The organism is Paenibacillus sp. CH40, assembly GCF_024213605.1.
Lineage (GTDB): Bacteria > Bacillota > Bacilli > Paenibacillales > Paenibacillaceae > Paenibacillus > Paenibacillus polymyxa_B.
This window is the reverse complement of sequence record NZ_JANAVQ010000004.1, coordinates 173,015-288,357: the sequence shown is the minus strand read 5'-3', so window position 1 is coordinate 288,357 and position 115,343 is coordinate 173,015. Positions and strand designations below refer to the sequence as shown.

The window sequence follows — 115,343 nt, the reverse complement described above, 5'->3', positions numbered from 1 at the left end:
CCCCTTGGCGTTTGGCTATTGCCAAACTGGCACCGTATTATGCAGCGGGAGCTTTCAATGTGCTGACTGTATTCAGTATCAGCGCTTTATGCTTTGATATTCCGTTCAGGGGACAGGTACTGCCTTTGGTTTTGGTATCGCTGGTCTTTAACTTTGCATTGTGCGGATTAGGCTTCTTATTCAGTCTCTTTTCCAAGACCAGAGTGGATGCGACCCAAACGCTGATGCTGATTGCTGTTCCTTCCTTTATGCTGTCAGGCTATACGTGGCCATTGGAAGCAATGCCCGGCTTCTTGCGGGGGCTTGCTGAAATATTGCCACTGACGTATTACCTGGATGCTGTACGGAACATCACGCTCAAAGGACTGGATATCACCTACATCTTCAAAGATATGATTGCTCTAGGCGTCATTGGTTGTGTGAGTCTGCTGGTGTCCTTCGCGATCTATCCGTTATTCTTTAAACAGCATCAGACGGCAGGGCAGCATGCCGATGTGCCTGCTCAAGAAGGATTCACGCTAAAAGGCTGAGAGCAACTTTAAATATGGAACTCATAAAAAGGCAGATCAGGAGTAAACCCTGATCTGCCTTTTGCTTGTTCATATGGTTTAAAAGTGGAAAAAATATTATTGCGGCGGCTGAAGATCCTCGATAGAATCAATCGGCACATAGGATGGAACGACAAGCCCGGACATAACGCCAGTCATGCTGGTTCCGATGTCATCCACCTTATCCTTGTATTGAGCCCAATAATCAGCATGCGTCAATGGAAGCCAAGCGGCAGCAGTAGCATCTACACTTCCGCCGGCCACGCCAGTCCACATCGGGCCGATTTCCACTTGCAGGGCTGTTACTTTATAGCCCAATTTTTGTTCCAATACATATTTCAATACGTTCGTACTGGCAATTTCAGAATCCCAAGCAGCGTAGCTCAGCTTCAAAGGATCACCGTTGACGGGCTGTAGGCCCTTGATCCATGCCTGTACCTTGTCAGGATGTTTATCAGCCCAGTTCTTGGCAGCCTGCTGTGGGGCAATACCGTCCTGAATCGCGATCATCACTTCACCCATATCTTCAGCAGTCCACTTAAAGCGGCTTAGAAATTCATAAGCCACAGGAGCATCCTGCTTCAAACCTTTGCGGGCGATTGTATGAATTTCTTCCTTATCACCGTACGCTTTTTTAGGATCTTTCAAGTATTTCAAATCATATTTGTTAAACATCCAGTGAGGAGTCCAACCTGTTACGACGATAGGCTGCTTGGCTTTGATAGCTTTATCCAGTGTAGCAGTCATAGCAGCTCCAGAGCTTTCAAGCAGCTTCCAGTCGGATAAGCTATAGTCATTAATAGCTTTAGCGGTCAGCTTCATCAGTCCGGCGCCAGGGTCGGTACCGACAATGCGGTAACCGACCTCTTTGCCAAAGTCCTCAGTTGTGGCGGAAGCCGGAGCCGCTTCGGCTCCGTTATCCTGCAAATCAGTAATCGATTTAACATCCATGTAAGCTGGAACGACCAATCCGGTTTTAACACCGCTCATATTAGCCCCAAGATCGTCGAGCTTATCCTTGTATTTAGCCCAGTAATCCGCATGTGTTAACGGCAGCCATGCAGCCGGTGAAGCATCTACATCACCACTAGCGACACCCGTCCACATAGGACCTGCTTCCACTTGAAGTGCGGTTACTTTGTAACCCAGTTTGTTCTCCAAAATATAACTTAGCAAATTCGTACTGGCAATTTCGGAATCCCAAGCGACATAACTCAGCTTGAACGTGTCGCCATTGACAGGTTGCAGTCCTTTAGTCCATTCCTGAACCTTGTCGGCATGTTTCTCCGCCCAATCCTGGGCAGCTTGTTCAGGACTGGTTCCGGCTTGAATGGCAACCATCATTTCACCCATATCTTCCGGTGTCCATTTGAAACGTTTTAGAAACTCATAAGCGATAGGAGCATCCTGTTGCAAGCCTTTACGGGCAATCGTATGAATCCCCTCGGCTTCACCATAAGACTTTTTAGGGTCTTCCAAATATTTGAGATCATACTTGTTGAACATCCAGTGAGGAGTCCAACCTGTAATAATGATCGGTTTTTTCGCTTTAATGGCTTTGTCCAGTGTGGCCGTCATAGCTGCACCGGAACCTTCAACCAGCTTCCAATCAGACAAATTGTAGTCTTGAATTGCTTTGGCAGTCGATTTCATAATGCCTGCCCCGGCATCAATACCGATAATTTTGTAACCGACTTCTTCGCCAACCGGGTTGGCAGCAGCGTTACCTTTGCCAGATGCGGAATGATCTGTACCAACAAAATATTGGGAAGCACCAGCGATCAAAATGACAGCTGTAACTGCAGAAGTAATCCATACTTTTTGCTTGCTGGATACGCGGCTTTTGCCTTTTTGCGTAGGTTTAAACAGGTTTTGCGTAAAACGGTCAAGCACAATAGCCAGAACGACAACAGCTAAGCCGGCTTCAAAACCTTTACCGATTTGCAGCTGTGTCACAGCACGGTACACAACAGCACCGATGCCTTCTGCACCGATCATGGAAGCAATAACAACCATGGACAGTGACAGCATAATCGTCTGGTTAATACCAGCCATTAAGGTAGGCAATGCCAGTGGAAGCTGAACTTTGAACAGCTTTTGCGCAGAGGTTGAACCGAAAGCATCTGAGGCTTCGATCAGCTCACCTGATACTTGCATAATCCCCAAGTTAGTCATGCGAATGGTTGGGGGGATAGCAAAGATAACAGATGCGATAACACCAGGTACAACACCCAGGCTGAAAAAGGTAACCGCTGGGAGCAAGTACACAAACGCAGGCATCGTCTGCATAAAATCAAGTAAAGGCGTGATAATGCGGGATGCGGATTTACTGTATGCACACCAGATCCCGATGGGAATTCCGATAACAATGGATACGAGCGCAGACGTGATGACCAGTCCGAGCGTATTCATTGTTTCACTCCAATAGCCGAGATTATCAATCAGCAGGAAGCCGATGACAGTAAACAGCGTAAGCTGAACCCGCCCGATCATAAAGGCGATAATCCCGATGATCACAATGAACACCAGAGGGTGCGGAAGCATGAACAGGCCTGAGAAAAAGCCTACTACAGCTTCTATAATAGAAGAAATAACATTAAACAATCCAGCCAGATGAATACCCATCCAGTCGACAATGGATTGAATCCACTCAGCGATTGGCAGTTTCGGTATCATGGGCATTCACCTCCTTTGTAGTGGTAACATCTCCACCAAGTGCGCCAAGCAATGCTCCACGGACGATAACGCCCAGCAGCTTTTGCTTGTCATCGACCACAGCCAGCGGCACCTTGGACGAGCTTGTAATTTCAAACAAATCATTAATGACAGTCTCGGCAGCAACCTGCGGTCCGTCAGTAATCAAAATATCTTCAATTTTCAAATTATTGCGCAGTGCATGAACAGCATCCTCGGCGTTAATAACACCCAGTAGCTTTTTAGTACGGTCAATGACGAACAAATTGGAAATCCCACGCTCCCGCATCAATTCCAGAGCCACACGCGGACCACGATCCATGGTGATGGTTTCTGGACGAAGCATGACATGAGCAGCCGTCAATACCTTGGACAGATCCACATCCTCGACGAAGCGGGCTACATAAGAGTTAGCCGGTTGGATCATAATTTCTTCCGGTGTACCGATTTGTACGACCGCACCGTCTCGCATCAAGGCAATCCGGTCACCAATCCGCAACGCTTCATCCAGATCATGGGTGATAAACACAATTGTTTTCTTCATTTTATCTTGAAGCTCCAACAGCTCATCCTGCATGTCACGGCGAATGAGAGGGTCCAATGCACTGAACGCTTCATCCATTAGGAGCACTTCAGGGTCATTAGCCAGCGCCCGTGCCAGGCCGACACGCTGCTGCATACCGCCACTCAATTCATCGGGCATTTTATCGCCCCAGTTTTTAAGACCAACCAGTTCCAACGCTTGTTGCGCCTTTTCCTGACGCTGTGCTTTTTCTACCTTTTGAATTTCAAGACCATATTCTACATTTTCTAATACAGTCCGATGTGGGAACAGGGCGAATTTTTGAAAAACCATGCTGATGGTTTTACGACGAACTTCGCGAAGTTGTTCTTTGTTCATCTTACGGAGATCTTTGCCGTGGACCAGAATTTCACCGGAGGTAGGCTCAATCAAGCGATTTAGCATTCGCACCAAAGTGGACTTGCCACTGCCCGATAGCCCCATAATTACGAAAATTTCACCTTGCTTAATTTCCATGTTGGCCTTATTGACACCAACAGTAATCTGTTTTTCTTTGGCCAACTTTTCCTTGCCCCAGCCTTGCTCCAGGAGCGGAACACCTTGCTCTGCGTGAGGACCAAAGAGTTTGCTGACATTTTTGACTTCCAAAATCGTCATACATACACCTCTTCTTTCTATACTTTGCTTGGTATTAACCCCTTGTTGCATTAAGGATTGAGTATAAAAATCATAATTCTGAACATCCTGAACGGTTAATGACAAAATTAATTGTAACAGAAGCATAGCTTACATTTCAAACAAAAAAACTGTTCATAAAGTACGTACAGAAAAAACTGTACAAAGTTTCCTTTGATATGCTCCTCCGTTCTATAGAATGCTCAAACATTCGGAACTTTACAACCGATAGTGCTTTTTTTAAAATAGACAATGAAATATAACCATAAGAAAAAGATTTATGTATATCCATAATTTTAAAAGTTTACTATCATTAGCAATTTTGCGAATTATGATTTTGAACGATCCATGCTGTTGTAATATAGACAGAAGCTTTGTTTTTGAAACATTTCATTTATTATTGAAAGATTTCTTACATTGCGTCAAAGCTAATCTTTTACGGGTAAATCGTTCATACTAGGTTGTGCAAAATGCTCTAAAATTAGGAGGTTGCAAGCATGAGCTTGTACCAGTTAGGTGATGAGCAGCAGGCTTCGCTGCAAAAAATTCGCAAACGTGTTATAGAAGCTATAGGTAAAAACATGGACCTGTATGGGATCACTTTGTCTGCGGGGCATTTATACGGTTTGCTTTTCTTTGCGGATAAACCGATGACGCTGGACGAGATGGGCCGTGAAATGGAAATGAGCAAAACGAGCATGAGTACAGGAGTTCGAACATTATTGGATCTGAAAATGGTAAATAAGGTTTGGAGCAAGGGCTCACGCAAAGACTTGTATGAAGTCGAATATGACTGGCATCAAACCTTCACTGATTTCTTCGCTATTAAATGGAGAAAAGCGGTAGAAACAAATTTACTGGTGTTGCGCAAAGCCATTGATGAGCTGGACAGATTGATGAATCAGGGTGAAGAGTACGAGGAATTTAAGGCGATTCTTCAGCAAGATCGTATGAAAATGAAGCAGGCCGTCGCTTATTACAAGTGGCTAGACCGACTAATTGACTCTATGGAAAGCGAAGAAATTTATAAGCTGATTCCCAAAGAAGAAGTTCGGGATTAATCGCTATTTCTCTATCTTGTTTATAAAAATGCCGGAGCGCAAAAGTGCTTCCGGTATTTTTTGGTTTGGCCGTGTGCAAAGGGTATAATAGAGATATGTAAAGATTGATATTATACCGTTGTGTTGAAGATACGAAATAAAGGAGGCTTCATGATGGAGAGTATTACAGTACATACTCGTTTAGGTCAATTACGTGGGGAAACGGGGAATGGATATCATGTATGGAAAGGTATCCCATATGCACAGCCTCCTGTTGGAAAACTACGTTTTCACGCGCCCCAGCCTTTGGAGTCTTGGGAGGGTGTACGGGCTGCGATGAGTTTTGGGCCAATCTGTCCGCAACCTATGCCATCCGCTGAAAGTATGACTGGAAATCTGGTGGAACCGCCTGAGCAGTCAGAGGATTGCTTATACCTGAACATTTGGACACCTGCTTCGAAGGCTCCTGAGAAGGGACGTCCGGTGATGGTGTGGATTCATGGCGGTACCTTTGTCACGGGGTCCGGGATTATACCTTTATATGACGGGGAACGAATGGCGAAGAATGGCGATGTTGTGGTTGTTACGATCAATTATCGATTAGGGCCGTTAGGATTTTTGCATCTAACTCCAAAGGGAGATGGCCTGACCTCTAATGCGGGACTGCTGGATCAGATCGCTGCGCTGGAATGGGTTAGGGATCACATCTCTGCCTTTGGCGGTAACCCGGACGAAGTAACGGTGTTCGGTGAATCGGCAGGCGCGATGAGTATTGCCGCTTTATTGGCGATGCCAGCCGCTGAGGGACTGTTCCAGCGTGCGATTTTGCAGAGCGGTGCGTCGCAGGTATTGCCAACCTCACAGGCCGAACAAGTGACGGCTGTGTATCTGCAGCAGCTGGGTGTGGACACTCAGCATCCAGAACGGTTGTTTACGCTGCCGACAGATGCGCTAATGCTAGCTATGGCGAAGACGCATGAAATCATCGGACCCGGGATGGCGATGATCTATCAACCCGTCGTGGACGGTGTGACCTTGCCAGATGAACCGCTGTCTGCAATCGCGCAAGGTTCAGCAAAGCAGGTATCCGTTTTGATTGGAACGAACTTGCATGAGGGGGCCTATTTCATCCGAAAAGAATCCCATCTAATGAACAAGTCAACAGCGAGTCAGGCATTGGAAATGATGACGGGCATGTCAGACATCGGCGACCTGATAGAACCATTTCCTGTTACGATTGAGGGACAGGCACAAATGTTGACTGATCTATTTTTTTGGCGTCCTGCATTGGCTCTTGCTGTTGCGCAGTCGGCGCATGCGCCTGTATGGATGTATCGTTTTGATTGGACATTGCCGGGGCATCCTACCTTTGGACAAGCGGTTCACGGTGCCGAAATTGCGTTTGTTTTCGATAATCTGGAGCTGCTAGGTAAGCTTGGATTAGAGATTCAACCGTCGATGCAGAAGCTCGCTCAAGCTATGCAGCAGGCATGGGTTGCTTTTGCACGTGATGGGAAGCCTGTGCTGTTCGAGGAGGCTTGGCCGATGTACGACAGGGAAGAGCGGACTACAGCTATTTTCCATCAGGATATTAAAATGGAGCACGACCCCGAAGGAGATAGACGCCGTCAGTTAACCGGTCAGATGACCCTATAAGTAAATAAGAGAGATCACCCCAAGTACTCACATGGAAAAAGCCTTCGCCCGTAATTAGCATACGGACGAAGGCTTTTGTTAGTCATTAGATGTACTGCTGCTCATTCTTACTTTCATGAAATTGCAACGATACGATGTGTAACTTAAATCTTAAATCGCTTAACCAGCTGTTGCAAATCCTGGGCCATGTTGGACAACTCCTGAGACGAAGATGCGATTTCCTCCATGGCCGCCATTTGCTCCTGAGCGGCAGCAGAGGTTGTCTGCGAACTGTCCGCCGAATTGCGAGACAGACTTGCCAAATGGGTGACAGTAGCCGAAACTTCCTCTGTACTGGCTGAGATTTGTTCAGCCGCAGCGGACACACTTTGAATTTGCTCCACAATATGAGATGTAGAGCGTTCAATATTCGTAAATGCACCTTCTGCATCTTGGCTAATACGTAATCCTTCACCTACCTGGTTACGAACATTACCGTTCATGGTAGCGGTGGAGCGTTGAATCAAATCGAGCATCTGAGTAATGATCTGACTGATGGAATCTGCACTTTCCTTGGATTGCTCAGACAGCTTGCGTACCTCTATAGCGACTACGGCAAATCCACGCCCGGCTTCGCCAGCTCTGGAAGCTTCAATAGACGCGTTCAGAGACAACAAATTGGTTTGCTTGGCAATGGCGGCAATAGCTGTATTCATCTGCTTCGCATCGTCTGAGAGCTGGGATAGCTCATCCATCAGGCTAGCCGTTTGGCTTACAGCTTCCAGAATACGGTCCATTTGTGTCCGCACATGGCTGATCATTTGACTGCCTTGAGCTACATCATGCTCGGTTTGTCCTGCTGAATCCACGATGGAGCTTGCTGATTCGGCAATGGTGCTGACACCCTTGGCCATTTCTTCAACGGCATTAGCGGTTTGCTCGGATGCCTCGGCGCTGGTGGCTGCATTTTCTGCGGATTCCATAACTGTTTCCGCTACGTGTTGTACGGACTCCGTCGTTTGCTCTGTGCTTTCCTTGATCATCAGAGAAGAGGAAGCAAGTCGGGAGGACGTTTGATTGACCTCGGAAACCATCGTATGCAAGGAATGCGTCATCTGGTCAAAATTCTGTGCCAGTTCGCCGAACTCATCCTTGCTGGATAGGTTAACACGTTCGGTCAGATTTCCATCACGGACGATCCGTGTTCCTGCTTGCAGCTTCTTGAGTGGAATCAGGAACGAGCGAACCATAAGCACAATGATGATCGTAGCGGCCAGTATGGAAATAACAATTACAATCAGGCTTTGCTTCAGAATCGGTTGGGCTGCATCACTGTAATCCTCCAGATCCGACAGTGCGATAATGTTCCAGCCGGTGAGAGGGTCCTGGATTGTAAAAGCCAGCACGTCCCGATTCATGAATTGAATTTGTGATATGGAAGGAGTATCATTTTCAGCGGTTTTCGCTACTTCGGGAAGTCCCTCTATGATGTCTGTTGGTTTTTTGCCTGTATTTTTAAAGGCAGTTCCAGCTCCAGCCACAATTTTATGATCAGAATCAACAATAATGAGTCCTCCGCGTTCCCCAATCTTTACAGACTGCAGGTTTTGGCTCATCTTGTCCAGGTTCAAAGCCAATGCAATAGCTCCTTGACCGTCCTCCAGCGTTTTTGATAAATTAACCACTAAATTCCCTGTCGTGACGCTGACAGCTGGAACACTGACGGCTACTTTACCCTTTTCCTGCATCGCGTTTTTGTACCATTTTCTTTCCCTTGGATCATAATCGGTTTCCTTTTTTTTCGGCGTACGAATGTATTGTCCTTCCTCATTGCCGAGGAGCGCAGCATCTAATTCGGGATGAGCTTTGACGATGACATCCAATTTTTTCTGAAGAGCCTCTTCGTTGGAATCAATGGAATCAGATTGGATTTCAGTGGATAGCACGTCAACGTCTTTCATAATGGGCGATACATACTGATTGACATTGCTTCGGATCAGATACAGATTCGTGTACACGGCACCGCCCATTTGCTGACTGAGTTGCGTCGTAGCGCCCTGATAAGAAAAGTAACCGATAAGTACGCTCGGAATTAATAACACAGCTAAAAAAGATATTATTAATCTTGTCCTCATTAAATAAAACTGCTTGAGAAACCTGTTCCACCACGGAACTGTTTGTTTTGTTTTAGTCATAGCTCTTGCTCCTCTGTGTCTGATGATCACTACATTGTTTTATTCGACATAAACCGACGGATTTTATAGATGTAATCATTGGGAAACGAGGAATAGTAGCATGTTTTAGACATTTTTTTTGAAAAACGGGTCTAAAGAACTATATTTTATATGGATACGAATACATAAAAAAGCCAAATCGGAGATGCAAAAGCATCTTCACGATTTGGCTTGGGTGAGTCATGAAAGGGACATTGAACTGTTAATTTTTTTGCTGACGTGAAATCATAAAGAGCGTAATCCAGATGAGCATAAAACCAGTCAATTGCGCTACAGTGACAATTTGCTGAAATGCGATCCAGTTAATCACGACACCAACCATGGGAAAGCTCAGTTCTGCCATCGTAGCATAAGACGCTTTGGTCGTACTTAAGCCTTTGTAATACAGCAGCAAGCTGAGAAGACCCGGAAGCAATGCCTGCAATAGCAGATTGATAATCACAGCTGCGCCCGCCCATGTACCGGCAGGCATATTCCATGGCGCATGCTCTACAGAGGTGAGGACAATCATCAGAGGGAGCGCCACCATGAAGCGGAGGGAGGTTACTGTTTCATATTTCATTGAACGAAGCAAGTAACTTCCCATGACTGTCGAACCGCCCCACAGAACTGCTGCACCGAGTGCAAGCAGACTACCAACCTGAACAAAATCACGAACATGTCCGAAGGGGAGCGACCAACCGAAGGTCAGAAGATACGTCCCGAACAGAGCGACGACAATTAATAATCCAAAATGACGCGGCAACATTTCCTTCAAAATAATACGGGCTAGAACAATAGCGACCAAGGGTTGAAGCTTCTGGAGTAAGAGTACAGCATTCAAATCACCATTGCTGAGTGCCATAGTGAAAATCACGCTGGCCAGAGCCGAGCCGCCCCACGAGACGAATAAAATAGCGAAAACTTGACGAAGCCGTACCGCTTTGAGTTCCTCACGATGCTTCCACAGCATCGGTGTCAGAGCGAGGAAGAGCAGCACATGCTCCATAAGTACAATTTGTGTTGAAGTAAATGACTTTAGCAAAATAATACGAAAAAGCGGGTCTGCGCCCCACAAGGCTGCTCCAATTGCGACCAGCCAAAAACCGCTTTTCAAGTGGGAGCTACGATCAAAACCTTTGGATGTTAGTACAGTAGAAGATTGACTCATACTCAATTAGCTCCTTGCGAATACAGGACCGGTGGCACAAAAACCCCCGTCCATGGCGAAAGGCCATGCAAGACGGGGGTTGATCAAATAAACTTGCCGCTTTATGCAAGTTAAATGAAGTTGCTGCAAAACTAATAACGCAGTATTCATCCACTTTGCGGCATGTTGATATTTCGATCTTCTTCCATCCGGACTTTACCGTCGGCTTTGGCATCTCACCAAATCAGTCCGTATCCTGTTGCCAGATACAGAGTCGCGGGCTTAGCTCCATGAGCCATACCGCCGGTTGGGAATCTCACCCTACCCCGAAGATCCTTATTCCGTTTTTAATTTCTCCTATAGGATATACCTGTTTTAGAATGAAGTCCAGTGAAAAATGTGTGTATATCTAACAATGATTTTCATCTGTTTTTTGAAAGCGCTCTACGAAATTACATATTACGAGGTAATATCCTTATACTCAATACGTCGAATCGCCGCATAAGCCACAAGCATTCCTAGTAGAGAGAAGCCAATTTGCACGGGGGCTATGGAGCTAAGTGTAGCGCCGTTATTATTGGAGAAAAGCAATGCTACAATCAGGATTGAGGTCACAATGGTGGTGGGTACAGAGTATCTTCGCATCCCCATATACAGCGGAACCAATCCCATAAAGCTGGCAGCAACGGCATTGATCAGCGTCCGTGCTGATTGTTGGCCCAGTATGGAAAGAGTGAGGTTATCCGGTACAATCAAGACAAACTGGTTGAGCAGATGAATAGCAGCCGTAATGATTATTTCCGAAATAATAATAGACAAGAACGTAAACAGCAGCACAACCAAGAGCTTGGCGATCATCAGCTTTTGACGGTGAATCGGATACATGAACAAGATCGTAATCGATTTGGATTTAAATTCTCCGACGATAAAGCGGCATAGCAAAACGGAGGAAAATACAATAAATGTTGCTCTCACAAAATTGTCTATTAGATCCAAGAGTTGAGTGTACTGTGTGAATTCGGGTATTCCTTCACTTTGACTGTCCAGCGCGATAATACAGAGCAGCCCAAGAATGCATGCATTGGCGATCAGTGCTGATCGGATATAACCCGCCAGATGAAATTTTTTCAGCTCCAACTGCATCAATTTAAGCATGGAGATCACCTCCGTTTAACAGGCGCAAAAAGTAGTCTTCCAGCGTGCTGCTTTTCTGATGAATGGAATCCACCTCTATATCATTTAAAATGAGCGTTTTCGTAATTTGTTTCTGTGGTACATTTGAATCGTAAATACGTATACTCTGTTCATTTAGTACTTTTATATTATTCAGATTCAGATGATGGGAGAGGACATAGGTCGCTTTTTTACAATCGTTGGTCGTAAATTCGATATATTCCGTATTGGTTTCCCGCACCTGCTCCATCGATACTTCCTCAATCAGTCGTCCGTGATTAATCACGCCTACCGTATCCGCAATCTGCTCTATTTCCGCTAAAATATGACTGGACACGAGCAGAGTCATCCCATATTCCTTGCATAGCATGTGGAATAATTGGCGGATTTCCTTGATACCCACGGGGTCCAGACCATTAATGGGTTCATCCAAAATGAGTAGCTCTGGCTTAGTCGCAATAGCGCGGGCAATCCCAAGACGTTGCTTCATTCCCAGCGAAAAATCCTTTACCGGCTTGTCATCCGCATTTCGCAAATTCACTAATTCCAGGGCATCCCGAACCGCCTGCTTATTATAGTAGCCCATGTATTCACAATGAAGTTCGAGATTTTGCTGTGCCGTCAGTCTGTCATAAAAAATCGGGTATTCAATAATCGAACCCATCCGTCCGAGCAGATGATACGATTTTGGCGTTAATTTCTCACCGAATAATTCAATTTCACCCGAAGTCGGCTTGAGTAAATTCGTAATCATTTTCATCATCGTTGTCTTGCCTGCCCCGTTAGGGCCGAGAAAGCCATAGGTTTCTCCCTTGCGCACATTCATACTGACTCCCGCTACAATTTCATTGCCCTTCAGGGCCTTGGTCAACTGATGTGTACGTATTACGTAAGTCATGGGTGTTCTCCCTTCGTATACTGCTGATAATTCAAGGATAAAGGGCGAAATGTTCATTTTTCTTTCGTGATTCTTACAAATTTATTAAGTTGAGCACAAATCGAATTATGCAAAATGTTTAGTTCGATTAATAGTTGATTTTCTTCAATGTAAAAGAGAAGACTGTCCGCTCATAAGGTCTACTAGTCAATTGAATTTCTCCGTTCATCGTTTCAACCAGGCGTTTGGCAATCGTAAGGCCCAGTCCGCTGCCTTGTACCGTCTTATTACGGGAGTCCTCCAGTGTGTACATGCGTTCAAAAACTTTATCTTGCTCAGATTCCTGTATGCCTTTGCCACGATCCCATACCTCTATACGCACTGTATCCTGCTGTTCCAATAGAGCCAGACCCAGCGTCCGTCCATCTGCCCCATAACGAATGGCATTCGAGATCAGATTGTTCAGCACCCGTCCAATCGCTCCTTCGTTCCCCAAGGCATGAATGGGGTGCTCCGGGATCTCAATATGCACAGTAAATCCCTGTGCGGTCAGCAGGTCATAAAACTCCAAAATGCTGCGTCTGCACAGTTCTCCCACTTCCAGTCGAGTCAATGGAATATCCGTATCATTAGCCTCCAGCTTCGCCAAGCTAAAAAAGCTGCCGATCAGCTCAATCGCTTCGCTTGTCTTTTGATGAATTTTGGATAGCAGCTTTATACGTTCTTCTGGCAAAATAGTCGGATCGCCATCCAGCATCTCGGCATATCCAAGCACAACCGTAAGCGGGGTCTTGAGATCGTGGGAAATGTTCGAAATCATTTTGCGCATGGCGATTTGGCTACGGTTGTAATCTGCAGACACTCTGAGATTCAAGTCCAGCAGTCGGTTAATTTCCGTCATGAGTCGTTGCAGTTCAACGTCACCTGTGACATATAGCAGCTTTTCCGCATGATTCACCGTCACAATCCGCTCTAGTAGGGTTCGGATATCCTTTATTTTGCGCTTATAGGCCATACGCTCCCGCCAAAGCCATACTATAACGACTGACATGATGAGGCCGACAATCCATTCAGAAATGTTTTCGATGTTCATATCAGCCATTCTCCCATTTGTAGCCAATGCCCCATAGCGTTTTAATGTGGACAGGATGAGAGGGATCTTCTTCGATTTTCTCACGCAGGCGGCGAATATGGACGTTAATCACGTTCTCGTCGCCCATATAATCGTCTTTCCAAATAAATCCGTATAATTGTGCTTTTGTAAATACCCGGTTCGGATTGGCTACAAATAGCTTCAAAATATCGGACTCTTTGGCTGTTAGCTGAATTTCATTTTCATTGCGTATGACTGTAAAATGATCAAAATCAATGCGCAGACTGCCGTAGGTCAAAACTTGTGCTTGCGGCTGTTCCTCCTGTTGTTGCTGACGGGCATATGTAGTAGATCTGCGGATCGCGGACTGAATACGAGCTGTCATTTCCAGCATTGAAAAAGGTTTGGCAACATAATCGTCTGCCCCAAAGCCCAGTCCAAGCGCTTTATCCACGTCGCTGTCCTTGGCTGACATAATCAGAATAGGTACTGCGCTGTGGGTACGGATCCGGCGGATCACCTCCATACCGTCCACCTTCGGCATCATCAAGTCCACCAGTACCAGATCATAGGTATGACGTTCAAAGGCAAGAAGACCCTCTTCCCCGTCATAGGCAGTGGTTAGACTGTATCCTTCCTTAGTGAGTGCTTTGAGTAGCATTTCGGCAATGGATAGATCGTCTTCAATAAGTAAAATATGCTGTGACATAGGTGTGGAACACCCCTAATTTTTAGATTAAGCTCGCGTGACGAACTGTACCTGAATTATATAGAGCAGTGGAGGGGATTTCCATAAAAAATATCCAAAGAGAAAATTAATGTGTCTGGTAATCTATGATTCCCCTATATTATACTGAAAGAGTTTATAATCCGATGTTTGGAATACGGTGTTATGATATCCGGGACATGCCTCATATGAGAGATTGGGTATGCGAATCACGCTGCGGTACAGGACCGTCAATAAAGGAGAGCGACGATGTTTGTCATACGAGGAACACAAAAACTGCTGAAGGAATGGGAGACTGAACCACTTCAAGTTGATATTTATCCGCCTTTGAATAGTTGGCATGCCAGCTTGTTTTTACTTAATCGAAGAAAAAATATAGTGTTTATGCATGATATATCTCGCTTAAGCATCACGCTTTTTGGGATTAAAAAATCGCAGTACAAAAACTTGCCAGCTCTTTTTATGCAAGCCTTGAAGGAATTTATGATCAGCGAAGGCTTTGATGAACAGATCGTAAAGGCCTACATACAGGAAGGCAAGCAGATGCTGGCTACGACGACGAATAGTCATAGTGTAATGAGAACCTTAGATGAGATTATTTTTATCATGAAGGAACTGGATATGGAGCATGGGTGCGAGCTGGAAAAAAACCAGTGGAATAACCGGATTGTTTTCAAAACAGTCGAATACAAGTACCCTGTTGATGTTTTTAAAGAAATGCTAGAAAAGCATTATAAACTAGAGAGTATTTGAGAATTTTATGATTTTACGAAATGAGTTCCATTTATTCCCTCTGTCCTATATAATCTAATATAGTTCTAAAAGACTATATAAAGAGAGGTAAGGGGTAAATGAAGATTAAATTGAGAAATAAAACTGGAATGATCAAGGAACGCAAAGTAGGTTTTTCATGGACTACGCTCTTTTTTGGTTTTTTCCCTGCGTTGTTTAGAGGGGATTGGAAGTGGGCTGTTATTATTTTTCTGGTGTCGATCCTTACGAGTGGGGCATCCAACTTTGTATTTTGCTTCATATATAACCGCTTACATATTAATGATTTGTTGTCCCAAGGCTATGGCCCTGCTACTAAGAAATCCCAAGCTATCCTGATTTCTAAGGGATTTATTGCTGAAAATTACGCTGCTAACTTTGCAGGTTAAATTGAAAGCTGTTTGTTAAACGAGACGTATCAAAAGAGCATCCACCAAAGTCCATGCGGGCGGGGAATGCTCTTTTTTTATAACTCACATGATAGCAACGCTTGCGATGAAATGAATCATAGCGCAATAAGCGGCACATTTTGGTAAAATAAAACGATACAGGGTTTGACACCATCGGTCAGACTTATAAAACGGGGGGTACATAACGAAAGATGAAGAGGATTATTGATATAGCCAAGGAAGCAGGAATTGAAGAAGAACATCTGGAGACGTATGGAAAATATAAAGCGAAGCTAAATCCGTCCCTGTGGGAGCAGTTAAAGGATCGCCCGAATGGAAAGCTGGTGCTGGTTACGGCAATGAATCCCACGCCGGCGGGAGAAGGAAAAACGCTGACAACCATCGGGCTGTCACAGGCGCTGAATGCGCTGGGGCATAAAACCGTTGCTGCATTGCGTGAGCCGTCCCTTGGCCCTTGCTTTGGGATGAAAGGGGGAGCAACCGGGGGAGGACAAGCCCAGATTGTTCCGGCAGAAGACATTAACCTGCATTTTACAGGTGATATTCACGCGATTTCGGCAGCGCATAATTTGCTGGCAGCGATGATCGATAACCATTTGTTTCATGGAAATGCTTTGCGGTTGAAGCCGGAGCGGATCGTATGGAAACGCGCTGTCGATATGAACGACCGGAGTTTGCGAAATATTGTGACCGGATTGGGGTCAGGTAATGGAGCAGTGAGAGAAAGTGGCTTTCTCATTACCTCGGCTTCAGAAGTGATGGCGGTATTATGTTTAAGTGAAGATATGGACGATCTTAAAGTGCGATTGGGTCGGATGGTGATTGGTTATAACGAAGATGGCGAAACGGTAACAGCTGAGGAACTCCATGCGGTGGAAGGTATGGCTGTGCTGCTTCGGGAAGCATTGAAACCCAATCTGGTGCAAACGTTGGAGGGAACTCCAGTTATTGTGCATGGTGGACCTTTTGCGAATATTGCGCATGGATGCAGTAGTTTGATCGGTACGAAGCTGGCCCTGAAGCTGGGAGAGGTGGTCGTCACGGAGGCTGGATTCGGGGCCGAGCTGGGAGCGGAAAAGTTTTTTGACATCAAGTGCCGTCAATCCGGTTTGCAGCCAGATGCGGCTCTGTTGGTCGTAACCGCCAAAGCGCTGAAATATAACGGCGGTGTAGCTAAAAATGAGCTGGACGCAGAAAATCTGGAGCAATTGCAACTTGGATTAGTCAACATGAACCGGCATGTTCGGAATTTGCAAAAGTTTGGCGTGCCAGTACTGGTAGCGGTCAACCATTTTGTAACAGATAGCGAAGCCGAGTTGGAACTGATTTTCTCGGAATGCCGCAAGCTGGGTGTACCCGTAGAGCTGTCACAGGTGTGGGCACAGGGAAGCCAAGGTGGAGAAAAGCTGGCTCAAAGCCTCCTAAACCTGCTCCAGGAGGACAAAGCCCATTTTGCACCATTGTATGAGCATACACTTGATTTGCAAGCGAAAATTAGTGTCATTGCGAAGGAGCTTTATGGTGCGGCAGAGGTAGCTTACACTCCTGCGGCCAAACGGGCGTTGGCCGGTATGGAGCAGCTTGGTTTTGGACAACTGCCTGTATGTATGGCCAAAACACCGTATTCTTTCTCAGATCAACCTTCTCTGCTAGGTGCACCGGAGGGCTTTACCATTCACGTGTCCAGCGTTTCTTTGTCCGCAGGGGCAGGCTTTGTGGTCGTGGAAACAGGTAATACTATGACGATGCCAGGATTACCCAAATCCCCAGCAGCTGAGCATATGTCGCTGGAGGCAGATGGAAGCATTCATGGTCTAATGTAGTCTTTAGAAAAATGGCAGCTTATCAGGATGAAGTGACGAGCAGTTTGGGCAGTGCAGTAAGCAGTTTTTGCCGGGTCATGGCATCGCTCCAGTTCCAGCGGTCAGCTTCTACGAAATATACCCGACCTTGACGTACAGCAGGAAGGCTGCGCCAGAGAGGGCTGCTGATCATGCGTTCCAGCGTACGTTTGGATTCTGGGGCTGTCGGGACAAGCATAAAAATGCGGTCCCCGGCGTAATCAGGCAATTCGTTTGGATCTATTTCCGCGAAGCCATCTCCCTCGTCGAGCACCTTTTGGATCGGCTCAACGGGCTGAAAGCCCTGTGGGTGGTAGAGGGCCGACGAGAATCCAGACATACCCATGACAAAGAGCCGATCACCATGATCGAAGATGAAGACGGAGGCTGTTTCTCCGGCTGTGATTTGCGTACCGAGCTGCCGCCACATTGCCAGATTACGGGCTGTGAAGGTAGACAACCAGCGTTCGGCCTCCCGCTCCTTACCGAGCCAGGTGCCAAGTGTACGCATCCGTTCCTCCAGCGTGGCGAAGGAGTTGAAGGTGACGGTGGGAGCGATACTGGCAATGCGCTCATATTCCTGTTCATCTGAATTAGCGATGATAATTAGATCAGGATCGAGAGCGCTGGTCAAGCGGGTATCCAGTGGAAGGCCCACATCGGCGACATTCACAAGACGATGTTTATAGACGCTGTATTCACTGAGTTGCAGACTTCCGCCGATGGCTTTGGCCCCTAATGCCAATAGATCGCCCATCGTTTCTCCATGATAGATGATGCGGCTTGCTCGGCGCGGAATATGAATATGGTGACCCGTCCAATCCTTGACGCGCACAGAACCGGAGACAGAAAGCGCGTACTTGCCCGGGGGAATCCCGGTCATTTGCCTAAACCGCCGATTAAAATAATATTCGTCAGAGAAACCAACCTGACGGGCAATTTCACGTAAAGGCCGTTTGCAATCCAGCAGCAGCCGCTTGGCATGATTCAAGCGCAGCTCAGTGAGGTAATGCAGCGGCTTTTTGCCTGTCACTTTACGAAACATTTGGGAGTATTGCCATATGGAAACGTTCCCCTGCTCGGCAAGCTGCTTGACGGTAATGGGCTTTTCATAGTTGTTTTCCATATATGAGAGAGTGCCTTCTACCGATGCTGGCAATGCCGGATTAGAGGTATTATTTTGATCAATATGGGTGTGGTCTTCCTGCCACAGCAAGAGCAACTCTTGAAACATAATTTGCTGCCGTAATACAGATATCTGGTTATGTGGCTGTATCGCTTGTTGGGTACTATGAAATAGCCCTTCAGTCAACTGAATAAGTTTGGAGGAAGAAGAGGAGACGATGCATTCGCGCGGTCTCGGCAGGACAGGTCCATGATATAGGGATGGCATACGTACTGCGTGTTCACCCAAGGCCATGTCCGCTTGTGGTTCTGACGGCAAAGCGATGACCTCAAACGTGATTTTGTAGTATTCGGGCACAGTTCCATTCAGGGGAGCGATTTGATAGGATTCACCTGGAGCTAGCCAATATCCATGACCTGTATGGAATAGATACTGCTCTGAGCCAATGTCCACCATACCTGTCCCACCGATGAACATAAGCAGACAGTGATATGAATTGGGACGTGATAATAATTCATCGGTAGGCTCACCAATCAACGCAATTTCTTTAAAATGAAAAAGCAGTGAACTGAACGGGGGAGGATATACGGACGACGGAGACTGGTTCACGGTATTGCTCCTTTTATTGAGAATGGTTATCATGTATTTATAAGTATACCTCCTTTAGGTTCAACAAAAAAGAAGCTATCAACAAGTGTCGATAAGCTTCTCCAATTTTATTTGATGAGCTTGGGCAATTCCTCCAGCAGCCATTCTCGAGTGGAAGCATCACTTTCAGTTTTGCCAATATCCTGAGTATACACACGCCCCTGTTGGACAGCAGGGAGCTGGAGCCACAGCTTGCTTTTCATTAACTGTTCGGTGGATTGTTGGGCTTCTGAACTTGGTGTTCTTAGTATGAAAATCCGATCTCCAGCGTATTGTCCGATCACTTCCTGAGATATTTGAACAAATCCTTTGTCTTCATCCAATGCTTTCTGAATAGGAGAGGTAGGCTTGAAACCATTCTTTTCATACAGTATTTGTGACAGTCCTGTCCGTCCCATTGCGAATAAACGGTCACCTGGATAGTAGGTAAAGACTGAAGCTGTTTCCCCCGCCTTAACACCCTCTGCGTGAAGTTTGGTCCACATCTCTGCTTCCTTTATTTTATATTGGGCAAGCCAATCTTCAGCAGCCTTTTTCTTGTTCACAATGTCTCCGAGATGCAGCAAACGTTCGTTTAACGGGGCGAAGGTATCGAACATAATTGTAGGTGCAATTTTTGTTAACGCTGCGTATTGCTTTTCATCTGTATCGGCGGTAATGATCAGGTCAGGCTGTAGTTCCAAGGCTTTTTCCAAATTAATCGGGACCCCCAGATCGGCCACGTTCTGAACCTGCTTCTCATAAACCTTGCCTTCAATCATAGAAGTCGATGTACCTACAGCTTGTATGCCTAAAACCAATAAATCCCCATAGTTTTCTCCGAAATAAGCAATGCGTTGGGGAGTCGTAGGAATGTTCACTGTATGTCCCTTATAGTCTGTGTAGTCACGAGTTGTGGCAACTTCCGATGTTTTTGTAGATGTCGTTGATTCTGCTGAAGGTGTTGATGTATTCCCTGCTGTAGTCTGTTTGTCTGATGTGCCGCATCCCAGCATTAGTGCTCCCATGAGAGAGAACAAACCGAGCAGGACTGTACATTGCCGAACTGATTTCATGACCATTATGGTGACCTCCGTATGATTGATTCAGGATTTAACAAAACCCCCACGTATGTAAGAATGCTCGTTATCCTTGTACATATGATAATGAGAATTATTATCACAAAAGCAATAATAAGCGATGCACCTTCAACACTCAATGGACAAACTTGGCCAACGAATTTGATTTTGTACAAAATAAGCCTCATGTGTTTGGGTTTGTACAGCTTTAGAGGCCCCAGTTCAAGTCTGTTCCAGGGTGGAGTTAAGTCTATTGATTACTATTTTTTCATGATATAGAATGAACTTTTTATACTTTTGAAAGAGGTTCAAAAATGGCATTGTTTATTACATATGTTTTACTTGGCTTCTCCATAGCACTACCTGTAGGTACAATTACGGTTGAAATGACGAAGCAGGGACTGAAAAATGGGTTCATGCATGGATGGGTTGTAGGTCTTGGAGGAATGACTGTCGATTTGTTATTAATCATTGGTTTGTATTTTGGTCTGGCCTCGGTCTTGTCATTACCTGTTGTACAAGTGATTATGTGGTTCGTTGGAGCCCTTTTTTTGTGCTACGTAGGGTACGACAGTATTAAAAATGCGGATCATGATATTGCGCTGGAAGGAGAAAAAAAGACGAAATCATTATTTTCTTCCTATAAAAATGGACTGCTCGTAGCTGTTTCACCGGGGAATTTAGTGTTCTGGGTAAGTGTTTTTGGGACTGTGCTGGCAAGTTCATTTGATCGGTCAAATACAAGTCAGTTCTTGATTGTTGGCTTAGGTATTTTGTTTGGTATTCTTATCCATGATTTAGGCTTAATGGCCCTTGTTGCGACAACACGAAAAGCGATGAATCGAACCGCCATCAAGTGGGTCACGATCAGTGCCGGCGTGGTTTTGATCGGTTTTTCTTTTTATTTCCTGTATGAATTTATTATCAGTCTCCAAAAGATTCTATAGTATTACGCAAGGATACGCGCAAGCTTGTCATGCCAGTCTGCATAAATCGAACAAGTCCTTCATAGACATGTACTAATTCATTTAAAACATGTGCTGAAGGGGTTGATGACATGCGCCGGATTTCATGGATGCTTGCCATGGTCATGTGTGTAACGCTGCTGCTGGCCGGGTGCGGCAAGAAGAGCGCGGACGATGTGGTTAAAGATTTGAGTGACGTGGTGAGCGACCTGAACAGCTACCACGGTACAGCTTTGATGACGCTGCATACCGGCGACACGCCGCAGGAATACAAGGTGGATATTTCCTACCGCAAGCCGTCCTATTACCGAATTGCCATGACGAACGAGAAAAAGGATGTTACGCAAATTGTGCTTCGTAATGATGAGGGTGTATTTGTACTGACACCCAGCCTGAACAAAAGCTTCCGTTTCAAAAGCGACTGGCCAAACAATCAGGGTCAAGTATATTTATATGAAACGTTGGTTCGCAGCATTATCGGCGATGCCTCCCGTCAGTTGGCTACCGACGATAAATCCTATGTGTTTGATGTGGCAGCGAATTACAACAGCCATGCGCTGGTGAGACAAAAGATATGGCTGTCCAAAAATGACTATGCACCGACTCAGGTACAGGTGTCTGATGCGAATGCCAAGGTAGTTGTTGATCTGAAATTCGATCAATTTGCTTTTGATACGAAGTTTGACAAAGACTCTTTTGATATGGAGCGGAACATGGCTTCAGGTAAGACGAGTACGGGTAGCGAAGGGGCGCCATCTTCCGGAGCAGTGGAGCCCAGCGGTCAGCTTGATCCTTCCGGTGCGATAGATGGGACGACTGGCGTGACGTCTGGCGAACCCGGACAAGAGCAGGGAACAGCAGGGGATGCAGTTCTGCAGCCGTCAGGGGAAGCGAAGGTGGACGGTACTGCCACAAATGATACGTCCAAACCGGACGCAGCAGCCAACGCAGATGCGCAGCAACAAACCCCGAGCACATCGGATGCCGCAAACGGAACGTCAGCGGGAACAGATGCGGCAGAAGCTGTGATGGGTGAGTTTGGCTTGATCGAACCATCCTACACGCCAGCCGGAGTACAGATCAAGGATACGCCGGAGCTGGAGGATAATGGTACACATGCCGTGATGCTGCGGTATAGTGGAACGTATAATTATACCATTGTGGAGGCGCGTCCAAAAGATCGGGCAGTCGCACTAGCCGCAGGCGAACTGGTTGATATTGGAGGAAGCTTTGCCGTTCTGACCGGAAGCGAACAGCAGACGATGACCTGGATGAATGACGGAATCGAGTTCAGAATCACCAGTGCTGACCTGCCTGTGAGCGAAATGATACAAATTGCCGCTTCTATACAGGATCAATCGGGTAAATAAAACTTTATAGACGGATGCAGACGGTCTAGAGTGTAAAAATGCTCTGCTGCCGCCCGTATCCGTCTTTTGTTCATTCGCGGTCTAGGATGTGCACCGCTTGTATGTCGTGTTCATTGTAGAGGATGCTGGCAAACTTCTCCTGCCATTTGACAGCCACGTTTTTGAACATTACCATTAACCTTTGGAAGCAAGAACTTTGCCACACTCCGAATGGTTAAAGGTTATGTTACAGGCTAACAATTGAAGAAGGTGACTGGATTTGCAAGCACAATACAGATCGACCCGGGCCGAAATCAACCTGGATCACCTTGGCGCCAACTATGAAGCTTTTCGCAAGGCATTGCCAGCGGATAAGCTGATACTGGTCTGTGTCAAGGCTAATGCCTACGGACACGGCGCCGTGGAAATTTCAAAGGAATTGGAACGCCTTGGTGCGGATTATTTGAGCGTCGCTTTTCTGGATGAAGCGTTGGAGCTTCGTCATGCGGGGGTTCAGCTACCCATTCTAGTACTCGGTTATACCTCACCGGAAGCTGTACAAACGGCTTGGGAGCATGATATCTCATTGACAGTGTTCAGTGAGGAAGTGCTGGAGGGTATCCGTAGACTGGACCGCCAAGGAAACGAACGCAAGCTGAAGGTGCACATCAAAATAGACAGCGGCATGGGAAGACTGGGGCTGCTGCCCGGAGAAATGGCTGTTGCCTTTGTCCAGCAGGCCGGGCAGTTAGAGCAGGTACTGCTGGAAGGCATGTACACCCATTTTGCCCGCGCGGATGAAGAAGACAAAAGCTATACACTGCTACAATATGATCGGTTTCGGGGCGTGGCGGAAGCGCTAAGGGAACAAGGTATCACCATTCCCATTATACATACGGGCAACAGCGCCGCCACCATTGATACCCCTTCTCTTTCCCCCAATATGGTGCGGATTGGTATCAGTATATACGGTCTGTACCCGTCTGATGAGGTTAACCGGCAAGCTATTGAGCTGCTGCCTGTATTGTCATTGAAGACGGCGGTGGTTTATACCAAGACGCTTCCTCCCGGCTGGGGAGTTAGCTATGGCACCCGGTATGTAACCTCCAGTGAAGAACGGATCGGTACACTGCCAATCGGCTATGCGGATGGATACTCCCGCATGCTGAGTGGGAAGATCGAAGTGTTGATACGCGGTCGCCGCGTCCCGGTACTCGGTACGATTTGCATGGACCAGTGTATGGTATCCTTACAATCTTTCGCAGAAGATGCGGAAGAAATCCAAACCGGCGAAGAGGTTGTTCTCATCGGCCAGCAGTCCGGCGAAACTATCGCGGCGGATGAGCTGGCATCCAAGCTTGGTACGATCCACTATGAGGTGATCTGCATGATCGCAGACAGGGTACCGCGTGTATACACACGAGGTTATGTTCCTGTTGTTCGAGTGAACTCGCTTCTTCCAACCCGCTGGAATTAATTTCATAACGCAAATTACCGAATAAAAGCAGGAGTTTTCGCAGAACGTCCCGAAATATGTACAAAGGAAAGAAAAGAGCGCTATAACTGTCAAAAGACGCATCAGGCTCCGCTGACACTTGTATTTCGGGGATCAAACGCCTGTACGAAAACGAACTGCGTAGTTTATAATGGAATGCAGCATAGATGATATACGAATATCATATACATTCTCTTGTATTCCGTTTGAATAAATTACCGGGAATAACGTTATAATGGTACAATGGCGACAAGGTTTTGGGGGTGGAAGAGAAGTTGGCCAATTTGCAGAACACCAAAAGAATAATGATCAGTTTGCCAGATCATCTCTTGCAGGAAGTGGACGGGATCGTAGCTATGGAAAATTCCAACCGCAGTGAATTTATCAGGCAGGCCATGAAGCTGTATGTAGGCGAACGTAAAAAACGTTACATTCGTGAAGCTATGCAGCGTGGATACATGGAAATGGCTAAAATTAACTTAACCATGGCATCCGAAGCCTTTCACGCGGAGGAAGATGCAAACAGCACCTTGGGCCGTACAGTTAGCGGGGTGTAATCCATATTGATCGTAAAGCGCGGCGACGTTTTTTTTGCAGACCTTTCACCCGTAGTCGGTTCCGAGCAAGGTGGCGTCAGACCTGTGCTGATCATTCAAAATGATATCGGCAACCGGTTTAGTCCTACTGTGATCGTAGCAGCCATCACCGCCCAGATTCAGAAGGCAAAGCTGCCTACACACGTGGAAATCGACGCGGCGACGCATGGCTTTGATCGTGATTCTGTTGTTCTTCTGGAGCAAATTCGGACGATCGACAAGCAAAGGCTTACCGACAAAATCACCCATTTAGATGAAGAAACCATGCGCAAAGTGAGCGATTCGCTACAAATCAGTCTCGGTTTGATTGATTTTTAGCGTGATGGAACGACGAGTGAAACGGGAAAAGGGCAGCGCTTGGGCGCTGTCCTTTTGCGTGTCCAATGAAAAATGCAGGTAGGGCTTGCTTTAACGTCACCTGCTGGCGCTTTGAATCATTTTTTGTGATAATGAAAGACATGGTGTAAGACAAGAGCTGTGAGGAAGAAGGGATAGGTTTGTCTAACGAGGAAACGAAGACGGAAATCCGGCAGGAGCCGAACGAAGCAGAACGCCAAGAGCGGATTGTCAAACAAGTGGCGAGAGAGCTGTCGCTGGCACTCAAGCAAATCCGGACAACGATCAGTTTGTTGGATGAAGGGAATACAATTCCTTTTATCGCGCGTTATCGTAAGGAAATGACAGGAGAGCTGGATGAAAATCAGCTACGTGAAATTGAAGATCGTGTGGTGTATTTGCGTAATCTGGAGGATCGTAAGGTAGAGGTCATCCGCATTATTGATGAGCAGGGCAAGCTGACGGAAGACCTGCAGGCTGCTATCACCTCTGCGGTTAAACTTCAGGAAGTGGAGGATCTGTACCGTCCGTATCGGCAAAAGCGCAAAACCCGCGCCAGTGTAGCAAAGGAACGGGGACTGGAGCCGCTCTCCATCTGGATCTGGAGCCAGCCGAAGCAGGGCGATGCTCTGAAAGAAGCCGAGTCTTATGTAAATGCGGAACTGGGAGTGGACAGCGCCGAGGCGGCCATCCAAGGAGCCTTGGACATTTTAGCTGAAAATATAGCGGATGATGCGGCTATTCGCCAATGGGTACGTCGATATACGCTGGACCATGGTATGTTGACCTCCGAAGCGAAGGACGCGGAGCAAGAATCCGTGTATGAGAACTACTACAGCTATCGTGAGCTCGCTAAGAAAATGCCACCTCACCGTATTCTGGCGATTAATCGCGGAGAGCGGGAAGGTATTCTTAAGGTTGGTCTGGAGGTAGTGCCAGATTCCATCTACAATTACGTGGCAGGTCAAGTGATTAAAGGATCGTCTGTCGTGGAGGAGCTGCTGCGCAGTGTCATTGAGGATGCGTATAAAAGACTTATCGCGCCATCTATCGAGCGTGAAGTACGCGCTGAAATGACAGAGAAGGGCGAGCAGCAGGCCATCTCCATCTTTGCAGGCAACTTGCGCAGTCTGTTGCTACAGGCTCCGATCAAGGGCCGACGTGTGCTCGGTGTCGATCCGGCCTATCGGACAGGCTGTAAGCTGGCGGTTGTCGATGACACCGGCAAGCTGCTGGAAGTGGCAGTGACGTATCCGACACCGCCGAACAACAAGAAGCGCGAGGCTGCTGAAAAGTTCAAGCAGCTGATTGCCCAATACGGGATTGAATTGATTGTCATTGGTAACGGAACCGCTTCGCGCGAGACAGAGCAATTCGTAGCGGAAGTCATCGCGGACATTGGTGACAGCAGTCTAGCGTATCTGATCGTCAATGAGGCGGGCGCGAGCGTATACTCAGCCTCCAAGCTGGCACAGGAGGAATTCCCCGATTTGGACGTGGCCGAGCGCAGTGCGGCTTCCATCGCACGTCGTGTTCAGGACCCGCTGGCTGAGTTGGTCAAGATTGAGCCGAAGGCTATTGGTGTAGGCCAATACCAGCATGATGTGTCGCAGAAACATCTGGATGAAAGCTTAAAGGACGTTGTCGAATCAGCCGTTAACCATGTCGGTGTGGATGTGAACACGGCTTCCTCTGCGCTGTTATCCTATGTAGCAGGGATCAATGCGACGATTGCCAAAAACATTGTTAAGTACCGTGAGGAAAACGGAAAATTCAGCAACCGTCGTCAGTTGCAGAAGGTGCCGCGTCTTGGTGCAAAAACCTACGAGCAATCTGTAGGCTTTATCCGCATACCGGGTGGAGAAAATCCGCTGGACCGCACACCGATTCACCCTGAATCTTATGCTGTCGTAGACCGCCTGTTGGCGGAATTGAACATTAGCGCTCACGATCTGGGTACTAAGACTGCAATGGAAGCACTGAGCGTGTCCAACATTGACGAATTGGCTGCGAAGCTGGAAGTCGGCGTGCCGACACTGAAGGATATTCTGGACAGCCTCCAGCGTCCAGGCCGTGACCCGCGTGACGAGCTGCCGTTGCCTGTATTCCGCAAGGATGTGCTGAAGATCGAGGATCTGGCACCGGGTATGGAGCTTCAGGGAACCGTCCGCAATGTCATTGATTTTGGTGCGTTTGTCGATATCGGTATTAAAAGTGACGGGTTGGTTCATATTTCACAGCTGCGCAGTGGCTTCGTAAAGCATCCGATGGATGTCGTATCTGTCGGTGATAACGTAACGGTGTGGGTGTTGAATGTTGATTTGAAAAAAGGCAGGGTTGGTCTGACGATGAAACCTCCTGCAGAGGCGCAATCGCAGGCATAATACTTTAAATAAAGCTGTACAACCTTCTTGTGCAGGTATAATAAAAGCCGGAATCTCCGAACTGCATCGGAGCTTCCGGCTTTCATTTTTGGATGCCTTTAGCTTTTACCCGTTGTTGGCATCGAACTCCACGCCAGGTGCTTTATGATAAAAAAACCAACAATCGTTCAACAGTTTAATTTGGCGCCGGTCCTTTTTGTAAAAGGCCCGCATGAGCTGGTTGCTGAGCCATTGAGGCAAGCCGATCTCCTCCTCTGCGTTACATCTGTATGTTTAGCATATGGGGTGGGTACCTAAAGTGTGCTTATGAATTGGGGGTTAGACTTCGGTCGTTATTTTATAATATGCTTGTCAGTAAGGAGCAAAGGAGGGGAGACCGTTAGAATGGAGTCCAAGTCCCTGAGCGATTCAATGAACCATTCAATGAACCGTTCTATGAGTAATGAAGAGCTTCAAGAATGGGTAGAGCGCATTTCGCTGGAGAGCTTCGGCGTGCCGTTTCGACATCAAGCCACCTTTAATGCGCGCCTGTCTTCCACAGGTGGTAGGTATTTTATGAAAAGTCATCATATTGAAATTAATCCACATCAACTCGCAGCTTACGGACGTTCTGAGGTGGAGAAAATTATTAAGCATGAGCTGTGCCATTATCATTTGCATTTGCGCGGGATGGGCTATCAGCATCGAGATGCTGACTTCAAAGCATGGCTGGCCCGTGTAGGAGGAAGCAGGCATTGTCAGACTCTGCCGGGAAGAATGGAACGTAAGCCTCAGCCTTATCGTTACAAGCTAGTATGTGTTTCCTGTCAGCAGGAGTATATGCGCAAGCGTAAGATGAATCCTCAGCGGTATCGCTGTGGGAAATGTGGGGGTAAGCTTCGCCTGTTGGCACTTGACGGCACCCCCTGAATCATGGTAAATTAACCATACTGTAAGATAATTTACAGTAATGTTCCCTGATAGCTCAGTTGGTAGAGCACTCGACTGTTAATCGAGTTGTCACAGGTTCGAGTCCTGTTCGGGGAGCCATGGAGAGGTACCCAAGTGGCTATAAGGGGACCCTCTGCTAAGGGGTTAGGCTGCGAAAGCGGTGCGAGGGTTCGAATCCCTCTCTCTCCGTTGGTATTTTAAGTAGAAAAAGGACGCTCGTATGCATTGTAATGATGCTTGCGAGCGTCCTTTTCGTCTATATCTGCTTTGAGAATAACGGTGGACTGAAATCGTTTAAATGGAGAGGGGACGTGCTGCGTACAGCATGAAGCGGCGCTAGCCTGTCTTGTACGCAGCCAATGACGTCTATTTCACGGTGTCAGCCTCGACTGTCTTGAGTATGTTCAACAGAGCATGAGCGACGCCATCTTCCGCATTAGTCAGAGTCACTTGGGAGCAGACGGCCTTGATGTCGTCTTTTGCATTGCCCATGGCAATGCCTGTTCCTGCCATCGTCAGCATGGAGATATCGTTGTAGCTGTCCCCAATCGCTACGGCTTCCTGCATGGGAATGCTCAGATGATTCGCCAGATAACGCAATGCATTACCTTTAGACGCATCCCTATGCTCGACTTCAAAGTTGCGGTCTGAAGAGATGACCATGTTCAGGCCCTGAAAACCTCGGTAACGCTCACGGCCCCGCTCCAATTTGGCTTGATCAAAGGAGAAACAGAGCACGTTATAAATCTCTACATCCAGTGGAATGTCCTCATATGAAGCGATCCGGGTATGTCCAGTCTGTTCATATTGTTTTTCAGCTGCATGTAATAAAGTATCCAGCGAAATATCCGGGTTGGCACTCAGCAAGCGGTCCATTTCAACAGCAAGTAGCTGATGTCCGTTTTGTGGAGAATAAATAGCGCGGTCTGTCATGACCTCATAGTAAAAGTCGTTGTCATGCAGCCAACTCAGCACTTCAAACGTTTCACTGCGGCCCATAGGAGTAGAGGTTAACTGACGACGATGCACATCATGTACGGTTGCACCGTTTGCTCCAATGACTGGAGTTATAAGCTCTGCTTCCTCTAGCTTCGTCCAGGCGTCATAAGCGGCTCTACCAGTGGCAATTGTCACCTGAACGCCTTGCTGCTGTGCTTGGCGTATAGCCTCCGCGTTCACTTTGCTTATTTTTCCTTCCTCGTTCAGCAGTGTTCCATCCATATCAATCGCAAACAGTTTCATTTCTCTCCAACTCCTGTCTTTCGATATCTCTGTGATAAATCTTGAGTTCTAGCTAAGCAGTTTCATATTTTATGAGGGTACAACAACTTCAACATCATAATGTTGCAAAATTTCCAGCATCGCTGGTTCTGGCAATCTGTCGGTGATCACGATATTAACTTCAGACAGATCGGCAAAACGATATGGAAAATTGATTCCGAATTTCGAATGGTCCGCAAGGATGATCACCTGATCTGCCTGCTTCATCATCTGATGCTTCAGCATACCGTCTTCTTCATGAATCAGGCTTAGTCCGTGGGTAGATATACCGCCAATCCCGATAAAGGCTTTGTCTACAAAATAGTGAGACAAAGTGGCGATCACGGAGGAACCATATACATATCGGTGTTCTTTTTGCAGGCGGCCTCCCAACAGATGTATGGAGACACCGTCTTTTCCAGATAGCACGTCAGCCTGATTAATTGAATTGGTGATGACCGAACATTCCTGCACATTCAGTCTTTCTGCACACGCCTGTACGGTGGTAGAGGAATCCAATATAATACGATCCTTATTTCGTACCATGCTGGCAGCCAGCTGTCCGATCACTTGTTTCTCCTCGGATACAGTAAGTAGTCTTTCGTTATAATTTCCAATTGGATCGTGATGCAGTGTAGGGAGAAGAGCACCGCCGCGGGTGCGAATAATTTTTTGATGTTCTTCAAGTTTTACGAGGTCTCGACGCGCCGTATCTCGTGAAACATTGAAAAATTCACAAATATCATCCACCGAAATACGCTTATGAAGCTGTAAGTAATCAACGATTTTTAACATTCGTTCTTCCTGATACATAAAAAGCTCCTCTGATATATAATTATTTCGGTATCTTGTAAGTGATTATAAGTAAATGTAAGTGATATTGCAATCATTTATCGCTGTTTTCAGGATTTTAGTGATTTGAGATAAGGTATTGTAAGTAAATACGCATTTTGTACTTATAAAAACTGCTTTTTTAAAAATTTTAGAAATAAGTATTGCCATTCGTTATTCTATTTGATATACTCTTTCTTGTCGCCAAGTTGGCGCATAATAATAAGGCCCGTTGGTCAAGGGGTTAAGACACCTCCCTTTCACGGAGGTAACAGGGGTTCGAATCCCCTACGGGTCATTGTTGTCTTTATAGACTACATGTTGCATGCTTAAGGGAAATTCCTGAGGTCTGGTCTAATGGCGGACAGCTTGGATGAACAGCATGAGCCATTAGCTCAGTTGGTAGAGCACCTGACTTTTAATCAGGGTGTCGAAGGTTCGAGTCCTTCATGGCTCACCATTTATATTTTGTTATGCGGTCGTGGTGGAATGGCAGACACGCTATCTTGAGGGGGTAGTGAGCGTACGCTCGTGGAGGTTCGAGTCCTCTCGACCGCATCAATGGAATAAACGGAAAAGTCTCTCGCGGTAGAGGCTTTTTTTATTTGTGTAGTGATGTAATAAAGTAATGATTATGATGAAATAATGATTCCATAGTATAATATAATGCCATAATGTTATAGAATGATAAGTATAAACTTATGAAGTGACGGTGAAAAATATGGACACTCAACTGTTAGGAAATATATCAGAAAATATTTTGGGCTTGTTTCCGATTGTGAAGAAGAAATTTTTCACCTACGGTCCGCTCGATTTCCCATTACACTTGTCGCCTAATAACTTTCAGGTATTACTGCTTCTGCGTGAGGTGCGCTTGTCTACGGTATCTGATTTATCCAAACAGCTCAATGTCTCACGTCCGAACATGACTCCTCTTCTGGACAAACTGGTGGAGCATGGGTTGGCTGACCGCCAGTCGTGTGATTCGGATCGCAGAGTCGTGAATGTGGCGATTACACAGGAAGGCGATGCTTTTTGTGAACAGGTATTTCATACCTTCTCCAATAAAATTCAAGAAAGACTGGTGTATCTGCCAGAAGAAGATTTATTGCATCTGAGTGAAACTTTGAATGAATTGAAGCATATCTTACTTAAAATCGACAACTCTGCTACGTGATTGGCGTAAGTGAACTGGCTTAAAGACCGCCCTTTCTTCGGAAAACAGGCGGTTTTTGTTGCGTGTTGTGGTATAATGGAAACCAACATACATAATTCGGTAATTTTAGCATAGGTGATCTTTGAAATGGGAACAGAGAACATGATATCGTTATTTGAGAGCCTGCTAGGGAGGAAGGAACTTCTATGCAATCTATTTACCATCGCATTGAGGAACTCATCAAGGAACGGGGAATGACGAAAAAGGCGTTCTGCCAGCAGTTAGGCATTAGTACAGGGAACTTCGGGGATTGGAAAAGAGGAAAAACGACGCCGGGCACGAATAAACTCATTGAAATCGCTTCGTTTTTTGATGCCAGTCTGGATTGGATTATGCTGGGTCGAGATGTACAGGGTGAGGTGCTGAAGGAGTCGCAAGACCCTTATTTTTTTGACGCTTCAGGGCAACTGAATTGCCAGGGGGAACCGCTTAGTGAGGCGGAAAGAAATTTTATACTTGAGTATATTGAATTTACCCGCTTTCGTAAAGAGAAAAACCAGCGCAATTCTACTATGGGGTAATGGTTGCTTAGGATTTGATGAGGATTACTAATGAGTAAGGCTGAAAAATGAAAATTATTTCAGAAAAAGTTACTGTGTCGGAGGGGAAACATTTTGGGAGATCAAACTATTTATCAGCGGATTGAAGCTTTGATTAAGGATCGCGGAATGACCAAGAAGGCATTTTGCGAAAAACTTAAAATCAGTTCAGGGAATCTCGGTGATTGGAGAAGAGGTAAAACAACGCCGGGTACCGCCCATTTGATTCAGATTTCGGACTTTTTTAATGTATCGCTTGATTGGTTAATGAAAGGGATTAAGCCAGGAGAAGGCGTACTTCAGGAGCAGAAGGCTGCTTATTTTTTTGGAGTGATGGGGCCACTCAATTGCCAGGCAGAAGATCTTGAGACGGAAGAACAGAATTTTATTTTAGAATATGTTGAATTTGCGAAATACCGTAAGCAAAAAAGTGAGAAGGATAAAACAAAGCCTGAATAATTTTTTAGCTAAAGATCGTCTGGGTTGAAAACCCGTAAACGAACTGGAGGGGTTCGCTTTACGGGTTTATTTGGTTTCTTGGTGATATGGAATGACCTATATGTAACTGGAATGCTTGTTGGATTTAGAGTGGCGGTGCCTCCTTATAATCGTTATCGTCGATGTTCAGAATTGCAGCAACTTGTTTTCTGTACCTTTGTGCTTTGCGGGTGCCGTGAATCAGATTGGACAAGCGTGAAGGCGGAATATTGTGTGTCTCACAAAATGTTTTCTGATCCAGTCGAAGTTCGACAAGCCGTTGTTTGATGGCCCACCCGAAGGAGGTGACAGGTATTTTGTTGTTCAAGAGAAATCGCCCCTTACGGATTCTTGCGGAATAATTGGTGTGTTATAATAATCATCAGTAAACATGTTAGAATTAACCATCTGAAACTATGATACACTTTTATACGTGTTTTTACAATCGTAAATACGTTATTTTGTTGAATTAATTACTTAATTAAGTGCTAGGTGGTTCTGATAACCCGTCTAGAGTCTACTCATAGTGTGAATTTCGATTATATGTGGATAAAAAACACTCTGCCACCTGAGGAAAGGGACAGAGTGTTTTTGGTGTTGCTGCCACATTAGCGAAACGACGCATCAGGGGGATGCTGGAAGGCGTTTGAATAGACCTGAGGAGGAAAACAGTCTAGGCTCATCCAATTGGCTATTATGGCTCATATAAAGCGGTAGAGTGATGTAGGAGTTGCACCAATGTCTGTGAAGAAGGCGACGCTGAAATGCGGTTGGCTCAGGTTCGTTAAGCTTCTTCCATGCGGAGAGCAGCTCGCTGGTCATACGCTCCATAAAAGGGTTCTTTTCCTCATAGGGAGGATTGAGTAGTTTGAAGGCATCTTCCACACAGAAGGACACCGCTGCGCCAAGATAGCCGTGAATGGTCTGTTCTACATCGTTTCCGAGGAGGAAGTTAATCCAGGTGTGAACGGTAGCGAGTGTGCCAATTGCATTGTATTGAATGAGTATAGATTCCAACTGGTCAAATTCAAGCCAAGGATAAAGAGCCTTAGCGAGCTTAAGTAGACGCTGACCGGATAGACGCAACTCCTTCACATGCTGCAATGAGGGACGTTGGGTATGCAGCATCTTATCAATGAGAGCGATTCGCCAACCGTCATTCTGCTGGATGGCGACATACAGACTTTTGATAGCCATGCCGTCAACGGTTGTAAATTGAGGATACAAATCATCCAGCATGTAATGTTCCAGGTCTTGTAGACTGTTCAAATGTCCGTTGCGGAATAGTTTCTCCAGTCCGTTAAAACGGGTGAAGCCACCAACAGGTAGGGAAGGGTCCAACAATAATGCATAGTTCAGCAAACGGTTGCCTTTATGCAGGGCGGTTCGCCTCCTCGAAGTGAATCCTTATGTTATATTATTTTACTCTTTACTTAGGGATAACGAAAAAATTCGAAATGTATGTAATATATATTTACATTTTGGTAGCCTTTTTGTCAAATTAAATATTATTATTGCTCATATATGTTAGATAAAATAACATATAAAATAATTATTATATTTGTGTTTACAAATAGTTGATGAGAGAGTATAATAAATCTGTTGCCTCAATACATTATGATTTGCGGTCGTGGTGGAATGGCAGACACGCTATCTTGAGGGGGTAGTGGGCGTACGCCCGTGGAGGTTCGAGTCCTCTCGACCGCATTATATGCAAGACCTAGTTGAAAAAGCATCCTGACACGGTTTACGTGAAGGGATGCTTTTTTTGTTTTAATAACTGTGATAAAGAAGAATATCAGTTTTGCTGCAAAAGCTTCTCTATATCTCCCGCCAGCTTATCTGGAGTGGTTTGCGGTGCATAGCGCTTAAATACGTTACCTTCTCGTGTAATTAAGAATTTAGTAAAATTCCATTTGATCGCTTTGGACCCTAATACCCCCGGAGCTGTTTGGGTCAGGTAGCGAAATAAGGGGTGCGCTTGATCGCCATTGACATCTGTCTTGGCGAACATCGGAAAGGTAACACCATAATTGATCTGGCAAAACTCGGAAATCTCCTCGCTGGAACCTGGCTCTTGTTTGGCGAATTGGTTGCTGGGAAATCCTAAAATTTCGAGCCCCAGTTCATGGTACTGGTCATATAGCTCTTGTAACGCTTTGTATTGGGGGGTTAACCCGCATTTGCTGGCTGTGTTCACAATAAGCAGAACATTCCCTTTATATGTGGATAACGGAATTGGTTTCCCTTGCAGGGTTTGCGCATCATATTCATAAACGGTCATAGTATCTCTCCTTATTCAATATTCAGCAATTAAATTGTAAGCAATTCAAAGTAAGGTTGCAAGTCTGGAAAAGCTGTATTAAGCCTTTAGCCGCTGTAAAATCGTATTTTGTTCAAAACAGTAAATCGCACTGCAAATGGAGCGAATTAAGGTGTTTCTTCTTATAAAAGTGGGTTCAATCGGTGTTTAGCTGGTACATATAGCGTATTTTCTTCTCTTTTTACAAAAAAAGGCCAAAAACGCTCTACCCTACGCCAATATTGACATGCTTGTCATTTTCGAAAAGGGATGAAAAACAGAGATTGAGTGAGCTGTGAGAAGCATAGTTGCGTTGTAAGCGTTATTATTAATCTTCTATGCTCTAAAGGCCGATTTATAACCCCGCAGTTGAGCTTTACAGTCTTCCATGCGCGGGTGTATGATTCAAGACGTAATTTCAAATTAACTTGAATGAAGCAACAACGAAATGTCTATAGCGCTGAATTTTGCAGTTGCAAAAGCGGGGGAACCAATCGAGACTGTACGGCTTGCCGTGTGTCTCATGGGGTGAATTTTCCGGTCAAGTGCCAGAAATAGGGCGACTCTCACGTCCGAATCCGACAGCTAACCTCGTAAGCGTACAGGGAGAGGCAACAAACCGCCGTGTGCAGCCATGGTTTATTTTATCATGGATATGTAAGAAGCCGGAGGAAAGCCTTTTTCCTTCGGCTTCTTTTTGTTGTCTTTTTATACCGGGAGAGGAGCTACTGATGGAAGGTCGGTTAATTATTGTCACTGCACCGAATGAAGCGGGCAGAAGTTTTGTGAAATTGCTTATTTTCAAAAAATTGGCGTTTGCAGTTCTGACGAATAGCGCTCAGGAGGAACGACAGCTCAAAAAAATGGGTGTGGAGCACATTGTCCGCATCAATACCATGCAAGCGGGAAAATGTAATTTTCCAAAAAAAGAAATTGGTAGTGTGTATTTGTTCGAGAACAGCTTGAATCTGACTTGCCGTTTCCTGCAAATATGTCGGCCGCTAACATCGGAATCGATCTATGTTATTACGCACGGCTGTAATCCACAAGGAATTTATCGAGGATTGGGAGCGGACCATGTGATCTACACATTGAACGGAGAGGTGGGTTTTCTGCTGAACGGATAAGCACTTATAACATAGTTGTTTTATGATTTTATGATGAAATAAGAATGGCGATCTGAGGACCGATACGGAGGGTATGAACATGATGGATATATACATGCTGCTCGTCATGGCTGTGAGTTATGGAGTGATACTGCTGTTTGTACGCTGGTGTGATGCGCAGACCTCTAAAGGAGGACGAAGAGGATGATCGTTATACTTGGGCTTACGGCTATTGTGTTTATGTATTTAATCTACGCGCTCCTGAACCCTGAAAAGTTCTAGTCAGCTATAGGGGATAGAGCGGGCGGGAACAACAGATCTGAATATTTAGCATCATAGGTAGCAGGTTTCCGCAAACGTGTGCACACGTTTGGTGCTCTGAAGCAGGTCTGTTGTTCCAAACGCAGGAGCATTTTGAAGGAGGAATAGAGGATGGAGCTGCTTCAAATTGGAATTGTGATCGTCATATTGCTGCTCTTGGTAAAGCCAGTGGGCACCTATATGTATCATGTATTCTCGAATGAACCCAATCGGACGGATCGGATTTTTGGCGGAACAGAAAAGCTGATTTATAAGATAGTAGGATTGAAGAAGCTGGAGAGCATGCGTTGGACTACGTATGTTATGAGTTTCATTGCAACGAATGTCGTGCTTGTGGCGATCAGCTACTTGCTGTTGCGTTTACAGGGAATGCTTCCTGGTAATCCGGCGGGAAACAGTAATATGGAAGCATCACTAGCTTTTAATACGGTAATCAGCTTTATGACGAATACGAATCTCCAACATTATAGTGGAGAAAGCGGGCTTACGTATCTGACACAGATGGCGTTCGTCACGATGATGATGTTCACTTCGGCTGCTTCCGGTTTTGCGGTTGCTGCGGCTTTTATGAGAGGATTGACGCGGCGCGGTGAAGGAATGGGCAATTTCTTTCAAGATTTTATTAAAGCCATCATAAGAATTTTCCTGCCGCTGGCCTTTGTGCTTACGCTGGTGCTGGTTGGATTGAAGGTACCCCAGACGCTACAGCCTACGGCGGATCTTACGACGCTGAGCGGAACACAGCAGCAGATTTCTATGGGACCCATTGCTTCTCTGGAGTCCATCAAGCATTTGGGGACAAACGGGGGTGGTTATGCGGGAGCTAACTCTGCGCATCCATTTGAAAATCCAAGTCCTTGGACGAACGTGCTGGAAATTTTGGCAATGTGGGTAATGCCGGCTTCGTTGCCGTATACCTTTGGATTGTTTGCCCGTAATCGTAAGCAGGGCTGGATTATTTTTAGCTCCATGATGGTATTGTTTCTTATTTTTCTATCCATTACGTATGTGTCTGAGAAGACAGGTAATCCGTTAATCCAGACACTGGGTGTGGATGCTTCTCAGGGAAGCATGGAAGGGAAAGAGGTTCGTTTCGGCATTGGACAATCGGCTTTATTCACTGCGGTCACAACAGCGGCAACGACAGGTTCGGTCAATAATATGCATGATACACTAACCCCACTGGGTGGCATGGCTGCTTTGGGAGAAATGATGCTAAACGTCATTTTTGGCGGCAAGGGTGTCGGGCTGATGAATATGCTGATGTATGCGATTCTGGGTGTGTTTATATGCGGACTGATGGTCGGGAGAACTCCGGAATTTATGGGGAGGAAAATTGAAGGCAAGGAAATGAAGCTGATCGCGATTGCCATTTTGGTACATCCGTTTCTCATTCTCGCCCCAACTGCACTTGCGTTTATGAGTCATTGGGGATACGATGCGGTCACTAACCCTGGCTATCACGGGTTGACTCAGGTGCTCTATGAATATGCGTCATCTGCCGCAAATAACGGTTCGGGATTTGAAGGTCTTTCGGATAACAACGTATTCTGGAACATGACAACGGGGATGGTTATGTTCTTCGGACGATATGTATCTATGATTGCATTGTTGGCTGTGGCGGCTTCGTTGAATGCCAAAGCACCGACTCCGGTGACGACGGGGACACTGCGCACGGACAACAAGTTATTTGGAGCCATTCTGATCGGGGTCGTGCTGCTGATTGGTGCGTTGACCTTTTTACCCGTCATCGTATTGGGACCTGTTGCTGAATTTTTGACCATGTGAAGAAGAAAATGAGAATGGATGAACGGGGTGTTTGATCATGAAGGAACAACGCAAACACATGCTGGACAGAAGCATCTTGAAGCATGCGATCAAGGATAGCTTTATAAAATTAAATCCGATGATTATGATGAAAAATCCTGTCATGTTCGTCGTGGAGATCGGTACATTGGTCGTGCTGCTCATGTTACTGCTTCCCGGTTATTTTGGAACTGGCAAGGAAATGGGCTTTAACCTGGCCGTGTTTGTTATTCTGTTGTTTACGTTGCTTTTTGCTAATTTTGCCGAAGCGCTCGCGGAGGGGCGGGGTAAGGCACAAGCTGCCTCTTTAAAAAAATCCAAGCAGGATACGCAAGCTAACAAACTCATCGGAAATGACATTCAGGTGGTTAGCTCAACCGAATTGCGTAAGGGGGACGTGGTTATTGTCTCCCAGGGCGAAATGATCCCAAGCGATGGTGAGGTCATTGAAGGTCTGGCTTCGGTGGATGAATCTGCAATTACGGGCGAATCGGCTCCGGTCATCAAGGAATCGGGTGGTGACTTTTGCTCGGTAACCGGCGGGACGCGAGTGGTCAGTGACCGGATTAAGGTGCGGATTACGACAGAGCCGGGCGAGACATTTATTGATAAAATGATTTCGCTCGTGGAAGGCGCACAGCGGCAAAAAACGCCGAATGAGATTGCACTGAACACTTTGCTGATTAGCTTAACGATTATTTTTCTAATTGTAGTGGTTACGCTAGCGCCGATTGCCCGTCATTTTAACATTGATTTGCCTGTTCCTGTGCTGATTTCGTTGCTAGTCTGTCTGATTCCAACCACGATTGGAGGACTGCTGTCAGCTATCGGGATTGCCGGTATGGACCGGGTCACCCAGTTTAACGTGCTGGCCATGTCAGGCAAGGCGGTAGAAGCTTCTGGGGATATCAACACGATGATTCTAGATAAAACAGGCACAATCACCTTCGGGAACCGGATGGCGAGCGAATTTGTGCCTGTAGAGGGCGTGGAGAAGGCAGAGTTAGTGAAGTGGGCAGCGATAAGCTCAATGAAGGATGAGACGCCTGAGGGTCGCTCGGTTCTTGAGTTGATGCGCAAACAGGAGCATACGTTGGATGCATCCTTAGCTGCAGGTGGAACCTTTATCGAATTCAAGGCAGAGACCCGGATGAGTGGTCTGGATCTGGCCGATGGACGAAAGGTACGCAAGGGCGCGGTGGATTCTGTTCGGCAATGGATCGTATCGCAAAACGGCAGTGTTCCAGCCGATCTGGAGGAAAAAGCGAATCAGGTAGCCTCTGAAGGAGGTACACCGCTGGCAGTCGCGCTGGATGATCAGATATACGGCATTATTTATTTGAAAGATACAGTGAAGCCAGGCATGAAGGAACGGTTTGATCAGCTCCGGGAAATGGGTATCCGTACGATTATGTGTACCGGAGATAATCCGCTGACAGCAGCTACAATTGCACGAGAAGCGGGTGTGGACGACTTTGTAGCTGAGAGCAAGCCGGAGGACAAAATCGCGGTTATCCGCCGTGAGCAGGAACAGGGTAAGCTGGTTGCCATGACCGGAGACGGCACCAATGATGCACCTGCGCTGGCGCAAGCGGATGTCGGTCTGGCCATGAATAGCGGCACAGTCGCGGCCAAAGAAGCAGCTAATATGGTGGACCTGGATTCCGATCCGTCCAAAATTATTGAGGTGGTCGCGATCGGCAAGCAGCTGCTTATGACGCGCGGAGCATTGACAACGTTCAGCATTGCGAACGATGTTGCCAAATATTTTGCCATCATCCCGGCGATGTTCATGCTGGCCATTCCACAAATGGGCGCTTTGAACGTCATGGGGCTTGGCTCCCCGCTGTCCGCTATTTTGTCGGCGCTGATCTTTAACGCGGTTATTATTCCGCTTCTGATTCCGCTGGCCATGAAGGGCGTGAAGTATAAGCCGATGAGCTCGGATCGCCTGCTGGGACGGAATTTGCTGATTTACGGTCTGGGCGGTATGGTCGTACCGTTTGTCGGTATTAAGGCCATTGATTTGCTGGTGCATTTGTGGATTTAGCGCAGAAAGGGTGAACGACATGAGTGGTTTTTATCGGATGATGTCTGGACGCAGATTTGCTGCGCACGAAAAAGCCGAATCTGGCGGGCAAGGTCATAACAAACGTACAGGGACCGGGCCAGTGTCGGAAGGACAACCGGAGAGACAAGAGATGCGAGGAAGTACAGTTATTGGAGTGGCTTTGCGAACATCGGTGCTGATGATTCTCTTGTGTGGTTTGGCATATCCGCTAGTCAGTACAGGAGTAGCGCAGGTTCTGTTTCCGCAGCAAGCAAACGGCAGTATGCTCCGTGACGCAGAGGGACGGGTGGTCGGCTCCGAACTGATTGGACAGTCCTTTGCCGATTCGGCGTTTTTCCAAGGTCGGGTATCGAGCGTTGATTACAATGGGGCTGGTTCAGGCTCAAGCAACTACGCGCCGTCGAATCCGGCCTTGATACAGCGAGTCAAGGACTCTATTGCGGATTGGCAGAAGCATAACCCGGATGTACCCGTCAGTCAGGTTCCGGTGGACCTGATTACGAACTCCGGCTCCGGTCTGGACCCGCACATCTCGCCACAGGCGGCACGGGTGCAAATTCCGCGCATTAGTGGCTTGACGGGTATCCCGCAGGATCAACTGAGAGCACTGGTGCAGGAGCAGACAGAAGGCCGCAGCGCCGGGGTATTCGGCGAGCCGCGTGTGAACGTGCTCAAGCTAAATCTCGCGCTTGAGGCGCAAATAAAGGTAGAGCCTGCCAAGCGTTGAGTATTCTTTATGTATACAGGACAAATAAAATAGGATGAATAAAAAAAGGTATCTCGCTGCCATTGGGGCTAGTGAGATACCTTTTTAATATATTCATATTTGGCTACCGATTAACCTGAAATCGTTTGGATGATGAGCACTACATTCAAGATGATAATGACAGCGGTCACGATCCAGGTTAATACTTTTTGCCACATTTTATTTGCGAATTCACCCATAATCTTTTTGTCGCTGGTAAAGAGAAGTAATGGAATGATGGCAAAGGGAAGCTGGATGGACAGGATGACCTGGCTCAGCACAAGTAGTTCCTCCGCACCTTTTTCACCTGCGATAGCAGTGACGATAACCGCTGGAATGATCGCGATGAGGCGGGTCACCAGACGACGCAACCAAGGTGAAAGACGAAGATTCAAAAAGCCCTCCATCACGATTTGTCCGGCTAAAGTGCCTGTAACGGTTGAATTTTGACCTGAGGCGAGTAACGCCACCCCAAATAGTATGCTTGCCAGCGTGGTTCCCAGTAGTGGCGAAAGCAGATAATAGGCATCACTAATTTCGGCTACATCTGTTCTTCCTGCCGTATGGAATACAGCAGCTGCCACGATCAAGATGGCGGCATTAATAAATAAAGCGAACATCAGCGCTATACTGGAATCCCAAGTTGCAAATGTAATAGCTTCCCGTTTACCTGCTGAAGTCTGCTCAAATTTGCGAGTTTGTACAATAGAAGAATGCAGATACAGGTTATGCGGCATTACAGTAGCGCCCATAATACCGATGGCAATATACAGCATGCTTGGATTCGTCAAAATTTGCGAGTCTGGTACAAAGCCGCCCAATACGCCGCCCCATTCCGGTTGTGCCAAAATGAGATTAATCCCAAAACAGCCGGCAATCGTCGCCATCAGCACAATGACAAGTGTTTCCAATGCCCGAAAACCTTTGTTTTGCAGCAGTAAAATAAGCATGACGTCAAATGCGGTAATGATGACTCCGTATAGTAACGGTAGACCAAACAACAACTTCAGCGCAATGGCTGAACCGATGACCTCGGCCAAATCCATGGCTGCAATGGCAATTTCGCACAAGAGCCATAAGCCGATGGCGACAGGACGACTGTAGGCATCACGGCACATTTGAGCCAAATCTTTACCTGTGGCAATGCCAAGCTTGCCGGATAAGGCTTGCAGCAGGATGGCCATCAAGTTGGAGATTAGAATGACACTAAGCAACGTGTAGCCGAATTTCGATCCGCCAGCGATGTCTGTGGCCCAGTTGCCGGGGTCCATATAGCCGACTGCGACCATATAGCCGGGTCCAGCAAAGGCAAGAAACTTCCGAAACCAGGTTCCGTCTTTCGGGACGCTCAAGGAACGATTCACTTCCGACAGTGAAGCGATTTCCGCGAAGTTACCCTTTGTATTTTTCATACGCTTCACCTTCTTTATTGATGTTGAAATATATTATTAGTGACATAACGATTGTGTTATCCCTATTGTACACTTACAATAGTTTTTGTCTAGTGCAACTTTTGTGTGGTCAAGCAAGTTAATCGTATTTTTGAAGCAATATGGGCATCGTATAAAGCCGAACACTAGAAAAAACCAAGCTATATCGCTCTGAGGGGAGCAGCTTGGTCGTTTTGGATTTTTTTTAATTGTTGTCCATCTTCCGGGTGAACGCTGCTCCATATTTTATCAATTTCCTTGTAGTTATTAAACGATAAATAGTCCGGTGCAATCCTTTTTCTTCGAACTTTACGCGTTTCAGAAAAGGCTTTAGTCTCCAAGTACGGAATCGGAAGCATTTTGGTCATTTCTACGCCTGTAAGCTTTTCCAACGCTTTGGTATAGGCCATCACATGGACTCCACCCCGCACCAACAAGTAGCCTACGATCTCGCGTACGAGAGGATTGTCAGTCATGGAAGTCTGTGCAGATACAATAAAATGATGCGAGTGAGCCTTCAAGACATATGTTGACGGCCCATCAAGTTAGGGGCTTATAACATATAGTGTAAACAAGGTGAGGTGGAACTAAACGATAAATGTAAGGTTAACAACCCTATTTCAAATGATTCATTTTGTGTAGTTCGTTTAAAGTACATACGAGAAGGAAATCATGTATTAACATGACGATAGATTCCTGCGGAAAACAAATGATATAGAGAAGGAGAGATGAAATCATGGAAGCATTATACACAGCATCAGCAACGGTACATGGTGGAAGAGACGGTTCAGTCGCTTCATCCGATGGAGTTTTGAAGCATAAGCTCAGCACGCCGAAGGAACTGGGTGGCGCAGGTGGAGAAGCTACGAATCCGGAGCAATTGTTTGCGGCAGGCTATGGTGCCTGCTATGAGAGCGCATTGGCTAATGTGGCCCGAAAGGCTAAGGTGAAGGTGGACAATGTTGAGGTCACCAGCCACGTATCTATCGGCAAGGACCCACGCGATGGCGGCTTCCAGCTGGCGGTACGTCTGGATGTGAAAATACCCGGTATTGAACGCGCTCAGGCCGAAGATCTGGCACGCCAAGCACATGATTTTTGTCCGTATTCCAAAGCAACACGCGGTAACATTGATGTCGAGCTTAATGTCATTTGACTGCATTTCTATAACTTTTACACTCTGGCCGCCGATTTATCGGTGGCTTTTGCACATAGATCTTGATTCGCTGAGATTTGCGACCATTTGACATCATCGCCAAAATTCATTAAGATGGCTTAGGTGATTCTGGTCATCAGGTACGAAACAAATTTGAAAAATACGGGTGATATGATGTCTTACAGACCGAATATTGTTAATTTCACGCTGGCTGGCAGCAACGAAAAAGAAGGGCTTTATGAGTTTAAAATGAGTTTGGCCGATGGAACGGAGTGCCGCGTTTTTTCTCAACGTAATCCGGAGTGGACCTTGACGAATATTAGTCGACTGCTAACGACGCCTTGCCCGGTATGCCATAAGGATTTTATCTGCAAGTGTATGGATAAGTTCCATGAGGAGTTTTTAGAGCAAATTAATACGAAACAGCTGTTTGAAAAAGCATTGAGCTAGTTTTCGAACAGGTAAAGACTATACATTTCTAAACAAGCGTCGGATACTTTCGGCGTTTTTTTGTTTATATTCATATGGTTGCGTTGCTGGTATTCATGCCGTTGATTTCTATGGAGGTGAAATGCATTTATGAACCAGTCAGATTATGCTCATTCAGATCATTCCATTGTGTTGGTAGATGGGGTATGCCACTTTTGTCAGGGAGCGGCCCGCTTTATTATCAAGCGTGACCCCAAGGGAACATTTCATTTTGGTTCCCTGCAATCTGAGGCAGGCCAAGAACTATTACGTGCAGGAGGACTATCTACAGATCAGCTGGATACGTTCGTGCTGATTGAAGACGGTACGTATTATACAAGGTCCACCGCGGCTTTGCGAATTGCCAAACGTCTTCGTTTTCCATACCCGCTGGCCTATGTGTTCATCCTGGTTCCCCGCTTTGTGCGCAACGCTGTCTATAACTGGGTGGCGCGTAACCGATATCGTTGGTTTGGCAAGGATGAAGAGGATCAATGTCAGATCCCCCCACCAGAAATCAGACAACGATTTTTTTAGTTGCTTTTTTAAGTTTCTTTTTTGGAGCGATGTCTACGAATTAGTAAGATCACAGCGATCACGATTAGTATCAGGCTCGTAACAGCTACATACACGATATGTTGTACATTGGGTACGTTAACAGACAATTTTAGCTCGTTAGATTCCAAAGGAGCAATGTCCCAATACAGTGTTTTTCCGTCTTCCGACACACGGTCCGCATTATTGGTAGCAGGTTGGATGGGTAAGGATAGGCTGAAGTTAAGATCCAGCTGCCGCTCCAGTAATTTGCGCGCAAACACATTCATTTGCTCAAATTTGTCACTCAGTCCTTGAGCTTCTTCAGGAAGCATCCGTGGTAGATCGAGCTTCATGGTAAGATCAATATTCGTTGTGAAAAAATGTTGGCTCACAGCGCGCTTTATTTCTAATCCCTCAGGTAGATTTAATCCCTGACTGGGATTTTTTTTGTTTGTGCTCCAATCTCCTTGATAATGCCCCTTGATTTGATATCCCTTTCTTCCCTGTTCAGCTAGCGGCTGTACATCTACATTGTTGCTTTGAATACGCTTGACTAATCGATCTAGCAGCCCGGGATTGTCCAACATCATCAGTGTCTGGTTGTTTACACTGAACGTTGCATCCAGATCTACACTTTGATCGAGATGAACATCTACATGGATGTCACCTCGAGCACAGGAAGTTAGGGCAAGCAGACAGCACACCAGCATAAAAATAAGCAGTATTTTTCGTATCCGAACTTGCCGACGTTTGTTCCGATAAGGGCTGTATCCTGTTGGCTCCATGACCTGCACCTCTTTATATGTATTCTTTGGTTTAACGATTGGATATCTTCTATATATTACACATTGGGAGAACGAAAATCGAACGGTATAACGAAATACATAAGAATTATATTTTTTAAAAATGTTTCCCTAGGTAAAAACTTTAGTGTATACTCTAAAATATAGTATTGATAAAAAATAATTGAATCAAGGAAATAGTTTGTCCCAAAACGAAGTTCAAAGGAGGATTTTAAAACATGAACAAGCAGTTTAAGAAGGCTTTGCCGCGATGGGTAACGACAGTTGGAGTATTGTCTCTAGCTCTGGTTTTAGCGACTGCATGTACCGATGCTAAGAAGAAGGAGCAGGGAACTGCGAGAGAAACAGGACAAAAAATAAAGGCTACGGCTACCATCGGTATGATCTCTGACATTGTCGGCAAGGTCGGCGGTAATCATGTGGAGGTCACGGGAATTATGAAGTCAGGCGTTGACCCGCATTTGTACAAGGCTTCTCAGGGAGATATGCGCAAGCTGGATCAGGCCGATGTTATTTTTTATAACGGGTTGCATCTGGAAGGAAAAATGCAGGACATTTTGGAGAAGATCAGCAAGCAAAAACCCGTCATACCCGTGTCCAAAAACATCGCACAGGATCAATTGCGTGCAGGTAGCCCGGAAATGGGATCTGAGCATGATCCGCATATCTGGTTTAACGTACAGAATTGGATGTCTGCGGTAGAAACCGTCAGAGATGAATTGTCGGCGCTAGACGCTGTTCATGCGGAGGAATATAAGGCCAACGCAGAAGCCTATCTTACTGAGCTGCGAGAGCTGGATGATTATACGAGAAAGCAGATTGCCAGTATACCGGAAGCCCAGCGAGTGCTTGTCACGGCACATGATGCTTTCGGCTATTTCGGAGATGCCTACCACATTCAAGTGAGAGGACTTCAAGGTATGAGCACAGAATCAGAAGCGGGTTCTCAAGATGTGACCAAGCTGCGAGATTATCTGGTCGAACATAAAATCAAGGCTATATTCGTAGAATCTAGTGTTCCGAGAAAGGCCATAGATGCGGTTATTCAGGGGGCCGCTCAGCAAGGTCATACAATTATGGTTGGTGGCGAGCTGTATTCGGATGCCATGGGTGAAGAAGGCACAGAAGATGGCACATATATTGGAATGGTCAAGCATAACGTTAATACGATTGTTAAAGCTCTTAAATAAGGAGGCAAAGATACATGGGGCATTCACCACTTGTCGTTCGTGATTTATCGGTAGCTTATCAAAAAAAGCCCGTTTTGTTCGATGTTTCCTTTGAGGTGCCGGAAGGCAAGCTGATTGGTATTATCGGCCCGAACGGGGCTGGGAAATCTACGTTGATCAAGGCAGCGCTTGGACTGATTCCAAAGCTTAGGGGCGAGGTGCTGGTCTACGGCAAGCCCTATAAGCAACAGTTGCTCAAGGTTGGCTATGTACCACAGCGGGAGTCGGTGGATTGGGATTTTCCGACGAACGCGCTGGATGTGGTTATGATGGGACGGTATGGCAGATTGGGCTGGTTTAAGCGTCCGGGTGCAGCAGATCGTCAGGCTGCGATGGAGAGTTTGGACAAGGTTGGAATGAGTAAATATGCAGACAGGCAGATTAGTCAATTGTCTGGCGGTCAGCAACAACGTGTTTTTTTAGCCAGAGCACTCGCGCAGGATGCTCAGCTTTATTTTATGGATGAACCGTTTGTCGGTGTGGACGCTGCAACAGAAAAAGCCATTATTTCGCTGCTCAACGATCTGAAACAGCAGGGTAAAACCGTACTTGTCGTTCATCATGATTTATCTACAGTCACGGATTATTTTGATCAGGTTATGCTGTTGAACGGGCATCTTATGGCGTTTGGAGAGACGACAGATATTTTTACCGAGGAAAATCTGCAGCGTACGTATGGCGGGCGTCTGAGTATACTCAAAACAAGCCCGGATTCCGGTACGATACTCGGAGTGAGGTGAGCAGTATGACAAGCTTGGCAACGCTTTTGACCGACCCGAATATGCAGTGGATTTTGCTGGGCTGTATTTTGCTCGGTTTAAGCAGCGGAGTGATTGGCAGTTTTATGTATTTGCGCAAGCAGTCGCTCATGGGAGATGCTTTGGCACATGCGGCTTTGCCGGGGGTATGTGTGGCTTTTATGATCACAGGTACAAAATCCGTGTTTGGATTTATGATTGGGGCCGCCATTGCAGGGATTGTTGCGACCTTTGCCATCAGTGCGTTAACCCGGTATTCACGAATTAAAAGCGATTCCGCGATTGCAGCGGTGCTGTCGGTATTTTTTGGCTTCGGCATTATGTTGTTGACCGAAATTCAGCATAGTGGCGCAGGCAACCAAAGCGGATTGGATAAATTTCTATTTGGTCAAGCTGCGGCAATGGTATTGTCTGATGTCTATACGATGGCAGTAATTTCGGTGGTACTCATCGGAATATGTATATTATTTTTCAAGGAATTTAAGTTGCTCAGCTTTGATCCCGGCTTTGCCCGCGGACTTGGTTATCCGGCAGGTTTGCTGGATAAGTTGTTGATGCTATTGATTGTCATTGCGGTGGTTGCTGGCATTCAGGCCGTGGGAGTCATTATGATGGCTGCCCTGCTGATTACCCCGGCCGTGTCGGCAAGATACTGGACAGAGAAGCTGGGTGTCATGGTATGCCTATCAGGCTTGTTTGGTGCTATAGCAGGCCTTGGTGGGACGCTCATTAGCTCTCTGGGGCAAAATCTGCCTACAGGACCGTTATGTGTGTTGTGTGCGACTGTGGTGTTTGGAATGAGCTTGATTTTTGCGCCGCAGCGCGGGATGATCTCCAAGGCTATCGTTAGGTTGAACGCCAGAAAAAATCTGGAGCAGACAGTCGGAACACAGCCAAGGGAGGAGGGTGCCCTATGAGTTCATTTTATGTAATTTTGACGGGAATGTTAGTGGCAGGGGGATGTAGTATCGTTGGGTGCTTTCTCGTGCTCCGAAAAATGGCTATGATCGGTGATGCAATCAGTCATGCGGTATTGCCGGGGATTGTCATTGCCTTTCTCATCAGCGGATCGAGGGATTCGGTGTGGATGATGTTTGGTGCGGCTGTGCTGGGTCTTCTAACGGTGTACCTGATTCAGCTATTCCAACAAAGCGGTCTGCAAAGTGATGCTGCCATTGGCGTGGTGTTTACGACATTGTTTGCTATCGGTGTTTTGCTGGTCAGCGTGTTTGCTTCCAATGTCCATCTGGATATGGATCACGTTTTATATGGGGAAATTGCTTATGTGCCGTGGAATACGTTCGAGATTGCCGGCTTCGATGTCGGTCCGAGGGCTGTGTGGATTACGGGCGCGATGTTTTTGATCAATTTGCTCGTAATAGGAGGCTTTTTTAAGCAATTTAAAATTACTTCCTTTGATCCCGCATTAGCAGCTTCGTTGGGCATTCCAGTTGTTTTTTTTCATTATCTGCTGATGAGCCTCGTCTCGCTAACGACGGTGGCATCATTTGAGAGCGTGGGCGCAATTCTGGTGGTTGGGATGCTCGTTGTGCCGCCGCTTACCGCTTATTTGCTGACGGAGAAGTTGTCCCGTATGATTGTATACAGCGTCGGATTTGGAGCCATCAGTTCGGTCGTAGGCTTTTACACAGCAAGTGTATTGGATGCTTCTATTGCGGCATGTATGCTATGTGTATCGGGTGTGTTGCTGCTTTTGGCTTTTCTCTTTTCCCCGTCTCACGGTGTGATATGGCAAAAGTTATTTCAACAACGGGGGATCGTTGGCGAAGATAGCAAGTGATTGTAGGAAGTGATCCCATATGAGTTACCCAGAATAGCGTGTATTCAGGCATAAGAGACCTGAATGCACGTTTTTTTGCGCTTATACTGCCCTGCGCGGCTTTTTTTGGAGCAAGCTTGATTGATCATCTTGAATTGATTGGGACACGGGAGTACATTCATTACAACCATATAAGAATGAACGGAATGAGCGGTTACGCTGGGGGAGGAACGAAAGTGGAGAGCTTCAAACGTAAATCACCAGAGGAAATACTGGATTCGATTAACAAACTGCATCGAGGCAGACTCAAAATTTACATGGGTGCGGTCAGTGGCTCGGGCAAGACGTATCATATGTTGCAGGAGGGACAATCGTTGCAGCATGAAGGTATTGATGTTGTGATTTGTGCGGTCTCAACCATGCAGCGGCCTGTGACCGTCGAACAGGTCGGCACGCTGGAGCGCGTGCCTAGTATTCATTGGATAAAAGATGGTGAGGAGCAAAAGGATCTGAATGTGGAAGCTTTGGTGGCACGAAATCCCGAGGTGGTACTGGTGGATCATTTGGCACATCATAACCGGAAAGACGCCCCATTTCCAACACGGCTGGAGGATATTCGGTATTTGCTGGAGCAGGGAATTAGCGTCATTACGACGGTTAATGTATATGAACTCGAAGGAATTACGGAGTGGGTATATCAGCTAACAGGCTTTGAAGCGGAATATACGGTTCCGGTTGATACACTGGAACTGGCGGATGAAATTCGTCTGATTGATGCCACCCCGGAGATGATTTTGGAACGGCTGGCGAAAGGCTACATGCATACACCCAATCCTGAGATGTTTCACCGGGGAAATCTGGGTAAATTGCGTGAGCTAGCCCTGCGATTGGTAGCAGAGGATGTGAACGATTCGCTGGAACGACACCGGGAGGAGTTAGGCTTGCACGGGGCGTCAGGAGCGGCAGAGCGTATTTTGGTACCTGTTCAATATCATTGGAATGGGTCTATTTATATACGTAGGGGAGAACAGGTCGCCAAGCGGTTGGGTGGAGATATGCTAGTGGTCTCCTTCGTCAGCTCGAAGCGCAGGCTGTCCAAGGAATCAGCAGCCTTCAAGCGTTCGATTGAGCAGTTGGCTGACAAGATCGGATCAACATTTGAAGAAATCCCGCTTTTTTCCCGCAGAAGGTTGCCTCGTCAACTGATTCATTATGCGGTGACGCACAATGTTACCCGAATTGTTATGGGGCATTCTCGGCAGACTCCGTGGCAGGAGCTGATGAAAGGATCGCTGGTGAACGGGATTTTAAAACGAATGAAAAATATGGATTTGCTACTGATTGCGGACCGGGCCGAGCAGGAGGGTGAGCGGATCTTGCCAACAATGAGACAGGAGGAGGGAGATAATGATCCGTATCATCGTTTGAGCGTTGAGGAAGCACAGGCTGAGGCAGCCAAAATTCTGCGGGGCAAGCTCAAGGTATACATTGGCGCTGCTCCGGGGGTCGGCAAAACATACACGATGCTGAGAGAGGGGAATGATCTGCTGGAGAGCGGGATCGATGTAGTTATCGGACTGCTGGAAACGCATGGAAGAGCAGAAACACTGGCACAAGTAGGCTCTCTGGAGATGATTTCCCGTCAGTCCATTGAGCGTCATGGCGCACACTTGGAAGAAATGGACACCGAAGCCATTCTCAGGCGTAATCCCGAGGTAGTACTTATTGATGAGCTAGCACATACCAATGTTCCCGGAAGTCTGAGAACTAAACGTTATGAGGATGTACTGACCATTTTGGAACAAGGTATTTCTGTGATATCCACAATGAATGTACAGCATCTGGAGAGCTTGAATGATGCGGTGGAACAGATTACTGGTATACGAGTGAGGGAGACTGTTCCCGACCATATGATGCGTCTGGCGGATGAGGTACAGCTTGTTGATGTGGCTCCTAAATCGTTGCAGCAGCGTATGCGTGAAGGCAAAATATACGATCATGCGAAGGTGGAACAGGCACTTAGCCACTTTTTTAAACTGGGCAATCTGATTGCGCTGCGTGAACTTGCTTTGCGGGAATTGGCAGATGACGTAGATGAGCGGCTGGAATCCTGGGATCGACACGAATCACTTCGGGGACCGTGGCGCAGGGAGGAAGTGATCTTCGTAGGCGTGACGCTAAGCGAAAATGCTGAAAGGTTGATTCGCCGTGGTTTTCGTATCGCCTTTCGTCTGAAGGCTGTGTGGATTGTGACTTATGCTCATGTCGGTGAGCGTATACCTGAGAGACTGAACCCTCGTCTGGAACAACTAAAGTTGCTGACCCACCGACTGGGGGGGACCTTTGAGATACGGCTTGTTTCCAGCCGACGCGAAATTGCCGACATTTTGATTGCTCCGGTGGAAGGATATTCAGGTACACAGCTCATCGTGGGGCAGTCTTCCCGAAGTAGCCGTTGGGGTAAGTCTGCGGTTGTGCCAAGGATTCTCCGTCAAGCACGTCATATGGATGTTCTCATTGTGGCGGATTATGATCCAGATATTAAGCTGGAGGTAGATCATTAATTAGCCCAGTAAATTCATAAATAGTCATATGCTGGTTACCGATGGTTCGCTGCTTCCATAGTATATTCTATCTCAAAGAAATGGAGGCGAATTTGAATGTATAAACATCGTAAGCATGATTGTCATTTTCCAAAGCCAAAAAAACGTGTCTTTAAGAAGATCATTAAGGTGACTGTCATTAAGTTTAAACCTAAATTTAAACGTGATCACTGGAAACATGAAGATTTTGATAAGAAATGTCATTGCCGGAAACGTCGCCATCATCGCCATCATGACTGTCATCGTCGTCACCACAAATTCTACTAAGATGAAGATAGTAGGAGGCGGGGCTAGACTGCCCGCCTTCTCCTAGTACGAGGATTTTGGAAGATACTTGCACAAAAAATACTTGCTCTAATATAAGCGCTATGCTATTCTACCAGTAAATAGATTGCACGTGACGGAAGCACCGTTCACCAACCGTATGTACTTACGGATGGATGAACGGTGCTTTTTTGCGTTGTTGTGTTAGGGAAAGGGATGAGCGTTATGGTTCCAGTGAAAGTGGTATTGGCTGTAGAAGGCCGGGATTATATTGAGCCGCTGCTGAATTATGTTCACGGAAGCGAGTACGCCAGAAGGCTGAGAATAACGGCTTTTTCGCAACCGGAGGCATTTCATCAATACATGATGGAAACCAGCGGAATGAAAAGACCGGACGTGGTGGTTGGTGAAGCGGCTTTTTTGAATCTATGGACAGATAGGGAAGCTGCTGATATTCCTTGTTTGGTATTGCATGAGGGAGAACAAGTGAGCGAATATGGACAGCCTTTATTAAAATATCAGCCCTTATCTGAGCTGGTCGGTTTTATTTTGGAAACGGCGAGACAGAAGTCGAACGGTCGGAAATGTGTAAACAGCCGGGAAGGTGGACTGATTATCGGCATGGTAGCAGCTTCCGGCGGACTGGGCAAGACAACGGCCGCACTCAATATGACCAAACAGCTGGGGAGTGAGGGATATTCGGTATTCTATCTGAATCTGGAGACGGTGGATTCAAGCTCGTTGTTCACTGGTTCAGGCAGTGCTAGCGGAGCAGAAGGAGAAGGGCTGTCCAGGCTGCTCTATGATCTCAAGGCGGAGGGGAATGAGGGCATTCCATTATCTGTGGCAGCCTATTGTGTTCGCCGCCCTGAAATTCAGGCGGATACTTTTCAGCCTGTCTATAATCGTAAGGAACTGACGGACATGACTTGTGATGAAGCGAAAGAACTGATTCGAACGGTTGCCGAAAGCGGACAGTATGATGTAGTGATCGTAGATGGCGATTCTGAAAAAGGTGACCGGGCTCAAGCCGTGCTTGAAGCTAGTCATAAGCTGATCTGGCTGCTGGCAGACGATTTAATGAGCATGCACAAGTGCGGATTATGGCTGGATGTTTTAGAAACCACGCAGCCTGAAGGGCTTGAAGATATGATATGCAAAACCAGCTTTGTGGTGAACCGCTATATGGGAACTATGATCAACTCGTTACCTCGTGACTTCATGGAGCTAAACGGAGCGTTACCCTATATACCTTCATGGAAGCAGATGCAGCACCGTGAGCTACTGCTTAGTTCACCTATTTATCAGCGGGAAATTCGTCATCTGTGCCACGAGCTGCTGAATGTGGACGGTGTAACACATCCGCCGGCCGTTTGGTCTTAAAAGGGGCTGATGAACATGAATGAGGAACGGTTTAAGGCATTGCGAGCAGATATCCGAAACGGGCTGGACGTAACGTCTTCGGTAAAGGATGCCGATCTGGTTCGGCATATTGAAAATCGAATTTTACACGATGTAGAGCTGGCGGGCTTAACTTCCCGTGAGAAGCACGCACTTGTCCGCAAGATTTTTAACTCTTTCCGTGGGCTAGATGTACTCCAGCCATTGATTGACGACCCGACCGTTACGGAAATTATGATCAACAGTCACCGGGAAATCTTTGTGGAGCGGGCTGGTGAGGTGATGCAGGTACCCGATCAATTTGAGTCCCGCGAGCGACTGGAGGACTTAATCCAGACGATTGTAGCCGGGGTGAACCGAATTGTGAATGAGGCTTCCCCCATTGTGGATGCCCGGTTAAAGGATGGGTCACGCGTAAATATTGTGCTGCCTCCAGTTGCTCTCAAGGGTCCGACGATGACAATACGGAAGTTTCCCGAGCGTCCTATGACGATGGATGACTTGATACAAATGGGTGCGCTGGATGCAGAAACCGCTGCTATGCTCAAGGACTTGGTACGTAGCAAGTACAACATTTTTATCAGCGGGGGAACGGGTTCTGGTAAAACAACTTTTCTGAATGCATTATCCCAGTTTATCCCGTCGTCTGAACGGATTATTACTATTGAAGACTCAGCAGAGCTACAAATTGTGACGGTCCCTAATCTTGTTTCCATGGAAACAAGGAATGCGAACACCGAGGGAAAGGGAGAAATCACGATTCGTGATCTGATTCGCTCCTCCCTGCGTATGCGGCCCAATCGCATTGTGGTGGGTGAGGTCCGGGGAAGTGAGGCGCTGGATATGCTGCAAGCCATGAATACTGGCCATGATGGAAGTTTGTCAACTGGGCATGCGAATAATATCCGCGATATGGTCAGCCGGCTGGAAACGATGGTGCTCGGAGGGGCAGAGCTTCCACTTGGAGTAGTACGGCAGCAGATCAGCTCAGCTATTGATATATTCGTTCATCTGTCACGGATGCGCGACAAATCCAGACGAGTGCTGGAAATTAGCGAAGTGATTGGTTTTGAAAATGGTGAGGTGACGCTTAATCCCCTTTATCGTTTTCAGGAACGAGGAGAAAGTAAGGGGCGAATCGTAGGAGGTCTGGAACGTTGTGGCGAGGGTCTGCAACATACTTTGAAGCTGCAAATGGCCGGGATCAATCCGGAAAGCTGGCACAGGGGAGGAGTATCAGCGTGAAGTCAGGAAAAACGACTGCCAAGCAAGTATCACGTGAGGTCCCTTCTCTACCAGATTATACGGTATATACATTATCGACAGTACAAAAAAGTCTGTGCATATTGTTTAGTGGCGTGCTGTTTGCGATGATCGGGTATCTATTTTATCACCAATGGATATTATCATTGTTGTGCGCTGCCGGGGCTGTGGTGACGCCTCGTTATTTTAGGCAATTTTTGCTGCAACGACGCAGGTCTGCTCTAAGCATCCAATTCAAGCAGGCTTTATACTCGCTCTCGTCTTCTCTTTCAGCGGGGAGGTCGGTGGAGAATGGTTTTCGTGAGGCTGTAGAGGATTTGAGATTGCTTAGTCCAGATGGAGATCACGACCTGATTTTTGAATTTAATATCATTACCGCCTGTCTTGAAATCGGACAGCCTGTAGAGGCTGCTTTGCAGGATTTGGCCCGTCGGGCGCAGATGGAGGATATTACGAATTTTGCGGACGTATTTGCGGCTTGCAAACGAACCGGAGGTGATCTGGTGGAAGTCGTACGACGAGCTTCAAATGTCATTGGTGAGAAGCTGGAAATTCAGCAGGAGATCGGGGTAATGATTGCGCAGAAACGTTTTGAATCGAGGGTTATGTTTGCGGCTCCTTTTTTGTTTGTATTGTTTATGACGATGACGGCGGGTGATTACATGATGCCCTTATACAGCGGTACAGGTATGATTTTATCAACCTTTTGTTTATTGGTGCTTGGTGGGTGTCTTGTGTGGATCAACCACATTATGAAGATTGAAGTGTAAGGAGAGATGGGTGTGGTGATGTTGGTTTGTCTGGTCATGCTGGTTCTGCAAGTGGGAGGTTGGGTGGTGCTGAACCAGGTGCATAGTGCTAAGTATGCGCATTTTCGCCATATGAAGCTGGAGGGACTGCGGCTGAAAAGACTTTCAGTCCCATTTGTACACATGATTCATGCTTCACGTGCTACTCACCGGCTGCCTTTGCTGATGTTCAAGCTCCAGCGTTCGGTGCAGAAGCTGTATGGTATGCGCAACAGCGGAGAAAAAACGATGCTTTTTCTGGCAGAAATGTTGGGTTACGGATATATGATGGCTGCTGGTGGAGCTTTAATATCGCTTATGCTGGGCGGGGATGCGACTGGGCTGGTGCTCGGATTGGGACTTGGTATTCTGGTACCCATCGCGTTGATCAAGGATTTGCATGGGAAAGTACAGAAGCGGGATCAGCAAATTTTAATGGAACTGCCTGAACTGTTGAGTAAAATGATGCTTTTAGTAGGTGCAGGTGAGACGGTACAACGGGCATTGCTACATTGCGTGGAACGTAAAGGGGCGGATACGGAACATCCGTTGTATCGAGAACTGAGGCAGACGGTGGCGGAATGGGAAAGTGGTTTTTCCTTTCAACAGGCATTTGAGCACCTGAGCAAACGTTGTGGTATTCAGGAAATGACGGTATTTACGACGACAGTTTTGTTGAATATGAGGCGCGGCGGGAGCGATTTCGTGATGGCTTTACGTGAGTTATCCCAGACGTTATGGGGCAAGCGGACTTCAATTAGCCGCACAAGGGGGGAGCAGGCTTCATCTAAGCTAGTATTCCCGATGGCGCTGATTTTGCTAACGGTAATTGTGCTGGTGGGCGCTCCGGCTTTAATGATGATGAATATGTAGGAGGAATACAACGATGATGACATTAGTAACAGGCAGTATTCGTAAATTGTACAAGGATGAGGATGGTCTGGGTACGTTAGAAATGATCCTGATCATTGCCATTCTGATTGCGGTGGCAATTATTTTCAAGGATCAGATCAAGAAAATTGTAGAAGGGCTTTTGAAAAAGGCGGATAAAAAAAGTAACGATTTTATGGATTCATAATGCTACGCAAATTGGCACAAAAAGAGGACGGGAGCTTCTCCTTGGAAGCTTCCCTCGTCTTTCCCATTCTACTGCTGGTCATTTTTGTGATGTTATTTTTTTGCCTGTACATATATCAAAAATCTATATTGGTGCAGGTCGCTGCTACTGCTTCGGAAAGGGCCGCTTACAGTTGGGATAACAGCTTCAAGGACCCGCGTACGGGAGCATTTACACAAGGGCAACGGGATTCTCTCTATTGGCGCTTGAAGGATGATGTTATGCTAGGAGCCCTGTTTGGCTGGACCGGAGCCAACAATCAGGAAAGTGTACAGGTGCCGGGCGACAATGGGGGAGGCTCGTTACCTGCTCAAAAGCTGTCCAATGCAGAAAATAATATGCCTGCGGGCATGCAGGGGCAGATGACATATGAGAACAGTATGATTCACCGTAAGGTAACCACAAAGTTAAACAAGATAGTGAAGGTACCTTTGCTGAATCAGTTTTTAGATCAGACAGATTTGCAAGGGGAAATGAGTTCTGGCGTGGTCGAACCTGTAGAATGGATTCGTACGGTGGAGTTGGTCCGTTATTATGGTGCGAAGTTTATGGGCAGAGGATCAGGTGAAAAGGTAGATTCGGCAGTTGTAGGGAAAGTATTGATGCAATATGGTCAAAGCGGTCAGTGAGAAGTAAGTAATGGGAATGTAACTGGAAAGGAGGAAGCGGGTGTTTGGTAAGGGACACAATGCAAAGGACGGGGAATCAGGTGCTGTCACGGTCTTTTTAATTCTGATTTTGGCGGTCATGTTCGGTTTTATTGCTGTATTTATTGATTACGCGAGAATTGCTGCACTGCATGTGCAGACCGAACGGCTGACCCATGCGGCGGTTCGTTCAGTGATGTCTGCTTATGATCCGACATTACAACAGGAGTACGGTTTGTTTGCTTATGGTGAAGGCGGCGGAGAACAAATTATGGTCAAAGTGCTCAATGACAGCGCGCGGCGTACGGCACGCGCAGAAACGCTACCGCTTATGAATATGAAGCTGGATTCTAGTTCCCTGAAAATGGAAAGGGAGCTTGGCAAATATGCCATATTTAACGAGCAGATCCGTGAAGAGATGAAGTATAAAGCACCTGTCGATTTTACGTTTGAAGTGCTCGAAAAGCTAAAGCCGCTCTCTCAAAATATGAAAGAGGCTTCTCATACGGTAGATTTGCTGAAACGGCTGCAAAAGCTGTACGACAGACGAGAGGCCAAACTAGATGACATGCTGGAGAAGCAGCGTAAGGCAGGAGCTTATATGGAAGAGGTTCGTAAGCGGATTATTAAACAGAGGGGCACCTATATGCCCAATCAGTATATATGGGACCCGCTTGAGGTTGTAGCCGATATTGCCGCTCAATATAAGCATTACGTACATGTATATGAAGACAATAAGAAGAGTGTGGACGACGTTAAAATCATGCAGATGGAAAAATATGCACGTAGAGCGAGGGCAGCGCTTGATCGCCTGCGTCAGATCATGGCTCAGGCTGGAGAAGAACATGATAAGCTGCTTCTGGAAGCCAAGGAACCGTTAAATGAGGCCCGGCAGATCAATGAAGAGATGCGCAAAGTCATTGCCCAATATAAGCAGAGGGCGGCCAATGCAGGCTACGATGAGGTTTCAGCAGCGCCTACTCCAAGCGGAGCAGGCTCCAGCGCAGATCCGTCGGTAGGAAGCGCACGGCAAAAGGTAGAGGATTTGTTGATTCCAGACAAGGAATTTGAGCAATGGGAAGCAGAAATTGAAAAGCAACGGACTTCTATAAATACTGCTAACAATAGAATAACGAGTATGATGCGTACATTATCTTTTTATACAGATCCATTTTTGAATGCAGACATGCTCAAGCAAGAAGTCGCTTCAACGCTCAAAGAGATAGATAAATACTTGAGTGCGTACGCTTGGACGGGACCTGCGAATGTACTCGACGGTGAAGCCAAAATGATGGATACGCGACGTGGACCGGATAAAGAACGCAAGAAAATGGAAAAAGAGGCGAAAAACAAGCTCAAACAAGCCTATCGGATCATTGAGGTTCTTTCCAAAGGTAAACAAAGTGCAGAACAATTCAGAAATCTGGAGCGGTATTACAATGAAAGTATTTCGTTTAACCAATCTACATCCAGTCCATCTGTATCCGCTGATTTGTCCTATGACACCTATGATGCAGCGGGAGCTTCCATGGATAGTATGGATGGTCTATACGGGTCGGCATCCAATTTACTGACTCAACTGGGAGACGAGTTTTACCAGAATGAATACGCGCTTTCTTACTTCCATCATGTGGATTTTAGCCGTTTTGGCAGTTTGGCCGGATCTGGTGGAAATGTGGGAAATGCTGCACAGATTTTGGGAGATCAGCTGGAGGTGAATAATCAGGAAGTTGAGTACATCCTGTATGGGTTCCATAATCCGACGGGTAATCTGGCATCCGCCTATGGAGAAATTTTTGCTATGAGACTTGCCATTCGAACAATGGAGGGATTGGTTAAAAACAGCTCAAAAGGTAATCCGCTAGTCGTTTTGGCGGCAGCTTTGTTATATGGAGTAGAAAAAGCGATAGAAGATATGATTATGCTGGCACAAAAGGGGGACGTGCCATTGTCTGATTTTCTAAAATTTCGAATGACATACAAAGATCATTTGCGATTGTTCCTGATGCTCCATAGCAATAATGAACGAAAAATGTCCCGTATGCTTGCTCTGATCCGCCTGAATACAGATGTCAATCCTGCTGAGCGGCAAACGTATGCAACGGGTGAGGTCAAGAATGGGATGAGGCTGTGGTTTCTACCTGGGGTAATGAAGATGCTCGGGACCGCCTCAAAAGAAGGCGAGAGCATTAAGGGAAGTGTGTACTATGTCACGAAAACAGCGCATTTTTCCTATTAATCAGTATCTACGGCAGGTATGTGGGCAGGAGCGGCGTGAACAAGGAAGTATTGTTTTAGAAGCGTCACTCGTGTTGCCAATGTTTCTGTTTTTTATTATTTTTCTCATTTATATGGTTCAGATGACGCTGGTATCCACAGCCTTGCAGACCACCGCTTCAGAAGCGGTTAAGCAGGTTTCGACTAAAATCTACCCAGTTTCTCTAGCCGTGGAGGCGGCGTCCGCGAAAATAGATGCAGTCCGTGAACCGCTGGATGAATTGCCCAAGTTATCTGTGAGTGAATATGCAAGCCAATTCGCTGCCCAGTTGCCACCTCCAATTGGTGATTGGGTAGAAAGCGCTGTTCAGGGCGGTCAAAAGCCGATGGAGGAGCTGCGGGGGCGATTTACGGAAGCTGCACTTGACCCTGTTCTGAAGCCGATGCTAAAGCCTTTTATGCAGGAAAGCATTCTGGAGTATGACCGTATTCATATAACGAGCGTACATGTACCTGCTCTTACAGGAACTAAGGACCCTTATTTTAGAGTAGAGCTGTCGTATGAACTGCCGATGAAGGTCCCCTTTCTGTATCGCAGCATTGTGCTTCAGGCGGCGGCAGAGGAACGTCTTTGGATTGGCGACACAGGGGAAGGAGCAGGTACAGGAAATGCGACAGGAGATAAGGATGCGCAGCATTCCATACAGTTGCTCGTCAAGCCTGAACCTGCTGTGAAAGGTGTGTACAATTTGATCAAGGCCAAGGTTGAGCCTGGGACGACTGCTAACCTTTCTGTACTTTATAAGTCGGGTGAGAGCACAGCTCAGCACTTGGGCTGGACCTCTGCCAATGCGGACGGGATTATTGAATGGAACTGGTTTGTGGGAACGAACACAACACCCGGTCAATGGAGCTTTGTGATTGAAACGGAGGACGGTCAACGTATAGAAGTTCCGTTTACCGTGGAAAAGCCAGCTGATGGATAGGATGGATATAGACGTGTAAGGGATGGCTACGATGGAAAATGATTTGGTAGTCTGCTAGTTCTATTTTTTAAAGGGGGAAGATCGCATTGACGTGGATGTATATTGTATGCGGAGTACTGCTCGCGATTGCGTTAGTTACGGATTTACGTAGCATGAAAATCCCTAATAAGCTTACATTGCCCGGTATAGTGGTAGGCTTGGTGTTCAATACTCTGTTTGGAGGGTGGCACGGTTTTTTATTTGCTGTTGCTGGACTGGGTACCGGATTTGGGTTCATGCTGATTTTGTACTGGATGGGAGCTGTTGGTGCAGGAGATGTAAAGCTGTTCGGCTTGATTGGAGCATGGACAGGTGCCGCTTTTGCATGGCAGTCAGCTTTATATTCGATTTTTTTTGCAGGTATTATTGGCATAGGAATTTTGCTATGGAAGAGGGAAACGATCATGAGACTGCGGCGTGTGGCTTTTAATTTAGGAGGATTTTTTCTATTTCGCAGCGGCAAAGCGCTGACCAGTGGAAATGAAGCGCACCTCAGGTTTCCTTTTATGACGGCAGTCATTCCGGGAGCGATCAGTGCTTATCTTTACTTCTTGCCATGACATGTCCGCTGGGGGAGATCATGCTACCTCACGGAGATAGGAAATTGTTAAGGAGGTCATGAATTGTTGGGTTTAAGCAGGGATTTTGCCCGGAACGGCGGGACATTTATGATTCTAAACAAGGAAGACGGGCTCAAGACCGATGATTTAAATTCCGTACAGACCGGAATGATGACTGGTAATCGGATTCCCGGTCTGCTGGAACTTAGAATAAAGGAAGTCGATTTTCAGATTGAGTTACATTACGACATTTCGGGGCAACGCATGCTTTCCCAATTATGGAAAGGTGGGGGCGTGTCGACTTCTGATTTCTACCGGATTCTTTATGAAGTGGCAGATGCCCTCCATCGCAGCCCGCAATATATGTTAGATATCCGCCAGTTTATTTTGCATGAGGATTATATTTTTCTAAGTGGTTCAGGTACTAGGGAAACCGCCAGTTTAACCTATGTTCCTTTACGCAGTGTACAGTATGCAGGGCAAACAGGCAGTCAATTTAAGCAGATGGTTATTCGTTTAATGACTCGTGTGGCCCACTTTCAGGGAGAATATATACAACGCATACTGGATCTGTGTGATAGAAATGAATTTGAATTGGGATTGCTAAAGGAACTGTTATTACAAGGAATGAAGGCCGGTACAGAGAGTGCTAGCGTGCAGGGAGAAAGTATGGAGGGGCGAGCTTTTTCATCAGCCGACCCTATCATATCTGCTCATACCTCACAGGGGAACTATACTGATCGTGGCGGAACATACGGGCAAGAGCATCGGGAGACTCTGCAGGAGATTCAGGAGCTTAAACGGATCAATCGGCTCAAACCGTCCATGAAACCAGAGGAGAATTCTGAGCTTGTAACAGAAAACGAAGTAGAAGATGTGGAGCCTGGATTGCAAAAATATAAAACGTACATTGCTCTTGGATGTCTGCTCGCTTCGGCTATCGTGTGGCGTTATATTTATCTGGATCATCCAGAAACGGTACCGTTAATCATTTCCGTGGTGCTTACCTTGGTACTTGCCGCCGTTGCTTATATAAGCTGGACGGGGAAATGGGAGCGCAATAGAACTTCATCTCATATGTACAGCGATTCAGTACCTGTATTGGATTCGGAATGGTTAGGAACTACTTCTTCCCCAGCGCAGCGGAAAAATGATCGTTATCAGGTAGATAAACTGACCGGATTTTTAGCGGGACAGCATCATCAAGACAAGCGATCTTCCGATTTGAGTGATCAAGGGCAGGAGAGCTGGAGATGGACTTTTCCAAACTCAGAATCTAAAAGCGTGGGAGACCGAGTTACCGAAGACAGGGAGAAAACTTCAGCAAATTATGACTTACATGAGCCATCGTGGAAAGGTGCGGAGCGGGGAAATGAATTGGAAGCCAGTGATACCAGTGAGGCTTATTATAAGTCTCTCTCCGGGGTAACGGAGCTGCTAAATGCTGCATCTAAGCAAGAAACGATGCTGCTTCGTCCAGATCAAGAGATACAGATTTCACCTGTTCAGCAACCACCGATTGCTTGCCTGGATCGCAAGCCACCAGGTAGTGGAGGGACCGAGCGCATCCGGTTGCAGCCAGACCAATTCGTTGCAGGCAGCTTTATCATCGGGAGAGACCCGCAACTGGTCCAGTTTGTGGAGCATACGGATGGAGCCTCCCGTTCTCATATTGAGCTTTGTATAGTTACAGGAGAACATAGCCACATTGTTAAGGATTTATCCTCAACGAACGGAACTGTTCTGAATGGAGAGCCTATGGTGCCTTATAAGGAGTACACAATGAAGGATGGAGACACTTTTAAAATCGCCGGGGTATCTTATACTTATCGGTTGGACTCTTTTAAATCCTCTAATGCATCATAAATGAAGGTTATATGGATATTTGTCAAGAAGAGGCCTATTATGTTCAGGGCTTCTTTCTTTGTAATAGGGGGCTATTCATAGGAATAAAATGAGCATCTTAAAAACTTGCAGTCTGCTTGAGAGATTGTGTCGGACTAAAAAAGAACTCTAAGCTGGCAGTGGCACTACCTACCAGTCTGGAGTTCCTCTTTTTAGATTCAATGCTGTTTTTGGGAAGAATGGAGTTCCTCTAGAGCGTCCTTAAGTGAAGGATAGTTAAACTTAAATCCGTGCTCCAGCGCTTTGTGCGGGAGTACTTTTTGGCCATCCAAGACAAGGGTGCTCATCTCACCGAGCAGTTTTTGAACGAGAATGCCTGGAACGGGAAACCAATGCGGACGGTGGTATGCCTGAGCCACGGTTTTCCCAAACTGGTCGTTCGTCACTGGGTATGGTGATGATGCGTTCACTGCCCCGACGATTTCCTTCGTATGGATGCAGTACGTGATCAGACGAACGATATCTTCAATATGAATCCAGCTCATCCATTGATGGCCACTGCCTATTTTGCCGCCGAATCCGAAGCTATAAGGCATCTTCATGAGGGGGAATGCCCCTTTTTTTCTGTCCAGCACAAGGCTAATGCGTAACTTAATTAAACGGGCATCAGAAGGGTAGGCATTGGCGGCTTCCTCCCATTGCTCAACCACCTGAGACAGAAAATCTCCCGAACGACGTGGGCTCGTTTCATCGAATGTTTCGGTCAGGGAAGTACCATAGGCGGCAACAGCCGAAGCCTGAATGATAACTTTCGGCTTTTTTTGTAGAGCATTCAATGCTTGAGCCAACCGGGCAACAGATAGCAGTCGAGATTGAAGAATTCTTTGTTTGGATTTATCCGTCCAGCGCTGATTCAGCGTTTCGCCTGCTAAATTAACGACCGCATCGGTGCCTTCCAGTACTTCAGGCTTTTGTTTTAATTCGTTCCAACTCATATATTGCAAACGGGGGCTCGCTTCGTGTCCTACCAGTGGCTTGCGGGTAACGACTTTCACAGTGTATCCGTCGTCTAGCAAGCTTTTGACCAGTGCACTCCCCACCAATCCAGTTCCTCCACATACGATGATGTTCATGGAGCCAGCTCTCCTTCCGATTCACAAAAAAAAATACATCTGTTATAGAATATAACCCTTTTCGAGAAAAAAACTTCATATGAATGTACCTTTATACGGTTAAGGATGTCAATCCATGATTTTATTTACCCCTCGTTTGACTAACATATATTCGGATGTGTACTTTATCTACGTGTTCCCTTAATAGAGTCATTTAAGAAAGCTGCCATAAAAGCTATGTTGTTTGATTTCAATAATCACGTTAAAATGATTAAATTAAAATAAGACAAGCATAACAGGATAAGGGGATGAATCAGAATCATGCTGAAAATTGGTTCTCATGTGTCCTTCTCGGACAAGGGTCTGCTCAGCGCTACAAAAGAAGCGTCTTCTTACGGGTCCAGCTCCTTTATGATATACACGGGGGCACCGCAAAACACGCGCCGTAAGCCGATGGAGTCCATGTATTTGGAGGAAGGCAAGCAGTTAATGGCTGAGAAGGGAATGGAAGATATCGTGGTGCATGCCCCGTATATCATCAACCTTGGCTCTTACAAAGAAAATACCTATGAGCTTGCGGTCAGCTTTCTTCAGGAGGAAATTCGACGCACACACGCGATTGGTGTGAAAAATATCGTGCTACATCCAGGCGCTTTTACCGATAAGGATGCAGAATACGGAATTGGGCGTATTGCTGATGGTTTGAACGAGGTACTAAACGGCGTGAAGGAGACAGATGTTAACATTGCGCTTGAAACGATGGCAGGCAAAGGAACGGAAATGGGTCGTAGCTTTGAGGAGATTGCCTCCATTATAGATAAAGTAGAGCATAACGAGCGTCTTACGGTTTGTATGGACACCTGCCACATTCACGATGCGGGTTATGATATCGTAAATGATCTGGACGGTGTATTAGAGCAATTCGACCGTATTGTCGGCTTGAATCGCATCGCAGTTGTTCACATTAATGACAGTAAAAATCCAGTTGGCGCTCATAAAGACCGACATACTCCGATCGGATCAGGCTGGATTGGCTATCAGACGATTCATAATGTGGTGCATCATGAAGCACTTCAAGGACGTCCGTTTATTTTGGAGACGCCATGGATTGGGAAGGAAGCCAAAACTCAGCGTCCGATGTATGAGGTTGAAATTGCCCTGCTTCGCGGAAATGTAAAGGAGCGCTTTGGGGATGAGTTTTTGGGTCAGGTAGAGCAATTGCATTCGTTTTTCAAAAAACAGGATGTGGATGTCCGTAAATTTGTGCTGGACACCTGGGCTCTGCTGAAAAATGATGCCAAAGCAAGAAAAGCCGATCCACGTGAGCCGTTGGAGCGTCTGTATGACATGATAACGGAAGCAGCACTATTTCCAGATTTGAGCGAAGAACACATTAATCAACGGTTGATTGCCTGGTTTGCCGGCAGTCATTTGCCAGTGACGGTATAAGCTAAGGGGGATTAATAGGCACATGGAAATTCACGTAAAACATCAGCCAAATAGCACTCTATCAGCCCATGAAAACCGCGCGCGTATGCTTGTATCTTGTCCAGACGGACCAGGTATTGTAGCGGCCGTGTCCCGTTTTTTGTATGAGCATGGGGCCAATATCGTTCAATCTGACCAATATACAATGGACCCGTCCGGCGGTATGTTTTTTATGCGGATTGAATTTGATCTGCCGAATTTGAGTGCAACCCAGCCACAGTTGGAGCAGGATTTTGCCGCTGTTGCCGAGCAATTTCGTATGGAGTGGACGATTTCTGCGGTTAGCCGCAAGAAAAAACTGGCTATTTTCGTTTCCAAAGAAGATCACTGTCTGGTAGAACTGCTGTGGCAATGGCAGGCAGGAGATCTGGACGCGGATATTTCATTGGTGGTTAGTAATCATCCGGATATGAAGGAGTATGTGGAATCATTTGGCATCCCGTATCACCATATTCCGGTAACCGCTGATACCAAACCGGAGGCGGAGCGTCGTCAACTAGAGGTCATTGGCGAAGACATTGATGTTATCATTTTGGCCCGTTACATGCAGATTATTTCGCCTAAGTTTATTGAGCATTATCGCAACCGAATTATCAATATCCATCATTCCTTTCTGCCTGCATTCGTGGGTGGGAAGCCATATGCCCAAGCCTATAATCGCGGTGTGAAAATTATTGGTGCTACTGCGCATTATGTGACTGAAGAATTGGACGGCGGCCCGATCATTGAGCAGGACGTGCAGCGGGTAAGTCATGGAGATGATGTAAATGAGCTAAAACGGATCGGTCGCACCATAGAGCGGGTCGTTTTGGCAAGAGCCGTGAAATGGCATGCAGAGGATCGTATTCTGGTTCATGAGAACAAAACGGTCGTTTTTAACTAATCTTAAAATTTTAGAAGAAAATTTGTGAATATATATTTTTTGTTGAACAAAGCCCGTCGTATAACGGGCTTTTTTTTATGTGAGTTATTTGCCTTATAAACGGTCAGTACATAATATTTTTTGTGATTTTATAATTTTTTAAATGAGGTTAATACATTACGGGTATATTTATATGAGGACTCGGTACAACATTTCCACAATCATCTTTATAAACGATCTGGCAAACTTTCACGGCAAATGGTACAATACTTAAGAATGTATAAGTCATATTGAAACATTCAAGCAGATTCACTCACTTCAATAGACATCGTTTCTATATCGGATGGTGGTGTTGGAGAGTATGACCGAATGCAATTGACATACTTTATACAATATGAGGAGGCAAACCATGACTGACCAGAATCAAGCGATTCAAAAGGATGAAAACTCCACGATCGACAATTTGTCCATCACAACTATTCGTACGTTGGCAATTGACGCCATCGAGAAAGCAAACTCGGGACATCCTGGTATGCCGATGGGCTCCGCGCCAATGGGATACCAACTTTTTGCTAAAACGATGAATCATAATCCGGATCAACCTACGTGGGTTAACCGTGACCGTTTTGTATTGTCCGCAGGACACGGTTCCATGTTGCTATACAGCCTTCTACACCTGAGCGGCTATGATCTTCCTATGGAAGAACTGAAACAATTCCGTCAATGGGGCAGCCTTACACCGGGCCACCCTGAGTTTGGGCACACTGCTGGTGTAGATGCTACAACTGGACCTCTGGGACAAGGTCTCGCAATGTCCGTTGGTATGGCAATGGCTGAAGCTCAACTGGGTGCAACATATAATAAAGACGAATTTAAAGTTGTAGATCACTTCACGTATGCAATCTGCGGCGATGGCGATCTGATGGAGGGTATTTCTCACGAGGCTGCTTCGTTGGCTGGTCGCTTACAACTGGGCAAGCTGATTGTATTGTTTGATTCCAATGATATTACACTGGACGGCAAGCTTAATCTGTCCTCTTCCGAGAGTGTTGCCAAACGCTTTGAAGCTTACAACTGGCAAGTACTGCGCGTAGAAGATGGTAACGATCTTCCGGCCATTCAAAAAGCCATTGAAGAAGCGCAAGGCGACTCGACACGCCCTACGCTGATTGAAGTGAAGACAGTTATCGGCTACGGAAGCCCGAACAAACAAGGTAAAGGCGGACACGGTGGTACTCATGGTTCCCCGCTGGGATCAGAAGAAGCTAAGCTGACTAAAGAATTCTACAAATGGGTATACGAAGAGGACTTCCACGTACCACAAGAGGTTCGCGAGCATTTTGCTAAAGTAAAAGAGCGCGGTATCGCGGCGAACAAAGCATGGGATGAACAGTTCGCGAAATACAAAGCAGCTCACCCTGATTTGGCAGCTCAGTTCGAAACAGCTGTAAACGGCGATCTTCCAGAAGGATGGGATCGTGATCTTCCGAAATACACGACTGGAGACAAAGCCGTTTCGACTCGTGTAGCTTCTGGTAATGCTCTGAACGGATTGGCTCCAAACGTACCTTTCCTGACAGGCGGATCTGCCGATCTGGAGAGCTCCACGATGACACATTTGAACAACCTGACGAACTTTACGCCAGAAGACTACGCCGGCCGTAACATCTATTTCGGTATCCGTGAATTTGGTATGGCTGCTGCGATGAACGGTATGGCGTTGCACCAAGGTGTAAAAGTATTCGGCGGTACATTCTTCGTATTTACAGACTATCTGCGTCCAGCCGTTCGTCTGGCAGCTCTGATGGGATTGCCTGTAACCTACGTTCTGACTCACGACAGTATCGCTGTAGGTGAAGATGGTCCGACTCATGAGCCGATCGAACAATTGGCTTCCCTGCGTATTATCCCGAACTTGACAGTAATTCGTCCGGCGGACGGTAATGAAACTTCTGCTGCTTGGGCTTATACATTGGAAAACAAGAAAAACCCGGTTGCTCTGGTATTGACTCGTCAAAACCTGCCAATCCTGGCTGCTAGTGCTGAGCATGCACGCGAAGGTATCAAACGTGGTGCTTATGTGGTTGCAGATGCAACAGACGGCAAACCGGTTGCTCAAATTCTGGCTACAGGCTCCGAAGTACAATTGGCTGTTAAAGCTCAGGAAGCACTGGCAGAACAAGGTATTCAAGTACGTGTTATCAGCTTCCCAAGCTGGGATTTGTTCGAAAAACAAGACAAAGCATACAAAGATTCCGTTCTGCTGCCAGAAGTGAAAGCTCGTTTGGCTGTAGAAATGGCGTATCCACTGGGCTGGGAAAAATATGTTGGCGACCAAGGCGACATTCTCGGTATCAGCACATTCGGCGCATCCGCACCTGGCGACCGTGTGATTAAGGAATACGGCTTTACAGTAGAGAATGTTGTTAGCCGTGTGAAAGCTTTGTTGAAATAAAACATTGGAAATTAAAACAGACAGTCGTAACCTGAGAAAGGCTTACGGCTGTTTGTTTCATACAGTTGATGTTTTGCAATGAAATCACTATTGAATTCAAGGATACGGTGATACAGTGTGTATTTTCATACTGAAGCTGGAATCAAATCTATGTTATGATGCACCAATATTCATTCAACCATTGAGAGCAGATGAGGGGATAACGAATGACACAGTTCGATGGAGTAAGCGTAGTTAAAAAAGCAAACGTTTATTACGATGGTCAGGTTACAAGCCGTACAGTCATCCTGGGTGACGGCAGTAAGGTTACACTGGGTATTATGCTGCCAGGAACGTATGAGTTCGGCACGGATTCCCGTGAGATCATGGAGATTTTGGCAGGGGATTTGAGAGTGTTGCTTCCAGGTACTGAGGAATGGCTAGAAATACAAGGGACGGCAACCTTTCACGTACCTGCAAAGTCTTCATTCAAGCTGGAAGTACGAAGTGTAACTGATTATTGCTGTTCTTATCCCGAATAATAAGCTAAAAAAGGGTAAGCACACTCAGCCTTCAAGCCAAGTGTGCTTACCCTAAAGCTATGCCATATGTACACAAGCACAGCCGTATGGTTACAAAGAAAAGTGCAGCTTATTCGAGAGGTTGACCACCAATGGTGTGGCCAATCCATGCTTCGTATGTCTTCACGACAGCGGATAGGTCTTCATCGCCGTAGCCTTGAGTTTGCCCGGCTTGAAACAGGCTTTTGGCAATGGATAACATAGGTGCAGGGATGGACAGGCTGTCTGTTAGTGAGGAAGCAAGTTTCAAGTCCTTAAGCATCAAGGCAAGTGAGAACTGGTTGCTAAAATCATGTTCAATGATTTTGCGCCCTTTCAGGTCAGCGGCCTTGCTGCCTGCCGATCCGAGTTGTACCAATTCAAGGAAGCTGTCTGCCGGGATGCCGGATTTAGCCGCGATAGCAAAGCCTTCAGCCAGAGCGAGGTTATGAATACCCACCATCGTATTATGAGCGAGCTTGGCTACGGCCCCGCTGCCATTAGGTCCCATATGAAGTACCTTTTTGCCCAGGGTATCAAAAACATCTGATTGTGCCGCAATGGCTTCTGCATTACCACCAACCATGAACACAAGTGTACCGTCTACAGCAGCAGGCTTACTGCCTGTTACGGGTGCATCAATGAAAGAGCAGCCCAGCTTGTCCGCTTCGGCGGCCAGTTGCTTGACCAGTTCAGGTGAAATCGTACTGTTGTCCATCACGGTTATGCCAGCCGTAAGTCCGGCAAACACGCCGTCATCGCCGTAATAGATGTCACGAATGGAGTGATCATCGCTGACCATGGTAATGACCAAGTGCTGACCTTCAGCTGCTTCACGAGGAGTTGAAGCTGTACGTGCACCTTGCTCTGCCAGTGGTTCGCAGCGCGAAGCGGTACGATTATAAACTGTGACTCCGAATCCCTGCTTTAGCAGATTGGATGCCATCGGGGCGCCCATGGTGCCCAGTCCGATAAATCCGATATTTTTCATTGCTAATCACCTTTCTTGTTGGAAGTTGCCGTCCGATGCAGATTGCGAGTTCGGCTTGAAATGAATATAAAACAGGTTGATCTCAGTTAATTGTAGCATGGGCATGCTACCCTATCTACAGGAGGGGCTGTCAAGCACAGGATACACAGGTAACGCAAGCTTGTCAGGTCCCGCAAATTAAAGTATCCTATTCCTAAGTCCTTATGTTCGTATTCATGGTCTTAGTAATACCAAACAGGAGGTTCCAAACATGTCTAAAAAAGTTAATTTTGATTACACTAAAGCGCTCTCCTTTGTAGGTCAGCACGAAATTGATTATTTTGCAGAGCCCATCAAGCTGGCTCATGAGCAACTGCACAACCAAACAGGTGTAGGGTCCGATTTCTTGGGTTGGATTGACCTGCCTACCAATTATGATAAAGAAGAGTTTGCGCGCATCCAAAAGGCTGCTGCTAAAATTCAAAGCGATTCCGAAGTATTGATCGTAATCGGTATCGGTGGTTCTTACCTTGGAGCACGTGCTGCGATCGAAATGCTGTCGCATTCTTTCTACAATGCGCTGCCTAAAGATCAACGCAAGGGTCCAGCTATCTATTTTGCTGGTAATAACATCAGCTCTACATATGTGAATCATCTGTTGGAACTGATTGAAGGTAAAGACTTCTCTGTGAACGTCATTTCCAAATCAGGTACGACAACAGAGCCAGCGATCGCATTCCGCGTATTCCGTGCAGCTCTGGAGAAAAAATACGGTAAAGAAGAAGCGCGCAAGCGTATTTATGCAACGACGGATAAAGAACGTGGCGCTTTGAAAAAACTGGCTAACGAAGAAGGCTACGAATCCTTCATTATTCCTGATGATGTGGGTGGTCGTTACTCCGTGCTGACAGCAGTAGGCTTGTTGCCGATTGCTACTGCAGGCATTAACATCGAGGAAATGATGCAGGGGGCGGCAGACGCTTCCAAAGAGTACAGCAACCCGAATGTAGCTGAGAACGAAGCTTATCAATATGCAGCCGTTCGTAACGCTTTGTACCGCAAAGGTAAAGCAATTGAAATTCTCGTAAACTATGAGCCGTCTCTTCATTTTGTATCTGAGTGGTGGAAACAGTTGTACGGAGAAAGCGAAGGCAAGGATTACAAAGGCATTTATCCTGCTTCTGTTGATTTCTCGACAGACCTGCATTCCATGGGACAATTCATTCAGGAAGGCAGCCGCAACATTTTCGAAACGGTAATCCAAGTAGAAAATGTACCAAGTCACATCACCATCGAAGCAGATGAGGATGATCTGGACGGACTGAATTTCCTGGCAGGCAAAACTGTGGATTTTGTAAACAAAAAAGCATTCCAAGGTACATTGCTGGCTCACACAGACGGACAAGTACCGAACTTGATTGTAAATATTCCTGACTTAAGCCCTTACTCTTTCGGCTATCTTGCTTATTTCTTCGAAAAAGCTTGCGGCATCAGCGGCTACCTGTTGGGTGTAAATCCGTTCGATCAACCGGGCGTAGAAGCTTACAAGAAGAACATGTTTGCGCTGCTCGGCAAACCAGGCTTCGAAAAAGAAAAAGCTGAGCTTGAAGCGAGATTGTCTGAATAAGAGTGCTGTAATCTCTGATGCGAAACAGGATTTCGGTCAGAAGTGTTATAGTGTATAGCATCAATTAAAGTACAGGAAAGCAGTTCACCAGCTGCCAGAAGCGGGGGACTGCTTTCTTGTAAAATGAAGTAAGGAAGGTTATACGTGTATGTTGGAACAATACCGAACCGTACGCGGTGCCGGCAACAAGGAAATTGTGATCCGAAAATCCCGTTTTATCGGCCATATTCAGCCTGTTCAAACTGAGGAAGAAGCAGTTGCTTTCATAGAGCGCATCAAAAAAGAGCATTGGAACGCTACCCATAATTGTTCTGCTTACATGATTGGCGAAAGAGACGAAATCCAAAAGCAATCGGATGACGGAGAACCGAGTGGTACGGCTGGAAAGCCTATTTTGGAGGTGATCCGCAACCAGAAGCTAAAAAATGTCGCTATTGTTGTTACCCGTTACTTTGGTGGGATTTTGTTGGGAGCAGGCGGTCTGATTCGCGCGTATTCAGATGGTGCTGTTGCAGCAATCGAGGCAGGAGATGCAATCACACGTGTGCTGCATCGCGAAGTTTTTGTAGAATTGGATTATACCTGGTTGGGCAAAGTGGAAAATGAATTACGCAATCGCAGCATCCGCACTGGAGAAACAATGTTTACGGATAAAGTTACCTTAACCTGTCTGCCGCTGGCTGGTGATGCGGAATCCTTCAGCAACTGGATAACAGACTTGACGCAGGGGCAATCGCTTGTGTCGGAGGGAGAGCAGCTTTACTTTATTGAAGGGGAATAAATAATATGGCTAGAAGAGCAGTAGAACAGGAGTTGTCAAGAGGGCGGATTCTGGAAGCGGCCAGGCACTTGTTTATTACCAAGGGCTACCGTGCGATTTCAATGCGCAGCATTGGCCAGCATCTGGGTTACAGTCATGGTTCGTTATATTATCATTTTAAAGAGAAGGCTGAACTGTTCTATGCCATTGTAATTGAAGATTTTAATACATTGCGTGGGATTCTACTGCAAGCAGCAACAGGTACGCCTGATGATGGCTTGAGCAGGTTGGAGTACTTGATGCTGGAATTTATCCGTTTTGGTTTGGAAAATCCATATCAATACGAAATTATGTTCATGATGCACGATGAAGAACTATTTGCATACTGTCGCACAGAGCAAAACCGTTGTGTGGAACTATTTGCGTCCATGATCCGTCAAGAATTGAGTGGTCAGGGGCATTCGGAGGAATATTGCTCTAGGGTACCGAAAAGTCTGTTTTTATCGATGCATGGCTTTGTATCATTTTATATTCAGGACGGTTTAACATTTGAAGAAATTAGGCCCGCTGCTTTAGCACATGTAAAGCTGCTGTGCAGACACCTATGAGCGTACCTGCATTCACACACTTCAGCCATGAACATGTAGGGCGCTTTTCTGGGTGTATGCACTTCATGACGGTGACTTATCATTACGGTACTTTGCGAAAGCGACTGAGAATTTAACAGACGATGATGCATCCAGCAGGAAAACATCATGGTCTGTTTTTTTACCCGGCCCGTCAGCCTTTCATGATCTTTACATGGTATTGGCGTCTGCGTGGTCCGTCGAATTCACAAAAATAAAGTCCCTGCCATCGTCCGAGCAACAGCTTTCCATCATGGATGATGATCGTTTGTGAGGGGCCTGTCGTAATGGATTTTAGGTGGGAAGCCGTATTTCCCTCCATATGGCGATATTGGGGATGCTCCCACGGATAAACTTCATCTAGTCTTAATATCACATCATGTTTGACGTCTGGGTCTGCATTTTCATTAATGGCGATGCCGGCCGTCGTGTGTGGACAATAAACAAGTGCGGTTCCTTGTTGTACCCCGCTTTTTTCGATCAATGAAGCAACCTCTCGTGTAATATCGCGCATTTCATCTCGCCGTGTAGTGGATAATTCTAAAGTATGCAACAATAACTCCATCTCCTTTCTTCCTAATACTTTACCCTTTTAATTCCTAATATAATATATAGTTGACGAAAATTACTTTCCTTTGATAAAGTATCACATAAGAAAAAACATAGTATATACATTGGAATAATTAAATGATTTCAAATGAGGTACGTGCTTTGCGGGAAGCAAGGCTGCTGCTGTTCCTGAACAGGTCCAGAAGCGGAAAGGAAGTGTACGGATATGCATGTGGAAGTAAGAGGATTAAACAAGCATTTCGGTAATTTTCATGCAGTAAAGGACGTATCTTTTGATATTCAGGCGGGCCATCTTATTGGCTTACTCGGTCCAAGTGGTGGGGGGAAAACCTCCATTCTTCGCATTTTGGCGGGTCTGGAGCAACCGGATGCGGGAGAAATTCATTTTCATGGAAAAAGGGTAAACGAGCTGTCACCGCAGGAACGTGGAATCGGATTTGTATTTCAAAACTATGCTTTGTTCAAGCACATGAGCGTCTACGACAATATTGCCTTTGGCCTGAAAGTGAAAAAAAGCTCCAAAACCCGCATCAAGGAACGGGTCACAGAGTTGGTCGAACTAACGGGGCTCAAAGGATTTGAGCATCGTTATCCGCATCAGTTGTCAGGTGGACAGCGCCAGCGGGTTGCCTTTGCGCGTGCTTTGGCACCAGAGCCTCAATTGCTGCTGTTGGATGAGCCTTTTGCAGCTATTGATGCCAAGATTCGTCAGGAGCTGCGCACCTGGCTGCGAGAGTTGATTGAGCGGGTGGGTATTACTTCAATTTTTGTCACCCATGATCAGGATGAGGCGATTGAAGTAGCGGATGAAATTATGGTGATTAATCAGGGACGACTGGAGCAGAAGGGAACACCTTGGGATATTTATAAAAAACCGGGTACTCCGTTCGTGGCTTCCTTTATTGGGGAATCTACGGTGATTGAACAGGCAGGCAGTCTCAGAGGCTTCGAAGAAGCTGCTGGACTGGGAACACGTGCCTTGATCCGTCCAGAGTATATTGATGTCGGGCCAAGCGAGGAATTTACGCTTCTGTCGGCGACCGAGGAAGGCACAGTGAAGCATTTGCATTTTCGTGGAAGTGAGTGGATGGTTGAAGTACAGGTAGGGGATCATCGTCTCATGACATACCGCTCGCTGGAGAAGTCTACGCTGGAACCTGGTCAGCAGGTGCGAGTGTTGGTGCATCGAGCCTATCTCTATAATGACCAGTCCAGCTGGATGGTGGAAAACCGCCTGAAGGAAGATCCAATGCCTATCATTATTTGAAAATAAATACGATCACGCATGAGGGGATGTCTAGCCGGATTTCACGGCTTTGGGCATGCTCCTTTTGGCGTTGGACGCTGGAAGGATTTACGCAGGTGATTTACGTAGAATCGGTCTGTTCGTTATAATAGTAGTAAAAAGACCCAGGTAGATAGGAGTTAAACCATGAATCGGCTTATTTTTCTTGGCACGGGGGATGCAATGGGGGTTCCGCGTGTATATTGTGATTGTCTCGTATGCACAGAAGCTCGCACGACAGGGGCGAATGTAAGATTGAGATCGTCTGTGCTGATCGAAAGCGAGACGGAGGACTTTATGATTGATTGTGGCCCGGACTGGCGCAGACAGCTAGAATTGCGCGGTCTGCGTTTTATCCCTACGATCCTTGTAACACATGCACATTTTGACCATATTGGAGGATTACCAGAATGGGCAGATGCCTGTCGCTGGACTGGGAACAGAGGTCGCTTGTACGCGCCACAGGAAGTGATCGACACGATCTTGCGTCAATTTTCCTGGCTCTCTGGAAACTTGGATCTTATTCCAGTAGACCAGGGAGCCCAACTTGGCGGATGGAATATCCGGGGATGGCGTGTGAATCACGGGAAGAACGGATATGCCTACGCTTATCGTCTGGAAAAGGACGGTTTCTCGTGGGCTTACTGTTCGGATTCGATTGGATTGAATGAGGCGGAAATTCTGCCCTTGCACAATCTGAATTTGCTCGTCCTGGGAACGAGTTTTTATCATGAGGAGGCCGAGTATGCCACCCGTTCCGTATATGACATGCTGGAGGCTCAGGAGCTTATAGGAAGGCTTAAACCCGAAAGCACAGTGTTTACACATATGTCCCATGATGTAGATGTCACACGCAACTATGGGCTTCTGGAAGGGATTAGCTTGGCACACACCGGCATGAGTTTGCCGTTAGAATAAAGGTGACCTTTACCTTTACATCGTTTGACTGATACGTAGAAGTGTGGAGATTCCTTCTTTGATTTGTAGCTCGTTGGCGTATGAATAGGACAGCCGTACATGCGTTTTACCCTCTGCGCCGAAGGGATCAAATACATTGCCGGGGACAAAGGATACAGACTCTTGTAAACTTTTGGCAAGTAATTCATTAGGTTTCAACGTAGAAGGCAGCTGGAGCCACAGGTTGAGTCCCCCTGCCGGGCTGGTCCATGTCCAACCGGAGTCGCGGAGACTGTCTTCCATCGTTTCTTTACGAATCTGGAGCGCGATACATAGCTTTTTAATATGCTGCTGCATACGTGGAGATTGAAAGTATTCTAAAAACAGCTTTTGATTCAGCAGTGGCGATCCATTGTCCACTAACGCTTTGACGTTCAGCAGGCTGTTCATGAGCTGTGGTCGGCAGGTCACGGCTGCGATTCGTAGACCGGGTGCGACATATTTACTGTAACTTCGAATGTAGACGACGCTTCCCGAAACATCATAGGCGAAAATCGGAGAAGGGGGCTTTTGCCCAAAGCTAATGTCATAGGTGCTGTCATCCTCAACAATGAGGCAGCCATAGCGCTCGGCTAGTTCAGGCAGTCGTTTGCGCTGCTCATCGGGGACCGTAAAGCCCGTCGGGTTGTGGAATGTTGGATTCATATAAAAGAGGCGTGGTTTTTCCGTTTTCATACACCACTCAATCTGGTCCATATCATAACCTTCTGGTCGAATATCAGTCATAGTCAGACGTGCGCCTAGTCTACGGAATATTTCCATAGCGGGGCCATAGGCAGGACGTTCGATCAATACACGGTCTCCTGTACGGAGCAGAGATCGGCCAATTAAATCAATGGCTTGCTGTGCTCCGGAGGTAATCAGCACTTCATCCGGTGATAAAGCAAAATGCTTATCCACGCTAAAATGCTGCGCCATGGCCTCCCGAAGCTCGGCATCACCTTGCACAGCGGAATAGGTGGCCGCTACTTTCGGATGCTTTTCAAATACCTGCATCATTAGCTCTCCCCAAAATCGATTGGGCAGGAGAGAGGGGTCAATCAGCGCTTTGGAAAACTGGAAATTCGTATTTACGGATTGAACGCGGCTAAGTCCATCCATTCCTCTCCAGGCTGAAACTGACGGATCATCTGCCGCATGGGCAGATTCGGAGTGAATCGTGATGTCAATGGACGAATGTCCCGAGTAGCCAGCATATTTTGCATGCCCAGTCGCTTGGGAAGCATGAACGTAATATCCTGATTTGTCCTTTACATAGACCAGTCCCCGTTGCTTCAACTCCTGATATGCCCGGAAAACAGTTAGCCGATGTACACCCAGCTCCTGAGCCAAGCTTCGTACGGACGGCAGCTTCATGTCTGTTTGCCAATCCCCGCGATCAATCCGCACAGTTACATAATGGATAACCTGCTCATACAGCTTTAAGGCATGATCGGCTGCAAAGAGTAGTTCGCTGTTGTTCTTACCCATGCTATCCACGCTCCTTTCTGTGTATTGTACTATATAGCACTTCAAAAACGTATACAACTGTTCTGTAGTTATACATCTGTTCTGTTCGTCTCCCTGTATGCTTAAAAGCAACTGAAGGGAGAGGGACGTATCATGATAGGTATCGCGTTTACAGTAATGTGTCTTATTTTTGGCACAACGTTTTTGGCCATAAAAGTGGGAGTGGAAGCCGGACTTCCGCCATTCCTATCGGCAGGTGTACGTTTTTTCGCGGCAGGGGCGATATTGTTCATTGCTATGAAGCTGACCGGAAAAGTACGATGGTCGTTATTATGGCGGAAGGAAATGTTGCTGATTGGAGCAGGAACGACCTTCGGTACATTTTCAGCCTTGTATTGGGCAGAGCAATATGTCAGCTCCGGGATCGGAGCTATTTTGTCAGCTACCGGGCCGATGATGATCGTCATTTTGCAATCTGTACTGCTACGGCAAAAAACGTCACGGATTACGGTCGTTGGCTGCATGATCAGCTTTCTTGGTGTGGTGCTGGTTGTGCTGCCCGGATTGGCGGTTCAGATCAGTGGTCTGTGGCTGGCGGGATGCCTTGTCATTTTGCTGGGGGAGCTGTGTTATTCCGGGGGAGCTCTGTATTCCAAGCGAGTGATGGATGTATTTCGTGAAACGAACCCGATTGCCCTGAATGCGGCGCAAATGATCCATGGGGGATGGATGCTGCTGTTACTGTCTGCGATCACGGAACCGTGGAGTTCTGAGGGGTGGCAGTACCTTCCTGCCATGGGGTCTTTACTTTATCTGATCCTGTTTGGTTCGATGATTGCACATACACTGTTCTACTGGCTCATGGAGCGTACAAATCCCCTGTTTCCGACGACGTGGCTGTATATATCACCGCCGATTGCGGTGGGCTTGGGAGCGTTGTTGTATGGAGAGCATGTAAGCTGGTGGATGCTGGCTGGGGTGCTGCTCATTGTGACCGGATTAATCCTTATGAACAATGGAATTATCCGTCTGGTGAACAGGCGTAAGGTACGTTCTGCTGCCTGATATTTTAAAGGGAGACAGGTTATTATATGATCTGACAGAAAAGGCCTCCAAACTGTCGTATGTTACTGATCATGCGACGTTTGGAGGCTTTGTTGTTGTATTACTTTATTTAAGTATTATGGGAGCAGGCACTTTTTGCTTATTCAACATTGAGTACGAATTTGTCGATGGCGTGCTTAACACCGTCTTCGTTATTGCTGCGAGTAATGTAATCAGCCAGCTTTTTCAAATCAGGAATGGCATTCTCCATCGCTATGCCGAGACCAGCGCATTCAAGCATCTCGTGGTCGTTCCAAGAGTCACCGATAGCAATCGTTTCCGACAGTTCACAGCCAAAATGGTTTGCAAGGAAGGTAAGCGCATGGCCCTTAGTGCCTTCATGATGCATAATTTCCAGAAAATGAGGTTTGGATTTTGTAATGTGAACTTCATTGCCAAGCAGTTCGCGAAGTTCAGGAATTAATTCATCCAATACTTCAGGCTCGTCGATAATCAGCAATTTAGGAGCCGGCTGCTCTATAACTTTACTGAATACAGGCTCTACAAAATATTCCGTGTTGTTCAGCTCCGTGTAATCTTTGATTTTCTGATTATCTTCACGTGTGTACAATTTGTCATCAATATACGTTTGCAGATGCAGATTGCGTTCCACGCAGAATTCATACAGACGACGTGCAGCCACAAGTGGAACATAACGCTCGTACAGCACGTTTTCGTCCAGCAGGTTTTTAACCAAAGCTCCTTGGTACGTAATGATCGGCACGTTCAAACCAGTCTGGCGGGCAATTTTGTGTGCAGAGGCATAAGCTCGTCCAGTAGCGAGGGTAACCACCACACCTTTTGCTACAGCAGCTTCTAATGCCTGTTGTGTCGCTGGTGTGACTTCTTTCTGGTCGTTAATGAGTGTATCATCAATATCAATGGCAATTAATTTATACATATCGGTATTCTCTCCTTTATCTCTATCATGGGGCAATGCTAAAATTGTATCTTATAATATTCAAAATGACAATATCGCAATGAAAAGGGGACAGCTCCTATAAGAGCCTGTCCCCTTATAACCACTGAAGTATTGGCTTGAAACGATGGGAAAAAGTAACGGTTAGTCTTCCAAAAATACAAGTCCAACAAAATCGTCCAGCTCAATATTACCAAAATAGTGCTTCAAATCGAGAGAGGATAAGGCTTGACGTACCTCACCTTCATCATAGCGCTTGCCGCGCAGGATATTTTCAATATCAGCAACGTCACCCACACCAAAGAAATCCCCATAGATTTTAATATCACGGATGTAGCCTTCCTTAAGATCCATGCGGATATCAATAATACCGACTGGAAATTTACGTGTGTGCTTGATATTGCTCTCGGGGGATAGACCGTAGTTCCAATCCCACGATTGGTAGCGTTCTTTGGATATATCATGGATTTTGGCCCAGTCGGCATCGGTGAGCTTATATTGAGGCACCTGATCCAATTCTGCTCCGAATATGGAACGTAGCAGTTCCTCGCGAAATTGCTCTATGGTCATCTCACGGTCCATCAGTTCGCTGATGTTAGCTACGCGACTGCGGACAGATTTAGTGCTTTTGGATTTGAATTTTTCGGGATTGGCATGCAACGATGCAGCCACATTGTCCAGATTCAGGTTAAACATCAATGTACCGTGGCTGAACATACGTCCGCGTGTGGCAAATTGGGCGTTTCCTGAAATTTTACGTTCTCCGACCTGTAGATCGTTGCGGCCTGTCATTTCAGCTTCTACTCCCATTTGGCGCAGGGCATCAATCACAGGTTGCGTAAATTTGAGGAAATTATGAAAGGACTCCCCGTTATCCTTAGTAATAAAGCTGAAATTTAAATTACCGAGGTCATGATATACAGCACCGCCGCCGGACAGGCGACGAACGACTTGAATATTGTTGTCCCTAACAAACTCGGCGTTGATTTCTTCAATAGTGTTTTGATGCTTGCCTATAATAATAGAAGGCTGATTAATGTAAAACAGCAAATAGCTGTCGTCCAGCGGTAGATGCTTGAGCGCGTATTCCTCAATAGCAAGATTAATGGCTGGATCGTGTATCCCCTGGTTGTCGATGAACAGCATGTCCATTCCTCCGTATATAAACTGTGTAATTTATGTGTGCCTCCTTCTATTGTAACCCAAGTGAGCCATGTACAAAAGCTCATTTGCATTGACGGGACGCAAAAAGCAGCCTCATAATGGAGCTAAATGATTGGAAACGGGCGGAAAGGATGAGAGGCAATGATAGAGGTTTACGGTCATGGTGGAGACAGGGAAACAGCTGCCGCGACTTTTGGCGGAGCTGCTGCGGATTTTGTAGATTTTAGTGCAAATATTAATCCGCTTGGTCCACCGCCAGAGGTGCTTGAGGCGCTGCAACACTCATTTGACACTGTGATTCGCTATCCAGACCCTGGGCATCGGAATTTTAAAAATATGCTCGCACGGCGACTGCATGTTCCACCGGAGTCGCTAAGTATCGGAAACGGAGCGGCTGAAAGCATGGCGCTCCTACTATTGGGACTAGCTCCTAAGCGTGTGGGTACAGTGGAGCCGTGTTTTTCGGAATATGCCGAGCTGGCTGGCAAATTCGGAGCCGAGGTCAACCGGGTGTATGGGAAGGCCTCGCTTCAATGGAAGGCGGACGTGGAGGACATCCTTCAGCTCATGGAGCAGGTAGATGTTTTGTTCCTCGGACAGCCGAACAATCCAAATGGCGTGCAATATAGTGAGCAGGAGCTGTGCGAGCTGGCAGAGGCGGCTGGCACAACGGGTACCGTGCTGGTGGTGGATGAAGCATTCATTGATTTTATTCCGCTGGAACGGCGAATCTCACTGCTGCCTGTGCTGGATCGCTATCCTCATGTGATTTTAATCCGATCAATGACCAAATTTTATGCCATTCCTGGCTTGCGATTGGGCTATGCGATTGCTCATCCGGACTATATCCGGCGAATGACGGCCAAACAGGTGACCTGGAGTGTGAATGGATTGGCGTTGCTGGCTGGGGAGGCGTGTTTAAGAAGTGGGCAAGCATATGAGCGCCAAACACAGGAGCTGATTGCTGCGGAGCGCAACCGCCTGTTGACCGCCTTGGCGGAATGGGGCTGCGGTGTCGTTCCCGGCGAAGCCAATTACGTGCTGGCAAGGGCGCCGGGTACGTGGAGCGCATCGGCTATTCAGCAGGCGCTTGGACAACGTGGAATTCTTATACGTAGCTGTGCTATGTATCCGGGACTGACGACGAGCCATTTTCGCATTGCGGTCAAGGATGCACAAGCCAACGACAGGCTGCTGTCTGTATTGGGTGAAGTGCTGGAGGAGGAGCAGCGGCGTGACAGTTAGCTTGATTATCCTGGCAGCCTACCTTTTGGACAGGCTGATCGGTGATCCGAGGTGGTTGCCGCATCCAGTCATCGGTATGGGACATGCCATTTCAGCATTGGAAAAAGCGATTCGTCGCCAGGTCCGCAGTGACCGAGGGCTAAAACGTGCGGGCATACTGCTTCCACTCATTGTGGCGGGAGGTTCCTTTGCGCTCGCCTGGGCGCTGTTGCACTTGCTTGCCTGGATTCATCCGTGGTTATCTGTCGGCGCAGAAATGGTGCTGATTGCGACCACGATTGCTTCCAAAGGACTAAAGGATGCAGGAATGGCAGTATACCGAGCGTTGCAGGCGGATGATCTGGCAGCGGCACGGCGGGAGCTGGGCATGATTGTCGGGCGGGATACGCAACAGCTTGATGAGCCTGAGATTGTACGCGGTACGGTTGAAACGGTCGCTGAAAATATCGTGGACGCGATTATTTCCCCGCTTTTTTATGCCCTGATCGGGGGAGCACCCTTGGCGCTGGCTTATCGTGCTGTGAATACGCTCGATTCCATGGTTGGCTATAAAAATGAAAAGTATCTGCATTTAGGCTGGGCTTCAGCGCGTCTAGATGATGTGGCTAACTACATTCCAGCACGCCTGACAGCGGCAATGCTTGTCGTAGCGGCGTGGATGTACAAGCGAGATGCTGCAAGAAGCTGGCGCACAGTCAAGCGAGACGCTCGTCTGCACCCAAGCCCGAACAGTGGCTTCCCGGAATCAGCTGTTGCTGGAGCACTGGGGATTCGTCTTGGAGGCTATAATGTGTATCATGGCGTGCGCTCCTTTCGTGCATACATGGGCGATTGGATACGACCGCTAGAGTCGAAAGATATACGGCATACAATCCAGCTGATGTTCGCCGTGTCCAGTATGTTTGTAGGATTGTGTTTGTTAGGAGCCGCAGGTTGTTTTGCCTTGGGATGGGTGCGGTGAGGGTGAGGCGTGACACACTGAATAATGATCGAGCAGGAAGTGACATGATCTTGAAACAAGATATAGCAGCAAAAAGGACAGTAGAATACGCACAAAGTCCGAACTCACAGGAGGATCGTAAGGTGCCGTATTATGCTAAAGAAGATCTGCATTGGGACATGGAACTCGTGTTAGTTCGTCACGGCACAACCTTATGGAATAAGGAACGTCGATATCTGGGACACTCCGACATAGGTTTGCTACCGGGAGCAGAACAGGAATTAAAGCCTTTGCAAGAAGAATTGCAGGGACAGTCCTTTGCTCGAATCTATTGCAGCGATTTAATGCGATGTCGCCAGACCTTGCAGATCATTGTGCCGGAATCAGAATTGACGTCTGGAGGTTCCCTATCTATTATGTCTCCTATGATGGAACCACGTCTGCGAGAGCTTCATTTTGGCGAGTGGGATGGAAAAACGTATGACATGCTCAAGGATGTGTCGTTGTATCGCGCTTGGATTGATGAGCCGCAACGGATAACCCCTCCTGGAGGAGAGTCTTGGACAGATTTTGTGAATCGTCTACGGAAATTTCTTGACTCTCTGTATGAATGGCGTGTTGCTATGGAAGTTCGACCCATGGATTTGACTGCTGGGCCGCTCTCTGTTTTGGTCGTTACGCATGGTGGCGTAATTCGTCAGTTAGCTTGTATGCTGATACCGGGCCATGATTTTTGGAGTCTGAATCCGAAGCCGGGAGAAGCATTTAGGATTCAATTGAGGCTGGCAGGACCGCACAATTACATAGCCGAAATGCTCCCTCATTAGGTTAGACACCAGCGGATAAAGAGGCTGTTTGGGTTGTAAGCCGCCTCATTTTAACCTATAATCATCAAGTAAAAGAACGGCTTGACTACCACTACATCAAATATCCAGCAGACGAGGTCGGCGCAGTGTGATGAAACTATGGTTTCCCTTGCCTGCGCTGTTAAAAGGGAAGTCGGTGTAAGTCCGGCGCGGTCCCGCCACTGTAAATGGAAACATGCCCGTTAGTCCTGCTTTATGTGCTACTAAGCATATGAAGGAATTTCAGGACATGCATCTTACCATAAGTCAGGATACCTGCCCGTCCGCCTGTCACCATAATCCTTCGAGGAAAGGATGACGTGTTCGCAGTGACTGTCCGTGCGGAAAGAAGCTGCCGCCTGCGCACGATCTGCGCTAACGTGACCCCTGTGTCCTGATATAAGGATGCGGGGGTTTTTTGATAGGAAAAGAAGGCTGGATTTAGAAGATATCTGATGATGCTCAAGTAACGCTCTTAACGATTTTTTTATGAAGGGGTGCAAATCATGGCAGGAAAAAAAATAAAGGTTTGGACAACAGGTCTATTGGTTCTGATTTTGGCAGTTGTGCTGAGTGCATGTGGCGCTAATGGAAAAAATGCTGAAAATAAAGAGAATCAGACTTCTGCACAGCAGCCAGGAAAGACCGTAACCGCACAAGAGCCTCCGGGCAAAACAGTTTACCCACTCACAGTTAAGGATGCAACAGGACAGGAATTTACATTCAAAAAAGCGCCGGATAAAATCGTTTCCGTCTCCCCGGCAGAAACCGAGGCGCTGTTCGCCATCGGGCTGGATAAGGAAATAGTTGGCGTCTCCGACTACTCTGATTACCCGGCAGCTGCTACGAAAAAGCCTAAAGTGGGCGGTATTATGAAACCGAACGAAGAGGCGATCATTGCTGCTAACCCGGAAGTCGTTTTTGCAGGGATATCACTTAGTGAACAGGCTACGACCAAGCTGCGCGACATGGGAATTATGATTTTTAAAACGGAACCGAAGACAGTTGAAGATGTCATAGCTAACATCGAATTGTATGGGAAAATCACCGATCATCAGAAAGAAGCGAGAGCGGTGACTGACAAGATGAGAGCAGATGTAGCGGAAGTGAAAGAAGGAGTTAAAAATATCGGTAAAGGGCAGAAGCTGCGGGTATACGTCGAGTTTTCACCAGGCTGGACAGTTGGTAAAGGCGAGTTTATGGACGAGCTGATTACGTTGGCGGGCGGCGAAAATGTAGGTGCCACGCAGAAGGGGTGGTACCAAATTAGTGAGGAAAATATTATTGCTGCCAACCCTGACGTGATTTTGTACAGCAAAAGTGTCAAGGACGACAAAACTGGTCAAACACTCGGCGAAATCATTAAAGCTCGCAGTGGATGGGATCAAATATCGGCTGTTCGCCACAACCGGGTGTTTGCCGTGGATGATAATTTGATCAGTCGTCCGGGTCCACGCGTAACGGAAGGTCTCAAGGAAGTGGCCAAGGGCGTGTATCCTGAAATTTTCAAATGAACCGTAAACTGATCGGCTTTGGAGGGACAGGTCTTGTCTTGCTGTTGCTGACGCTGCTGCTCTGTCTTGGCATCGGCTCGGCCAAGCTTCCGGTCAGCCAGATCACGGGCATTCTGGTTAACCACCTTCCGTGGTTAGGCGATACGTTTACACCGGATTGGAATACATCCTCAGAGCAGATTATTTTGAAGGTCAGATTGCCACGAGTGTTACTGGGAATGTTGGTAGGAGCAGCGCTGGCGCTGGCGGGAGCCGGATTTCAGGGTGTGCTGCGTAATCCTTTGGCTGATCCGTATACACTGGGGGTATCCTCGGGGGCTTCGGTAGGAGCGGCAGTACTGATCTATTGGGGCCTTCAATTTTCATTTGTTGGCATATGGACGCTGCCGCTAGTGGCATTTACGACCGGAATGCTGACGCTGTGGATGGTGCTGACGTTGGCACGGGAAGGTGGAAAAATTCCGACACAAAGTCTCATTTTGTCGGGTGTGGTGATGCAATCCTTTCTGGGAGCGGTTGTTTCTTTTCTGACAGCCATGTCGAAGGAGACGGTCAATGAAATATTGTACTGGACGATGGGAAGTCTTAGTCTGCGCGGTTGGTCATATACAGGAATCCTTTTACCTTATGTGGTCATAGGACTGGTATTTCTATGGAATCGGGCACGTGTGCTGAATATATTGGCTTTGGGTGAACGTCAGGCGGCTCACATGGGAGTTCATGTAGATGCGACAAAGCTATCTGTTTTGATCATTTCCACGCTGCTGACAGCTGCCGCTGTCTCGGTATGTGGAGTGATTGGCTTTGTGGGACTTGTTGTACCGCATATCATTCGTCTGGTGACAGGCCCTGATTACCGGATGATTGTTCCATTATCTGCGCTCGGTGGAGCCATTTTTATGGCTTGGGCAGATACGGCGGCTCGCACGTTGTTAGCCCCCACGGAAATTCCTCTGGGCGTGATGACGGCCTTTGTTGGGGCACCGTTCTTTGCATATCTCCTGTATCGGAACAAGAAGCTGCGCAGGGGGGAACTGCTGTGACAGAACAAAGTGAATCACAGAAAGTGCGTGATCGGGCATTAGAGGTAGCGGGTCTGACACGTGCCTATGGAGAGTTCCATGCGTTAAAGAATATAAGCTGGAGCGTCGACGAAGGAACTTGGTGGGGGATTATTGGTCCGAACGGCAGTGGAAAATCGACCTTGCTGCATCTGCTTTCGGGTGTAGATCAGCCAACTTCAGGAAACGTTCATATCTATGGCAAAAAGGTCGGTAGCTACAGCAGAAAAGAGCTTTCCCGACTCATAGCCGTACTCCAACAGGAAGGGCTTCCTCCAGTGGGATACACCGTCAGGGAAGTCGTAGAAATGGGACGTTTTCCTCATCAGGACTGGTTAGGCAGGGAAAAGGGTGTTGATGTGGAGGCGATCACGGATCGCGTGCTGGAGCGATTGGGTCTTACCACGTTGGCGGACAGAGCATTGGACCGCTTGAGTGGGGGACAGCGACAGCGTGTAGCTTTGGCAAAAGTAATGGTGCAGGAGCCACGGATATTGCTGCTGGACGAGCCTACGACCTATCTGGACTTGCGCTATCAGCTTGAATTTATGGAACTGCTGGCAGATTGGCGCCAAGAAACGGGTGTGACGATCATTGCGGTCTTGCATGATCTTAACTTGACAGCCCAATTTTGCGAAGATTTGCTTGTACTCAAGGATGGAATGGTTGAAGGATTGGGAGCTTCATCGAAGTTATTAACCGAGGATCGGATTCGACGAGTATACGGTGTTGAGCCTGTGATGCTTCCGCATCCTGATAGCGGTGTGCCGCAGCTCTTGCTGCGCAGAAGTGCTTCGGATACAGCAGATTAAATAAACGATGAAACACACTTAAAAAGAGCAGGGAGTGGAAGGTATGAACAACAAGCTGCGTCAGCTGATCGATAGCATCGCCCAGCCGGATGGGGTGGCGGCCTCGGCAGCTTCAGCCCATTTGGACCAATTAACAAAGCCACCGGGAAGTCTTGGAAAGTTGGAAAGTGTGGCCATCAAGCTAGCAGGAATTACAGGAGTGGACAAGCCTGAATTTGATCGTAAAACGGTTATGGTCATGGCTGCGGATCACGGGGTGTGTGAAGAGGGAGTCAGTGCCTTTCCGGCTGAGGTTACACAGCAAATGCTGTATAACATGCTGTCAGGTGGCGCGGCAATTAATGTGCTGGCACGTCATGCGGGCGCAGATGTCAAGGTGGTAGATGTTGGCGTGAATGCGGATGTCGCTCACGCGAATCTGGTGGACCGTAAGGTACGTATGGGTACCTCGAATATAGCTAAAGGGCCAGCGATGCTGCGTACGGAAGCGGAACAGGCGGTTTTGGCCGGAGCTGAAGCCGTAGCAGAAGCGGTCAAAGGTGGCACACGGCTATTCGTTACCGGAGAATTGGGCATCGGGAATACGACAGCCAGCGCTGCGGTCGTATGTGCTCTTGCCGGGCTAGAGCCGGAAGTTATCGTAGGCCGGGGAACGGGTGTAGATATGGCTGGGCTTACCCGTAAAATATCGGTTGTCTGCCGCGCATTGGACGTGAACCAGCCAGATGCAAATGATGCGCTCGACGTGCTCACTAAGGTCGGCGGTCTGGAGATTGCCGCCTTGGCAGGAGTCATCCTCGGCGCAGCCGCACATCGCTGTCCAGTTGTGCTGGACGGCTTTATTTCAGGCGCAGCTGCCCTCGCAGCGCGTGCACTTGCGCCTGCAAGCGCTGCGTACATGCTTGCTTCGCACGCTTCGGACGAGCGCGGGCACGCGGCGGTGCTCCGCCAGCTCAAGCTGGAGCCCATGCTTTATTTGGACATGCGGCTCGGGGAGGGCACAGGCGGTGTGCTTAGCTTGCACCTGATTGATGCGGCGTGCCGCATCATGCGCGAAATGGCGACCTTTGCCGATGCAGGCGTATCGGACGGTCAGGGGGCCGCGCAGCGATGAAAGCGCTGGTGACCGGCGGGGCACGCAGCGGGAAAAGCGGCTTTGCCGAGCGATTATGCATGTCGCGCGCTTCGCGCGCCTGCTACATTGCAACGGCGCAAGCCTATGACATGGAGATGAAGGAGCGCATCGCCCTTCATCGGGTCCAGCGCGAGTCTGCCGGATACGACTGGCAGACGCTGGAGGAAGCGCAGGCGCTGCCGGAGCTGCTGGAGCGGCTTGGTGGCGATCAAGCGTCGCAGCCCGCGCCTATGGTGCTAGTCGACTGCCTGACCCTGTGGCTGTCGAACGTACTGCTGGCCGCAGGCGAGGACGGCGAAGCTGCGTCCAGAGCTGCCATTAATGAACTGGCGGCAGCTGTGGAGCAGTATCCAGGGCAGCTCGTCATCGTAACCAACGAGGTTGGTGACGGTATTGTGCCCGAATATCCGCTGGGTCGGCTGTATCGGGATTTGAGTGGGGTTATGAATCAGCGGATTGCCCGTCTTTGTGATGAAGTATTTTTGATGACGGCGGGGATTCCCGTAGAACTCAAACAGTTGGAATATAAGCTATGAGCCGCGAACGTCAGGCTGTTGCTGCGGCTTTTCAATTTTTGACGCGTCTTCCGGTGAAGGCGGAAATAGATTTTTCCCCGGATTTGCTTAAACGCAGTGCAAGTTATTATCCGCTGGTGGGAGTGGTTATTGGCATCATTGTCTGGGGCTTTGCGGCGCTTACTTCTATGGTGTTGCCGCCGTTGCCGTGTGCGATTCTTACGCTTGTTGTCTGGGTTTGGTTGACGGGCGGATTGCATTTGGACGGGTGGATGGATGCGGCTGATGCCTTATTCAGCTACCGATCCCGTGAGCGGATGCTGGAGATTATGAAGGATAGCCGTGTAGGAGCAATGGGCGTTATTGCTTGTGTGCTGCTACTTATGCTCAAGGCTTCTTTGCTGTATACGGTGCTGGTTGAACGGAATGTGTCTGGCTTGCTGCTGCTTCCGATGGTTTGGAGCCGCTGGTTTATGGTACATGCAATGAAACGCTGGCCTAAAGCCCGTAATGATGATGGGCTGGCTGCGCGTTTTGCTGATATGAGTGGTGGCCGCGTAGGGTTGGCCGTATTCTGGGCAGTATTAGTGACCCTAAGTGCTGCCGTAGGACAATATCTTCTGGCAGATTTGGCTACAGCAACAAGGGGGACTGGGAATCTGTCGTTGGCAGGATCCTACTTACAGACGTTCCTTTCATATTCTGAGAGCCTTCCAATCTCGCTAGGTTTTGTGTTGCTTCCGGTCTTGGCTTACAGTGTTGGAACTTTCACGGCAAACCGTATTAACCGTCGCTTGGGTGGACTTACAGGAGATATATACGGAACTTTAAACGAATTGCTGGAGACTGTTTTATTGTTGTTTATTGTCATTTTGTACGGGTTGTGACCAGATTTGAAATGAATTCGTTAAAGGGGAAGAGGCAATTGTCAACTTTCGAACCGTCCTGCACGAACCCGGCAGCCGTATTAATGCTTCAAGGAACAGCGTCGGATGTGGGCAAAAGCGTGGTGACAACTGCGCTTTGCCGTATTTTTACGCAGGACGGATATCGTCCCGCACCGTTTAAGTCGCAAAATATGGCGTTAAACTCTTATGTTACCGAGGACGGCAAGGAAATTGGACGCGCTCAGGGGGTGCAGGCTGAGGCCTGCGGTATTGAGGCCACAACTGACATGAATCCGATTCTGATTAAGCCGGTCAAAGATATGCACTCACAGATTGTTGTACACGGTGTACCTTATGCCTATATGAGCGCCTCCGATTACCGGAAGGATTTTTTGCCAAAAGCCAAACAGACCGTTATGGATGCTCTGAATCGGTTGCGTGATACCTATGATATTGTCCTTATGGAAGGGGCAGGCAGCCCGGCAGAGATTAATTTGAAGGACCGCGATATCGTAAATATGAATCTGGCAGGTTGGGCGGATGCTCCAGTGTTGCTTATTTCAGATATCGACCGGGGCGGAGTTTTTGCCTCTCTAGTAGGCACCATAGAGTTACTGGAACCCCATGAAGTACAGCGTATCCGCGGATTTATCATTAACAAATTCAGAGGCGATCTGTCTCTGCTTCAACCAGGATTAGACTGGCTGGAAGAACGGACAGGCATTCCTGTACTCGGTGTATTGCCCTATCTGCCAGACATTCGCATTGAAGCAGAGGATTCGGTAGTACTGGATAAGAAGCCCAAACATTCTGCAAAGGATAAGGAACTGGATATTGCGGTGATACGATATCCGCGGATTTCTAATTTTACAGACACGGATGCTCTGGCCGCAGAGCCGGATGTGAGTGTTCGTTATGTCACAGAAGCCGGACAGTTGGGCGTACCGGACGCCATTATCTTACCGGGGACCAAAGACACCATTGGAGACCTGCTGGAATTGCGTGAGAGAGGTCTGGAGAAAGACATTCGGCAGGCTATGAATACCGGACGCACACAGCTCGTTGGCATTTGTGGAGGTTATCAGATGCTGGGTACCGCACTATTTGATCCCGAAGCCGTCGAATCTGGGTTGCCGCAGCAGGCAGAAGGGTTAGGTTGGCTTGCTCTATCCACGACCTTTTTAAAGGAAAAGCAAACCGTACGCGTACAGGGAACCCTGTCTAATCATTGCCCGCTTTTGCTTAGCACTGCGCCTGATTCAGGTTCTGCCTCCAAGCCAAGCATTGAAGGTTATGAAATACATATGGGCGTTACGGAGTATGTTACGGAACCATGCGCACCTACAGATAGAACTTTAAACCTAAGCGAAATGAAAAGGTTATTCTATATCCGGCGTGGCGAAGGAACAGCTTTTGAGGAAGGCTGGGGTACAACAGACGGTAAAGTATGGGGAACCTATTTGCACGGTGTGTTTGATAATGACCGTTTTCGCCGTTGCTGGCTGGATGGATTGCGACAAGCCAAGGGCTTGGCACCTTTAGAAAGCACTTTTACTGTACGTGAAGCCAAGGAACGAGAGTTTGACCGTGTCGCAGAGGTGGTCCGGGCTCATTTAGATATGGAGCAAATTTATCGTATTATGGGAATGGATTCATAAACTTCATGGATGTTATTAAAATCGCTTTTAAAAAATAAAGAGGTATCTCTACAGCCATTTTCAAGACTGTGAGATACCTCTTTGTATTGTATCGGCTTACGTAATTTTAAATTTTTGGACAGCCTTTTGCAGTTCGGTTGCTTGTTTGCTTAATTGGCGAACAACCTCGCTGTGGCTTTCCATTTCATTCAGTTGCTCATCGGCATTTAAACCGATTTCTTGAATCATATGCTGTGCATTGGCTGCGATGAGAGCTGTATCTTCCACGGAAGCAGATACTTCCTCCGAGCTGGCGGATACCTGCTCCGTTGCTGCAGATACCGTTTGAATCGTAGCATTGATCTTTTGCATAAGCTCACTTAGCTGGTTAAAGGCTGAACTCGCTTGTTGAACCATTTCCGTTCCCGAATGAATTTCACGGCTCACCTGGGTCACAGAGTCCACAGATTGTTGCGATACTTCTTGAATGGTAACCAAATAGTCAGAAATTTCTTGTGTGGCTTCTTTAGATTGCTCGGCAAGCTTACGTACTTCTCCGGCTACTACGGCAAAGCCCCGTCCATGTTCGCCCGCACGGGCAGCTTCAATGGAGGCATTCAGGGACAACATTTGAATTTGCTTCGTAATATCGAAAATAGCCGAAACGATACTGCCAATGGCTTCTGAGCGCTCATTCATACTATGGATGTATCGAAGCGATTCATCGGCAGCATGTCCTACCTGTGACATTTGAGCTACAGCTTTTTGAGCGAGCGTATTACCGTTAACCGTTTCTTTTGTCGCTTCACTGATTTGATCGGATACATCATTGGCAGAGGAGGCAATGTGCTGAACACCTTGAGCGATTTCCTCCATAGCCTGTGCATTTTCAGCAGCAGCTGTAGCTATGCTGGTACTGCCCTTTGCTACTTCCTCTGCGGCAACTGTAGAGTCCTGCACTTTTACACTGATAGCCTCAGTCCGACGAAGTAGCTCGTCCGATCCTTCAACAACCGCACCGGATGTAGAAAGCACATGGCCGATCATTTCTTTCAAGTTATGAGACATTGATTGGAAGCTGCGGGCAAGTTGGGCAATTTCATTAACTCCATGAACCTTCGCTTCTTGTGAAAGATCACCTTGAGCAATTTTTTCGCTATGACGAACCAATTCAGCAATGGGTTCTACAACTTTACGTATCACGAGGGTAGAAATAATGCCGCCCAGCAGGAGCGTTGCCACTGTAATACCTATGCAAATCCATAGAATTTGTTGGGATTTTTCCTGTACAAATCCGACGTCTTCGTTCACACCCAGAACTAGATTACTACCTGATATAGCAAAGAAGGCGGTTTTGTGTACTCCGTATGAATCGCTGTAAATTTCACTGATATTCATCTCGCCTTGTTTTGCTTTTTTAATATCCTCAACAGGAATGAGTTCATCCTTGACCTTGTATACTGATTTTACATTCCGTGCGACGACTTCGGCTTTATCATCCTTCACTACCGCGATATATGCCGATTCTAATTTGAGGGTATCGACCTTGTCCTGAAGATAGGATTCCATCTGTATAGCGGAGCCGGAATCAGAACCGCTTCCTTGCCCAGCCTGAACAGCTAAGGAAATATTGAGATCCTGATACACATTTTTAGCTCCAGTTTCTAGCAATTGGTCTACCTGAGGCATGACACTGTTATTAATGATACTCATGGATATTGCATAGAAACTGATGCTGAACAAAAGGGACGCAAAGAGCTGAATCAGCAAAAACATAATTCGTAATTTCGCGCCAATGGAACGATTAAAACTCTTCATGAAAAATCTCCTCTCACATGATGGTAATAAAATCAGACGAATTCCCTGCTTGAAGTAGGCCGCTTGTCCAATAGATACTTGACACGCCATGATCTACTTGTGTTCCTTTCCTTGCTTGAAGAAAAGACTGAAAATGTTCGGATTCTATGTATATTTCAGCTGAATTCAAGGGACAAGAATGTGAAAGGGAAGTAATCCATGATTTACTAAAAAGTAGGTTAGACCTATTTTACATAATTAACAGACGGTTGAATAGTCATATTTGCCCAAAAACAAACAAAAAATATATAACTATGGTCTTAGGTGTTTAGATGTAAGTTAGATGTAAATTATCAGGTGCATAAAAACGAATAGATTACTCCTTCTTTAAAACTATTGTAAAAAAGAAGTAATATAAGTAGCATAAGGAATACGGCTTTTTTACAATATTCTTCTAAGCTTGGTTTGTAAGTTCGAAAGTGGTCTTCAATATACATATAAAAGGGGAAAAGGTTGTTATGAATCGGGATTTACTTTCCAAAGAAGTGATTTCGCAGGTCAGAGGAGAAGATACACAGGAGCTGACTTCCGGCAGTTATAGAGCTGCCACAGGGAGAAATCCGATAAGTCGACTATTAGATTATGGTTCAGGCGTATTTACTCCGATCTTGCCGGCAATGATTGGTGCGGGAATGATCAAAGTAATTATATTAGTTTTAATGTCCTTCGGTTTATTGTTGTCTGATCCGCAGGTATATACTATTTTAATGGCTATCAGCGATGGGATATTTTATTTTTTACCTATTTTTGTTGCGGCAAGTGCGGCAAGAAGGCTGCGCAGCAATGTGTTTGTTGCGGCAGCCATCGCAGCATCCGTATTCCATCCCCAATTAACAAGTTTACTCCAGTCTGGTGAGGAGGTACGTTTTGCCGGTCTGCCAGTTATAGATCCACAAGCTGCTTCATCTATAGTACTCATACTTGTTGTTGTCTGGATAGCATCGTATATCGAAAAATGGTTATACAGGTATATCCCTTATTCACTTAAATTAATGGTTGTCCCGACTTTGACACTGATGATCACTATACCTTTAATGGTGTTCGCTTTCGGGCCACTGTGGAGTTATCTCGGCCAACATGTATCCGATGGACTAGGCTGGTTGTTTGACAATGCAGAAGTATTTACAGGGTTGTTGCTCGGAGGCACGATGTCTTTGCTTATTATTGCAGGTATGCAATATATAATGCTACCGATTATGATCAGCTCGCTGACAACATTGGGTTATGATCACCTTTTTCCCGTGGTCATTGCAGCGGCTTTCGCTCAGGCTGGCGCAACATTTGGCGTATGTGTTAAATCCAAAAATGCCAAAGTCAAAACGCTGGCTGCGTCCACAGGTTTGTTGGCCATGCTGGGAATCATTGAACCGGCCATGTATGGTGTCAATATCCGTTTCAAAAAACCGTTAATAGCAGTTATGATCGGTGGAGCCGTTGGTGGGGCTTGTATGTGTCTGTTTGAAACGGAGCTTACTAGTATTGGTGTCTCTGCTGGGCTGCTCAGCTTACCTTTATTTTCTGAACCCACGCTTATTTACGGTATTGTGGGTATACTAATTTCGTTTGTTACGGCTGGCGTAATTACGTATTTTATGGGCTTTGTGGATGAAAAAGATGAGCGTTCGCAAGTAGTTTCTACTTTTGACATGAATGCTTCTCCGAACTCGGTTGTGGAAAAGAGTTCTAATAGTTAAGATGCAACGCCAACGACCCAAAGCTCCATGAAAGTGTTTACAAAAAAATATTGTCAGCTCAGTGTTTATATGATACTATGGGAGCAGTTATTCAAAACTGCACAATCGTGGATTGTTACTGAGCATATCGGGCAAAACCATAAGCAGGCACTATGTGTCAGTTTTGGTTTTGCTTTTTTTACTACTCCAAGCGGCTTAAGGTGATGGAATGAAGATAGCAAAGGTGCTGAATAATAACGTCGTAACGGTCATTGATGAACAGCAGAAAGAATTAGTCATTATGGGAAGAGGAATTGCTTTTAAAAAAAACACAGGCGATGAGATTGAAGAAGAGAAAATCGAGAAAATTTTCAAACTTGAAAGTACCGAGGTTTCCCGCAAACTCATGACCCTGATGTCTGATATCCCTATTGAGTATGTTGAAATTTCTGATGAAATCATCCAATATGCCAAAACGATACTTGGTGTAGAGTTGCATGACAGCATCTATATTTCGCTGACGGATCATATCCATTTTGCCATAGAGCGTTATCGTTTGGGTATGGATATCAAAAATGCACTTTACTGGGAAATCAAGCGGATGTACCGCAAGGAATTCACGATTGGGACCAAAGCATTGCACATGATTCAGGACAAGCTGGGAGTTACACTTCCAGATGATGAAGGAGCATTTATCGCCTTACATTTGGTGAATGCACAGCTTAATAGCGAAATGCGCGAAACGATAACCCTGACTAACATTGTCAAGGATATCATAAATATTGTAAGTCGCTTTTTTGTAATGGATCTGGATGAAGAGTCGTTAAGCTATTACCGCTTTATAACACATCTCAAATTTTTTGCTCAACGGGTAATGAACGGAACCCCTGTACAAAATACAGATAATTCCCTTCATGATATGGTTAAGGTTCAGTATAAGAATGCTTACGCCTGCGCGGAAAAAATAAGAGATTATACGACTAAAATCTATGGTCGAAGCTTGTCCCAGGATGAGATGTTGTATCTCACCATTCATATCGAGCGTATCATTAAAAATCAATGATTTCATGTGATCAGGGATTTAGGATTGCTACTTCTAAACCAGAAGGCAAAACCTGAATGCTGAAAGAAGATTGGCTTTTTATAAAGCTGTCTGCTTTCTGTATTCAGGTTTTTTTATTGCCCATTTTCGCATTTTATACCTTAAAAGAAAAGAGGAACACCTCATGGATCGAAATCAATTATCCAAAGAGATACTTACACTAGTTGGTGGTGAAGAAAACGTAGAGCAGGTCATTCACTGCATGACCCGCTTGCGCTTCAACCTTCATGATGATAAGAAAGCTCAGAAAGAGCAGTTGCAAAAAACGGATGGCGTCATGGGAGTCATGGAGAGTGGCGGCCAGTTTCAGGTTATTATCGGTAATGATGTAGCTAACGTGTATAAATCGTTGGTGAGCAATATGTCCAAGGCTCCGCAAAGTGACTCAGGAGCAAGCACTGCATCGAAGAAAAAACAAAACCCGATCAGCAAACTGTTCGACTTTATTGCGGGTATGTTTACACCGATTTTGCCAGCGATCACCGGTGCAGGTATGATCAAAGGGATCATTGCTCTTTTAGTGGCAATGAACTGGATGTCCGATAAGAGCCAAACCTATACGATTTTAGCCGCAATAGGTGACGGTGCGTTCTACTTCCTGCCTATTATTCTGGCTGTCAGTGCTGCTAGAAAACTCGGCAGTAATATGTTTATTGGTGCGGCGATTGGGGCTTCCATTTTACACCCGACGATTACAGCTTTACTGGCATCTAACGTGAAGGTTAGCTTTATTGGTCTACCGGTGACAGCGGCTACGTATTCTTCGACCGTTATTCCAATCGTTATTGCGGTCTGGCTGGCATCTTATGTTGAAAAATTCATTGATAAGTATACACATGCATCACTGAAATTGCTCGTTGTTCCGACGTTGACTCTATTGATTATTGTACCTTTGACTTTGGTTGCTGTAGGGCCACTCGGCTCCATTATTGGTAATGGCCTGTCAGGTGGTATCTCTTGGTTGTTTGAAAATACAGGTGCACTTGCAGGTCTGCTGCTAGGCGGTACCTTCTCCCTGATCATTATGACAGGTATGCACTACGCGTTGGTTCCTATTATGATTGGTTCGATTGCAACGTTGGGCTTTGACTACATGATTCCGATTATGGGAGCAGCCAACTTGGCACAGGCTGGTGCTGCACTGGGTGTATTCTTAAAATCCAAAAATGCCAAAGTCAAAACAGTGGCTTTCTCAACGAGCTTGACAGCTATTATGGGTGTAACTGAGCCTGCAATGTATGGTGTGAATATGCGGTTTAAAAAACCGTTTACTGCTGCGTTGATCGGCGGAGCTGTCGGCGGGGGCTTTATGAGCTTGTTTGGCACAAAAGCGTATGTTATGGGTGGACTTGTTGGTGTGCCTGGTCTGGCGATGTTTATTGGACCGACTTTCTTGTACGCAATCCTTGGTCTCATTATTGCATTTGTGGTTGCTGCGATTGTTACCTATTTGATCGGCTTTACAGATGAAAAGAACGAAGAAGCACCACAAGCAACAATAGACGCTGCCGGAGACATCTCTACTGATGAAATAGCACAATCTGCTGTGTCCTCACTGCCTAAAGGTGAGAAAATCCCGGTATACAGCCCGATTACGGGTGAAGTTAAGCCGCTCAGTGAAGTCAATGACCCTGCATTTTCTCAAGAAATTATGGGTAGAGGTTGGGCTATTGAACCATCCGAAGGCCGGGTTGTTTCCCCAGTTGATGGCACAGTGTTCTCCATTTCCAAAAGTGGGCATGCTGTTGGATTGGTGAGTGATTCAGGACTTGAAATGCTCATTCACGTTGGGATGGATACGGTTAAGCTAAAAGGACTTCATTTTACGCCTCATCTTAAAGCAGGAGATCGTGTGAAGGTAGGAGACCTCGTGCTGGAGTTTGATCTGGTGGAAATCCGCAAGGCTGGTTATGAAACGATAACGCCTGTTATTGTTACGAATGTAGCTCAGTTTAGCGAGTTAGAGTCCGCTGGTAATCAGCATAAAGTGGTTAAGGAACAGGGACTGTTATACACAGTGATCGTCTAACGGCTGAATAACAATTTTACGCCTAAGTTGAATGCGAATTGTTGTGTTCAGGACAAAAAACAGCAAGCCTTCGAAAGATGAAGGTTTGCTGTTTGGCGTTTTCGATAAAATCTAAATTTGAAGCTGCTTAACTATTTTATTGTTATAAAACCTACAAAAATAGTTGGTTTTGTGATATAGTATTCTTCGGATTGAAGGATCACCTTATAAAACATATTAAGTATAAGTTTGGAGGAAATAATACATGGATACCTTCTTTATTATTTTAAATGTAATCGTGCTGCTTTTGCTGCTAGGCGTATTGGTCTGGATGCAGAAAAAGCACATCTCCTTTACAAAAAGGGTATTTGCCGGACTTGGCTTCGGACTGATCTACGGGGCTATTCTACAATATGCTTATGGTGCAGGTTCAGAGGTCATTACAAAATCGGTTGATTGGTTCAACCTCGCAGGTAACGGTTATGTCCGTTTGCTGCAAATGGTCGTTATTCCGCTTATCATGGTGTCGATTATTTCGGCTATTATGAATTTGAAGGGAAGACAGAACCTTGGCAAAATCAGCGTGTCCATTATTGCAGTACTACTGATTACAACGGCAATTGCTGCTTCAGTTAGTATTGTAACCAGCCTGTCGTTTGACCTAAAGGCAATTGAGATTCAAGGTGGGGAAAAGGAACAAGCACAGGGCTTGAAGATGGAAGAGCGCCTTGGAACAGTTCAGGACATGACCATTCCACAGCAGGTGCTGGAATTTATTCCTTCAAATCCTTTTGAGGATATGACGGGAGCACGTCGTACGTCGACGCTGGCGGTGGTTATTTTCTCGGCCTTTATCGGGGTGGCTGTGCTCGGATTGGATCGTAAGAAACCGGAACAGGCGCAAACCTTCCGTAAAGTGATTGATGCAGTGTACGCTGTAGTGATGCGAATTGTAACGCTGGTGCTGAGATTGACTCCTTACGGTATTTTAGCACTGATCACTAAAGTAGTAGCTACGACCAATCCAGATGAAATTTTGAAGCTAATCAAGTTTGTGCTCGCTTCTTATGTGGCTCTGTTGGTCATGTTTATCATTCATCTTATTTTGCTGGCCTTGTTCGGCTACAATCCGGTGACGTATGTGAAAAAGGTATTGCCTACACTGGTTTTTGCTTTTACTTCTCGTTCCAGTGCGGCGACCATTCCGTTAAATGTTGAAACACAAACGAAAAAGCTTGGTGTGTCCGACGGCATCGCGAATCTGTCTGCGACCTTGGGAGCGACTATTGGGCAAAACGGCTGTGCTGGTATTTATCCGGCGATGCTGGCGGTTATGATTGCTCCAACCGTGGGTATTGATCCAACGAGCTGGGACTTTATCCTCACGCTAATTCTGGTCGTTACGGTCAGCTCGTTCGGCGTGGCGGGTGTAGGCGGTGGTGCCACTTTCGCTTCCCTGATCGTGCTTTCCACCATGAATCTTCCAGTGGCATTGGCAGGATTGCTCATCTCAGTCGAACCGTTGATTGATATGGGACGCACAGCGTTAAATGTCAATGATTCTATTACCGCAGGTCTCATTTCAGGCAAGGTGCTCAAGGAGAACGATCAAGACGTATTCAATAATCATGGTATGGATTTAGATGCAACGGCACACTCTTAAGTAATGATAAATGAAGGGTGTACGGTCAGTCTCATATCGCATCTGTACCCTATATAACACACGTACTGTATGTACTCTGTACAAAGAGCCGGCCATAAGGTCGGCTCTTTGTATTGAGTTTAGGGCAGTGTAAATTATAGCTGTTCACAAATCCTAATCTATGATACATTAAAATAATGTTTTTCCGGCTTGCTTCGGATGAACCGCGGTTCGCAACCATCCCGCGCTATCAAAACTAGGAGGATTTCATGTTTAATCTGTTATGGGGGGCAGCTTTTGTCCTCGTCAATTTTATGTTCTTTTTGTTATGTTTTCGGTTGTTCGGTAAAAAAGGGCTGTACGCTTGGATTGGTGTTGCTACTGTACTGGCCAACATTCAGGTAACCAAAACGATTGATCTGGTCGGCATTACCACGACATTGGGAAATACGATGTATGTTTCTATGTATATGGCCAGCGACTTACTGAATGAAAAATATGGGCCTAAAGAAGCGCGTAAAGCTGTATGGTTCGGCTTTTTCACTCTGATTATGACGACGGTAACGATGCAGATGGTGCTGCAGTTCCAGCCTACTGCAACGGATTTTGCCCAGACACCGATGCAACAGCTGTTTGGATTGTTGCCAAGGCTTGCGCTTGCCAGCTTGACAGCCTATGCGGTCAGTCAATTGCTGGACGTGCGTCTGTACGCTTGGATTCGCAAGTTCTTCCCGGAACGTCATCAGCTCTGGATTCGCGGCAATGGCAGCACGATGATCAGCTCGTTTATAGATACGCTCATTTTCTGTACTATTGCCTTTTACGGTTATAAGTGGGGGATATGGCTCGAGATATTATTCACCACCTACATCTTAAAATTTGTACTGACCGCGGCGGGTACACCCATTTTGTACATCGCACGCAATTTCCGCTTTATAGAAGAGGAGGGGCAAACCCTCAAGCCATGATGGCTTGGGGTTGCCCCTCTTTTTTTAACATCCTTTTTTACATACCAATATAATGAATAGCGATGGGTTTATCCGAGCACTTTCAGTTCTTTTGGAAAAGAGGTAAGCACTTCAACACCATTAGAGGTGACCAAAACGTCATCTTCAATCCGCACACCGCCGAGGCCTGGCACATAGATGCCGGGTTCGATTGTGAACACGAAGCCTTCATGAAGCAGATCGCTATTGCCTCCGTGTACAGATGGATATTCGTGAACACTCATGCCAAGGCCGTGCCCAACTCGATGGTTAAATGCAGGGCCGTATCCAGCGGCTTCAACAACAGCCCGTGCTGCCTGATCTACGGATGCGCAGGAAACTCCCGGGCGAATGGCGGCAATTCCCGCTTCGTTCGAGCGAAGAACCGTATTATAAATCGTCTCCAGCTCAGCCGACAGCTTTCCAAAAGCAAAAGTACGCGTAATATCCGAAGCATAGCCATCGGAATATACGCCCATATCAAACATGAGCAGATCGCCAGGCTGTAGCTTGCGGGTGCCCGGAACACCATGAGGCAAGGCTGTTTTGGGTCCAGACAGCACTGTCGTGTCAAAGGACGGGCCATCTGCGCCGATTTTTTTCATCTGGTATTCGATTTCGGCCACCAGCTCGACTTCCGTCACTCCTTCGCGTACATGGGTGAGGCCGTGGCGAAGAGCATCTTCCACCAAACGAGCTGCATGTTTTAGACGTTGTACTTCCTCAGGAGTTTTTCTCACACGCATTTCTTGAAGCACAGGACCCAGATCCACATATTGAGCCGCGCCAATAGCAGTATGTAACTGTTCATAACGGAGGACGGAGACGTGCTCCTTTTCCAGCGCGAATGTTTTCACTCCGGTGCCTGTACGTTGACGCAACAGATCATATGGATTGTCCGTATCGGTGTGGGTGGATATACGAGTCACAGAAGAAGCAGCTTGGGCGGCTTCTGCATCCAGGGCGGGTACGATCAGTTCTGGTTCTTGGTCTCGAAGCAGCACGAGGCCAAGAAAACGCTCATGCGGATCACTGGCAAAGCCCGTCAGGTAGTAAATATGTTTGGGATCGGTCACAAGCAGGCCATCCCAAGATTGTGATTTCAGTTCATCATATAATCTTGTAATTTTATCATTCATAGAGTCTCATTCCTTTCTGTCCATGTATTCATTATAGCTCTTATTACATCATAATTTATAGCTTTGAATGGCTTACTCTCTTGCCTGACTTAATGTTTGCAGACGTGCTTGTACGTTCTGATCATAGTAGCCGCCATGGTAGCAGATTACCTTTTCAACATCCAATACCGTCAGCTTTTCGAGGCTCTTCAGAGCCAATGGCATATCCGGCGTAGCCGACTCAGCAGGACCGACCAGTTCACCTTCGACTACCAGCAGTTCATCTGCTGCCAACAGTAGCTTTTGTGCGGGCACATACAAGCTGATATGCCCGGGTGTATGGCCAGGTGTATGTATAATCTGTATTCCTCCACCATAGGGTAGATGCTCACCGTCCTCAAGAATATGAGCAAAGCGCAAATCTGGCAGGCGGCGAATCATATCCTCTGCTTGCTGCTTGAGCACAGTATCCATTTGTCTAATCCGTTCCGACGTCAGCTTCACAAACGGTCGCTCCCCTGTCATATAAGGAACGTCATCCTTATGGGCTAACAGGGCAGTATTCGGCAGCAGATCCAGCAGTGCATGAACATTTCCGATATGGTCAATATCCTGATGTGTTAAAATAATTCTTTTCACGCGGCTGATATCCTCACCCACATCTGAGATAGCCTTGCGTAATGGCTCCAATTGGCCGAGCATTCCCGTGTCAATCAGTGTAAGTCCATCCTCGTCCTTGAGCAGTACAGGATAAATAGTCGTTTTTCCAAAAAAAGATTCCATAGGTATTTCCAAAATCAAGAGTTGAGTTCCAATATTCATATTAAGCTGCTTCAGAATCCTTGACTCCGAAACATACCTCCCGTCTCATCGTGTTAAATCGTTTTCCCCGTTTTTATTTTTCCTTATCTTCAAGCTCTATTATAAAACCCTTTGGGACTAATCCGCAAAACAACTCGATATGGCTGATCGGGCGCTTGTCTTGTACAATAAATAAATCACACCATAGGAGGCGGATACGAATAATGAATCAGGACCAATCTTTTTCCATTGAATTTGCGTGCAGAGAGGATCTTCCCGATATTGTGGATATTTATAATTCTACGATTGCAGGACGAATGGTCACCGCAGATCTGGAACCGGTGACAGTGGAGAGCCGCATTCCATGGTTTGAGGCTCATCAGGAGAACCACCGCCCTTTGTGGGTTTTAAAGCAAAAGGGGACAATTGCCGGTTGGGCCAGCCTTCAGTCCTTTTATGGGCGTCCAGCTTATAACGGTACAGCAGAAATTAGCATTTACGTCCATGAGGATTCTCGTGGAACCGGAACAGGAAGTCGACTAGTACAGCATTTGCTAAATGAATGTCCGAGACTGGGGATTACAACGTTGTTGGGATTTGTTTTTGGTCATAATGAGCCAAGTATTGGGCTGCTGCGGAAGTTTGGTTTTGAGCAATGGGGGTACTATCCGCGTGTAGCTGTGCTGGACAGCATAGAGCGAGATTTGGCGATATTGGGCAAGCGAGTGGATGAATAATAGCTTATGACAGTTAAATATTTTTGTAATGTGTACAGAAAAAGGCTGTTTCCAAAATCGTCTCATACACTGCGGATGATTTTGGGAGCAGCCTCTTTTATTTTGCTATTTTCATCGCTTTTAACGCTGAGGTCTAAAACGTATGTTGTGAAAAATTTGATTAAGCACCTCAGACAGCACCAAACCGACAGCAATAGCTCCTGCGATCATCAGCGTGCTCATGGCCAGCTCTAGTGCCTGAGGATAATGTTGTTGTACGAACTGGCGCATGGCATTATAGGCCATTCCCCCTGGAACGAGCGGAATCATGCCTGCCACACTGAAAATAATCACAGGCATTTTGTACAGCCGCGCAAAGCCTTGACTGACGATGCCGATAAGGATCGTTGCTAAAAGGCTGGCGCTCACAGGTCCCATGCTGTCCGTGGTTGAATAATAGACCAGCCAGCCTAGCATACCGACAAAACCACATTGCAGCAGCGAGCGCCGGGGGGCGTGGAATAGTATGCCGAAACCAGCGGTGGCAATAAAGCTTGTGAATAATTGTGCAAGCATAGACTTGAATCTCCTCCGAATCACATATAAGAAATGATAACCGCAACGCCAGCTCCAATGCCGAAAGACGTCAGGCAAGCATCGGCTCCCTTGGAAAGACCCGAAACAAGGTGCCCGGACATTAAATCACGAATGGCATTTGTAATTAACAAGCCTGGAACCAGTGGCATGACGGAGCCAATTATAATTTTATCCATCATCTGTCCCCAGCCTACTATCGTTAACAGAGCCGCCAGCAAGCCGATTAGAAAAGATGCAGAAAACTCTGAGAAAAACTTGACCTTTACGAGCCTGTGAAAATACTGTACGGCTGCAAATCCCATACCGCCGCATAACACAGCTGCGGGGAAGTCTCGCCAGACACCACCAAACATAATCATAAAGCAACCGCTGGCCAACGCAGCAGCCATCAGCTGTACACGGTTGGAATAGCGGAGGGGGCCACGCTCAATCTCCGCAAGCTCCTTGACGGCAGCGCGGGGAGACAAATCACCTGTGCTGATTTTACGTGAAATGGAATTGACCTCTGTCACCTTGTGCAAATCGGTGGTCCGCTCTACGATGCGGATGAGCTTGGCAGGCTCCGAATCATTAATGGCAAAAAAAATCCCAGTTGGTGTTACATAGCTATGGGACTGGGATATGCCATAGGCTGAAGCAATGCGGGACATCGTGTCTTCAACACGATAGGTTTCGGCTCCATTTTGCATCATCAGTTTGCCCGCCAACAGACAAACTTCAATGATTTCAGGAGTAGGATAGGAATGATTATTCATACTCGCTCTCTTTCATTCGTACCGGGCCGTTCGACCCTATTATTTTCATTTATTGTAGCACAAAAAGCCGCCTTTTCAGAGGCGGTTATGTTAGGGGGAATCGAAGTTTTCGTCAAGATTCTATCATATCGGGAATAACGGTATAGTAGGACTCTTCCAGATATGTTGCGGCCTCAGATAGGCCCATCAACTTAAGCTGTCCAGCTACAAAAGCACGAAGGGCAGAATGGGTGAACAGATGCCGTGTCTGGGCATCCCGAATAAAGGCCAGTCTGGCTTCACGCGAACCGTTATAGAACAATTCACGCACAGCTTCGCCTTGTTGTTCCCAAAGGAAAGGCTCCGTTACGGTCAAGAGGGTACTTTCCATAGAAGAGCTATGCTTCGCGGAAGAAGATACCTGTATGCCCAAGCCGTTCAGCGTAGGAGCTGCTTCATTGTGCTTCCGTTCTGCTCGCAAGCTGTCGATATAGGCAGCCATATCCTGAATTGGTTCGATACCAAATCGTTCCCGAAAGCATTCGCGTACAAACGCGGTGCGTTCATTTAAGAGCTGAGGCAGTCGCTGACCTGCATGTCCAGAATAGTCGTCTCCGCTGGCGTAGTATCGTTTTAATGAACTGTTCTCTGTATAAACAACGCTTAAAAAATCCTGCAAATGACGGGCAACCACCCATACACCCGTCCAATCGACGGGAGATACGCATACGATAGGGGCCTGTGAAAGGTCCTTTTCAAGACCAAAATCCGTTAAAAAGCCATAATGTATTCCGTCCACTCCTGCGTGGGCAAAAGGAATAACATCTGGTGGTGTAGCCATATATCGTGGCGCGCGGCCCTGCTCCATAATCAATCCCAAATCAAAACTCAGAGAATGCCGGTTCGCTTCGAGCTCCTTTTCAAATTCTATAAGTGCCTCAATCAAAGGTGTAGCAGATCCATAGGCTAGGTTAGAACCGGAATCCATCGTGTATGCCTCCCTTATCCAATACTCCATTAAAGCGTTCATCCCTAAAAGGTACGTGATTTTACACGAAATGTAAACCTGTATGACGAATATTTTCAAAAATGTGACCTTTTACCCGTGTGTTGTCAAATAAAACGCTTTCGAGCAAAGCAGGACAAGATACCTATGTTAGCTCGGTAGAGAAGTAAAGTGGGTTTGCGAAAATGCGGTCTTTTCAGTGTATGTTAGCAACCGTGAAGTGTGATTGCAGGATGCGCGGTGTGAAGGACAAGGTGCAACGTAACAGGCCAACGGGTATAATATCAGGACAAGGTGAAAAGGAGCGTCATCCGAAGATTTAACAGAAAGAAGTGGACATATGAACTTGCAAAAGAAGGCTGTTTTTTTTGATGTAGATGATACGATGTACGATCATTTGCACCCTACACGCGATGCATTGCGTACAGTATTAGGATTGAGTGAACGTTTTCCTTATGAGAAAGCCTACCATCGTATTCGCTATTACAGCGATGTACTGTCGGCTAAAGGAGGACTATTGGAGGGGAAGGCAGGGCCGGATGAACTGGATGAGATGAGGGAAGGCCGTTTCATTCTGGCTTTACAAGAATTCGGGGTAGAAATTACCCGTGAGCAGGCAGTACATGTTCAACAAGAATACTTGGATCGTCAGTATCAAATTGAGCCTTTTGAGGGGGCTACCTCGTTAATAAATGATTTGAGCTCGGCTGGCTTTTTGGTTGGATTAATTACAAATGGTCTTGAAGAACACCAGATGAGCAAGATCAAGGCGATGGCGTTGGAAAATCATGTTGCGGTAGAGCATATCTTTGTATCTGGGACCGTTGGCTATGCCAAGCCTGATCCGCGCATCTTCGAAGTAGTGAATGAGCGGACAGGAACGTTAGCAGAGCATTGCTGCTACATTGGGGATTCCTGGCGTAATGACGTGGCGGGAGCTATAGCTGCAAATTGGCAGGTGATCTGGTTCAATCACAGGAATGCTCCCCCGGAAACTGATGTGCTGGGGGACTATAAAACAGCAGCAAGCTATGCAGAGTTAAGAAGGTTGCTGCTGCCGGACGCTCGTTAGACACGGTACATACCGTATTTTTTTAAAGAATCAACCTATTTTGAAGCCATTCCAAAAGATAACCCGTAATACTATTTATCTGTTATAGAACTAACTTCATTGGTAAAGGTTTAGAACAGAGAAGGAGGGGATCGCGCATGGTAGAACAATGGAGGCAGGCAGAAGACATCATAAGTCAAGTGACCGTATACAGTACGGAGGATAATGATCCGGTTACCATTAAAACAGCCACTCAAGACGTCCGCTGTATTGGCATCGGGACAGATGCGGCCGTATTTACGCTCGATACGTTGCCAGGCTACGCGTTCAAGGTGTACTCAGACATGGCGATCGAGAAAAAAGATGCGGAGGCCGACGTATATGAGCGTTTGCGAGGGTCTGACTTTTTTCCTCATTATTACGGAAAAGGCGACAAGTATATTGTCATAAGTTATGAATCCGGTATTACGCTGCTGGATTGTTTGCTGCAAGGAATTCCTGTGCCAGAGCAGGTCATTCTGGATGTGGAAAAGGCGAGGGAATTTGTCCGGTCCAAGGGGCTGAATCCCCGTGATATTCATCTCAAGAATGTACTTATGCAAGACGGGCGTGCCAAGGTATTGGACGTATCGGAATACGTGAAGGAAGGCGATGACAAGCGCTGGGAGCATTTGGTGTGGGCATATCATACGTTTTATTCCGGTATCTCGGAGGTTAAGGTTCCCTCATGGATTTTGGATACGATTAAAAAATGGTACTACAAGCTGGATAACTCCAACTTTAATCTCGAGGAGTTTGCTCAGCGTGCCAGCCAATTGTTCTCTAAATGGAGGTCATAACCGCTGTAAAGATAACGGATATGAAGCTTGATCTTTCGATAGCAAAAAGGATTGCACCCGCATTAGGGGAGCAATCCTTTTCTTTTATCTGAAATCCCGAGGCACTCTTCTGGCTGTACCGCTCGCAATCGCGGCTTGGATTACCTTTTCACGTACCCGTTGAACCGCACTCTCGTTAAATACACCTGGGATAATATACAACTTGTTTAGTTCTTCAGGACGGATCGTGCCTGCGATGGCCTCTGCGGCCGCCAGCTTCATCTCTTCGTTGATTTCACGGGCACGGCAGTCGAGCGCTGCTCGAAAGATGCCAGGGAAACAAAGTACATTGTTAATTTGGTTGGGATAGTCCGAACGTCCGGTGGCGATGACACCTGCAATGTCCTCGACGTCCTCTGGCGCAATTTCAGGAACCGGGTTAGCCATAGTGAACAGCACCGGGGCTTCTTTCATACGTTTCACGTCTTCTCGTTGCAGTATTCCACCTGCCGACAGACCGATAAACACGTCAGCGTCCTTCAGAACCTCGGACAGCGTGCCCGACAGCCGTTCAGGGTTGGTATGCTGTGCATACCAGTTCCACATCGGATGCTCGTATGTTTCATCAGCTGTAAGAGCCCCATGGCGGTCTACGCCAATGATGTTGACAGCCCCTGCAGATAGCAAAATTTTGGTGCAAGCCACACCCGCAGCCCCGATACCACAGACGACAATTTTGACGTCAGACAGGGCTTTACCGACAACTTTGAGCGCATTGATCAGCCCTGCGTATAAAACGACAGCTGTGCCGTGCTGATCGTCATGAAAAACAGGTATGTCCAGCTCTTTACGTAACCGCTGTTCAATCTCAAAGCATCGTGGCGATGAAATATCCTCCAGATTAATACCGCCAAAAGCTGGGGCCATTTGCTTAATGGCCTTAATGATCTCTTCGGTGTCCTGCGTATCCAGACAGATTGGAAAGGCATCGACGGAGCCGAGCTGCTTGAACAGCATGGCTTTGCCTTCCATAACCGGCATGGCTGCATAGGGACCGATGTTACCTAACCCGAGGACAGCGCTTCCGTCAGAGACGACAGCGACCGTGTTGCGCTTGATCGTCAAACGGAAAGCTTTGTCGGGTTCCTCGTGAATCGCCATGCATACGCGTGCCACATCGGGGGTATATACCCGGGATAAGTCATCGCGGTTTTGAATTGGGACTTTGGGCTGCATTTCAATTTTGCCTCCGAGGTGTAATAGGAAGGTACGATCAGAGATGGATAATACCTTAACACCTTGTGCTTTTTTAATTCGGGCAATCATACGGTCGATTTCTGCTGGATCGGCAATGGTAACTGTAATATCCCTCACAGTGACCTTCTCAGAGGTGCTAATGACGTCAATGGCAATCACATCTCCGCCATGTTCGTTTACCAGCGTAATCAATTGACCAAATTGGATGTGCCCGGTGGAAATTTCCAATCGTAAAATGATGTTTTTACCGCCAATACCGCCTTGCATACAAATTCCTCCTTTGTTTTCCATAACAAAATCATACGTAGGATCAATTGATTGCGCTTACAATTAGAAACGGATGTAAAATCCATGCTGTTATTTTAAATTAGTGGTTTCTTCCCCTATCATAGTGAACAATCTCTCGCTTGTACAGATCAAGTTGAGTAATATCTATTATTTTGTATTTAAAAAAGGACGAAAGCCCGGCTATATTCCAGTCCAAGCGATCCTCCTTTTTTCAATGAAATGATCTATTTTATTTTTACGCATTCGATCTGTTATGTCATATTTTTACCGTAGTAAATTTCGTCCATTTCGATTTTGAGACGTGTTGATATATTTTGTTGCTCTTTTTCACTCAGGCTTTCCTTGGTGTAGCCGAACAGGTAATTGTCCAGATCGAATTGTTTTAGCTTACATTTGGTATGGAAAATATTTTCCTGATACACATTCACGTCGATCATGTCATACTGACTGCGCACTTCGTCCGGAATATAGTTTTGAATGGAGGCGATATCATGGTCGATGAAAAGCTTATGTCCATTCGTATCACGTGTGAAGCCGCGCACCCGATAATCAATCGTCATAATGTCGGTGTCGAAAGAATGAGTCAAATAGTGGAGTGCCTTGAGCGGGGAGATTTCCCCACAGGTAGAGACATCAATATCTGCTCGAAACGTACTGATCCCCTCGTCTGGATGATATTCCGGGTAGGTGTGAACTGTAATGTGGCTTTTATCCAGCTGTATCACGACAGATTCAGGTAGGGGGCCGGGTGACTCGGCATAAGATTCAGTCGGTACCTCCACAATGGGTCCTTCGGATATAAGTACGGTCACGCTGGCTCCTTGAGGTACATAATCCTGCTGGGCTACGTTGAGCACGTGGGCGCCGATAATGTCAGATACATTTTTTAAAATAGCTGTCAGTCGATCTGAGTTGTATTGTTCATCAATATATTCAATATACGCCTCGCGTTCTTCTTTGGTTTTGGTGTAACAAATATCGTACATATTGAAGCTCAATGATTTGGTCAGGTTGTTAAATCCGTGTAGGGTAATCCGCTGTTCCGGTGTTATGGTCATAGGCTATTTCCCCTTATAGTCGCAGTATTCATACATAATATTCCCAACACGCCTTTTCATATACCGATTCATAAAATCAGTTCTGTAACTGTTAGATTAAAGGCTTGAACAAGTATGTCTTACCCGTTTGGCATAATTAAAAACAGGTAGGAGAGTGGCTTTGTTTTTACATGTATGGAAATTTTAATGTATATATATTTTATTTCTTACTCAGCAATTTTTAAGTAACAGGACTTATAATGTGGACTATGCATACGAAGAAGGAACTGAATGGACAGAGGAGTCGTAGTAAGACATAAGAACCGGGTTAGTAATTCATTAATTCATTAATTTAATGTGTTTCACCTTCACAATGCCGAAAGCTTAACCGAATATGATTATAGACCCAAAAAAATAGTGATTTTGTATATTGCGAAAATCGAAAAAAGCAACTTCAGCTAATAATATGCGTATAATGAAATAAACGTAAGAAGCTGAGAATTATGAAGTTAAAATGAATTTTGATAGCAAAATTCATTTTATAAACCGATCGCATGTTACTATAAGGATTTTACAAAATTCGATTCCAGTCGCTCCGAAGTGCAAGTTATAGACGAACTAAACCATTTCGATCTATATGTTGTTCATTGGAATTTGCTTATTGGATTTTTGCAAAATCCTCTACTGTAAGAAAAACGGTGGAAGGAGTATCAAGATGCTGGCTTTGTCCGATCCGGCCTGGACTCTGCTCCAAGGCCCCTACGGTTCCTCTCAATACGTCCCAGAAATGTTGAAACAGCTCCAAGCCGGATATGACGGCGAAATGGCTGACACCTTGTATTGGGAGGAACTGTATCACCAAAATACATTGTATACTTGTACATTTGCGGCTGTTCCTTACCTTGTAGACATTGCGTTAAAAAGTTCTGATATAGGGATTCGTGCAGATATTTATAACATTTGCGGAATATTCGAAGCGAAGAATAACAATCCCTTACATACCAAAGTTCCATTGGAATTTACAAGGGATCAGGTGAAAGTGGATTCTAGTGTGGCTGAATATATTTATGCGCAATATCGGTGTGCCATTGTCCGACTTGCAGAATTGACTGAAGAAATGGTGCTCTATGCGAAAGAACACGAAGGAGATGTAGGTAAACGCTATGTTCTGGCTGCGGGTGCCGCTTTTCAGGGATATCGCTGTATAGCTTATATGCTACAAAGCTTCGATACAGGTGACGAATATACACTGGATTGTCCACATTGCGGTACCCCGCTCTATATTTGGCCTGATGAACAGAATGACACCCTGGTTGTCTATGATAAGGACCCTGTAAATTCAGACAATCTGGTTCCCCACCCAATCCGCCCCCGTTCATTGGACCATAAAGGTGCTAATATACAGTGGTTACACGAATATGCCCAAAAAATTGAAGAGAACAAGCTTCTTGCTCAATTACCCTATTTAATCGGTTGGCTAGATTGTCCAGTGTGTAATACGCCCATATATATATGGGATGAGTTGATGAAAATGGCTGATGGTGTTCGGAGGTATACCGCTTAATCAATCAAAAAAAGGGTGCTGTTTTCTACAGCCCCCTCATTTCCTCTTCTATTTTCCATCTAATCTCCGTATGCTTTTCTCAATTCTATTCCCGAAACGGATTCAAAAAAGTTTTAGGAATATCGGATTCAAAACGCAGCAATACTCCGGTGACGGGATGAATAAATGACAATACCCTCGCATGTAGGCCAAGGCGCCCAATTGACTTGGATTTGGAACCGTATTTTTTATCTCCAACAATTGGATGACCGATATCCTCCATATGTACGCGGATTTGATTTTTGCGTCCGGTTTCCAAACGTACTTCCAGCAAAGAAAAATGACGATTGGCTTGAAGCAGCTTGTAATGAGTGACTGCGTGCTGTCCGTCATTCGGATAAGGACTGGAATACATTTTTAGCGTCTTGCTTTCTTTCAGCCATGAGGTGATTGTACCCTCAGCTTTTTTAACCTGTCCTTCTACAAGAGCAATGTATGTTCGTTCATACACAACATCCTTCCACGCTTTTTGCATTTCCTGCTGTATGGCTTCGCTTTTTGCAAACATCATCACTCCTGATGTATCACGATCCAAACGATGCAGTACAAAAATACGATTGTACGGATGTTCGCGCCTCACATGGGCCGTAAGCTGGCGATAGGCTGTTACTTCCTGCTCCTGCGCTGAAGCCACGGACAGCAACCCGGCATCCTTATGGATAACGATAATGGCTTCATCCTCATGCAAGATACGTAGCCCAGTCAGTGGTACGACGGGAGTTACTTTTTCCTTGGAAAGCGCGACAGTCTGACCTTGCTCCAGTGGAAAATTGTGCACGGTACGCGGAATGCCGTTGACGGACACCTGCCCACGAGCCAGTGCTGATTTAATGGAGTTACGACCCATGCCAGTCACATGCTCTACTAAAAAGCTTAACAGCTCGGCAGGCTCCTGGACGATGTATGTTTTGGCAGGGGCTTTATCAAAAGCATTCGTTCTCCGTTGAGCTTCCGGTCTATGGGAGCCAGATCTTCCGGCAGGTTTATGACTGCGTTTGGAATGGCTTGCGTTTGACGTAGATTTTGTATGATTTTTCCGTTGGGGTTTCCGATTGTTCATGGGTTCTTTCTCCTTCTTGGAACCGTGTCTCTTCATAATTATGGACAAATTTGCGGCACCGTGTTCACTATATCATGAGAAAACAGCGAACGCCATAAGGGACTAAACCAGATTGGCAGTCTTCTAGCGGTTGAACATTACCCTGAACCCCGGTAAACTAAAGGTAACGAAAGAAAAGCCGATATGCGTCAAGGACGCTAGAAATATGAGGAGTTTTGAAACTATGAGTGTACAAGCACCAACATTGGAACGGGCGCAGGACTTGCTGCAAAAATTTTATGGCTATCCCGATTTCCGGGAGGGACAAAAGAAAATTGTGGCCAGTATGCTGGAGGGCAACGATACGTTGGGCATCATGCCGACAGGGGGCGGAAAATCGATATGCTACCAGATCCCCGCGTTGTTGCATGAGGGGCTGACCATTGTCGTGTCACCGCTCATCTCGCTGATGAAGGACCAGGTGGATGCGCTGACCACAATGGGGATTGCTGCTGCCTACATCAATAGTACGTTGAGTGGTCGAGAAGTGAATGATCGCATACGAGCCGCACGGAATGGTGACTTGAAGTTACTGTATGTCGCACCGGAACGACTGGAACTGGACTGGTTTCGCGATGAAATGGCTCAGTTGCCGATTTCCTGCGTTGCGGTAGATGAGGCTCACTGCGTATCCCAGTGGGGCCATGATTTCCGTACCAGCTACCTGGCTGTGGCTCCATTCGTGGACGGGCTGTATGAACGCCCAATCGTGGCGGCGTTTACGGCAACGGCGACACCGCAGGTCATGGATGATATCGTGCGTCTGCTTCGTCTGCGCTCACCGGAGACGTTCGTTACAGGCCTTGGACGGCCCAATTTGGCGTTCAGTGTGCTGCGCGGGGAAGACAAACGCAGCTTTTTACTGAATTATACCCGTGAGCATGAGGGTGAATCGGGCATTATTTATGCGGCGACACGTAAGGACGTGGACGATTTGTACCAGCGGCTACGTGACGCAGGCATGGCGGCTGGACGCTATCATGCCGGGATGACAGATCAGGAACGTGCAGATAGTCAGGAAGGGTTTCTGTACGACGATATTCGTGTCATTGTAGCAACCAATGCCTTTGGCATGGGGATAGATAAATCGAACGTACGCTATGTCATTCACTACAACATGCCTAAAAATATGGAGGCTTACGTACAAGAGGCGGGACGCGCAGGACGTGATGGCGACCCGAGTCAATGTATTTTGCTGTTCGGACCGCAAGATATTGTGACGCAGAAGTTCCTGATTGAGCAAAATCCACAGGATGAAGACCGCAAGCGCAACGACTATCGCAAGCTCCAGCAGATGGTTGATTATTGCTACACGACTCGTTGTCTACGTACGGCACAGCTTGAGTATTTTGGAGAAGCGAAGGAGCATGAAGCTTGCGGCATATGCAGTTCATGTACAGATGAACGGGAATTGGTTGATATGACCATAGATGCGCAAAAGATTTTTTCGTGCATTCATCGCATGCGGGAACGTTATGGGGTCTCGATGGTCGCTTCGGTGTTGAAAGGATCGCGTAACAAAAAAGTGCTGCAATATGGTTTTGACAGCCTGCCAACCTATGGCGTGATGGGCAACCGGACGGAAAAAGAAATTGCCGAAATTATCAATGTTCTTGTTTCGGAAGGCTATCTAATGTTGTCCGAGGGACAATATCCGGTCGTTCGCTTGCAGCAGCTTGCGGCTGAGGTGCTGAAAGGCCAGCGAGAAGTCATGCAGCGTGTGGTGCGACATGCCACGGCTTTTGCAGGTGGAGCAGGTTCACGCGGACGACAGGGACGCGATGCATACCCGGCTGCAGTCAACGAAACCGTGTTCGAGCAATTGCGCCTGATCCGCCGCGATCTGGCCGCTCAGGAGCATGTACCGTCTTATATCATTTTCAATGATGCAACGCTGCGTGAGATGAGCGTAGCGAGCCCGCAATCCGAGGCAGACATGTTGCGGATCAAGGGTGTCGGCGAAGTGAAGTTCCGCAAGTACGGCAAGCCGTTTCTTGATTTTTTTCAAAATCAGGGGAGTATCGGGGGAACGGTAAGCGAGGACGAGATTTATGCAGACGATGTGTACGAGGATTTTGAATAGCTATACTAAGGTAAGGGGATATAACAGTTCATGCAAACTATAGAAGGTTGTGACCTATGAAAGTCATTTTATCAACGTTAAATGCAAAATATATTCATACCTCGCTGGCCATTCGATGCCTCAAAGCCTACAGTGAAAAGGACTTTGATATCGAGTTGGCGGAGTACACGATTAAGGACCCGGTGATGAACATCGTATCCGATTTGTTTCAACGCGGGGCAGATGTCATCGGCTTTTCTTGTTATATTTGGAACATTGAAGAGACGATTAAAGTCATTGATGTGTTGAAAAAGATTATGCCCGAGGTCAAAATTGTTCTGGGTGGTCCAGAGGTATCCTACGATACGGATCACTGGATGAAGCGCTTGGCGAATGTGGATTTTATCGTGGTTGGTGAAGGAGAGGAAACCTTCCATCAACTGCTGCAGGAGCTGGAAGGGGATGGAAAGTTCCATTTTGTGTATGGACTGGCTTACCGTAAGGGAGAAGAGGTTATTCAGATGCCCGGTCGCCCGAAAGCGGACTTGAACGAGCTGCCGTCGCCCTATCGTTTTGCAGAAGATATAC

104 protein-coding genes, 6 tRNA genes and 3 riboswitches (2 of these 113 running past the window's edge) are annotated in these 115,343 nt (G+C 46.6%); of the genes, 76 read left to right on the top strand and 34 right to left on the bottom strand.

Features of this window, described 5'->3' with window-relative positions; all coding sequences use genetic code 11:
- A protein-coding gene (locus tag NLX73_RS14580) for an ABC transporter permease (RefSeq protein WP_254326520.1) crosses the window boundary here: on the top strand, positions 1–530 show its final stretch. 694 nt of this gene lie to the left of the window's left edge; only the last 530 of its 1,224 coding nucleotides appear in the window; the start codon falls outside the window, past its left edge; its stop codon occupies positions 528–530.
- Positions 531–626: 96 nt separating this feature from the next.
- Here NLX73_RS14580 and NLX73_RS14575 read toward each other — a convergent pair whose 3' ends face one another.
- Positions 627–3,224, bottom strand: a complete 2,598-nt coding sequence (locus NLX73_RS14575; protein ID WP_254326519.1) for a glycine betaine ABC transporter substrate-binding protein — start codon at positions 3,222–3,224, stop codon at positions 627–629.
- Positions 3,199–4,422 carry a quaternary amine ABC transporter ATP-binding protein gene (locus tag NLX73_RS14570; RefSeq protein ID WP_029516322.1) on the bottom strand — a complete coding sequence of 408 codons (1,224 nt, stop codon included), beginning with the start codon at positions 4,420–4,422 and terminating at the stop codon, positions 3,199–3,201. The genes NLX73_RS14575 and NLX73_RS14570 overlap by 26 nt, the downstream gene beginning before the upstream one ends.
- 515 nt (positions 4,423–4,937) lie before the next feature.
- Between NLX73_RS14570 and NLX73_RS14565 the strand changes: the two genes are divergently transcribed.
- Both NLX73_RS14565 and NLX73_RS14560 read left to right on the top strand, forming a co-directional pair.
- On the top strand, positions 4,938–5,501 hold the full coding sequence (locus NLX73_RS14565; protein ID WP_028543060.1) for a GbsR/MarR family transcriptional regulator: 564 nt from the start codon (positions 4,938–4,940) through the stop codon (positions 5,499–5,501).
- Positions 5,502–5,654: 153 nt separating this feature from the next.
- Positions 5,655–7,136, top strand: coding sequence for a carboxylesterase/lipase family protein (locus NLX73_RS14560; RefSeq protein ID WP_254326654.1), 1,482 nt, complete (start codon positions 5,655–5,657; stop codon positions 7,134–7,136).
- Between the two features lie 143 nt (positions 7,137–7,279).
- Here NLX73_RS14560 and NLX73_RS14555 read toward each other — a convergent pair whose 3' ends face one another.
- The 6 genes from NLX73_RS14555 to NLX73_RS14530 all read right to left on the bottom strand — a co-directional run bounded on the left by NLX73_RS14555 (position 7,280) and on the right by NLX73_RS14530 (position 14,330).
- Entirely contained in the window at positions 7,280–9,310 is a 2,031-nt protein-coding gene (locus NLX73_RS14555; RefSeq protein WP_254326518.1) for a methyl-accepting chemotaxis protein, read from the bottom strand.
- A 241-nt stretch (positions 9,311–9,551) separates the two neighbouring features.
- Complete coding sequence (locus tag NLX73_RS14550; RefSeq protein WP_254326517.1) at positions 9,552–10,499, bottom strand: DMT family transporter; 948 nt, start codon at positions 10,497–10,499, stop codon at positions 9,552–9,554.
- 172 nt (positions 10,500–10,671) lie between these two features.
- Positions 10,672–10,816, bottom strand: a riboswitch (FMN riboswitch).
- A 121-nt stretch (positions 10,817–10,937) separates the two neighbouring features.
- Positions 10,938–11,633: a hypothetical protein gene (locus tag NLX73_RS14545; RefSeq protein WP_061829586.1), complete on the bottom strand. Its 696-nt coding sequence runs from the start codon at positions 11,631–11,633 to the stop codon at positions 10,938–10,940.
- Positions 11,626–12,549 carry an ABC transporter ATP-binding protein gene (locus NLX73_RS14540; RefSeq protein ID WP_061829585.1) on the bottom strand — a complete coding sequence of 308 codons (924 nt, stop codon included), beginning with the start codon at positions 12,547–12,549 and terminating at the stop codon, positions 11,626–11,628. Before NLX73_RS14540 ends, NLX73_RS14545 begins: the two co-directional genes overlap by 8 nt.
- A gap of 127 nt (positions 12,550–12,676) precedes the next feature.
- A complete protein-coding gene (locus NLX73_RS14535; RefSeq protein WP_254326516.1) occupies positions 12,677–13,621 on the bottom strand; it encodes a sensor histidine kinase in 945 nt (314 codons plus the stop codon).
- 1 nt (position 13,622) lies between these two features.
- Entirely contained in the window at positions 13,623–14,330 is a 708-nt protein-coding gene (locus NLX73_RS14530; protein ID WP_023987588.1) for a response regulator transcription factor, read from the bottom strand.
- A gap of 267 nt (positions 14,331–14,597) precedes the next feature.
- Here NLX73_RS14530 and NLX73_RS14525 point away from each other — a divergent pair, with 267 nt between their 5' ends.
- From NLX73_RS14525 to NLX73_RS14515, 3 genes are all read left to right on the top strand, one after another.
- Positions 14,598–15,101 carry a DUF6933 domain-containing protein gene (locus NLX73_RS14525; protein ID WP_254326515.1) on the top strand — a complete coding sequence of 168 codons (504 nt, stop codon included), beginning with the start codon at positions 14,598–14,600 and terminating at the stop codon, positions 15,099–15,101.
- A 98-nt stretch (positions 15,102–15,199) separates the two neighbouring features.
- Positions 15,200–15,508 carry a hypothetical protein gene (locus NLX73_RS14520; protein WP_013309242.1) on the top strand — a complete coding sequence of 103 codons (309 nt, stop codon included), beginning with the start codon at positions 15,200–15,202 and terminating at the stop codon, positions 15,506–15,508.
- Between the two features lie 212 nt (positions 15,509–15,720).
- Positions 15,721–17,352: a formate--tetrahydrofolate ligase gene (locus tag NLX73_RS14515; RefSeq protein ID WP_254326514.1), complete on the top strand. Its 1,632-nt coding sequence runs from the start codon at positions 15,721–15,723 to the stop codon at positions 17,350–17,352.
- 22 nt (positions 17,353–17,374) lie between these two features.
- Here NLX73_RS14515 and NLX73_RS14510 read toward each other — a convergent pair whose 3' ends face one another.
- The gene (locus NLX73_RS14510; RefSeq protein WP_254326513.1) at positions 17,375–19,105 is read right to left on the bottom strand and encodes an ABC transporter substrate-binding protein; all 1,731 of its coding nucleotides are present in this window, start codon (positions 19,103–19,105) and stop codon (positions 17,375–17,377) included.
- A gap of 107 nt (positions 19,106–19,212) precedes the next feature.
- Positions 19,213–20,199, bottom strand: a complete 987-nt coding sequence (locus tag NLX73_RS14505) for an ABC transporter substrate-binding protein (RefSeq protein WP_254326653.1) — start codon at positions 20,197–20,199, stop codon at positions 19,213–19,215.
- Positions 20,200–20,516: 317 nt separating this feature from the next.
- On the opposite strand from NLX73_RS14505, the gene NLX73_RS14500 reads away from it, so the two are divergent.
- The 6 genes from NLX73_RS14500 (at position 20,517) to NLX73_RS14475 (ending at position 27,327) form a co-directional block, all read left to right on the top strand.
- A complete protein-coding gene (locus NLX73_RS14500; RefSeq protein WP_254326512.1) occupies positions 20,517–21,149 on the top strand; it encodes a LysE family translocator in 633 nt (210 codons plus the stop codon).
- Positions 21,150–21,259: 110 nt separating this feature from the next.
- Positions 21,260–22,537, top strand: a complete 1,278-nt coding sequence (locus NLX73_RS14495; protein WP_254326511.1) for an outer membrane lipoprotein-sorting protein — start codon at positions 21,260–21,262, stop codon at positions 22,535–22,537.
- Positions 22,538–22,796: 259 nt separating this feature from the next.
- Positions 22,797–23,993: an alanine racemase gene (alr, locus tag NLX73_RS14490; RefSeq protein ID WP_254326510.1), complete on the top strand. Its 1,197-nt coding sequence runs from the start codon at positions 22,797–22,799 to the stop codon at positions 23,991–23,993.
- Positions 23,994–24,286: 293 nt separating this feature from the next.
- Positions 24,287–24,568, top strand: a complete 282-nt coding sequence (locus NLX73_RS14485; RefSeq protein ID WP_007429334.1) for a CopG family ribbon-helix-helix protein — start codon at positions 24,287–24,289, stop codon at positions 24,566–24,568.
- A gap of 6 nt (positions 24,569–24,574) precedes the next feature.
- Positions 24,575–24,925 (top strand): type II toxin-antitoxin system PemK/MazF family toxin, encoded by a 351-nt coding sequence (locus NLX73_RS14480; RefSeq protein WP_007429335.1) that lies wholly within the window; start codon positions 24,575–24,577, stop codon positions 24,923–24,925.
- Positions 24,926–25,104: 179 nt separating this feature from the next.
- Positions 25,105–27,327 carry a Tex family protein gene (locus NLX73_RS14475; protein WP_180984597.1) on the top strand — a complete coding sequence of 741 codons (2,223 nt, stop codon included), beginning with the start codon at positions 25,105–25,107 and terminating at the stop codon, positions 27,325–27,327.
- A gap of 105 nt (positions 27,328–27,432) precedes the next feature.
- Here NLX73_RS14475 and cmpA read toward each other — a convergent pair whose 3' ends face one another.
- A complete protein-coding gene (cmpA, locus tag NLX73_RS14470; protein WP_007429337.1) occupies positions 27,433–27,567 on the bottom strand; it encodes a cortex morphogenetic protein CmpA in 135 nt (44 codons plus the stop codon).
- Between the two features lie 144 nt (positions 27,568–27,711).
- Between cmpA and NLX73_RS14465 the strand changes: the two genes are divergently transcribed.
- The 3 genes from NLX73_RS14465 (at position 27,712) to NLX73_RS14455 (ending at position 28,446) form a co-directional block, all read left to right on the top strand.
- Entirely contained in the window at positions 27,712–28,236 is a 525-nt protein-coding gene (locus tag NLX73_RS14465; RefSeq protein WP_254326509.1) for a SprT family protein, read from the top strand.
- 44 nt (positions 28,237–28,280) lie between these two features.
- Positions 28,281–28,356 (top strand) — tRNA-Asn (locus NLX73_RS14460).
- A 1-nt stretch (position 28,357) separates the two neighbouring features.
- Positions 28,358–28,446, top strand: a tRNA-Ser gene (locus NLX73_RS14455).
- Positions 28,447–28,623: 177 nt separating this feature from the next.
- On the opposite strand, the gene NLX73_RS14450 is transcribed toward NLX73_RS14455, so the two are convergent.
- On the bottom strand, positions 28,624–29,499 hold the full coding sequence (locus NLX73_RS14450) for a Cof-type HAD-IIB family hydrolase (protein WP_103048856.1): 876 nt from the start codon (positions 29,497–29,499) through the stop codon (positions 28,624–28,626).
- Between the two features lie 69 nt (positions 29,500–29,568).
- Positions 29,569–30,330 (bottom strand): DeoR/GlpR family DNA-binding transcription regulator, encoded by a 762-nt coding sequence (locus tag NLX73_RS14445; protein WP_254326508.1) that lies wholly within the window; start codon positions 30,328–30,330, stop codon positions 29,569–29,571.
- Between the two features lie 244 nt (positions 30,331–30,574).
- Here NLX73_RS14445 and NLX73_RS14440 point away from each other — a divergent pair.
- From NLX73_RS14440 to NLX73_RS14415, 6 genes are all read left to right on the top strand, one after another.
- A tRNA-Glu gene (locus NLX73_RS14440) sits at positions 30,575–30,646 on the top strand.
- An 86-nt stretch (positions 30,647–30,732) separates the two neighbouring features.
- A tRNA-Lys gene (locus NLX73_RS14435) sits at positions 30,733–30,808 on the top strand.
- 15 nt (positions 30,809–30,823) lie between these two features.
- Positions 30,824–30,906 (top strand) — tRNA-Leu (locus NLX73_RS14430).
- A 163-nt stretch (positions 30,907–31,069) separates the two neighbouring features.
- Positions 31,070–31,525 (top strand): MarR family winged helix-turn-helix transcriptional regulator, encoded by a 456-nt coding sequence (locus NLX73_RS14425; RefSeq protein WP_103048855.1) that lies wholly within the window; start codon positions 31,070–31,072, stop codon positions 31,523–31,525.
- 185 nt (positions 31,526–31,710) lie between these two features.
- Positions 31,711–32,085 carry a helix-turn-helix domain-containing protein gene (locus tag NLX73_RS14420; RefSeq protein ID WP_025722343.1) on the top strand — a complete coding sequence of 125 codons (375 nt, stop codon included), beginning with the start codon at positions 31,711–31,713 and terminating at the stop codon, positions 32,083–32,085.
- A gap of 93 nt (positions 32,086–32,178) precedes the next feature.
- The gene (locus NLX73_RS14415; protein WP_069291379.1) at positions 32,179–32,562 is read left to right on the top strand and encodes a helix-turn-helix domain-containing protein; all 384 of its coding nucleotides are present in this window, start codon (positions 32,179–32,181) and stop codon (positions 32,560–32,562) included.
- 124 nt (positions 32,563–32,686) lie between these two features.
- Here the strand turns inward: NLX73_RS14415 and NLX73_RS14410 are convergent, their stop codons facing one another.
- Positions 32,687–32,908, bottom strand: coding sequence for an XRE family transcriptional regulator (locus NLX73_RS14410; protein ID WP_254326507.1), 222 nt, complete (start codon positions 32,906–32,908; stop codon positions 32,687–32,689).
- Between the two features lie 296 nt (positions 32,909–33,204).
- Entirely contained in the window at positions 33,205–33,942 is a 738-nt protein-coding gene (locus NLX73_RS14405; protein WP_254326506.1) for an urease accessory protein UreF, read from the bottom strand.
- Positions 33,943–34,204: 262 nt separating this feature from the next.
- Between NLX73_RS14405 and NLX73_RS14400 the strand changes: the two genes are divergently transcribed.
- Positions 34,205–34,287: transfer RNA gene (locus tag NLX73_RS14400), tRNA-Leu, on the top strand.
- A gap of 91 nt (positions 34,288–34,378) precedes the next feature.
- Here the strand turns inward: NLX73_RS14400 and NLX73_RS14395 are convergent.
- Complete coding sequence (locus NLX73_RS14395) at positions 34,379–34,864, bottom strand: glutathione peroxidase (protein ID WP_235307732.1); 486 nt, start codon at positions 34,862–34,864, stop codon at positions 34,379–34,381.
- Positions 34,865–35,330: 466 nt separating this feature from the next.
- Positions 35,331–35,498, top strand: a riboswitch (cyclic di-AMP (ydaO/yuaA leader).
- A 115-nt stretch (positions 35,499–35,613) separates the two neighbouring features.
- Here NLX73_RS14395 and NLX73_RS14390 point away from each other — a divergent pair.
- The 5 genes from NLX73_RS14390 (at position 35,614) to kdpC (ending at position 40,913) form a co-directional block, all read left to right on the top strand.
- Positions 35,614–36,009 carry a hypothetical protein gene (locus NLX73_RS14390; protein ID WP_250267767.1) on the top strand — a complete coding sequence of 132 codons (396 nt, stop codon included), beginning with the start codon at positions 35,614–35,616 and terminating at the stop codon, positions 36,007–36,009.
- A gap of 183 nt (positions 36,010–36,192) precedes the next feature.
- Positions 36,193–36,270 (top strand): potassium-transporting ATPase subunit F, encoded by a 78-nt coding sequence (locus NLX73_RS25150; protein ID WP_071559652.1) that lies wholly within the window; start codon positions 36,193–36,195, stop codon positions 36,268–36,270.
- A gap of 150 nt (positions 36,271–36,420) precedes the next feature.
- A complete protein-coding gene (kdpA, locus tag NLX73_RS14385; RefSeq protein ID WP_165176322.1) occupies positions 36,421–38,097 on the top strand; it encodes a potassium-transporting ATPase subunit KdpA in 1,677 nt (558 codons plus the stop codon).
- 37 nt (positions 38,098–38,134) lie between these two features.
- Positions 38,135–40,165: a potassium-transporting ATPase subunit KdpB gene (gene kdpB, locus NLX73_RS14380; RefSeq protein WP_061829628.1), complete on the top strand. Its 2,031-nt coding sequence runs from the start codon at positions 38,135–38,137 to the stop codon at positions 40,163–40,165.
- A gap of 19 nt (positions 40,166–40,184) precedes the next feature.
- Positions 40,185–40,913: a potassium-transporting ATPase subunit KdpC gene (kdpC, locus tag NLX73_RS14375; protein ID WP_254326505.1), complete on the top strand. Its 729-nt coding sequence runs from the start codon at positions 40,185–40,187 to the stop codon at positions 40,911–40,913.
- A gap of 110 nt (positions 40,914–41,023) precedes the next feature.
- On the opposite strand, the gene NLX73_RS14370 is transcribed toward kdpC, so the two are convergent.
- Both NLX73_RS14370 and NLX73_RS14365 read right to left on the bottom strand, forming a co-directional pair.
- Positions 41,024–42,343, bottom strand: coding sequence for an Nramp family divalent metal transporter (locus tag NLX73_RS14370; protein ID WP_061829572.1), 1,320 nt, complete (start codon positions 42,341–42,343; stop codon positions 41,024–41,026).
- A gap of 179 nt (positions 42,344–42,522) precedes the next feature.
- The gene (locus NLX73_RS14365) at positions 42,523–42,837 is read right to left on the bottom strand and encodes a manganese catalase family protein (RefSeq protein ID WP_254326504.1); all 315 of its coding nucleotides are present in this window, start codon (positions 42,835–42,837) and stop codon (positions 42,523–42,525) included.
- A 260-nt stretch (positions 42,838–43,097) separates the two neighbouring features.
- Here NLX73_RS14365 and NLX73_RS14360 point away from each other — a divergent pair, with 260 nt between their 5' ends.
- The 3 genes from NLX73_RS14360 to NLX73_RS14350 all read left to right on the top strand — a co-directional run bounded on the left by NLX73_RS14360 (position 43,098) and on the right by NLX73_RS14350 (position 44,522).
- A complete protein-coding gene (locus NLX73_RS14360) occupies positions 43,098–43,517 on the top strand; it encodes an organic hydroperoxide resistance protein (protein ID WP_061829570.1) in 420 nt (139 codons plus the stop codon).
- A gap of 123 nt (positions 43,518–43,640) precedes the next feature.
- On the top strand, positions 43,641–43,967 hold the full coding sequence (locus tag NLX73_RS14355; protein ID WP_025722703.1) for a hypothetical protein: 327 nt from the start codon (positions 43,641–43,643) through the stop codon (positions 43,965–43,967).
- A 129-nt stretch (positions 43,968–44,096) separates the two neighbouring features.
- On the top strand, positions 44,097–44,522 hold the full coding sequence (locus NLX73_RS14350) for a thiol-disulfide oxidoreductase DCC family protein (RefSeq protein WP_254326503.1): 426 nt from the start codon (positions 44,097–44,099) through the stop codon (positions 44,520–44,522).
- Positions 44,523–44,530: 8 nt separating this feature from the next.
- Here NLX73_RS14350 and NLX73_RS14345 read toward each other — a convergent pair whose 3' ends face one another.
- The gene (locus NLX73_RS14345; RefSeq protein WP_254326502.1) at positions 44,531–45,307 is read right to left on the bottom strand and encodes a DUF3153 domain-containing protein; all 777 of its coding nucleotides are present in this window, start codon (positions 45,305–45,307) and stop codon (positions 44,531–44,533) included.
- 236 nt (positions 45,308–45,543) lie between these two features.
- On the opposite strand from NLX73_RS14345, the gene NLX73_RS14340 reads away from it, so the two are divergent.
- The 15 genes from NLX73_RS14340 (at position 45,544) to NLX73_RS14270 (ending at position 62,843) form a co-directional block, all read left to right on the top strand.
- Entirely contained in the window at positions 45,544–46,515 is a 972-nt protein-coding gene (locus NLX73_RS14340) for a metal ABC transporter solute-binding protein, Zn/Mn family (protein WP_254326501.1), read from the top strand.
- A gap of 14 nt (positions 46,516–46,529) precedes the next feature.
- Positions 46,530–47,294: a metal ABC transporter ATP-binding protein gene (locus NLX73_RS14335; RefSeq protein WP_061829566.1), complete on the top strand. Its 765-nt coding sequence runs from the start codon at positions 46,530–46,532 to the stop codon at positions 47,292–47,294.
- A 5-nt stretch (positions 47,295–47,299) separates the two neighbouring features.
- Entirely contained in the window at positions 47,300–48,229 is a 930-nt protein-coding gene (locus NLX73_RS14330; RefSeq protein ID WP_254326500.1) for a metal ABC transporter permease, read from the top strand.
- Positions 48,226–49,113, top strand: coding sequence for a metal ABC transporter permease (locus NLX73_RS14325; RefSeq protein ID WP_254326499.1), 888 nt, complete (start codon positions 48,226–48,228; stop codon positions 49,111–49,113). The genes NLX73_RS14330 and NLX73_RS14325 overlap by 4 nt, the downstream gene beginning before the upstream one ends.
- 215 nt (positions 49,114–49,328) lie before the next feature.
- Positions 49,329–51,656, top strand: a complete 2,328-nt coding sequence (locus NLX73_RS14320; protein WP_254326652.1) for a histidine kinase — start codon at positions 49,329–49,331, stop codon at positions 51,654–51,656.
- Positions 51,657–52,184: 528 nt separating this feature from the next.
- A complete protein-coding gene (locus NLX73_RS14315; protein ID WP_254326498.1) occupies positions 52,185–53,342 on the top strand; it encodes a P-loop NTPase family protein in 1,158 nt (385 codons plus the stop codon).
- Between the two features lie 15 nt (positions 53,343–53,357).
- Positions 53,358–54,605: a TadA family conjugal transfer-associated ATPase gene (locus NLX73_RS14310; protein WP_254326497.1), complete on the top strand. Its 1,248-nt coding sequence runs from the start codon at positions 53,358–53,360 to the stop codon at positions 54,603–54,605.
- Positions 54,602–55,393, top strand: coding sequence for a type II secretion system F family protein (locus NLX73_RS14305; RefSeq protein ID WP_254326496.1), 792 nt, complete (start codon positions 54,602–54,604; stop codon positions 55,391–55,393). The genes NLX73_RS14310 and NLX73_RS14305 overlap by 4 nt, the downstream gene beginning before the upstream one ends.
- Before the next feature lie 6 nt (positions 55,394–55,399).
- On the top strand, positions 55,400–56,284 hold the full coding sequence (locus NLX73_RS14300; RefSeq protein WP_254326495.1) for a type II secretion system F family protein: 885 nt from the start codon (positions 55,400–55,402) through the stop codon (positions 56,282–56,284).
- Positions 56,285–56,297: 13 nt separating this feature from the next.
- Positions 56,298–56,489, top strand: a complete 192-nt coding sequence (locus tag NLX73_RS14295; RefSeq protein ID WP_013309278.1) for a Flp1 family type IVb pilin — start codon at positions 56,298–56,300, stop codon at positions 56,487–56,489.
- Positions 56,489–57,157 (top strand): TadE family protein, encoded by a 669-nt coding sequence (locus NLX73_RS14290; RefSeq protein WP_254326494.1) that lies wholly within the window; start codon positions 56,489–56,491, stop codon positions 57,155–57,157. Before NLX73_RS14295 ends, NLX73_RS14290 begins: the two co-directional genes overlap by 1 nt.
- A 40-nt stretch (positions 57,158–57,197) precedes the next feature.
- Entirely contained in the window at positions 57,198–59,414 is a 2,217-nt protein-coding gene (locus tag NLX73_RS14285; protein ID WP_254326493.1) for a DUF5702 domain-containing protein, read from the top strand.
- Positions 59,383–60,378 (top strand): TadE/TadG family type IV pilus assembly protein, encoded by a 996-nt coding sequence (locus NLX73_RS14280; protein WP_254326492.1) that lies wholly within the window; start codon positions 59,383–59,385, stop codon positions 60,376–60,378. The genes NLX73_RS14285 and NLX73_RS14280 overlap by 32 nt, the downstream gene beginning before the upstream one ends.
- Positions 60,379–60,464: 86 nt before the next feature.
- A complete protein-coding gene (locus NLX73_RS14275) occupies positions 60,465–60,977 on the top strand; it encodes an A24 family peptidase (RefSeq protein ID WP_025722689.1) in 513 nt (170 codons plus the stop codon).
- A gap of 63 nt (positions 60,978–61,040) precedes the next feature.
- Complete coding sequence (locus NLX73_RS14270; protein ID WP_367997104.1) at positions 61,041–62,843, top strand: DUF6382 domain-containing protein; 1,803 nt, start codon at positions 61,041–61,043, stop codon at positions 62,841–62,843.
- 197 nt (positions 62,844–63,040) lie between these two features.
- Here the strand turns inward: NLX73_RS14270 and NLX73_RS14265 are convergent, their stop codons facing one another.
- Positions 63,041–63,955, bottom strand: a complete 915-nt coding sequence (locus NLX73_RS14265; RefSeq protein WP_254326490.1) for a TIGR01777 family oxidoreductase — start codon at positions 63,953–63,955, stop codon at positions 63,041–63,043.
- 300 nt (positions 63,956–64,255) lie between these two features.
- Between NLX73_RS14265 and NLX73_RS14260 the strand changes: the two genes are divergently transcribed.
- The 4 genes from NLX73_RS14260 to ppnP all read left to right on the top strand — a co-directional run bounded on the left by NLX73_RS14260 (position 64,256) and on the right by ppnP (position 69,260).
- Positions 64,256–65,383 carry a deoxyribonuclease IV gene (locus NLX73_RS14260; RefSeq protein ID WP_025722686.1) on the top strand — a complete coding sequence of 376 codons (1,128 nt, stop codon included), beginning with the start codon at positions 64,256–64,258 and terminating at the stop codon, positions 65,381–65,383.
- 22 nt (positions 65,384–65,405) lie between these two features.
- The gene (gene purU / locus NLX73_RS14255) at positions 65,406–66,305 is read left to right on the top strand and encodes a formyltetrahydrofolate deformylase (protein ID WP_023987631.1); all 900 of its coding nucleotides are present in this window, start codon (positions 65,406–65,408) and stop codon (positions 66,303–66,305) included.
- Between the two features lie 388 nt (positions 66,306–66,693).
- On the top strand, positions 66,694–68,739 hold the full coding sequence (gene tkt, locus NLX73_RS14250) for a transketolase (protein ID WP_061829554.1): 2,046 nt from the start codon (positions 66,694–66,696) through the stop codon (positions 68,737–68,739).
- A 206-nt stretch (positions 68,740–68,945) separates the two neighbouring features.
- A complete protein-coding gene (gene ppnP, locus NLX73_RS14245; protein WP_013309288.1) occupies positions 68,946–69,260 on the top strand; it encodes a pyrimidine/purine nucleoside phosphorylase in 315 nt (104 codons plus the stop codon).
- Between the two features lie 109 nt (positions 69,261–69,369).
- Here ppnP and NLX73_RS14240 read toward each other — a convergent pair whose 3' ends face one another.
- Positions 69,370–70,269, bottom strand: a complete 900-nt coding sequence (locus tag NLX73_RS14240; protein ID WP_069291412.1) for an NAD(P)-dependent oxidoreductase — start codon at positions 70,267–70,269, stop codon at positions 69,370–69,372.
- Between the two features lie 250 nt (positions 70,270–70,519).
- Here NLX73_RS14240 and NLX73_RS14235 point away from each other — a divergent pair, with 250 nt between their 5' ends.
- From NLX73_RS14235 to NLX73_RS14225, 3 genes are all read left to right on the top strand, one after another.
- Complete coding sequence (locus tag NLX73_RS14235) at positions 70,520–71,875, top strand: glucose-6-phosphate isomerase (RefSeq protein WP_061829551.1); 1,356 nt, start codon at positions 70,520–70,522, stop codon at positions 71,873–71,875.
- 148 nt (positions 71,876–72,023) lie between these two features.
- Positions 72,024–72,656: a YigZ family protein gene (locus tag NLX73_RS14230; protein ID WP_029516377.1), complete on the top strand. Its 633-nt coding sequence runs from the start codon at positions 72,024–72,026 to the stop codon at positions 72,654–72,656.
- Positions 72,657–72,661: 5 nt separating this feature from the next.
- On the top strand, positions 72,662–73,243 hold the full coding sequence (locus NLX73_RS14225; protein WP_061829550.1) for a TetR/AcrR family transcriptional regulator: 582 nt from the start codon (positions 72,662–72,664) through the stop codon (positions 73,241–73,243).
- A gap of 172 nt (positions 73,244–73,415) precedes the next feature.
- Here the strand turns inward: NLX73_RS14225 and NLX73_RS14220 are convergent, their stop codons facing one another.
- Complete coding sequence (locus tag NLX73_RS14220) at positions 73,416–73,817, bottom strand: secondary thiamine-phosphate synthase enzyme YjbQ (RefSeq protein WP_061829625.1); 402 nt, start codon at positions 73,815–73,817, stop codon at positions 73,416–73,418.
- 219 nt (positions 73,818–74,036) lie between these two features.
- On the opposite strand from NLX73_RS14220, the gene NLX73_RS14215 reads away from it, so the two are divergent.
- Both NLX73_RS14215 and NLX73_RS14210 read left to right on the top strand, forming a co-directional pair.
- Positions 74,037–75,098: a sulfate/molybdate ABC transporter ATP-binding protein gene (locus NLX73_RS14215; RefSeq protein WP_103047598.1), complete on the top strand. Its 1,062-nt coding sequence runs from the start codon at positions 74,037–74,039 to the stop codon at positions 75,096–75,098.
- Positions 75,099–75,263: 165 nt separating this feature from the next.
- Positions 75,264–76,034 carry an MBL fold metallo-hydrolase gene (locus tag NLX73_RS14210; protein ID WP_023987639.1) on the top strand — a complete coding sequence of 257 codons (771 nt, stop codon included), beginning with the start codon at positions 75,264–75,266 and terminating at the stop codon, positions 76,032–76,034.
- Between the two features lie 15 nt (positions 76,035–76,049).
- On the opposite strand, the gene NLX73_RS14205 is transcribed toward NLX73_RS14210, so the two are convergent.
- Positions 76,050–77,543 (bottom strand): aminotransferase-like domain-containing protein, encoded by a 1,494-nt coding sequence (locus NLX73_RS14205; protein ID WP_250267796.1) that lies wholly within the window; start codon positions 77,541–77,543, stop codon positions 76,050–76,052.
- Positions 77,544–77,675: 132 nt separating this feature from the next.
- On the opposite strand from NLX73_RS14205, the gene NLX73_RS14200 reads away from it, so the two are divergent.
- Positions 77,676–78,587, top strand: a complete 912-nt coding sequence (locus tag NLX73_RS14200) for a DMT family transporter (protein ID WP_013309297.1) — start codon at positions 77,676–77,678, stop codon at positions 78,585–78,587.
- Between the two features lie 139 nt (positions 78,588–78,726).
- Here the strand turns inward: NLX73_RS14200 and NLX73_RS14195 are convergent, their stop codons facing one another.
- Entirely contained in the window at positions 78,727–79,527 is an 801-nt protein-coding gene (locus NLX73_RS14195) for a Cof-type HAD-IIB family hydrolase (protein WP_023987642.1), read from the bottom strand.
- 162 nt (positions 79,528–79,689) lie between these two features.
- Positions 79,690–80,691, bottom strand: coding sequence for a lipoate--protein ligase (gene lplA / locus NLX73_RS14190; protein ID WP_250267797.1), 1,002 nt, complete (start codon positions 80,689–80,691; stop codon positions 79,690–79,692).
- Positions 80,692–80,850: 159 nt separating this feature from the next.
- On the opposite strand from lplA, the gene cobD reads away from it, so the two are divergent.
- From cobD to NLX73_RS14140, 10 genes are all read left to right on the top strand, one after another.
- A complete protein-coding gene (gene cobD, locus NLX73_RS14185; RefSeq protein ID WP_254326489.1) occupies positions 80,851–81,954 on the top strand; it encodes a threonine-phosphate decarboxylase CobD in 1,104 nt (367 codons plus the stop codon).
- Positions 81,944–82,915, top strand: a complete 972-nt coding sequence (cbiB, locus tag NLX73_RS14180) for an adenosylcobinamide-phosphate synthase CbiB (RefSeq protein WP_254326488.1) — start codon at positions 81,944–81,946, stop codon at positions 82,913–82,915. The genes cobD and cbiB overlap by 11 nt, the downstream gene beginning before the upstream one ends.
- A 44-nt stretch (positions 82,916–82,959) precedes the next feature.
- Entirely contained in the window at positions 82,960–83,721 is a 762-nt protein-coding gene (locus tag NLX73_RS14175; protein WP_483311703.1) for a histidine phosphatase family protein, read from the top strand.
- A 122-nt stretch (positions 83,722–83,843) separates the two neighbouring features.
- Positions 83,844–84,037, top strand: a riboswitch (cobalamin riboswitch).
- Between the two features lie 208 nt (positions 84,038–84,245).
- The gene (locus tag NLX73_RS14170; RefSeq protein ID WP_254326487.1) at positions 84,246–85,253 is read left to right on the top strand and encodes an ABC transporter substrate-binding protein; all 1,008 of its coding nucleotides are present in this window, start codon (positions 84,246–84,248) and stop codon (positions 85,251–85,253) included.
- Complete coding sequence (locus tag NLX73_RS14165; RefSeq protein WP_103047604.1) at positions 85,250–86,296, top strand: FecCD family ABC transporter permease; 1,047 nt, start codon at positions 85,250–85,252, stop codon at positions 86,294–86,296. Before NLX73_RS14170 ends, NLX73_RS14165 begins: the two co-directional genes overlap by 4 nt.
- Positions 86,293–87,126 carry an ABC transporter ATP-binding protein gene (locus tag NLX73_RS14160; RefSeq protein WP_053324912.1) on the top strand — a complete coding sequence of 278 codons (834 nt, stop codon included), beginning with the start codon at positions 86,293–86,295 and terminating at the stop codon, positions 87,124–87,126. Before NLX73_RS14165 ends, NLX73_RS14160 begins: the two co-directional genes overlap by 4 nt.
- A 43-nt stretch (positions 87,127–87,169) precedes the next feature.
- Positions 87,170–88,240 carry a nicotinate-nucleotide--dimethylbenzimidazole phosphoribosyltransferase gene (gene cobT, locus NLX73_RS14155; protein WP_165176266.1) on the top strand — a complete coding sequence of 357 codons (1,071 nt, stop codon included), beginning with the start codon at positions 87,170–87,172 and terminating at the stop codon, positions 88,238–88,240.
- Positions 88,237–88,797 carry a bifunctional adenosylcobinamide kinase/adenosylcobinamide-phosphate guanylyltransferase gene (gene cobU, locus NLX73_RS14150; RefSeq protein WP_254326486.1) on the top strand — a complete coding sequence of 187 codons (561 nt, stop codon included), beginning with the start codon at positions 88,237–88,239 and terminating at the stop codon, positions 88,795–88,797. The genes cobT and cobU overlap by 4 nt, the downstream gene beginning before the upstream one ends.
- The gene (gene cobS / locus NLX73_RS14145; protein WP_254326485.1) at positions 88,794–89,663 is read left to right on the top strand and encodes an adenosylcobinamide-GDP ribazoletransferase; all 870 of its coding nucleotides are present in this window, start codon (positions 88,794–88,796) and stop codon (positions 89,661–89,663) included. The genes cobU and cobS overlap by 4 nt, the downstream gene beginning before the upstream one ends.
- Before the next feature lie 38 nt (positions 89,664–89,701).
- Positions 89,702–91,321, top strand: coding sequence for a cobyric acid synthase (locus NLX73_RS14140; RefSeq protein ID WP_254326484.1), 1,620 nt, complete (start codon positions 89,702–89,704; stop codon positions 91,319–91,321).
- Positions 91,322–91,417: 96 nt separating this feature from the next.
- Here NLX73_RS14140 and NLX73_RS14135 read toward each other — a convergent pair whose 3' ends face one another.
- The gene (locus NLX73_RS14135; protein WP_254326483.1) at positions 91,418–93,118 is read right to left on the bottom strand and encodes a methyl-accepting chemotaxis protein; all 1,701 of its coding nucleotides are present in this window, start codon (positions 93,116–93,118) and stop codon (positions 91,418–91,420) included.
- Positions 93,119–93,615: 497 nt separating this feature from the next.
- On the opposite strand from NLX73_RS14135, the gene NLX73_RS14130 reads away from it, so the two are divergent.
- From NLX73_RS14130 to NLX73_RS14110, 5 genes are all read left to right on the top strand, one after another.
- The gene (locus tag NLX73_RS14130) at positions 93,616–94,851 is read left to right on the top strand and encodes a PTS transporter subunit EIIC (RefSeq protein ID WP_254326482.1); all 1,236 of its coding nucleotides are present in this window, start codon (positions 93,616–93,618) and stop codon (positions 94,849–94,851) included.
- Between the two features lie 208 nt (positions 94,852–95,059).
- Positions 95,060–95,893, top strand: a complete 834-nt coding sequence (licT, locus tag NLX73_RS14125; protein WP_023987656.1) for a BglG family transcription antiterminator LicT — start codon at positions 95,060–95,062, stop codon at positions 95,891–95,893.
- Between the two features lie 163 nt (positions 95,894–96,056).
- Positions 96,057–97,961 carry a beta-glucoside-specific PTS transporter subunit IIABC gene (locus NLX73_RS14120; protein ID WP_254326481.1) on the top strand — a complete coding sequence of 635 codons (1,905 nt, stop codon included), beginning with the start codon at positions 96,057–96,059 and terminating at the stop codon, positions 97,959–97,961.
- A 244-nt stretch (positions 97,962–98,205) separates the two neighbouring features.
- Positions 98,206–99,603 carry an L-cystine transporter gene (locus NLX73_RS14115; RefSeq protein ID WP_061829066.1) on the top strand — a complete coding sequence of 466 codons (1,398 nt, stop codon included), beginning with the start codon at positions 98,206–98,208 and terminating at the stop codon, positions 99,601–99,603.
- A 248-nt stretch (positions 99,604–99,851) separates the two neighbouring features.
- The gene (locus NLX73_RS14110) at positions 99,852–100,550 is read left to right on the top strand and encodes a queuosine precursor transporter (RefSeq protein WP_254326480.1); all 699 of its coding nucleotides are present in this window, start codon (positions 99,852–99,854) and stop codon (positions 100,548–100,550) included.
- A 68-nt stretch (positions 100,551–100,618) separates the two neighbouring features.
- On the opposite strand, the gene NLX73_RS14105 is transcribed toward NLX73_RS14110, so the two are convergent.
- Both NLX73_RS14105 and NLX73_RS14100 read right to left on the bottom strand, forming a co-directional pair.
- Entirely contained in the window at positions 100,619–101,707 is a 1,089-nt protein-coding gene (locus NLX73_RS14105; protein WP_254326479.1) for a M24 family metallopeptidase, read from the bottom strand.
- Positions 101,708–101,779: 72 nt separating this feature from the next.
- On the bottom strand, positions 101,780–102,508 hold the full coding sequence (locus tag NLX73_RS14100) for an MBL fold metallo-hydrolase (RefSeq protein WP_254326478.1): 729 nt from the start codon (positions 102,506–102,508) through the stop codon (positions 101,780–101,782).
- 203 nt (positions 102,509–102,711) lie between these two features.
- On the opposite strand from NLX73_RS14100, the gene NLX73_RS14095 reads away from it, so the two are divergent.
- On the top strand, positions 102,712–103,224 hold the full coding sequence (locus NLX73_RS14095; RefSeq protein WP_061829070.1) for a GNAT family N-acetyltransferase: 513 nt from the start codon (positions 102,712–102,714) through the stop codon (positions 103,222–103,224).
- Positions 103,225–103,344: 120 nt separating this feature from the next.
- On the opposite strand, the gene NLX73_RS14090 is transcribed toward NLX73_RS14095, so the two are convergent.
- From NLX73_RS14090 to NLX73_RS14080, 3 genes are all read right to left on the bottom strand, one after another.
- Complete coding sequence (locus NLX73_RS14090; RefSeq protein WP_103047615.1) at positions 103,345–103,779, bottom strand: threonine/serine exporter family protein; 435 nt, start codon at positions 103,777–103,779, stop codon at positions 103,345–103,347.
- Positions 103,780–103,799: 20 nt separating this feature from the next.
- Positions 103,800–104,555: a threonine/serine exporter family protein gene (locus NLX73_RS14085; RefSeq protein WP_254326477.1), complete on the bottom strand. Its 756-nt coding sequence runs from the start codon at positions 104,553–104,555 to the stop codon at positions 103,800–103,802.
- A 112-nt stretch (positions 104,556–104,667) separates the two neighbouring features.
- Positions 104,668–105,522 (bottom strand): hypothetical protein, encoded by an 855-nt coding sequence (locus NLX73_RS14080; RefSeq protein ID WP_254326476.1) that lies wholly within the window; start codon positions 105,520–105,522, stop codon positions 104,668–104,670.
- Positions 105,523–105,880: 358 nt separating this feature from the next.
- Between NLX73_RS14080 and NLX73_RS14075 the strand changes: the two genes are divergently transcribed.
- Together NLX73_RS14075 and NLX73_RS14070 are read left to right on the top strand one after the other, a co-directional pair.
- Positions 105,881–106,612, top strand: coding sequence for an HAD family hydrolase (locus NLX73_RS14075; RefSeq protein ID WP_254326475.1), 732 nt, complete (start codon positions 105,881–105,883; stop codon positions 106,610–106,612).
- A gap of 137 nt (positions 106,613–106,749) precedes the next feature.
- The gene (locus NLX73_RS14070) at positions 106,750–107,430 is read left to right on the top strand and encodes a protein kinase family protein (RefSeq protein WP_069291431.1); all 681 of its coding nucleotides are present in this window, start codon (positions 106,750–106,752) and stop codon (positions 107,428–107,430) included.
- An 84-nt stretch (positions 107,431–107,514) separates the two neighbouring features.
- Here NLX73_RS14070 and NLX73_RS14065 read toward each other — a convergent pair whose 3' ends face one another.
- Together NLX73_RS14065 and speD are read right to left on the bottom strand one after the other, a co-directional pair.
- Positions 107,515–108,933 carry an NAD-dependent malic enzyme gene (locus NLX73_RS14065; protein ID WP_134903719.1) on the bottom strand — a complete coding sequence of 473 codons (1,419 nt, stop codon included), beginning with the start codon at positions 108,931–108,933 and terminating at the stop codon, positions 107,515–107,517.
- Positions 108,934–109,205: 272 nt separating this feature from the next.
- A complete protein-coding gene (gene speD / locus NLX73_RS14060; RefSeq protein WP_013309324.1) occupies positions 109,206–110,012 on the bottom strand; it encodes an adenosylmethionine decarboxylase in 807 nt (268 codons plus the stop codon).
- A gap of 694 nt (positions 110,013–110,706) precedes the next feature.
- On the opposite strand from speD, the gene NLX73_RS14055 reads away from it, so the two are divergent.
- Positions 110,707–111,555, top strand: coding sequence for a hypothetical protein (locus tag NLX73_RS14055; protein ID WP_165176244.1), 849 nt, complete (start codon positions 110,707–110,709; stop codon positions 111,553–111,555).
- Positions 111,556–111,640: 85 nt separating this feature from the next.
- On the opposite strand, the gene NLX73_RS14050 is transcribed toward NLX73_RS14055, so the two are convergent.
- The gene (locus NLX73_RS14050) at positions 111,641–112,654 is read right to left on the bottom strand and encodes an RluA family pseudouridine synthase (RefSeq protein ID WP_254326474.1); all 1,014 of its coding nucleotides are present in this window, start codon (positions 112,652–112,654) and stop codon (positions 111,641–111,643) included.
- Between the two features lie 223 nt (positions 112,655–112,877).
- On the opposite strand from NLX73_RS14050, the gene recQ reads away from it, so the two are divergent.
- Positions 112,878–114,776, top strand: a complete 1,899-nt coding sequence (recQ, locus tag NLX73_RS14045; RefSeq protein ID WP_254326473.1) for a DNA helicase RecQ — start codon at positions 112,878–112,880, stop codon at positions 114,774–114,776.
- 56 nt (positions 114,777–114,832) lie between these two features.
- On the top strand, positions 114,833–115,343 hold the 5' portion of the coding sequence (locus NLX73_RS14040) for a B12-binding domain-containing radical SAM protein (protein ID WP_061829080.1). It continues 1,358 nt past the right edge of the window; the window shows 511 of its 1,869 coding nt (coding positions 1–511); the start codon lies at positions 114,833–114,835; its stop codon lies off the right edge, out of view.

Coding starts and splice junctions, on each gene's coding strand:
- NLX73_RS14575 (WP_254326519.1), bottom strand. CDS start 3,224: ATGATACCGAAACTGCCAATCGCTGAGTGGATTCAATCCATTGTCGAC.
- NLX73_RS14570 (WP_029516322.1), bottom strand. CDS start 4,422: ATGACGATTTTGGAAGTCAAAAATGTCAGCAAACTCTTTGGTCCTCAC.
- NLX73_RS14565 (WP_028543060.1), top strand. CDS start 4,938: ATGAGCTTGTACCAGTTAGGTGATGAGCAGCAGGCTTCGCTGCAAAAA.
- NLX73_RS14560 (WP_254326654.1), top strand. CDS start 5,655: ATGGAGAGTATTACAGTACATACTCGTTTAGGTCAATTACGTGGGGAA.
- NLX73_RS14555 (WP_254326518.1), bottom strand. CDS start 9,310: ATGACTAAAACAAAACAAACAGTTCCGTGGTGGAACAGGTTTCTCAAG.
- NLX73_RS14550 (WP_254326517.1), bottom strand. CDS start 10,499: ATGAGTCAATCTTCTACTGTACTAACATCCAAAGGTTTTGATCGTAGC.
- NLX73_RS14545 (WP_061829586.1), bottom strand. CDS start 11,633: ATGCTTAAATTGATGCAGTTGGAGCTGAAAAAATTTCATCTGGCGGGT.
- NLX73_RS14540 (WP_061829585.1), bottom strand. CDS start 12,549: ATGACTTACGTAATACGTACACATCAGTTGACCAAGGCCCTGAAGGGC.
- NLX73_RS14535 (WP_254326516.1), bottom strand. CDS start 13,621: ATGAACATCGAAAACATTTCTGAATGGATTGTCGGCCTCATCATGTCA.
- NLX73_RS14530 (WP_023987588.1), bottom strand. CDS start 14,330: ATGTCACAGCATATTTTACTTATTGAAGACGATCTATCCATTGCCGAA.
- NLX73_RS14525 (WP_254326515.1), top strand. CDS start 14,598: ATGTTTGTCATACGAGGAACACAAAAACTGCTGAAGGAATGGGAGACT.
- NLX73_RS14520 (WP_013309242.1), top strand. CDS start 15,200: ATGAAGATTAAATTGAGAAATAAAACTGGAATGATCAAGGAACGCAAA.
- NLX73_RS14515 (WP_254326514.1), top strand. CDS start 15,721: ATGAAGAGGATTATTGATATAGCCAAGGAAGCAGGAATTGAAGAAGAA.
- NLX73_RS14505 (WP_254326653.1), bottom strand. CDS start 20,199: ATGAAATCAGTTCGGCAATGTACAGTCCTGCTCGGTTTGTTCTCTCTC.
- NLX73_RS14500 (WP_254326512.1), top strand. CDS start 20,517: ATGGCATTGTTTATTACATATGTTTTACTTGGCTTCTCCATAGCACTA.
- NLX73_RS14495 (WP_254326511.1), top strand. CDS start 21,260: ATGCGCCGGATTTCATGGATGCTTGCCATGGTCATGTGTGTAACGCTG.
- NLX73_RS14465 (WP_254326509.1), top strand. CDS start 27,712: ATGGAGTCCAAGTCCCTGAGCGATTCAATGAACCATTCAATGAACCGT.
- NLX73_RS14450 (WP_103048856.1), bottom strand. CDS start 29,499: ATGAAACTGTTTGCGATTGATATGGATGGAACACTGCTGAACGAGGAA.
- NLX73_RS14445 (WP_254326508.1), bottom strand. CDS start 30,330: ATGTATCAGGAAGAACGAATGTTAAAAATCGTTGATTACTTACAGCTT.
- NLX73_RS14425 (WP_103048855.1), top strand. CDS start 31,070: ATGGACACTCAACTGTTAGGAAATATATCAGAAAATATTTTGGGCTTG.
- NLX73_RS14420 (WP_025722343.1), top strand. CDS start 31,711: ATGCAATCTATTTACCATCGCATTGAGGAACTCATCAAGGAACGGGGA.
- NLX73_RS14395 (WP_235307732.1), bottom strand. CDS start 34,864: ATGACCGTTTATGAATATGATGCGCAAACCCTGCAAGGGAAACCAATT.
- NLX73_RS14390 (WP_250267767.1), top strand. CDS start 35,614: ATGGAAGGTCGGTTAATTATTGTCACTGCACCGAATGAAGCGGGCAGA.
- NLX73_RS25150 (WP_071559652.1), top strand. CDS start 36,193: ATGATCGTTATACTTGGGCTTACGGCTATTGTGTTTATGTATTTAATC.
- kdpA (WP_165176322.1), top strand. CDS start 36,421: ATGGAGCTGCTTCAAATTGGAATTGTGATCGTCATATTGCTGCTCTTG.
- kdpB (WP_061829628.1), top strand. CDS start 38,135: ATGAAGGAACAACGCAAACACATGCTGGACAGAAGCATCTTGAAGCAT.
- kdpC (WP_254326505.1), top strand. CDS start 40,185: ATGAGTGGTTTTTATCGGATGATGTCTGGACGCAGATTTGCTGCGCAC.
- NLX73_RS14370 (WP_061829572.1), bottom strand. CDS start 42,343: ATGAAAAATACAAAGGGTAACTTCGCGGAAATCGCTTCACTGTCGGAA.
- NLX73_RS14365 (WP_254326504.1), bottom strand. CDS start 42,837: ATGACTGACAATCCTCTCGTACGCGAGATCGTAGGCTACTTGTTGGTG.
- NLX73_RS14360 (WP_061829570.1), top strand. CDS start 43,098: ATGGAAGCATTATACACAGCATCAGCAACGGTACATGGTGGAAGAGAC.
- NLX73_RS14350 (WP_254326503.1), top strand. CDS start 44,097: ATGAACCAGTCAGATTATGCTCATTCAGATCATTCCATTGTGTTGGTA.
- NLX73_RS14345 (WP_254326502.1), bottom strand. CDS start 45,307: ATGGAGCCAACAGGATACAGCCCTTATCGGAACAAACGTCGGCAAGTT.
- NLX73_RS14340 (WP_254326501.1), top strand. CDS start 45,544: ATGAACAAGCAGTTTAAGAAGGCTTTGCCGCGATGGGTAACGACAGTT.
- NLX73_RS14335 (WP_061829566.1), top strand. CDS start 46,530: ATGGGGCATTCACCACTTGTCGTTCGTGATTTATCGGTAGCTTATCAA.
- NLX73_RS14330 (WP_254326500.1), top strand. CDS start 47,300: ATGACAAGCTTGGCAACGCTTTTGACCGACCCGAATATGCAGTGGATT.
- NLX73_RS14325 (WP_254326499.1), top strand. CDS start 48,226: ATGAGTTCATTTTATGTAATTTTGACGGGAATGTTAGTGGCAGGGGGA.
- NLX73_RS14315 (WP_254326498.1), top strand. CDS start 52,185: ATGGTTCCAGTGAAAGTGGTATTGGCTGTAGAAGGCCGGGATTATATT.
- NLX73_RS14310 (WP_254326497.1), top strand. CDS start 53,358: ATGAATGAGGAACGGTTTAAGGCATTGCGAGCAGATATCCGAAACGGG.
- NLX73_RS14300 (WP_254326495.1), top strand. CDS start 55,400: ATGGGTGTGGTGATGTTGGTTTGTCTGGTCATGCTGGTTCTGCAAGTG.
- NLX73_RS14295 (WP_013309278.1), top strand. CDS start 56,298: ATGATGACATTAGTAACAGGCAGTATTCGTAAATTGTACAAGGATGAG.
- NLX73_RS14290 (WP_254326494.1), top strand. CDS start 56,489: ATGCTACGCAAATTGGCACAAAAAGAGGACGGGAGCTTCTCCTTGGAA.
- NLX73_RS14280 (WP_254326492.1), top strand. CDS start 59,383: ATGTCACGAAAACAGCGCATTTTTCCTATTAATCAGTATCTACGGCAG.
- NLX73_RS14265 (WP_254326490.1), bottom strand. CDS start 63,955: ATGAACATCATCGTATGTGGAGGAACTGGATTGGTGGGGAGTGCACTG.
- NLX73_RS14260 (WP_025722686.1), top strand. CDS start 64,256: ATGCTGAAAATTGGTTCTCATGTGTCCTTCTCGGACAAGGGTCTGCTC.
- purU (WP_023987631.1), top strand. CDS start 65,406: ATGGAAATTCACGTAAAACATCAGCCAAATAGCACTCTATCAGCCCAT.
- tkt (WP_061829554.1), top strand. CDS start 66,694: ATGACTGACCAGAATCAAGCGATTCAAAAGGATGAAAACTCCACGATC.
- ppnP (WP_013309288.1), top strand. CDS start 68,946: ATGACACAGTTCGATGGAGTAAGCGTAGTTAAAAAAGCAAACGTTTAT.
- NLX73_RS14240 (WP_069291412.1), bottom strand. CDS start 70,269: ATGAAAAATATCGGATTTATCGGACTGGGCACCATGGGCGCCCCGATG.
- NLX73_RS14235 (WP_061829551.1), top strand. CDS start 70,520: ATGTCTAAAAAAGTTAATTTTGATTACACTAAAGCGCTCTCCTTTGTA.
- NLX73_RS14230 (WP_029516377.1), top strand. CDS start 72,024: ATGTTGGAACAATACCGAACCGTACGCGGTGCCGGCAACAAGGAAATT.
- NLX73_RS14225 (WP_061829550.1), top strand. CDS start 72,662: ATGGCTAGAAGAGCAGTAGAACAGGAGTTGTCAAGAGGGCGGATTCTG.
- NLX73_RS14215 (WP_103047598.1), top strand. CDS start 74,037: ATGCATGTGGAAGTAAGAGGATTAAACAAGCATTTCGGTAATTTTCAT.
- NLX73_RS14210 (WP_023987639.1), top strand. CDS start 75,264: ATGAATCGGCTTATTTTTCTTGGCACGGGGGATGCAATGGGGGTTCCG.
- NLX73_RS14205 (WP_250267796.1), bottom strand. CDS start 77,543: ATGGGTAAGAACAACAGCGAACTACTCTTTGCAGCCGATCATGCCTTA.
- NLX73_RS14200 (WP_013309297.1), top strand. CDS start 77,676: ATGATAGGTATCGCGTTTACAGTAATGTGTCTTATTTTTGGCACAACG.
- NLX73_RS14195 (WP_023987642.1), bottom strand. CDS start 79,527: ATGTATAAATTAATTGCCATTGATATTGATGATACACTCATTAACGAC.
- lplA (WP_250267797.1), bottom strand. CDS start 80,691: ATGCTGTTCATCGACAACCAGGGGATACACGATCCAGCCATTAATCTT.
- cobD (WP_254326489.1), top strand. CDS start 80,851: ATGATAGAGGTTTACGGTCATGGTGGAGACAGGGAAACAGCTGCCGCG.
- NLX73_RS14175 (WP_483311703.1), top strand. CDS start 82,960: ATGATCTTGAAACAAGATATAGCAGCAAAAAGGACAGTAGAATACGCA.
- NLX73_RS14170 (WP_254326487.1), top strand. CDS start 84,246: ATGGCAGGAAAAAAAATAAAGGTTTGGACAACAGGTCTATTGGTTCTG.
- NLX73_RS14165 (WP_103047604.1), top strand. CDS start 85,250: ATGAACCGTAAACTGATCGGCTTTGGAGGGACAGGTCTTGTCTTGCTG.
- cobT (WP_165176266.1), top strand. CDS start 87,170: ATGAACAACAAGCTGCGTCAGCTGATCGATAGCATCGCCCAGCCGGAT.
- cobU (WP_254326486.1), top strand. CDS start 88,237: ATGAAAGCGCTGGTGACCGGCGGGGCACGCAGCGGGAAAAGCGGCTTT.
- cobS (WP_254326485.1), top strand. CDS start 88,794: ATGAGCCGCGAACGTCAGGCTGTTGCTGCGGCTTTTCAATTTTTGACG.
- NLX73_RS14135 (WP_254326483.1), bottom strand. CDS start 93,118: ATGAAGAGTTTTAATCGTTCCATTGGCGCGAAATTACGAATTATGTTT.
- NLX73_RS14130 (WP_254326482.1), top strand. CDS start 93,616: ATGAATCGGGATTTACTTTCCAAAGAAGTGATTTCGCAGGTCAGAGGA.
- licT (WP_023987656.1), top strand. CDS start 95,060: ATGAAGATAGCAAAGGTGCTGAATAATAACGTCGTAACGGTCATTGAT.
- NLX73_RS14120 (WP_254326481.1), top strand. CDS start 96,057: ATGGATCGAAATCAATTATCCAAAGAGATACTTACACTAGTTGGTGGT.
- NLX73_RS14115 (WP_061829066.1), top strand. CDS start 98,206: ATGGATACCTTCTTTATTATTTTAAATGTAATCGTGCTGCTTTTGCTG.
- NLX73_RS14110 (WP_254326480.1), top strand. CDS start 99,852: ATGTTTAATCTGTTATGGGGGGCAGCTTTTGTCCTCGTCAATTTTATG.
- NLX73_RS14105 (WP_254326479.1), bottom strand. CDS start 101,707: ATGAATGATAAAATTACAAGATTATATGATGAACTGAAATCACAATCT.
- NLX73_RS14100 (WP_254326478.1), bottom strand. CDS start 102,508: ATGAATATTGGAACTCAACTCTTGATTTTGGAAATACCTATGGAATCT.
- NLX73_RS14095 (WP_061829070.1), top strand. CDS start 102,712: ATGAATCAGGACCAATCTTTTTCCATTGAATTTGCGTGCAGAGAGGAT.
- NLX73_RS14090 (WP_103047615.1), bottom strand. CDS start 103,779: ATGCTTGCACAATTATTCACAAGCTTTATTGCCACCGCTGGTTTCGGC.
- NLX73_RS14085 (WP_254326477.1), bottom strand. CDS start 104,555: ATGAATAATCATTCCTATCCTACTCCTGAAATCATTGAAGTTTGTCTG.
- NLX73_RS14080 (WP_254326476.1), bottom strand. CDS start 105,522: ATGGATTCCGGTTCTAACCTAGCCTATGGATCTGCTACACCTTTGATT.
- NLX73_RS14075 (WP_254326475.1), top strand. CDS start 105,881: ATGAACTTGCAAAAGAAGGCTGTTTTTTTTGATGTAGATGATACGATG.
- NLX73_RS14070 (WP_069291431.1), top strand. CDS start 106,750: ATGGTAGAACAATGGAGGCAGGCAGAAGACATCATAAGTCAAGTGACC.
- NLX73_RS14065 (WP_134903719.1), bottom strand. CDS start 108,933: ATGCAAGGCGGTATTGGCGGTAAAAACATCATTTTACGATTGGAAATT.
- speD (WP_013309324.1), bottom strand. CDS start 110,012: ATGACCATAACACCGGAACAGCGGATTACCCTACACGGATTTAACAAC.
- NLX73_RS14055 (WP_165176244.1), top strand. CDS start 110,707: ATGCTGGCTTTGTCCGATCCGGCCTGGACTCTGCTCCAAGGCCCCTAC.
- NLX73_RS14050 (WP_254326474.1), bottom strand. CDS start 112,654: ATGAACAATCGGAAACCCCAACGGAAAAATCATACAAAATCTACGTCA.
- recQ (WP_254326473.1), top strand. CDS start 112,878: ATGAGTGTACAAGCACCAACATTGGAACGGGCGCAGGACTTGCTGCAA.